Source organism: Massilia violaceinigra, assembly GCF_002752675.1.
GTDB lineage: Bacteria > Pseudomonadota > Gammaproteobacteria > Burkholderiales > Burkholderiaceae_D > Telluria_A > Telluria_A violaceinigra.
Map to the genome: position 1 here is coordinate 4,367,528 of NZ_CP024608.1, position 115,343 is coordinate 4,482,870.

The 115,343-nt window shown below is 64.8% G+C and carries 90 protein-coding genes and 4 pseudogenes (2 of these 94 running past the window's edge); 69 read left to right on the top strand and 25 right to left on the bottom strand.

All coding sequences use genetic code 11. The features are described 5' to 3' along the window. Positions 1–396 carry the 5' portion of a hypothetical protein gene (locus tag CR152_RS19300; protein WP_208640151.1) on the bottom strand. The gene continues 894 nt to the left of window position 1, outside the view, so 396 of the gene's 1,290 nt are visible here — the first part of the coding sequence; it begins with the start codon at positions 394–396; its stop codon lies off the left edge, out of view. Between the two features lie 52 nt (positions 397–448). Here CR152_RS19300 and CR152_RS19305 point away from each other — a divergent pair, with 52 nt between their 5' ends. Beyond that, on the top strand, positions 449–1,003 hold the full coding sequence (locus CR152_RS19305; RefSeq protein WP_157778605.1) for a phosphatase PAP2 family protein: 555 nt from the start codon (positions 449–451) through the stop codon (positions 1,001–1,003). 18 nt (positions 1,004–1,021) lie between these two features. Here the strand turns inward: CR152_RS19305 and CR152_RS19310 are convergent, their stop codons facing one another. Together CR152_RS19310 and CR152_RS19315 are read right to left on the bottom strand one after the other, a co-directional pair. Further along, positions 1,022–2,596 carry a hybrid sensor histidine kinase/response regulator gene (locus CR152_RS19310; RefSeq protein WP_099877281.1) on the bottom strand — a complete coding sequence of 525 codons (1,575 nt, stop codon included), beginning with the start codon at positions 2,594–2,596 and terminating at the stop codon, positions 1,022–1,024. A 5-nt stretch (positions 2,597–2,601) separates the two neighbouring features. Then, complete coding sequence (locus CR152_RS19315; protein ID WP_099877284.1) at positions 2,602–3,405, bottom strand: alpha/beta fold hydrolase; 804 nt, start codon at positions 3,403–3,405, stop codon at positions 2,602–2,604. 180 nt (positions 3,406–3,585) lie between these two features. On the opposite strand from CR152_RS19315, the gene CR152_RS19320 reads away from it, so the two are divergent. The 15 genes and pseudogenes from CR152_RS19320 (at position 3,586) to CR152_RS19390 (ending at position 21,180) form a co-directional block, all read left to right on the top strand. Then, complete coding sequence (locus tag CR152_RS19320; RefSeq protein WP_157778606.1) at positions 3,586–3,858, top strand: hypothetical protein; 273 nt, start codon at positions 3,586–3,588, stop codon at positions 3,856–3,858. Positions 3,859–4,125: 267 nt separating this feature from the next. Further along, on the top strand, positions 4,126–6,546 hold the full coding sequence (locus CR152_RS19325; protein ID WP_099877290.1) for an alpha/beta hydrolase family protein: 2,421 nt from the start codon (positions 4,126–4,128) through the stop codon (positions 6,544–6,546). Next, positions 6,543–7,622: a GHMP family kinase ATP-binding protein gene (locus tag CR152_RS19330; RefSeq protein WP_099877293.1), complete on the top strand. Its 1,080-nt coding sequence runs from the start codon at positions 6,543–6,545 to the stop codon at positions 7,620–7,622. The genes CR152_RS19325 and CR152_RS19330 overlap by 4 nt, the downstream gene beginning before the upstream one ends. A gap of 171 nt (positions 7,623–7,793) precedes the next feature. Further along, a complete protein-coding gene (locus tag CR152_RS33110; protein WP_157778607.1) occupies positions 7,794–7,967 on the top strand; it encodes a hypothetical protein in 174 nt (57 codons plus the stop codon). A 347-nt stretch (positions 7,968–8,314) separates the two neighbouring features. Next, on the top strand, positions 8,315–8,497 hold the full coding sequence (locus CR152_RS19335) for a hypothetical protein (RefSeq protein WP_099877295.1): 183 nt from the start codon (positions 8,315–8,317) through the stop codon (positions 8,495–8,497). A 267-nt stretch (positions 8,498–8,764) separates the two neighbouring features. Beyond that, a complete protein-coding gene (locus CR152_RS19340) occupies positions 8,765–8,944 on the top strand; it encodes a hypothetical protein (RefSeq protein WP_099877298.1) in 180 nt (59 codons plus the stop codon). A gap of 94 nt (positions 8,945–9,038) precedes the next feature. Continuing rightward, entirely contained in the window at positions 9,039–10,682 is a 1,644-nt protein-coding gene (locus CR152_RS19345) for a hypothetical protein (RefSeq protein WP_099877300.1), read from the top strand. A 123-nt stretch (positions 10,683–10,805) separates the two neighbouring features. Further along, positions 10,806–12,287: a glycosyltransferase family 4 protein gene (locus tag CR152_RS19350; protein ID WP_099877304.1), complete on the top strand. Its 1,482-nt coding sequence runs from the start codon at positions 10,806–10,808 to the stop codon at positions 12,285–12,287. Then, positions 12,284–13,096: a glycosyltransferase family 2 protein gene (locus CR152_RS33665; RefSeq protein WP_167399924.1), complete on the top strand. Its 813-nt coding sequence runs from the start codon at positions 12,284–12,286 to the stop codon at positions 13,094–13,096. Before CR152_RS19350 ends, CR152_RS33665 begins: the two co-directional genes overlap by 4 nt. Positions 13,097–13,121: 25 nt before the next feature. Then, on the top strand, positions 13,122–14,180 hold the full coding sequence (locus CR152_RS19365; protein ID WP_099877307.1) for an LLM class flavin-dependent oxidoreductase: 1,059 nt from the start codon (positions 13,122–13,124) through the stop codon (positions 14,178–14,180). Then, complete coding sequence (locus CR152_RS19370) at positions 14,177–15,466, top strand: UDP-N-acetylglucosamine 2-epimerase (protein WP_099877309.1); 1,290 nt, start codon at positions 14,177–14,179, stop codon at positions 15,464–15,466. Before CR152_RS19365 ends, CR152_RS19370 begins: the two co-directional genes overlap by 4 nt. A 58-nt stretch (positions 15,467–15,524) precedes the next feature. Then, the gene (locus tag CR152_RS19375; protein ID WP_099877312.1) at positions 15,525–17,792 is read left to right on the top strand and encodes a TonB-dependent receptor plug domain-containing protein; all 2,268 of its coding nucleotides are present in this window, start codon (positions 15,525–15,527) and stop codon (positions 17,790–17,792) included. Between the two features lie 33 nt (positions 17,793–17,825). Beyond that, complete coding sequence (locus CR152_RS19380) at positions 17,826–18,326, top strand: hypothetical protein (RefSeq protein ID WP_099877315.1); 501 nt, start codon at positions 17,826–17,828, stop codon at positions 18,324–18,326. A gap of 14 nt (positions 18,327–18,340) precedes the next feature. Next, positions 18,341–20,534, top strand: a pseudogene (locus CR152_RS19385) (peptidase domain-containing ABC transporter); the annotation flags it as partial. After that, entirely contained in the window at positions 20,467–21,180 is a 714-nt protein-coding gene (locus CR152_RS19390) for a nucleotidyltransferase family protein (protein WP_370663860.1), read from the top strand. The pseudogene CR152_RS19385 and the gene CR152_RS19390, both read left to right, overlap by 68 nt. A 29-nt stretch (positions 21,181–21,209) precedes the next feature. Here the strand turns inward: CR152_RS19390 and CR152_RS19395 are convergent, their stop codons facing one another. The 3 genes from CR152_RS19395 to CR152_RS19405 form a co-directional block, all read right to left on the bottom strand. Then, a complete protein-coding gene (locus tag CR152_RS19395; protein ID WP_157778608.1) occupies positions 21,210–21,809 on the bottom strand; it encodes a D-glycero-alpha-D-manno-heptose-1,7-bisphosphate 7-phosphatase in 600 nt (199 codons plus the stop codon). Further along, on the bottom strand, positions 21,806–22,732 hold the full coding sequence (locus CR152_RS19400; RefSeq protein WP_157778609.1) for a radical SAM protein: 927 nt from the start codon (positions 22,730–22,732) through the stop codon (positions 21,806–21,808). The genes CR152_RS19395 and CR152_RS19400 overlap by 4 nt, the downstream gene beginning before the upstream one ends. Positions 22,733–23,151: 419 nt before the next feature. After that, complete coding sequence (locus CR152_RS19405; protein ID WP_099877327.1) at positions 23,152–25,905, bottom strand: TonB-dependent receptor; 2,754 nt, start codon at positions 25,903–25,905, stop codon at positions 23,152–23,154. Positions 25,906–26,457: 552 nt separating this feature from the next. Between CR152_RS19405 and CR152_RS19410 the strand changes: the two genes are divergently transcribed. The 4 genes from CR152_RS19410 to CR152_RS19425 all read left to right on the top strand — a co-directional run bounded on the left by CR152_RS19410 (position 26,458) and on the right by CR152_RS19425 (position 29,056). Further along, on the top strand, positions 26,458–26,766 hold the full coding sequence (locus tag CR152_RS19410) for a YbjQ family protein (RefSeq protein WP_208640152.1): 309 nt from the start codon (positions 26,458–26,460) through the stop codon (positions 26,764–26,766). A gap of 19 nt (positions 26,767–26,785) precedes the next feature. Further along, entirely contained in the window at positions 26,786–27,226 is a 441-nt protein-coding gene (locus CR152_RS19415) for a YbjQ family protein (protein WP_099882510.1), read from the top strand. 9 nt (positions 27,227–27,235) lie between these two features. Then, entirely contained in the window at positions 27,236–28,051 is an 816-nt protein-coding gene (locus CR152_RS19420; protein ID WP_099877333.1) for a M48 family metallopeptidase, read from the top strand. Positions 28,052–28,519: 468 nt separating this feature from the next. After that, positions 28,520–29,056 carry a gluconokinase gene (locus tag CR152_RS19425; RefSeq protein WP_229413454.1) on the top strand — a complete coding sequence of 179 codons (537 nt, stop codon included), beginning with the start codon at positions 28,520–28,522 and terminating at the stop codon, positions 29,054–29,056. A 10-nt stretch (positions 29,057–29,066) separates the two neighbouring features. Here the strand turns inward: CR152_RS19425 and CR152_RS19430 are convergent, their stop codons facing one another. Then, on the bottom strand, positions 29,067–29,534 hold the full coding sequence (locus CR152_RS19430; RefSeq protein WP_099877336.1) for a hypothetical protein: 468 nt from the start codon (positions 29,532–29,534) through the stop codon (positions 29,067–29,069). 178 nt (positions 29,535–29,712) lie between these two features. On the opposite strand from CR152_RS19430, the gene CR152_RS19435 reads away from it, so the two are divergent. Further along, positions 29,713–30,027 (top strand): hypothetical protein, encoded by a 315-nt coding sequence (locus CR152_RS19435; RefSeq protein ID WP_099877339.1) that lies wholly within the window; start codon positions 29,713–29,715, stop codon positions 30,025–30,027. A 17-nt stretch (positions 30,028–30,044) separates the two neighbouring features. Here CR152_RS19435 and CR152_RS19440 read toward each other — a convergent pair whose 3' ends face one another. The 5 genes from CR152_RS19440 to CR152_RS19460 all read right to left on the bottom strand — a co-directional run bounded on the left by CR152_RS19440 (position 30,045) and on the right by CR152_RS19460 (position 35,674). Further along, positions 30,045–30,932, bottom strand: a complete 888-nt coding sequence (locus CR152_RS19440) for a hypothetical protein (protein WP_157778610.1) — start codon at positions 30,930–30,932, stop codon at positions 30,045–30,047. Between the two features lie 66 nt (positions 30,933–30,998). Continuing rightward, positions 30,999–31,481, bottom strand: a complete 483-nt coding sequence (locus CR152_RS19445; RefSeq protein ID WP_229413455.1) for a hypothetical protein — start codon at positions 31,479–31,481, stop codon at positions 30,999–31,001. A gap of 277 nt (positions 31,482–31,758) precedes the next feature. Next, complete coding sequence (locus CR152_RS19450) at positions 31,759–32,181, bottom strand: hypothetical protein (protein ID WP_099877345.1); 423 nt, start codon at positions 32,179–32,181, stop codon at positions 31,759–31,761. Between the two features lie 74 nt (positions 32,182–32,255). Further along, the gene (locus tag CR152_RS19455) at positions 32,256–34,625 is read right to left on the bottom strand and encodes a WG repeat-containing protein (RefSeq protein ID WP_099877347.1); all 2,370 of its coding nucleotides are present in this window, start codon (positions 34,623–34,625) and stop codon (positions 32,256–32,258) included. 155 nt (positions 34,626–34,780) lie between these two features. Continuing rightward, positions 34,781–35,674 carry a LysR family transcriptional regulator gene (locus CR152_RS19460; protein WP_099877350.1) on the bottom strand — a complete coding sequence of 298 codons (894 nt, stop codon included), beginning with the start codon at positions 35,672–35,674 and terminating at the stop codon, positions 34,781–34,783. 103 nt (positions 35,675–35,777) lie between these two features. Between CR152_RS19460 and CR152_RS19465 the strand changes: the two genes are divergently transcribed. Continuing rightward, the gene (locus CR152_RS19465; RefSeq protein ID WP_229413456.1) at positions 35,778–36,767 is read left to right on the top strand and encodes an MBL fold metallo-hydrolase; all 990 of its coding nucleotides are present in this window, start codon (positions 35,778–35,780) and stop codon (positions 36,765–36,767) included. A gap of 187 nt (positions 36,768–36,954) precedes the next feature. Here the strand turns inward: CR152_RS19465 and CR152_RS19470 are convergent, their stop codons facing one another. Then, positions 36,955–38,169: an MFS transporter gene (locus CR152_RS19470; protein WP_229413457.1), complete on the bottom strand. Its 1,215-nt coding sequence runs from the start codon at positions 38,167–38,169 to the stop codon at positions 36,955–36,957. 126 nt (positions 38,170–38,295) lie between these two features. Here CR152_RS19470 and CR152_RS19475 point away from each other — a divergent pair, with 126 nt between their 5' ends. Then, positions 38,296–39,219, top strand: coding sequence for a LysR family transcriptional regulator (locus tag CR152_RS19475; protein ID WP_099877352.1), 924 nt, complete (start codon positions 38,296–38,298; stop codon positions 39,217–39,219). Between the two features lie 3 nt (positions 39,220–39,222). Here the strand turns inward: CR152_RS19475 and CR152_RS19480 are convergent, their stop codons facing one another. After that, positions 39,223–40,047, bottom strand: a complete 825-nt coding sequence (locus tag CR152_RS19480; protein WP_099877355.1) for an alpha/beta hydrolase family protein — start codon at positions 40,045–40,047, stop codon at positions 39,223–39,225. A gap of 24 nt (positions 40,048–40,071) precedes the next feature. Next, positions 40,072–40,311, bottom strand: a complete 240-nt coding sequence (locus CR152_RS19485; protein WP_099877358.1) for a hypothetical protein — start codon at positions 40,309–40,311, stop codon at positions 40,072–40,074. A 299-nt stretch (positions 40,312–40,610) separates the two neighbouring features. Between CR152_RS19485 and CR152_RS19490 the strand changes: the two genes are divergently transcribed. The 4 genes from CR152_RS19490 to CR152_RS33115 all read left to right on the top strand — a co-directional run bounded on the left by CR152_RS19490 (position 40,611) and on the right by CR152_RS33115 (position 45,157). Then, positions 40,611–41,678 (top strand): NHL repeat-containing protein, encoded by a 1,068-nt coding sequence (locus CR152_RS19490; RefSeq protein WP_099877361.1) that lies wholly within the window; start codon positions 40,611–40,613, stop codon positions 41,676–41,678. A 336-nt stretch (positions 41,679–42,014) separates the two neighbouring features. Beyond that, positions 42,015–43,238 (top strand): XylR family transcriptional regulator, encoded by a 1,224-nt coding sequence (locus CR152_RS19495; RefSeq protein ID WP_099877364.1) that lies wholly within the window; start codon positions 42,015–42,017, stop codon positions 43,236–43,238. Further along, entirely contained in the window at positions 43,238–44,287 is a 1,050-nt protein-coding gene (locus tag CR152_RS19500; RefSeq protein ID WP_099877367.1) for an aldose epimerase family protein, read from the top strand. The genes CR152_RS19495 and CR152_RS19500 overlap by 1 nt, the downstream gene beginning before the upstream one ends. A gap of 534 nt (positions 44,288–44,821) precedes the next feature. Further along, the gene (locus tag CR152_RS33115) at positions 44,822–45,157 is read left to right on the top strand and encodes a hypothetical protein (protein WP_157778611.1); all 336 of its coding nucleotides are present in this window, start codon (positions 44,822–44,824) and stop codon (positions 45,155–45,157) included. A 162-nt stretch (positions 45,158–45,319) separates the two neighbouring features. Here the strand turns inward: CR152_RS33115 and CR152_RS19510 are convergent, their stop codons facing one another. Together CR152_RS19510 and CR152_RS33120 are read right to left on the bottom strand one after the other, a co-directional pair. After that, entirely contained in the window at positions 45,320–45,898 is a 579-nt protein-coding gene (locus CR152_RS19510; protein ID WP_157778612.1) for a hypothetical protein, read from the bottom strand. A 196-nt stretch (positions 45,899–46,094) separates the two neighbouring features. Further along, complete coding sequence (locus CR152_RS33120; RefSeq protein WP_157778613.1) at positions 46,095–46,301, bottom strand: hypothetical protein; 207 nt, start codon at positions 46,299–46,301, stop codon at positions 46,095–46,097. An 11-nt stretch (positions 46,302–46,312) separates the two neighbouring features. On the opposite strand from CR152_RS33120, the gene CR152_RS19515 reads away from it, so the two are divergent. Together CR152_RS19515 and CR152_RS19520 are read left to right on the top strand one after the other, a co-directional pair. After that, positions 46,313–47,758 carry a pectate lyase family protein gene (locus CR152_RS19515; protein ID WP_099877374.1) on the top strand — a complete coding sequence of 482 codons (1,446 nt, stop codon included), beginning with the start codon at positions 46,313–46,315 and terminating at the stop codon, positions 47,756–47,758. A 51-nt stretch (positions 47,759–47,809) separates the two neighbouring features. After that, positions 47,810–48,412, top strand: a complete 603-nt coding sequence (locus CR152_RS19520) for a PEP-CTERM sorting domain-containing protein (RefSeq protein WP_157778614.1) — start codon at positions 47,810–47,812, stop codon at positions 48,410–48,412. Positions 48,413–48,432: 20 nt separating this feature from the next. Here CR152_RS19520 and CR152_RS19525 read toward each other — a convergent pair whose 3' ends face one another. Beyond that, positions 48,433–50,424 (bottom strand): methyl-accepting chemotaxis protein, encoded by a 1,992-nt coding sequence (locus CR152_RS19525; protein WP_208640153.1) that lies wholly within the window; start codon positions 50,422–50,424, stop codon positions 48,433–48,435. A 305-nt stretch (positions 50,425–50,729) separates the two neighbouring features. Between CR152_RS19525 and CR152_RS19530 the strand changes: the two genes are divergently transcribed. From CR152_RS19530 to CR152_RS19635, 22 genes and pseudogenes are all read left to right on the top strand, one after another. Beyond that, entirely contained in the window at positions 50,730–51,902 is a 1,173-nt protein-coding gene (locus CR152_RS19530) for a fumarylacetoacetate hydrolase family protein (protein WP_099877380.1), read from the top strand. Further along, entirely contained in the window at positions 51,899–52,684 is a 786-nt protein-coding gene (gene xylB, locus CR152_RS19535; RefSeq protein ID WP_099877383.1) for a D-xylose 1-dehydrogenase, read from the top strand. The genes CR152_RS19530 and xylB overlap by 4 nt, the downstream gene beginning before the upstream one ends. A gap of 2 nt (positions 52,685–52,686) precedes the next feature. Then, positions 52,687–53,235: pseudogene (locus CR152_RS35060) on the top strand (SMP-30/gluconolactonase/LRE family protein); the annotation flags it as partial. Between the two features lie 88 nt (positions 53,236–53,323). After that, positions 53,324–53,752, top strand: a complete 429-nt coding sequence (locus CR152_RS34690; RefSeq protein WP_267876244.1) for an SMP-30/gluconolactonase/LRE family protein — start codon at positions 53,324–53,326, stop codon at positions 53,750–53,752. Beyond that, entirely contained in the window at positions 53,749–55,533 is a 1,785-nt protein-coding gene (locus CR152_RS19550) for an IlvD/Edd family dehydratase (protein WP_099877386.1), read from the top strand. Before CR152_RS34690 ends, CR152_RS19550 begins: the two co-directional genes overlap by 4 nt. Positions 55,534–55,671: 138 nt before the next feature. After that, complete coding sequence (gene xylF / locus CR152_RS19555; protein ID WP_099877389.1) at positions 55,672–56,676, top strand: D-xylose ABC transporter substrate-binding protein; 1,005 nt, start codon at positions 55,672–55,674, stop codon at positions 56,674–56,676. A 178-nt stretch (positions 56,677–56,854) separates the two neighbouring features. Further along, positions 56,855–58,390: a D-xylose ABC transporter ATP-binding protein gene (xylG, locus tag CR152_RS19560; RefSeq protein WP_099877392.1), complete on the top strand. Its 1,536-nt coding sequence runs from the start codon at positions 56,855–56,857 to the stop codon at positions 58,388–58,390. Positions 58,391–58,416: 26 nt separating this feature from the next. Beyond that, positions 58,417–59,559 (top strand): sugar ABC transporter permease, encoded by a 1,143-nt coding sequence (locus CR152_RS19565; protein ID WP_099877395.1) that lies wholly within the window; start codon positions 58,417–58,419, stop codon positions 59,557–59,559. Positions 59,560–59,576: 17 nt separating this feature from the next. After that, the gene (locus CR152_RS19570; protein ID WP_229413459.1) at positions 59,577–60,893 is read left to right on the top strand and encodes a GDSL-type esterase/lipase family protein; all 1,317 of its coding nucleotides are present in this window, start codon (positions 59,577–59,579) and stop codon (positions 60,891–60,893) included. Positions 60,894–60,896: 3 nt separating this feature from the next. Continuing rightward, positions 60,897–63,233, top strand: coding sequence for a glycoside hydrolase family 95 protein (locus CR152_RS19575; RefSeq protein ID WP_099877398.1), 2,337 nt, complete (start codon positions 60,897–60,899; stop codon positions 63,231–63,233). A 389-nt stretch (positions 63,234–63,622) separates the two neighbouring features. Then, the gene (locus CR152_RS19580; RefSeq protein WP_099877401.1) at positions 63,623–66,667 is read left to right on the top strand and encodes a TonB-dependent receptor; all 3,045 of its coding nucleotides are present in this window, start codon (positions 63,623–63,625) and stop codon (positions 66,665–66,667) included. Positions 66,668–66,678: 11 nt separating this feature from the next. Beyond that, a complete protein-coding gene (locus tag CR152_RS19585) occupies positions 66,679–68,316 on the top strand; it encodes a GH35 family beta-galactosidase (protein WP_229413460.1) in 1,638 nt (545 codons plus the stop codon). A gap of 20 nt (positions 68,317–68,336) precedes the next feature. Beyond that, a complete protein-coding gene (locus tag CR152_RS19590; RefSeq protein WP_099877407.1) occupies positions 68,337–71,213 on the top strand; it encodes a glycoside hydrolase family 31 protein in 2,877 nt (958 codons plus the stop codon). Between the two features lie 265 nt (positions 71,214–71,478). Beyond that, positions 71,479–73,401, top strand: a complete 1,923-nt coding sequence (gene nosZ / locus CR152_RS19595; protein ID WP_099877409.1) for a TAT-dependent nitrous-oxide reductase — start codon at positions 71,479–71,481, stop codon at positions 73,399–73,401. 12 nt (positions 73,402–73,413) lie between these two features. Next, positions 73,414–75,606, top strand: coding sequence for a 4Fe-4S binding protein (locus CR152_RS19600; RefSeq protein ID WP_099882523.1), 2,193 nt, complete (start codon positions 73,414–73,416; stop codon positions 75,604–75,606). A 26-nt stretch (positions 75,607–75,632) separates the two neighbouring features. Continuing rightward, the gene (locus CR152_RS19605; protein ID WP_099882524.1) at positions 75,633–76,865 is read left to right on the top strand and encodes a nitrous oxide reductase family maturation protein NosD; all 1,233 of its coding nucleotides are present in this window, start codon (positions 75,633–75,635) and stop codon (positions 76,863–76,865) included. Beyond that, positions 76,855–77,766 (top strand): ABC transporter ATP-binding protein, encoded by a 912-nt coding sequence (locus CR152_RS19610; RefSeq protein ID WP_208640154.1) that lies wholly within the window; start codon positions 76,855–76,857, stop codon positions 77,764–77,766. Before CR152_RS19605 ends, CR152_RS19610 begins: the two co-directional genes overlap by 11 nt. Then, the gene (locus tag CR152_RS19615; RefSeq protein WP_229413461.1) at positions 77,750–78,586 is read left to right on the top strand and encodes an ABC transporter permease; all 837 of its coding nucleotides are present in this window, start codon (positions 77,750–77,752) and stop codon (positions 78,584–78,586) included. The genes CR152_RS19610 and CR152_RS19615 overlap by 17 nt, the downstream gene beginning before the upstream one ends. Continuing rightward, on the top strand, positions 78,571–79,080 hold the full coding sequence (locus CR152_RS19620; RefSeq protein ID WP_099877415.1) for a nitrous oxide reductase accessory protein NosL: 510 nt from the start codon (positions 78,571–78,573) through the stop codon (positions 79,078–79,080). The genes CR152_RS19615 and CR152_RS19620 overlap by 16 nt, the downstream gene beginning before the upstream one ends. Positions 79,081–79,113: 33 nt before the next feature. Continuing rightward, a complete protein-coding gene (locus CR152_RS19625) occupies positions 79,114–79,551 on the top strand; it encodes a c-type cytochrome (protein WP_099882528.1) in 438 nt (145 codons plus the stop codon). A 43-nt stretch (positions 79,552–79,594) separates the two neighbouring features. Then, on the top strand, positions 79,595–80,632 hold the full coding sequence (locus tag CR152_RS19630) for an FAD:protein FMN transferase (RefSeq protein WP_099877418.1): 1,038 nt from the start codon (positions 79,595–79,597) through the stop codon (positions 80,630–80,632). A gap of 119 nt (positions 80,633–80,751) precedes the next feature. Next, the gene (locus CR152_RS19635; RefSeq protein WP_099877421.1) at positions 80,752–81,174 is read left to right on the top strand and encodes a hypothetical protein; all 423 of its coding nucleotides are present in this window, start codon (positions 80,752–80,754) and stop codon (positions 81,172–81,174) included. A 245-nt stretch (positions 81,175–81,419) separates the two neighbouring features. On the opposite strand, the gene CR152_RS19640 is transcribed toward CR152_RS19635, so the two are convergent. Both CR152_RS19640 and CR152_RS19645 read right to left on the bottom strand, forming a co-directional pair. Next, positions 81,420–81,626 (bottom strand): hypothetical protein, encoded by a 207-nt coding sequence (locus tag CR152_RS19640; protein ID WP_099877423.1) that lies wholly within the window; start codon positions 81,624–81,626, stop codon positions 81,420–81,422. 57 nt (positions 81,627–81,683) lie between these two features. Beyond that, positions 81,684–82,325: a CerR family C-terminal domain-containing protein gene (locus CR152_RS19645; protein WP_099877427.1), complete on the bottom strand. Its 642-nt coding sequence runs from the start codon at positions 82,323–82,325 to the stop codon at positions 81,684–81,686. 276 nt (positions 82,326–82,601) lie between these two features. Between CR152_RS19645 and CR152_RS19650 the strand changes: the two genes are divergently transcribed. The 3 genes from CR152_RS19650 to adeC are packed head-to-tail and all read left to right on the top strand — an operon-like array spanning position 82,602 to position 88,442. Continuing rightward, a complete protein-coding gene (locus CR152_RS19650; protein WP_099877430.1) occupies positions 82,602–83,834 on the top strand; it encodes an efflux RND transporter periplasmic adaptor subunit in 1,233 nt (410 codons plus the stop codon). A gap of 2 nt (positions 83,835–83,836) precedes the next feature. After that, positions 83,837–86,983, top strand: a complete 3,147-nt coding sequence (locus tag CR152_RS19655; RefSeq protein ID WP_099877433.1) for an efflux RND transporter permease subunit — start codon at positions 83,837–83,839, stop codon at positions 86,981–86,983. 1 nt (position 86,984) lies between these two features. Further along, complete coding sequence (gene adeC, locus CR152_RS19660; protein WP_099877436.1) at positions 86,985–88,442, top strand: AdeC/AdeK/OprM family multidrug efflux complex outer membrane factor; 1,458 nt, start codon at positions 86,985–86,987, stop codon at positions 88,440–88,442. A 131-nt stretch (positions 88,443–88,573) separates the two neighbouring features. On the opposite strand, the gene CR152_RS19665 is transcribed toward adeC, so the two are convergent. Continuing rightward, positions 88,574–91,246 carry a sensor domain-containing diguanylate cyclase gene (locus CR152_RS19665; RefSeq protein ID WP_099877439.1) on the bottom strand — a complete coding sequence of 891 codons (2,673 nt, stop codon included), beginning with the start codon at positions 91,244–91,246 and terminating at the stop codon, positions 88,574–88,576. Positions 91,247–91,526: 280 nt separating this feature from the next. Here CR152_RS19665 and CR152_RS19670 point away from each other — a divergent pair, with 280 nt between their 5' ends. Genes CR152_RS19670 through CR152_RS19680 form a run of 4 tightly spaced genes read left to right on the top strand, consistent with a single transcriptional unit; the run spans position 91,527 to position 95,863 of the window. Beyond that, the gene (locus CR152_RS19670; protein ID WP_099877442.1) at positions 91,527–91,793 is read left to right on the top strand and encodes a hypothetical protein; all 267 of its coding nucleotides are present in this window, start codon (positions 91,527–91,529) and stop codon (positions 91,791–91,793) included. Beyond that, entirely contained in the window at positions 91,786–92,091 is a 306-nt protein-coding gene (locus CR152_RS33125; protein WP_157778615.1) for a hypothetical protein, read from the top strand. Before CR152_RS19670 ends, CR152_RS33125 begins: the two co-directional genes overlap by 8 nt. Beyond that, positions 92,088–93,725, top strand: a complete 1,638-nt coding sequence (locus tag CR152_RS19675) for a PepSY-associated TM helix domain-containing protein (protein WP_157778616.1) — start codon at positions 92,088–92,090, stop codon at positions 93,723–93,725. Before CR152_RS33125 ends, CR152_RS19675 begins: the two co-directional genes overlap by 4 nt. 47 nt (positions 93,726–93,772) lie before the next feature. After that, complete coding sequence (locus CR152_RS19680) at positions 93,773–95,863, top strand: TonB-dependent receptor (protein WP_229413462.1); 2,091 nt, start codon at positions 93,773–93,775, stop codon at positions 95,861–95,863. A 107-nt stretch (positions 95,864–95,970) separates the two neighbouring features. Here CR152_RS19680 and CR152_RS19685 read toward each other — a convergent pair whose 3' ends face one another. Further along, entirely contained in the window at positions 95,971–96,753 is a 783-nt protein-coding gene (locus CR152_RS19685; protein ID WP_229413463.1) for a ClpB D2-like domain containing protein, read from the bottom strand. On the opposite strand from CR152_RS19685, the gene CR152_RS34265 reads away from it, so the two are divergent. Beyond that, positions 96,746–97,075: a type VI secretion IcmF C-terminal domain-containing protein gene (locus CR152_RS34265; RefSeq protein ID WP_229413464.1), complete on the top strand. Its 330-nt coding sequence runs from the start codon at positions 96,746–96,748 to the stop codon at positions 97,073–97,075. The genes CR152_RS19685 and CR152_RS34265 overlap by 8 nt on opposite strands. On the opposite strand, the gene CR152_RS19690 is transcribed toward CR152_RS34265, so the two are convergent. After that, the gene (locus CR152_RS19690) at positions 97,017–97,823 is read right to left on the bottom strand and encodes a helix-turn-helix domain-containing protein (protein ID WP_157778617.1); all 807 of its coding nucleotides are present in this window, start codon (positions 97,821–97,823) and stop codon (positions 97,017–97,019) included. The genes CR152_RS34265 and CR152_RS19690 overlap by 59 nt on opposite strands. A 416-nt stretch (positions 97,824–98,239) precedes the next feature. Between CR152_RS19690 and CR152_RS19695 the strand changes: the two genes are divergently transcribed. The 3 genes from CR152_RS19695 to CR152_RS19705 all read left to right on the top strand — a co-directional run bounded on the left by CR152_RS19695 (position 98,240) and on the right by CR152_RS19705 (position 107,228). Further along, positions 98,240–100,990 (top strand): winged helix-turn-helix domain-containing protein, encoded by a 2,751-nt coding sequence (locus tag CR152_RS19695; RefSeq protein ID WP_157778618.1) that lies wholly within the window; start codon positions 98,240–98,242, stop codon positions 100,988–100,990. 4 nt (positions 100,991–100,994) lie between these two features. Further along, positions 100,995–103,748, top strand: coding sequence for a winged helix-turn-helix domain-containing protein (locus CR152_RS19700; RefSeq protein WP_099877459.1), 2,754 nt, complete (start codon positions 100,995–100,997; stop codon positions 103,746–103,748). A 189-nt stretch (positions 103,749–103,937) separates the two neighbouring features. After that, positions 103,938–107,228, top strand: coding sequence for an amidohydrolase family protein (locus tag CR152_RS19705; RefSeq protein WP_099877461.1), 3,291 nt, complete (start codon positions 103,938–103,940; stop codon positions 107,226–107,228). Between the two features lie 58 nt (positions 107,229–107,286). Here the strand turns inward: CR152_RS19705 and CR152_RS19710 are convergent, their stop codons facing one another. Continuing rightward, a complete protein-coding gene (locus CR152_RS19710) occupies positions 107,287–107,655 on the bottom strand; it encodes a hypothetical protein (RefSeq protein WP_099877464.1) in 369 nt (122 codons plus the stop codon). 223 nt (positions 107,656–107,878) lie between these two features. Here CR152_RS19710 and CR152_RS19715 point away from each other — a divergent pair, with 223 nt between their 5' ends. From CR152_RS19715 to CR152_RS19745, 7 genes and pseudogenes are all read left to right on the top strand, one after another. Beyond that, positions 107,879–108,109 (top strand): hypothetical protein, encoded by a 231-nt coding sequence (locus CR152_RS19715; RefSeq protein ID WP_157778619.1) that lies wholly within the window; start codon positions 107,879–107,881, stop codon positions 108,107–108,109. 142 nt (positions 108,110–108,251) lie between these two features. Next, on the top strand, positions 108,252–108,806 hold the full coding sequence (locus CR152_RS19720; RefSeq protein WP_099877469.1) for a (2Fe-2S)-binding protein: 555 nt from the start codon (positions 108,252–108,254) through the stop codon (positions 108,804–108,806). Next, positions 108,803–109,840, top strand: a complete 1,038-nt coding sequence (locus CR152_RS19725) for an FAD binding domain-containing protein (RefSeq protein ID WP_099877472.1) — start codon at positions 108,803–108,805, stop codon at positions 109,838–109,840. Before CR152_RS19720 ends, CR152_RS19725 begins: the two co-directional genes overlap by 4 nt. A 65-nt stretch (positions 109,841–109,905) precedes the next feature. After that, a complete protein-coding gene (locus CR152_RS19730; RefSeq protein WP_208640273.1) occupies positions 109,906–112,119 on the top strand; it encodes a xanthine dehydrogenase family protein molybdopterin-binding subunit in 2,214 nt (737 codons plus the stop codon). 391 nt (positions 112,120–112,510) lie between these two features. Beyond that, positions 112,511–112,630 (top strand): annotated as a pseudogene (locus tag CR152_RS34270) (universal stress protein); the annotation flags it as partial. 16 nt (positions 112,631–112,646) lie between these two features. After that, a pseudogene (gene phbB, locus CR152_RS19740) lies at positions 112,647–113,367 on the top strand (acetoacetyl-CoA reductase). A 242-nt stretch (positions 113,368–113,609) separates the two neighbouring features. Next, positions 113,610–114,053, top strand: a complete 444-nt coding sequence (locus CR152_RS19745) for an Hsp20/alpha crystallin family protein (RefSeq protein ID WP_099877477.1) — start codon at positions 113,610–113,612, stop codon at positions 114,051–114,053. Positions 114,054–114,124: 71 nt separating this feature from the next. Here the strand turns inward: CR152_RS19745 and CR152_RS19750 are convergent, their stop codons facing one another. Continuing rightward, on the bottom strand, positions 114,125–115,343 hold the 3' portion of the coding sequence (locus tag CR152_RS19750) for a copper-transporting P-type ATPase (RefSeq protein WP_099877480.1). It continues 911 nt past the right edge of the window; only the last 1,219 of its 2,130 coding nucleotides appear in the window; its start codon lies beyond the right edge, outside the window; the stop codon is at positions 114,125–114,127.

Genomic DNA, 115,343 nt, shown 5'->3' on the forward strand with positions numbered 1-115,343 from the left:
CTTGTCCGACATCCATACCAGATGGGTCGATCCCTGCAGCGAGGAGGGCGGGCATTCGTAGCGCAGGGTCGAGACGCGCCCGACCTCGTCGAGCGTGCGGGCGTCGTAGAACAGCAGGTGCTGGCCGGCGTTGCCCAGGAAACCGATGGTGCCGGACGGGTTGACCGACACCGCATGGCCGGCGGCGATGCCGTCGTAGTAACGAATCTTGTACGCGTAGCGTTGCGACACCTGATCGAACAGAAACAGGCACACGCCGGCCATGCCTTCCAGGCCGTTGGCGCCATTGCCGTCGAGGGCGATGTGGAAGCGCTGGCTGTAGACCCGGCTGGCGGGGTCGGATGAGGCGTTCCCGGGGGCGTCTGGCAGTTCCATTTCTTTGTGAGGATGCATCAAAATGTCTCTTCCTTTTCGTCGATCCAAGCAATCGCAAACTTCGGAAACAATCGTGCTGGAGCCTGCCGGCCGCTGGCGCTGCACCCTGGTGCGGGCAGGGCGGCTGGAGTTAATTATTGTACAACGCATCGCGCCGCTTGCGCGCTACCGCATCGTCCGCTTTACAACGAACATCATCAATCTGCTAGGTAACGGGTGGGTGTATGCGCCGCTGGCCGCCGCCATCTTTTTCTCGCAGATCCGCAATCCGGTCGCCGTGCTGCAGGCGGCGCTGCTGTCGACCTTGATCGGGCACCTGTTTTACCGGACGCTCAAGCGGCGCGTGGCGCGCCTGCGTCCGTTCGACCGGGACCCGACGCTGCAGTCGCTCACCAAAGTGCTGGACAAGTATTCCTTCCCGAGCGGACACTGCATGACGCTGACCACCGCGCTGGTGCCGATTGCCCATGCGGCGCCTGCCGCCATCCCCATCGCCGTCGGCGCGCTGGCGCTGCTGGCGCTGTGCCGCCTGATCGCGGCGCATCACTATCCCAGCGATGTGCTGGCCGGTATCGGCCTGGGAGCGGCGATTGCGATTCCGGTGTCAGCCTGGCTGATGCCGGCTTGAATTGCGCCGGCGCGGATGTCAGAGCGGCGCCACGCCGGCCAGCAGGTGCTGCAATGTCGCGAACTCGACCGGCTTGGCCAGATGATGATCGAAACCGGCGGCCAGGGCGGCGTCGATATCGGCTGGCTGGCCCCAGCCGGTCAGGGCGATCAGGACCGGTTGCGTGGCCAGCGGCATCGCGCGAATCCGGCGCGCCAGCTCGTAACCGTCGATATCGGGAAGGCCGATATCCATGATGCATGCCTGTGCCTCATGCGCCTGCAGGCAGGCGGTGGCGTCCTCCCCGCAAAAAGCGACGGCGGTCGGATAGCCGCTCAGGTCGAGCATGGCCTGGAGCATCTGCGCGGCGTCGCGGTTGTCGTCCACCAGCAGCACCCGCAGCGGCGCGCCGGCGCGCGGCGCCGCTGGCGTACGCGGCGCGGCCATTGCCTGCTCCACGAGCGGCAGGCGGACCGTGAACGTGCTGCCTTGCCCCGGTCCCTCGCTGGCGGCGCCGATGGTGCCGCCATGCAGCTCGACCAAGCCCTTGACCAGCGCCAGGCCAATGCCCAGGCCGCCGTGCGCGCGCTGCAGTGCGGGTTCCAGTTGCGAGAACATCTCGAACACGCTTTCCAGCGCCTCGCGCGGGATGCCGATGCCGCTGTCGCTGATCGAAATGACGGCTGCGCCGTCTTCATCGCGCATCTCCAGTGCAATGCGCCCGCCGGCCGGCGTGTATTTGCAGGCGTTGGTCAACAGGTTGACCAGCATCTGCGTCAGCCTGGTCGGGTCGCCCTGCGCCGTCAGCGCTTGCGCCGGCAAAGTGACGCTCAGCGCATGGCGGGCGGCCGCGATCTGGGCATGCATGTCGCCCACGGCGCCCTGGATGATGGCGGCCAGGCAAACCGGCTCGGTGCGCAAGACCAGCTTGCCCTGGCTGATGCGCGACACTTCCATCAGGTCGTCGACCAGATGGGACATCTGGCGCAGCTGGCGGTCGAACATGTCCACCATGCGGCGCTGCGGCGCGTTCTCCGGCAACTGCATCTTGAGCAAGTCGACGCCGCTGCGCATCGGGGCCAGCGGGTTCCTCAGCTCATGCGCCAGGGTCGCCAGGAATTCATCCTTGCGGCGGTCGGCCAGCGACAATTGTTCGTTGGCCTGGCGCAGCCGGGCTTCGGCCCCCATCTGCGCCGCCAGCGCGGTTTCGGCGGCGGTGCGCGCGCGCAGCAGTTCCCGCTCGTACGCGCGGCGGTCGTTGGCAATGAAGACCGCCACCTGATCGACCAGGCCGTCGCCCGCGCGGCGCCTGGCGATATTGAGCAGGGCGGGAACCCGGCTGCGGTCCTTGCGGACCAGATCGACCTGGACCTCGCTTACCGATCCCTGCAGTTGCAGCAGCGGCGCGCAGTGCGTCTGGTGAAACAGGCGGCCACCGACACTGAGCAAGTCCTGCAGGCGCATGCCGGCCGTCATTTCCGCATCGGTGAACCCGAGCCAGGCCGCCAGCGTCTGGTTGGTGCGCAGGATGTTGCCGGCAACGTCAGTGAGCATCAGCCCGCACGCCGCTTGGGCAAAGGCTTCCTCCGGCGAGGGGAGGGTGCGCTCAAGCATCGGCGTCAGGCCAGCGCCTTGGCCAGGAACGCCGTGATCGCATCCGTGCTGGCGCTGGGCGCGCTCATGTGCGGGCAATGCCCGATATTGTCGATCAGCGACAGCACGCTCGACGGCAGGGTGCGGTGCATGTATTCGCCCACGGCCACGGGCGCGATCATGTCGTCGGTACACTGGAGAATGAGCGCCGGGGTGGACGACTTCGGCAAATCCGCGCGGTGGTCGGACAGGAAGGTGACGCGCGCGAAATGGGCGGCGATGTCCGGGTCGTTGCGGCAGAAGCTGTTGGTCAGTTCCTCGCCCAGTTCGGGCTGGCCGGGCGCGCCCATGATGGCCGGGGCCATATTGCTCGACCAGCCGAGATAGTTGTCCTGCAAGGTCTGGAGCAGTTCATCGATATCCTCGCGCGAAAAGCCGCCGACGTAGTCGCCATCGTTGATGTACGAGGGCGATGGACTGACCATGACCTGGGCGGCGAACAGCTCGGGCGCCTTGATGGTTGCCAGCACGCCGACCATGGCCGCGACCGAATGACCGACGAAGACGACCGGACCGGAACCGAACTCGGTAACGACCTCGATCAGGTCGTCGGCGTAGCCGTGCAAGGTGTTGTACTTGCTGCGGTCGTAAGCGGCCGGGTCGGATGCGCCGCTGCCGACGGAGTCGAATGACACGATGCGGTACCGCTCTACAAACGAGGGCACGAGGAAGCGCCACATGGATTGGTCGCAGCCGAAGCCGTGAGCGAACACCAGTGTCACCGGGCCGCGCCCGCACACCTTGACATTGTTGCGGCTTTGAATGCGCATGCGAGATCTTCCATTCATAAACGATGCGGCAGGGTTGGAAACCGCGGACGATTATTATAGCAATGTACCTCGCGCACGAGAGGACATTGCGTGAACGACGTGAGGCGTCAATCTGGTGGCCCGCAACTGGGTTTTGCGCCATGCTGCCGGTATGATATCGGTATTTTCAAGGATTGCTCCATGACAGAAGAAGACCAGACTCCCCCTTCCCGGCGCCGCGTGCCCACCAGCGTGCTGCTCGCCGGCCTGACGATGCTGCCGGCCCTGCTGGTCGTGTTCGGCGGCGCGTTCAGCGCCGCCGGCGGCTATGTGTGCGGCGTGATGATTGCCGCGCTGTGGCGCAAGTACGGCGACCCGTTCGACTCCAGCCTGGCGCCGGAAATCGGAGCGGCCATCGGCGTGGTGTTCTTCGTGTGCGTCTTCATTTACCAGTACCTGACGAGAAAACGCTGACGCGGCCACGGCGGGCGTTGAACAGGCGCGCCGGTCGTCGTCCCCTCCAGATACTTTCGTGCGTCCGGTTGTATCGATGCCGTTTCGCCGCATGCGGGGCTGCGCCTGTCGCGGATCGGCACGGGCGGCGCTAGCCATGCTTCACATGCAATATTTGAAAATTGACATTATTAACAATATGAACGATGATTTCATTGGCGCTGATTGACGGCGCAGGCAAGCGCCTTATTGTCGGGCAGAGGCGACTATCATGAATGACGTTCGACAATGAAATTGTTTCTTTACCTGTGCGTCGGTATCCTTCTCCTGCCCGTGCCTGACGATGCGAGCGCCGCCGGCGCCACGCTGACGGGCTACCAGCAACCCAGCGCACCCTTGCAAGCCATCGTCGACGCGCCGCGCCCTCCCGCGGCCATCGGCGGTCCGCAGCGGCGCACGGTCGCGCTCCTCGAACGCCCCGCCCGTCCGGCTCTGCAGGATCTGCCCAAGGGCAGCATCAAGCTGTCCGGCCTGACCATCGATACCTTGCATTGCGCCGGCGCCCAGCCCGCATTCGGCCATGAGCTGAACCTGCTCAACGTCGCCGATGGGCGGCAGCGCCCGGTCTTGGGGCTGCCTCCACGGGCGCGCATCGCGCATCTGGAGTTTTCGCCCGATGAGCGCTGGATCGCGCTATCGCTGTGGCACGAGGGCCGGGTCCAGTTGTGGCTGGTCGATGTCGCGGCGGCGCGCGCCCGGCGCTTGCTGGAGCGGCCGCTGAACACTGTCCTGAGCAATGGTTTCAGCTGGATGGCCGGCTCGCGCACGCTGCTGGTCAGCCTGGCCCCCGAGGGTGCCAGGCCAGCGCCGGCCGCTGCGCCAGTTGCGGCCCCGGCGGTCCAGGAAAGCGTCGCCGGCAAGCCGGTACAGGTCAGCGCCATCGCCGATCCGCTGCCCCCGGGTCGCGCCGCCGAGATGCTCGGCTGGTACTTGCAGCGCCAGCTCGCCAGCGTCGATGTGTCGGGAAAACTGACCCTGATCGGCACCGCGGACCGGCTGCTGGCGGCAGCGCCTTCGCCCGACGGCAATTACATTCTGGCCAGCCGCTTGCAGGCACCGTTTGCGCCCGCCGTGTCCGTGTTGCGCTGGGCACGCAGGACCGAACTGTGGGACCGGCGCGGGAAATTGATCAAGGTACTGCACGACAATGCGCTGAACGATCGTCCGGCCCAGGACCGTGATGCCGTCGAGCCGGGACCGCGCGAATTCGGCTGGCGCGCCGACGCCGCCGCGGCCTTGCACTGGCTCGAGGCTGGCGACGGCGGCGATCCGCGCACGCAGGCCGAATGGCGCGACGTGCTGTACGAGCAACGCGCCCCATGGCGCCAGCCGGCGCTGGTGCTGGCGCGCGTGAAGGGCCGCATCAACGATGTGGCCTGGGGCAGCGGCGCGCTGGCGGTGCTGACCGAGACCTGGTTCCAGCAGGGCGAGCGGCGCACCTGGCGCATCCGCCCGCAGCAGCCCGATGCGGCGCCGGCGCTGATGTTTCGCAGGAAAATCGAAGACCGCTACGGCGATCCCGGGCGCCCGATGAAGCGCGCGCTCGACAATGGCGAGCGCGTCCTGCTTACCAGCACCGATGGCGCATCGCTGTTCTATGCGAGCGCCGGCGCGAGCGAGGAGGGCGACCGTCCGCAGCTGAACCGCTACCGCCTGGACGATGGTGAAACGACCACCTTGTGGCGTGCCCAGGCGCCGTATTACGAACGGGTCCTGGTCATGCTCGACCGCGATGGGCGGCGCTTCGTGACCCAGCGCGAGAGCCAGGACGAGCCGCCCAACCTGTTCGTACGCGAGGATGGCGCGCCGCCACACGCGCTGACCGCCGTGCCCAGTCCGTTCGCGTGGATGAAGTCGGTCGAGGTGCGGGTGCTGCGCTACCAGCGCGCCGACGGGGTGGCGCTGAGCGGCAAACTGTACCTGCCGCCGGGCTACCAGCCAGGGCGCGATGGCCCGGTCGGGGTGCTGATGTGGGTGTACCCGCGCGACTTCCAGTCGCGCTCGGCTGCGGCCGAGGTGCGCGATTCCTCCCATCGCTATGCCGACATCGATCCGCTCAGTCCGCTGGCGCTGGTGCGTCTCGGTTATGCCGTGCTGGACAACCCGAGCATGCCGATCGTGGCCGGGGAGGGTGGCGCGGCCAACGATGCTTACCTGGCCCAGCTCACCGCCTCGGCCGAGGCGGCGGTCGACGAGCTGGTGCGTCTCGGGGTGGCGGAGCGCAAGCGCATCGCCATCGGCGGCCACAGTTACGGCGCCTTCACGGTCGCCAACCTGCTTGCCCATACCAGGCTGTTCGCCGCCGGCATTGCCGAATCGGGCGCCTATAACCGCAGCCTGACGCCGTTCGGTTTCCAGTTCGAAAAGCGCACCCTGTGGCAGGCACCCCAGGTGTACCAGGCCATGTCGCCGTTTCACCATGCGGACAAGATCGCCGCCCCCCTGCTGATGATCCACGGCCAGGCCGACAGCAATCCCGGCACCATGCCGCAGCAAAGCGAACGCCTGTTCCAGGCCCTGAACAGCATGGGCGCCGTGGCGCGGCTGGTGACCCTGCCGGACGAAGAGCACGTGGTGCGCGCCGGCGAATCGGTCTCGCACGTGCTGTGGGAGCGTGAACGCTGGCTGCAACGCTTCCTGCGTCCATGAGCCGGCCCGCGACCGTGCGCGCGCGCGCGCCCCTGCGCCTGGGCCTGGCCGGTGGCGGCACCGACGTTTCCCCGTATTGCGACATCTACGGCGGACAGGTGGTCAATGCGACCATTGCCCGCTACGCGTATGCGGAACTGGCGCCGGGCGAGGACAATGTCTGCCTGCTGCGCTCGCTCGACCAGGGATGCAGCATGCGCCTGGCCGGGTCCGAGCCGGCCCAGGCCGTGCCGGCGCTGGTGCTGCACCAGGCCGTGTATCGCCATATGATCGAGCGCTATCACGGCGGCAAGCCGCTCGCGCTCACGTTCAGCACGCGCTCGGACGCGCCTGCCGGTTCCGGCCTCGGATCGTCCTCGACCATGGTGGTGGCGATGATCCATGCCTTCTCGGTCTACCTTTCGCTGAACCTGGGCGCGCACGAGATCGCGGACCTGGCTTTTCATATCGAGCGTGTGGTGTGCGGCTTGCAGGGCGGGCGCCAGGACCAGTTCGCCGCCGCCTACGGCGGTTTCAATTTCATGACCTTCCCCTCCGGCGGCGCAGCCCAGATTGCGCCGCTGGACGTGCCGGCGGCGCTCACGCGCGAACTGGCATCGTCGCTGATCCTGTGCTACACCGGCATGTCGCGCGCCTCGGCGCAGATCATCAACGACCAGAGCGAGAACATTCGCCAGGGTGCCAGCGCCGCGCTGGAAGCGACCCACGCGCTCAAGCTGGAGGCGGCGTCGATGCGGCATTGCCTGCTGGCCGGCGACATGCAAGGCATCGTGGCCTCCATGCAAACCGGCTGGGAAAACAAGAAGAAACTGGCCCGTTCGGTGTCGAATACCCACATCGACGCCATGTATGCGGCCGCGCTGCAGGCCGGCGCACTCGCCGGCAAGGTGTCGGGCGCGGGCGGCGGCGGCTTCATGATGTTTCTCGCGCCGGCCGGGCGGCGCGCGATGGTGGGCCGGGCCTTGGCGGACATGGGCGGGCAGGTGAGCCGCTGCCGCTTCGACGAGGCGGGCAGCACGGCCTGGCAGGTCGGCGCCGACGTTGCCGATGGCACCCTGCAGGCGGCGCTTGCTTGAAGCGCGCCGGCGGGGCGGGGACGGAACCCGCGCTCATGCAACAAGCCGCATTTCTTGGCAAAGATTAAAACTTGACGCGTGGTAAAAACTGCCTAGAATGCACTGGCATCCTCAACGCGAGCGTGCGGTGCATGGCAACGGTCATGTTATCAATCTTTTAAAGGAATAAGCATGAAAAAAATCATCGCTGAACTGAATCGCGACGAAGCCGCTGGTGTGGCCGGCGGCGCAACGCTGAACGAGAAACTGGTCAAGGTGCGCGACTGGGATGCCAGCGTCATCGAAGGCTGCTGCTCGCAGGACTGCTGCAACAACCCGGTGAGCGATACTGCTGGTTGGGAATAATGTTCCCGTCGGCGTAAGGTGATGCGGGCGCTGCCTGTCCGGGAATCCCGTTACGGCCACGCCGATGCGCCTTCAGTCAGGCGCGCAAGCGGCAATATCGCCCGGGTCGTGGCAGCGCTCGCATCCCGCTCGGATGACCGGTTTTTCCCCGGTTTATCTGGGCGCTTGGACTAAAAACATGCACTTCGGTAAAGGCCGCACGGGGTGGCCCTGATAACCGAATATTGCAGATCAGGAAAACTTGACTGAAAGTTAAAACTGTTTAGAATGCATTGGCATTCTCGTCCATAAAACCTGAATGCGATACATGGTATGGACCATGTTATCAATCAAACCCGGAGTAAAACATGGAAAAAATTATCGCTGAATTGAACCGCGACGAAGTCGTTGGTGTCGCCGGCGGCGCAACCCTGACCGAAAAACTGGTCAATGTGCGCGACTGGGATGCCAGCGTCATCGAAGGCTGCTGCACGCAGAAGTGCTGCAAGAACGAAGAGCAGCCTGGCGAGGGCTCGAACCCTTGGCTGTAATCAGGTAGTTTCCTGATGCGTGAGCGCGGCGCTGATTATCCGGGTGCTTCGCCATTCTGAAGGCGGGCGGTCGGGCAGATGAGGCAGTGTTATCCGGCACGACCGCCCGATGCACGGCGCGCCATGCGCCGCGCTTCGACCATGCGCTTCGCAACCGCGTTTAACCGAAAGCCTATCTGCCTGGCGCGCATTGGCATGCTCATTTCCTCAGCGGGAAGGCAATGCGTGTGATTTTGTCAGGTCATCAATAATATAGTGGAGAAAAGCATGAAGAAAATTATTGCCGAATTGAGCCGTGAAGCCGTCGCCAATGTGGCGGGCGGCGCCACCTTGAGCGAAAAACTGGTCAAGGTACGCGACTGGGACGCCACCGTTATCGAAGGCTGCTGCAGCCAGGGGTGCTGCCCGGAGCCGAAAGACGACGACAGCGACAACGGCTGGGAGTAATCGCCGCGCCTGCCGGCGCTGACGGCCTGGGTAAGTGCCGTCAGATATTGCCATGTTTTATCCGAATACAAAGAAGTTACTTGAAAGATTACAGATGACCGAAACCCGTTATTGGTGGCCCCTCGAATTGAGCGATGAGCTGGAAGACTCTCTTGCCGCGCATAAGGACTGGTTACGGGGCGCCCCGGTGCAATTCGATGCCGGCCGGTCCAGGCAGGTCGAAGGCGCGCTGGTCGATTTCCTGGCCAAGCCGGTACAGGGAATCGTCGCGCGCGACAGCCTTCCGTATCTCGGCCACGTTTTCGTCGGCTGGGGCAATGCGACCGTGAACGGCACGCCGCTGCTCGACCGGGTGGCTTCCTTCGTCCACCAGGACCCGTCCGGCAAGCCGTATATTTACCAGTGCCACCCGGAGGGCGACTTCCATCCGTGGCAAACCTTTGCCTACACCATGATGGCCGGGATCGACCCCGAGGCCAAGGTTGGCGCCTTGCCGTTCACCCTGCGCGAGATCGCGCAGCATTCGACCGTCATCCGCACCTCGGCCATGGACGATCTGGGGCACCTGATGTACGCGCACGCCGCGCTCGGCCTGCCCGACACGCTCACCTTCGAATTCAACGGCAAGCCGCTGACCTTGGGCGCCATGATGGACGAGGCGGTCAAGGCCCACCATTTCGGACCGTTCTATGTCTGCCGCAAGTTCCATCTGACCGAAGGCTTGTGCGCCATCGCCGCCACCTATCCGGCCTTCGCGCGCTACCGGCCGGTCGCACAGAAATTCCTCGACGGCCAGCTCGAAGTCATGCTGACCCTGTCGCTGCTGGTCGCCCAGCTCGAGGCGGTCGCCGCCGGTACCCTGACGATGGACGAGAGCAGCATTCCCGCCCTGCGCAAGGCCATGCTGATCGGCGCATTGCTGGAGAACCACGTGTACTCGGCCGGCCATGTGATCGAGCTGGCGGCGCTTGCCATGCGCATGGGCTACCAGGTCAGCGACGTCCACCGCAGCGCCATCCACCATCTGCTCAATCACTTCAATGGTTGCGTGCAGCGTTCGATGACCCGGTTCGCCCCCACCGCCGCGTTCCTGCCGATGGGCCATTTCCGGCGCGCCATCTCGCTGTACGCCAACCTGCATGAAGCCGAAACGGATCAGGACAGCGCCTCGCGCGCGGCGCTGACCGGGTATTGGGCTAACTTCGATACCAGTGACGGCACGCTCGCCGAACTGCCGGCGGCCCCGGTGGACGCGCTGTACAATCGCGCCCAGCATTCGGCCAAGGTGCGTCCCTTCTTCCAGTCGGTGCTTGATGAATTTGCCCAAGGTAATTCGACCGGGATGGACCTGTACGGCGGCTTCGACCATTTCCGGCGCCTCCATCCGGACGGCTGGCCGCGCCAGATGCATTTCGAGTTCCTCGACTATGCGGACCGCGTGGGCGTCGAACTGCACTTCGAAAACCCGGACCTGGTGCCGCTGATGGATGCGGTGGCCGCGTCCATTCCGGCGCTCCAGGAAAAGTTTCCTGGCATTGAGGTGCACGGCTTGCGCCGCGCCGACCGCAGCGAGGCGAAAATCCGGCTGTATCACGACCCGGCGACCGGGCCGGTCGACATTTCCAAGTCGATGCAGGAATTTGTCGCCTTCATGAGTCCAATCGTCTCGGCCGAGTTGCACAATCCGGTGCACGGCATCCAGCGCAGCCGCCTGGACGCGAGCGCGGCGGCGCACTAAGGTCCGTCGTACGGCCCCGCCGTTCGGCCCCGCCGTACAGCCCCGCCGTACAGCCCCGCCGCACGCCGCGCCGTGCGGCGGCGGCCGGCTCCCCCTGCCATCGAATCCATTGAGGAATCAATTTTGCACCTGTTTCCCCCGCTTACGCTTGCCGCCGCCGGCCTGTCGGCCCACAAATGGCCCAGCGTCACGCGTACCGCGCAGTTCTATCGCGACGCCCTGGCCGCGCTCACCCCGGAACTGCTGGAGGTCGACGAGGCCAGCGCCATGCCGAACGGCGTCAGTGTGCTCCTGAACTTTTCCGGTAATGCCGGCTGGGACCTGGCGCGCGGCGAGCGCGACTTTCCCTGCCTGTTCGGCATGCACGGAGGATGTGTGCTCAGCCGCAAGTTCCTGCTTGAGCGCTTGCCAACGCTCAACTCACAAGATGGCTTGATCGTCAATTGCAGTTCCGACGCCGAGGTCATCCGCAACATGCTGGGCGATGCCACGCCGGCGCTGGAATTATTGCCCTTGCCGGCAGATACCGATCTGTTTACGCCGCAAGGACGTGACGCGGCGCGCGCGCAGCTCGGTTTGACCGAGCAGCATTTCTGCATCGGCATCGTGGCCCGGCTGCTGCCGCAAAAAAATGTTCACGGCGCGCTCGACGTGGTGCGCGAGCTGGTGCAGCGCCATCCCGGGCGGGCCATCCGGGTCGTGATCATCGGTAATTTCTGGATCGACTACCCGGTACTGCGCTTTAGCGAGACCGCTTATTCGGGCCAGCTCAGGACCCTCATCGGCGAGTACGGCCTGGACGAGGTGGTGAGCTATCTGCCCGCCTCGCTGGCCGACGCCGAACTGGCCACCGCCTACCGCGCCTTCGACGTGCTGCTGCATCCGACCAATTCGATCGATGAAAACTTCGGCTACGCCCCGGTCGAAGCCATGGCCAGCGGGGTTCCCGTGGTCGGCTGCGCCTACGGCGGCCTGAAAGATACCGTGATCGACGGCGTCACCGGCTATCTCGCGCCCTCATGGCTGAGCCTGGGCGGCCTGCGCGAAGACCGCTCGGCGCTGCTGCATGGCCTGGAGGCGCTGCTGGGCGACCAGGCCCATGCCAGAAGCATGGGCGCCAACGCGCGCCGCCACGCCGAGGAAAGCTATTCGCGCGCGCACTGCATGGCCGTGCTGCAAGACATCGTGCGGCGCACCGCCGCCAACTGGGACCGCTCCAGCCGCCGTGCGCTGCAACTGCGCGCGGTCCCCGACATGCGTGCCTACGACCGCCATCTGACGCCCGCCGGCGAGCCCTTGTCCGACTTCGCCGCCTCGATCCTGGACTACACCAGCCGCATCACGCCGACCGCCGGCCCCGGCTGCGTGCTGCAGGCGTATGCGCCGCACACCGCGCGCGCCGACGGCGCCATCGTGCTGGACAATCCCGCCTGGCCGGCCGCTTACCACGCCACGCCGCTGCAGCGCGAGGTGCTCGCGCGCAGCGCAGCGCCGTTGCCGGCGGCGGCATTGCTGGATGCGACCGGGGCCACCTTGCACGATCTCGACCAGATGCTCGCGCTTGGCATGCTGATCACCCGCAACGGCGCCGCGGGGTGCGCATGACGCCGCGCGTTTCCATCGTCATCGCCTGGCGCAACCGCGCCGAGCTGGGCACCACCCTGGCCGCCAACCTGGACCTGGTCGCAGCCTGGGACGCCGAGATCGTCATCGTCAATTACGGTGGCGATCCGGCCGCGCTGGAGGCATTGCTCGCGCCGTTCGAGAACGCGCCGGTGCGCCTGCTGGAAGTGGCGGCGGACGGTTTCAACAAGTCGCGCGCCCTCAATCTCGGTGCGCACGTGGCGCGTGCCCCGTATCTGCTGCTGCTCGACGCCGATGTGATCCTCACCGATTTCGACGTCGAGCGGGCCATCGCCGAGGCGCACGCCGGTGGCTGGCTGACCCTGGGCAAGGTCAGGGAGTCGGTGCCGCCGCCGGGCAAGCGCGGCCAGATTGCCGAGTATGCCAACAGCTTCGACATCGTCCTGGGCGACGGGCGCCGCGCCCGCGTCGAAACCAAGCGTCATTATTTCGACGACGGTGCGCGCTCGTGCCCCGGCATCATGTTCCTGCGCCGCGCCGACCTGCTCGCCATCGGCGGCTTCAATTCGCTGCTGGTGGGCTGGGGCTGGGAAGACGTCGACGTCCATGTGCGGCTCGGCCTGGCGCTGGGACGCCCGGCGGCCGGGCTGGGCGAGGGCGTGCATCTGAGTCATGGCGATGAGCAGCGTTTTTTCATCGGCGACAGTCCGGGCGCCAACAACCAGCGCAATCAGCACATCTGCATGCGGCTGTACGACGCAGGCCAGTTCGAGGGCAGCTACGCGCAGGATGTGGCGGCCTTTAGCTACCGCGCCGCACAGCCGGCGTGAACCCGGCCGTCATGGAGTCTTTCCGATGAACGATATTGCAATCAACGATACCCAGTACGACGGTCCGGCCTTGTCGGTGCTGGACCTGGTTCCGATCACGGTCGGCCATTCGCTGGGCCAGGCGCTGCGCAACACGCGGCGCCTGGCGCAACGGGCCGAAGCCCTGGGATTCCGGCGCTACTGGCTGGCCGAACACCACAACGCCGCCTCGTTCGCCAGCGCCGCCACCAGTGTGCTGATGGGCTATGTGGCCGAGGGCACCAGCACCATCCGCGTCGGCGCGGGCGGAATCATGCTGCCCAACCACGCGCCGCTGATGGTCGCCGAACAGTTCGGCACGCTCGAATCGCTCTATCCGGGCCGTATCGACTTGGGCGTGGGGCGCAGCGCCGGCGCCGATCCGGTGGCCGCCACGCGCCTCAAGCGCGGCGGCGAGCCGCGCCCGTTCAGCGCCATGCTCGGCGAGCTGAGCGCATATTTCGAGGAAGCCGATCCGGCTGCCGGCGTGCGCGCCGTGCCCGGCGCGGGCCTGGCGCTGCCGCTCTACATTCTCGGCGGCAGTCCGGCCGCGGCCGCGTTCGCCGGCGAGCGCGGCTTGCCGTTCGCGTATGCCGGCCACCTCAAGGATGACGCGGCGCCCTCGCTGGCCGCCTACCGCAGCGCCTTCCGGCCCTCGGCCGTCCACCCCGCGCCGTATGCGATGATGAGCATCAACTTGATCGGCGCCGACAGCGCCGCCGAAGCCGCCTGGCTGGCCACCTCGCGCCGGCGCCGGGTGCTGGGCGTGATGCGCGCGCGGCCGCTGCCGCTGCAGGCGCCCGCCGCATTCGACACCGATGGCCCGGACGCGGCCGAGCGGCAGGCGCTCGAGCTGGCCCTGGGCGCGAGCATCGAGGGCGACCATGCCGCGCTGCGCGCCGGCCTGGGCGCCATCATCGCGCGCTGCGCGCCCGACGAACTCCTGATCAATACCGAAGTCCACGATATCGGCGCGCGCCTGCGCTCCTACGAGATCGTGGCCGAGGCACTCATGCCGCAGCGCGCGCCGCCGGCACGCACCAATTCACCCACGGAACCACGATGAAGATTCACGATCCCTCCCGCCTGCAGCAGATCGTCGCGCAGGCGCGCGAGCTGGGCCAGCCGGTGTACCTGCTGGTGATCGCCACCAAACCCTGCTACATCAAGCTGGCCTCGCTGGTGAAGGAGTTGCGCGAGCGCGCGGTGCCGGCCCTGATGATCGACGCCGGTCAGCACTACGACGTGGTGCTGACCGGCGCGGCCCAGGAGTTCGGCTATCTGAGCGAGATCGACGTGTTCCTCGATATCCGCGGCACGATGCTGGGCCGCACCGCCGCCCTGGCCGCCCAGGTCGAGCGGCTGCACGGCTACCTGCAGGAGCAGTCGGAAACGACCCGCTTCATCCCCGTGGTGTCGGGCGATACCTCGACCTCGGGCACCTTTCCCGTGTTCTGGTATCTGCAAACCGGCATCCGTTCGATCCACGTCGAAGCCGGCTTGCGCAGCCTGTCGCCGTTCGCGCCGGGCCAGCCGGTCTCGCACGAGGCCGTGCTCGCGCAGGCGGAACTGCCATGGCGCATGGAGCCGGACGAGCCATTTCCCGAAGCGCTCGATTCACGCCTGACCTCGGTCGCCTCCTCGCTGCTGCTCGCGCCGGTGGGCCGCAACCGCGACAGCCTGCTGCGCGAGGGTTACGCGCAGGCGGCCATCCGCATGAGCGGTTCGCTCAGCGCCGACGCGGTGCGCCTGGCAGGCGCGCAGGGCGGGAGCGATCAGCTCGAGCGCCTGTATCCGGGACTGGCCGGCAAGCGCTGGCTGCGGGTCGACCTGCACCGGCGCGAGAACATGTCGCCGGCGCGCCTGAACAGCGTGGTCGATGCGCTGTGCTGGCTGGCCGGGCAGGGCCTGCCGGTCATCTTCATCCTGACCAACCAGTTCAACTTTGCCCAGGAGCGCCATCCCGAGCAGCAGTTCCGCCAGCGGCTCGAACGCGGCGGCGTGCAGTGCCACCCTTTGTGGCCCTCGTACGTGGACGTGATCGCGTTCCTGCGTTCGCCGGCCTGCCTGGCCATCTACACCGACAGCGGCGGTTTGCAGGAAGAGGCCAATATCCTCGGCGTGCCCTGCATGACGTGCCGCTATTCGACCGACCGTCCGGAAACCATCCTCGACACCCGCAGCAATCTGCTGATTCCGCCCGACAGCGCCGAGCTGGTGTACCGCGCCGTGCTGCACTGCCTGGAACAGGGGCGCAGCGGCGCATGGCGCGACCTGGGGCGGAGCCTGTACGGCGAGCATGTCGCCCGCGCCATCGTCGACCACCTGCTCGAGACGGTGTCCATCCAATAGCAGGCGCGGACGGCGTGCGCGCCCGGTCCCGCCTTTTTACCCTCTTACCTGACTTGCCATGACGATCATTAAGTTTTCTCAATTCCTCAGCGCACCCGTGCTGGCGGCCATGGTGCTGTGCAGCGAGGCACAGGCGCAAGACGCCCCGGCCGCGCCCGCCGCGCCGGCGCCGTCCGCCACCGTCGCGCCTGCCACTCCGGTCAGCGTCGAGCCTGCCGCTCCGGTCAGCGTCGCGCCTGCCGCTCCGGTCAGCGTCGCGCCCAACCCTGTGCCGCAGGTGGAAATTGCCGCCAGCCGCAACGATGACCGCCGCCAGTCCAGTACGTTCCGCCAGGTCCTCGGCACGGCCGACCTGGTGCGCTATGGCGATGGCAGCGTGCTCGACGTGCTGCGGCGCCAGCCGGGGATCGTCGTCAGCGGCGTTCCGGGACGCAAAGGTGGCGAACTGAGCATGCGCGGACTGGGCAGCGGCTATGTGCGCATCCTGCTCAACGGCGATCCGGCCCCGCCCAATTTTTTGCTCGACAATCTTTCTCCCGATGTGGTCGAACGCATCGAGATCATGACGGTGCCCACGGTCGAGATGGGAACCCAGGCCATCGCGGGAACCATCAATATCATCCTCAAGCGCAGCAGCGGCAAGCGCCAGCTGCAGCTGCGCGCCGGCGTGTTTCACGACAACGACCGCACCAAGCCCCAGGTTTCCGCCACCTACGGTGACCAGGATGAGTCGCTGGCGTGGCTGGTGACGGCGTCGGCGCGCCGCATGAGCGCCGACGAGCCCTTCCTGACCCGCACCGACGGCAGCGGCGAGGACGGGCCCATCCTGCGTCACCTGGAGCAGTACAACGAGGACCGCGGCTGGAACTGGAACATCGCCCCGCGCATCACCAAAAAACTCGGTGGCGACAATTCCCTGACCTGGCAAAGCTACCTTGCCGGCATCGTCTACGACAGCGCAGGCTACGGACGCACCACGTTCGTGCAGGGGCCGCCGACGGCGCTGGCCAACGAAGACTACACCAGCGAAGGTTCCTCGCTGACGGTACGCAACAACCTGACCTGGCTGAGCACCTTGAGCAGCACCAGCAAGCTGGAGGCGAAGGCGGGCGCGACCCTGGTTCGCTCGGACAGCTCGAGCGGGGTCGATTATGTCGACGGCCACAAGCGCGTGCTGAACCGCCAGGATCTCGCGCGCGACAACCGCAACCGCAGCCTGATCGCGTCGGCCAAGCTGCGCAACGCCTACATGGACAAGCATGCCTTCGTCAGCGGCATCGAGGTCCAGCATGATCGCGACGAGCTCGACCGTAGCGACGTGATCGATGCGGTGTCGCGGCTCGACCAGACCGGCAACAGTTTCCGGGTCGATAGCCGCCGCCATGCCCTGTATGCCCAGGATGAATGGGATATCGCGGCGCGCGTCGCGCTCTACCTCGGCTTGCGCTGGGAGCGCGTATCGCTGCACAGCGAGAACAATCTGGGCCGCCGGGTCGATTACGCCAAGGCGATGCTGAGCCCGGTATTGCAGACGGTCTGGCGCCTGCCCGGCACCAAGTCCGACCAGTTGCGCCTGGGCCTGGCGCGGACCTGGCGCATGCCGCAGGCCGACAGCCTGATTGCGGGGCGCACCCTGTCGGTGAACAATACGGTGACCCGGCCCGACAGCGGCGGCAACCCGAACCTGCGGCCCGAACGGGCGCTGGGATTGGACCTGGCGTACGAACACTATCTGAGCCAGGATGGCCTGGTCAGCGTGGGCCTGTTTGCGCGCCGCATCGACGATGTGACCCTGACCCAGAGCGTGCGCGAAGACGGACGCTGGGTGGCCCGTCCCACCAACAGCGGGCGGGCACTGGCGCGCGGTATCACGCTCGAGACCAAGTTCAAGCTGCCGCAGCTGGTCGGCGGGGCGCCCGCGGTCGAGCTGCGCGGCTCGCTCTCGCGCACCTGGTCGTCGGTCGACGCGGTGCCGGGGCCGGACAACCGGATCGGCACCCAGGCGCCGCTGTCGATCAATGTGGGGGGCGACTACAGCTTCAAGTCGGCACCGATCTCGGCCGGCGCGACGGTCGGCTATATCCGCAACGGCAGCGTGCGCCTGTCGCGCTTCGAAACCTCCGCCGAGACCAATAAACGCGTGCTCGAAGGTTATCTGCTGTGGAAAATCCAGCCCAAAATGCAACTGCGCCTGAGCGGATCGAACCTCTTGCATGAAGACGATGTCAAGCGCTCGAGCTATGATGGCGATACCTTATGGCAAACCAAGACGGTGACGTCCCCCACCTACACGGTGCTGCGGGCGATTCTTGAACTGAAATTCTGAGCCACGCCGCCCAGCGGCCGATTCGCAGGAGTAATGATGTTGGATATGTACCGCCAGGAAGCCACGGCGGCCAGGCAGGAAAGCGCGTACGGCGCCATGCTCGAGCTGCGGCCGTTCCTGTTCAAAGGCGCGTCGCTGCTGGTGGTGGCGCTGGCGGTGTTGCTGATGGCCTCGCTGATGCTGGGGCGCGCCGCCAGGATCGTGCAGGTGCCGGCCGTGGCGCTGGCCGGGGACCCGGTGGCGCCGCACGCGGTCCGGCTGGCGCTGGCCGGCCCGGCGCCGGTGCTCAGGCCAGGCCAGCAGGCGCTGCTGCGCCGTGCTGGCGCGCCGGCGCTGGCCTTGCCGGGCAGCGTCGCCCGCTTCGAGGCCGGCACGCCGGTGCGCGTGCTCTTTAGCACCGACGCGGCCCATGCGGCGCAGCTGGCGGACATGCTGCGGGGCGGGGCCGAGCTGCGCCTCGAACTGCGGCTGCCGGCGCAAACCTTCGGCCAGTGGCTGTCCGGCGTGGCGCTGCAGCGCGGCGGCAAGCAGTGAGCCGCTGGCGCACGCTGTTCGGGCGCCTGCGCGCGCCTGCGCCGGTCCTTGTCTTGCAGTCCGAGGCGGCCGAATGCGGCATCGCCTGCCTGGCGATGGTGGCCAGCTTCCATGGCTACCAGATCGACCTGGGCACCCTGCGGCGGCGCTATTCGCCGTCGCCCAAGGGCATGCGGCTGGTCGAGCTGATGGACATCGCGGAACAGCTGGCGCTGTCGGCGCGCGCCGTCAAACTCAATCTTGCCGCGCTCGACCTGCTGCAGCTGCCCGCCATCCTGCACTGGGACTTCAACCATTTCGTGGTGCTCACCAAGGTCGGCAAGGACAGCGCCGAGATTTACGATCCGGCGCGCGGGCGCCGCACGCTGGCGCTGTCGGAACTGTCGCTGCACTTTACCGGCGTGGCCATGGAAACGCGGCCCATGCCGCACTTCCAGGCGCGGCGCGAGCGGCGCACGATCGGATTCCGGCAACTGCTGGGGCGGGTGACCGGCTTGCGCCGCCAGGCGCTGCGCATCGTGGCGCTCTCGCTCGTGCTCGAACTGTTCAGCGTGCTGGCGCCGCTGTTCATGCAGCTGGTCATCGATCATGCGGTGCTGGCGCGCGACACCACGCTGGTGCTGCAGCTGGCCCAGGCCTTCTTCCTGCTGCTGCTGGCGCAGGTGGCCATTTCCGCGTCGCGCAGCTGGCTGATGACCTACCTGGGGACCCACCTCAATCTGCGCCTGATCGGCAACCTGTTCCATCACCTGCTGCGCCTGCCCATCGAATTTTTCGAGCGCCGCCACCTGGGCGACATCGCGTCGCGCTTCGACTCGCTCAATACGATCCAGCGCACGCTCACCAACGGCTTCCTGGCCGCCATCCTCGACGGCGCGATGGCGCTGGTGACGCTGGCGATGATGTTCTTTTACAGCGCCACGCTGTCGTGCGTGGTGCTGGCCGCGGCGGCCATCTATGTCGTGCTGCGCATCAAGCTGTACCGCGCATACCGCATGTCGACCCAGGAACAGATCGTGTGCGCCGCCCGGCAGCAGAGCCAGTTCCTGGAATCGGTGCGCGGCATCCAGAGCATCAAGCTGTTCGGGCGCGAGCAGGCGCGCGGCAGCACCTGGCTCAACTCGGTCGTGGCGACCTTCAACGCCAGCTTGCGCACCCAGCGCGTGAGCGTCAGCTTTCAGCTGCTCAACACCCTGTTGTTCGGGATCGAAAACATTGTCGTCATCAGCGCCGGCGCCACCGCGGTCATCAATGGCGCCATGTCGGTGGGGATGCTGTTTGCCTTCCTCTCGTACAAGCTGCAGTTTGTCAGCCGGCTCGGCAGCCTGGTCGACAAGGTGACCGATTATTCGATGCTGGGGCTGCACCGCGAGCGGGTGGCGGACATTGCCCTGACCGATGCCGAAAAGACCGATGGCGACCCGGCGCGGGAAGGCGCGTTTGAGGCGGGCATCGAACTGGTCGATGTCGGCTTTCGCTACTCGCCGGCGGAGGAGCCGGTGCTGCGCCACGTGAACCTGCGCATCGCGCCGGGCGAGTGCGTGGCCATCACCGGGCCGTCCGGCTGCGGCAAGACCACCCTGATGAAGATCATGCTGGGCTTGCTGCAGCCGACCGAAGGCCAGGTGCTGGTCGGCGGCGTGCCCTTGCAGCGCATCGGCCTGAAGACCTGGCGCCGCTCGATCGGTTCGGTGATGCAGGACGATACCCTGTTCGCCGGTTCGATTGCCGAGAACATCAGCTTTTTCGACAGCGACGTGAATCCAGGCGCCATTGCCGAGGCCGCCATGATGGCCGACATCGACGGCGACATTGCGAAAATGCCGATGGGCTACGATACCTTGATCGGCGACATGGGCAGCCTGCTCTCGGGCGGGCAGCGGCAGCGCCTGCTGATGGCGCGCGCCCTGTACCGCAAGCCCAGGCTGCTGTTTCTCGACGAAGCGACCAGCCATCTGGACGCCGGGCGCGAGCAGACGGTCAACCGGGCGATCCGGGCCCTGCCGCTGACCCGCGTCATTATTGCGCACCGGGCCGAGACGATCCGGATGGCCGACCGCGTGATCAACTTCCCCCTGGCGGCGGACGATGCCGGGCAGGCCGGCGCGGCCATGGCGCCGGCGGCGGGCGGCGCCGCATGATGGCGCTGCCGCGGGTGCTGATCCTGGCGGGCGGCAAGGGCACGCGGCTCGGCCCGCTGCTGGGAGGCTTGCCCAAGCCGATGGCGATGGTCGGCGGGCGGCCATTTCTCGCGCACCTGATCGAGCGGCTCGGCGCGGCCGGATTGACCGACGTGACCTTGTCGCTGGGATACCAGGCCGACTGCATCATCGGCCACTTCGGCGAGCGCCATGGCGGCGTGGCGCTGCGCCATGTGATCGAGCCGAGCGCGCTGGGCACGGGCGGGGCGATCGCCCTGGCCCTGGCGGGGCAGGGCGACGCGCCATGGCTGGTGATGAACGGCGATACCTGCTTCGACATCGATTACCATGCCTTTATCGCTTGCTGGCGCGCGCGGCCGGCGCACCTGGCCATGGCGCTGACCGAACTGCCCGATTGCTCGCGCTACGGCAGGGTCGTGGTGCGCGCCGGACAAGTGATCGACTTCGCCGAAAAGCAGCCCGGCGCGGCAGGGCTGATCAATGCCGGCCTGTATCTGCTGACCGAGAATATGCTGCGCCCGTTCGGGCTGCCGCCGCACTATTCCTTCGAGACGGAACTGCTGCAGGCGCACTGCGCGGCGCTGCAGCCGAGCGCCTTTATCGCGGACGGCTATTTTATCGACATCGGCGTACCGGACGATCTCGAACGGGCGCGCCGCCATATGCCGCTGCGCGCGCCCGGTGCGGGCTGAGGCGGGGCAGGAGCGCCATGCCGGCGCCGTCAGCGCGCGTGCGCAAGCATGTGGCGCGCGGCCTGGCCGAGGTCCGGGTACAGGGGGTGGGCATGCTTGCCCGCGCCATCCGGTCCGATCATGAGGCTGCGCACGCCGGCACCCTGGCCGGCCAGCATGTCGCTTTCCTGGTCGCCGAGCATGAAGCAGCGCGCCGGGTCCAGCTCCCATTTTTCGATGGCGTGCAGCAGCATGCCGGGCTGTGGCTTGCGGCAGGCGCACGCGATGGCGTAGGGCGCCAGCGTACCGTCGCGGTGGTGAGGGCAGCAATACAGGGCGTCGAGGTGCACGTCCTGGCGGGCGAATCGCGCGAGCAGGGCGTCGTGAATCTGCGCCAGGCGCGCGACGGTAAACAGGCCGCGCGCCACGCCGCTCTGGTTGGTCACCATGATCAGGCGAAAGTGCGGCGCCAGTGCGCGCAATGCCTCGATGACGCCTGGAAGGATCTCGATGCCCGCCACTTCCGACAAATAGTGCTTGTCCCTGATCAGGACCCCATCGCGATCGAGGAAGACCGCCTGCCTGAGACCGCTGCGCTGCGGCTGGGTGCCGAAGGTGGTCACGTGGTGGATCGCCGGCGTGATTGTCACGGCGCTGCGGCCTCTGCCTTGCCGTCCTCGGGCGCCAGTAGGCCGGCGAGTTCGGCGCGGGCGCGCGGACTCAGCAGCGTGGGGGCGAAATGCACGATCCGGGACGCCTCCTCGATGGCGGCTTTTTTGCTTTGCAGCAGATGGGGGAAGCTGGCGCCGTCCGAACCGAGGCACCATTTGCATGCTTCAAGGGGATCATCGCGTTGCAGGTAGCGCAGCAAGTCGCCGAACAGATCGGGATTGTCGCGCATCATGACGCCGTCGGCCGGGCGGTTGTCCACCAGTTGGCCGCAGCTGCCCAGGCGTTCGCCCAGGATCGGGCTGCGCGGGCACATGTAGTAGCGGCCCTCGGCGAAGGTGTGGCAGCTCCACTCGGCGCGCGGCTTGCAGCGCTTGTAAATTTGCTGCACCAGGGCCGGATCGTCCAGCGGCACGCTCAAGTGGGTTTCCTGGAACGTGGCATACGCACTGATCGCGAAGGTGAAGCCGAATTGCTGCGCCTTGCGCTCGAGGTCTTCGCGGGTGTAGCGCAGGCGCACGCGCGGATAATGGCTGACCTCGATGGAATCGACATTGCTGAAGAAGTCGTCGGACATGTTTTCCAGGCCGACGCCATTGGTGGTAACACACACGTACTTGGCCACGCCGCTGGCCTTGGCCAGTTTCAGCAGTTCCACAAGGTCCGGATGCAGCAAGGGTTCACCGCCCACCAGGAGCAGTTTGTGCACGCGCGCGGCGCTGCCGAGCGCCGCCAGATCGCGCGCGAACTCCTCGGGGGAGAGCATCTTGACAGGGCGGGCCGGAGAGCCGTGCACGCACCCTTTGCAAGTGAGGTTGCAATTGAAGGCGACCTGGACTTCCACCTTGCGCAAATAGATCAGCTGATCCTTGATCACATAGTTCAGCGCCGCAGTGTCGTTCATCGTTTTCGTTTCCTTGAGCAGGCCTGGGACGCGCGGGCGCGGCGCATATTCCGGCAACCGTCTACTCTAGCATGTGGGGTAACTTTAAAAAAGAGAAAACATTGGCGAATATACATTTCTGGCGTACCGGAAAGGTCATCGGCGTTGGGTGCGGATCCGGGATCTGGCGCCCGCCGGCGCCACTATCCGAGGGCTGCCCAGTCACCTCGTCATTGGCCGTCCCGGCACGGTGAGGTTTTTTTGTGCGTCCCGCATGGGAGTGCGGCACTGGCCCGGGACACGCCCTGCCTTACGCCTGGAAGGACGGCGGCTGTGCCGGGGAAGGGGCTCGGCAGAGGTCGCCGTAGCCGCTGGCAGAGCAGCAACGGCCACGCGCCATGCGGCCGGCCACGGGCAGCCACGGCATGCGCCGCAGCCTTCTAGCGGAACGCGTAATTCACGCTCGCATACAAGCGCCGTCCGCGCGGGTCGGTGTAGGTCGGATCGTAGCCGGAAATGAAGAAGTTGGCCTGGTTCGAGTAAGGCGGCGCCGTGTCGAACATGTTCTGCACGCCGGCGCGCAGTTTCAGGTTCTTGCTCCATCCGTAGGACAGCGACATGTCCCACAGCGAGTACGCTTTCACGCGGTTGGGCGCGACCACGCTGCCGTCGTCGATGTTGATGGCCGAGTTCTGGTCGTCGTAAGACGCCGAAAACGTATTCGACAGGGTCGCCGACAGCGGCCCCTGTTCCCAGTCCATGCTGACCGTGTGGCGCCAGCGCTGCACCACGCCGTCGGTAACGAACTTGCCCAGGTTGCTGATGTAGGCGTCGCCCGGACTGGTCTGGATGCTCGACTTGAGCACGTAGGTGCCGTTCAGGCGCGCGCCGAAGCGGCCCATGCCGGTGTTGACGCTGCGCAGGTTGACCACCAGGTCCAGGCCGCTGGCAAGCTGGGCGCCGCGGTTTTCCTTGTGCAGCTCGATGTAGTCGATGTCGCCGTCTTCATCGCGGTGCACCAGGTTGCCGTATTTGCCCAGGTTGCCGAGGATGATGTCGTCGCCGATCTCGCTGATCAGGTCGGTGCGCTTGATCTTCCAGTAGTCCAGGCTGGCATTCCAGTGCTTGCTCGGCTCGACCACCAGGCCGGCCGAGAACTGGCGGCTGCTTTCCGGTTTCAGGTTCACATTGCTGTAGCGCCGCGTATCCCAGGCGTCGGCGCAGTCGGCGTAATTGTTGTCGACGGTGGCGCAGTAGACCGGGTCGGGCAGGATGGCGGTATAGCCGTAGACGGTCGGGCGGTACAGGTCGGACATCGATGGGGCGCGGAAGCCCTTGCCGGCCGAAGCGCGCACCGTGAGCGCCTTGTTCGGGGTGTAGGCCATGCCGATTTTCGGGCTCAGGGCGCCGCCGACCTGCTGGTAGCGGTCGTAGCGGGCCGAGAGCTGGCCCTGCCACTCCTTGGTGAATGGCGCCAGCAGTTCGCCGAATACGGCGTATACCTTGCGCTGGTCGCTGGTGGCCTTGCCGCCCTCGGGGGCGGCATCGTTGTTGATGTTGTCGCTCATCAGCAATGCCGATGGACGGAAATCGGTGCGCTCGCGGCGCGCTTCGGCGCCCACCGCCACGCCCAGGTCGCCGCCGGCCAGGGTCATGAGTGAGCGCGAGGCCTTGAAGTCGAGCGAATCCATGGTGCCGCGCGCGCGCCGCACCACATCGTTGACCTGGATGCTGTTAAGTAGCGCCACGCCTTCGGCGCTGGACGGACCGAACGGATTGATCCTGCCGTCGGCGATGCCGGCCATCAGCTGGTCGCTCAGCACGTAGCCGTGCGTGTCCTTGTCCTTGACCGTGTTCACGCTGTGGTTGTAGCCAGCGTCGTAATCCCAGCCGGCCGCGATGCCCGAAACGCCGACCACGTAGCGCTGGCTTTCGCTGGTCAGTTCGCTGGTGCGCATGCCGGCTTCGTTCAGGCGCATGCGCAGCTGGATTTCGCCGGGGATGTCGTCGTCGAGCTGGTCCAGGCCGGTATTGGCCAGGGCCGGAATCTTGCGGTAATCGATGTAGCCGATCACGCGCGCCGACGAGCCGACATAGTTGGTGCGCGAGCGGCTCAGCGCCACTTCGGCATACGCCTGGGTGTCGGCGCCGAGCTTGATCACACCGCGGCTGAGCAGGTTCTGCTTGGTCGACTTGGGATACAGCTCGGTGTCGCCCATGTAGTCGTAGGTGCAGGCATCGACGCCGCCTGTGCCATCGGGCAGGTACAGATTGGCCGGCGGCGCGCAGGCCGGGATCGACAGGTTGATCTGGCGGTTGGTGATCGGCCGGCCGTTGAGCAGGAAGCCGGTTTCCTGCAGGTGGTCGCGCTGGGCCGGGGTCAGGCGGATATTTGCCGGGCTGGTAAAGCTCGACAGCAGATGGCCGAGGCGCTGCGGGATCTTCAGCTCGCTCACGAACTTGCGCTGCGACGTGTTGAGGCGCTCGGTGCCCTGCACGTCGAGCACGGCGAAGACGTTGTAGCCATCCTTTTCCAGCTCGCCCGTGCCCAGGCTGAGGGTGGCGGCGCGCTTGCCGGCGCCGCCTTCCCTGGTGCCGAGCGCGTAGGCGTTCACTTCCACCCCGCGAAAATCCTTGCGCGTGATGAAGTTGATTACGCCGCCGACCGCGTCGGTGCCGTACAGGGCCGAGGCGCCGTCGAGCAGCACTTCGACGCGCTGGATGGCGGCCGCCGGGATGTTGTTCAGGTCGACGCCGGTATCGTCGCCGGGCGAGGCAAAGTTGGCCATGCGGCGGCCGTTGAGCAGCACCAGGGTGGACGAGGTGCCGATGCCGCGCAGGTTGGCGCTGTTGAAGCCGCGCTGGTCGCCGTCCACCTTGATGCTGGCGCCGTCGGTCAGGCCGCCCACGTTGGACGAAATGCGCGTCATCAGTTCGGCGGCGGTGGTCACGCCGGCTTTTTCAATCTCTTCGCGCGTGACGATCTGCACCGGCAGCGGGGTGTCGGTCTCGATGCGCTTGATGGCCGAACCGGTGATCTCCACCTTCGGCATCGGCGCGTCGGGGGCCTGGGCCGAGGCGGCGCCATGGGCCAGCAGGCCGGCGGCGGCGCCCGCGTGGAGCGCCAGCCGGACGGCGCGCGTCAGGCGCGAAACGGGGAGGGGATGACAATACTGGCGATAGGGCTTGCGCATGCTGGAGGCTCCGTGGGGATAAGGGGATTGCGGTGCAGGCGGGTGGACAGGCGCGGCCGGCAGGATCGGGCAGGCACGGCCGCCTTGCGCACGGCGGCGCGGGTGGCGCGCGGCCCCGGCGTCATCGGTGCGGCGGCGGTATCGGCACGGCGCGCGGGGCTGGCAGGTGGTCCGGGTAAATAATTTATGCTGTTTTCCCTGTCTGACACGCATGTAAGTATTTAACAAGTTTTCCACTTTACGCACAACGTGGCGAAAGCTCAATAGTTTCCTGTGCCAGGCGGCGCCACCGTGGCCCGGGCGCGCGGCAGTGGGGTGGCGCTGGCGCGGCGGGCAGAAGGCGCAAGCCCAGCAACGGCGGCGCATGTGGTTGGCATAAGCTGATGCGCCGCGGATGCGGAAACGCGGTCGTTAGCTTATCGATACTGTTGTGTTTTTGCCCGGGGCGCTGCGGGCGAGGGCAGGCTGGGGACGCGGAAAAGCTTTGGGATTGGCAAGTTTGTAACTATAATTGATCTCCATCCAAAGTAGCAAGAAAGTTAATTTATGTTAATGACGAACATCGAAACCATTCCGGGCAAGTCCATCATCACTTGTCATGGCGTTGTGTCGGGCAGCACGGTGCGGGCCAAGCACGTGGGGCGCGACATCATGGCCGGCCTGAAAAATATCGTCGGCGGCGAGCTCAAGGGTTACACCGAGCTGCTCAATGAATCGCGCGACAGCGCGATCGAACGCATGCAGGCGCAGGCGACCCAGATGGGCGCGAATGCCATCGTCAACGTGCGCTTTTCGACTTCGTCCGTTGCTGCCGGCGCCGCGGAAATCTATGTGTACGGCACCGCCGTCACCGTAGGCTGAGACGATGCAAGAATTTGCCATGATGGGAATATGGCTGGGCCTGATCGTGCTCGGTTACTTCTGTGGCCGTGCCGCCGAAGCCAAGCACTACCGCTCCATCCACGCCCGCGAAAAAACCTGGCTGCATCTGCCGTCGACCTCGCTCAAGACCCTGCTCGATCCGGCCCGTCCGGTCGAACGCAGTGAGCTGGTGTATGGCAACGTGGTCGTCTCGATCGATTACTTCAAGCAGGCTGTGGCCGGCTTGCGCTCGTTCATCGGCGGCGCCGTCAAGTCGCACGAAACGCTGATCGACCGTGCCCGCCGTGAAGCGGTGCTGCGGCTGAAGGAAAGCTGCCCCGGCGCGCACGAAATCGTCAACCTGCGCCTGGAAGCGATGTCGATTTCCGGCAAGATGCCGGGCAGCGTGACCTCGGTGGAAGTGCTGGCCTACGGCACCGCGATCTATTTCGCCAAGTAAGAAAGCGCCATGAAATACCAGCCGTCGCAGCCCGCCCATAACGACAATGTGTCGTACGAGCACCCATTGAAGGACTTCATCGTCATCGCGGGCTGGCTGTTGGCGGGCACGGTCCTGATTTTCTGGCTGCTCGGGCTGGCCGTCGATGCCATGGTCGACCGGCTCAGCCACGAAAGCGAAGCGCGCCTGTACGCGCTGCTGCCGGCGAAGTCGATGGAAACGGCGCCCGCCGAGCGCGCGCAGCAGGTGCAGCTGCAGGCGCTGGTCGACAGCATGCGCAGCTGCGCCGGCTTGCGCTTGCCGGCCACCATCACGTTGACCAAGTCGGACACGCCCAACGCGGCAGTCGTCCCGGGCGGCAATATCATCGTCTTCAGCGGCTTGCTGGGGCAGGTACGTTCGGAGAATGGCCTCGCTTTCGTGCTTGCGCACGAGCTGGCGCACATCACCCAGCGCGACCATTTGCGGGCCATGGGACGCGGCATCGTGCTGTTCGGCTTATCGACGCTGCTGACGGGGAGCGATTCGGGTCTGAGCGACTTGCTGGCGCCCGTGAATCATCTGGGGCAGGCCAAGTATTCACGCACGCGCGAAGCGGCCGCCGATGGCGCGGCCCTGCGCATCCTGAACTGCCGCTACGGCCATGCCGGCGGCGCCACCGAGCTGTTTGCCGCCCTGAAGGAGGAGGACGAGGCCTTCGCCGGCTTGTCCCATTACGCTGCCTCGCATCCGGCCATGCAGGACCGCATCGATACGCTCAACGCCGCCATCAAGGCGAACGGGATGAAGCTTGGTCCGGTGCTGCCCTTGCAGCTGGCACGCTAATTTGCTGCCCGAAAAGCGCGCAGCGGCAGATTTGTGTTTGAAAGCAAGGACTTAGCGGGCGGGCGGCGGGCTTGTTAGCAAACTTATCCACAGTTTCTGTTTGCAAGTTGCACACCGAACATCGTCTGTCCGCACTGCCTGAAAAGCGCGCAGCCGTGTTCTTTCCTTCATAAACAAGGACTTAGGAATGGAAGGGGCGGCTTGTTAACAAACTTATCCACAGATTCTGTTTGCAACTTGCATCGACGCGGCAACTGTCCACACTGCCCGAAAAGTGCGCAGTGGCATTTTCCTCTTTAAAAGCAATGACTTGGCGCTGTCGCACTATGCTTGTTAACACACTTATCCACAGAATTTGTTTACAACTGTGGACATCGCAAGCACGTTCTGCAAAAGGTCTTTACAAATCCCACCAATTCGCTAGACTTCGAGCTCTATGTTAGCGCTAACTTTCGCCTGGACAGCAGAATGATCAATTCAGACAGCAAGCACGGCAACGAGAGTCGCTGGGTGGTGATGGGGGTAAGCGGCTGCGGCAAGAGCACGGTCGGGCAAGCCCTGGCCCATGAACTCGGTGTACCTTTTGTGGAGGGTGATCAGTTTCATCCGGCCGCCAACGTCGCCAAGATGTCCGCCGGCATTGCGCTCGACGATCATGACCGCGCCGGCTGGCTGGGTGCGCTGCAAGAACAGATTCGCAATGCCCGGGAAACCGGCGCCGGCCTGGTCGTGTCCTGCTCGGCCCTCAAGCGGCGCTACCGCGACCTGCTGCGCCAGGGCGATCCGGCGCTGCGCTTCGCCCACCTGGACGGTTCGCGCGATCTGATCGCAGGGCGCATGCGCGCGCGCGCCGATCACTACATGCCACCCTCGCTGCTCGAGAGCCAGTTGCGCGACCTCGAACCGCTGCAGGCCGACGAAGCGGGCGTGGTCATCGACATCGGCATCGCGCCCGCCCAGCAGGTCGCGTTCATTCTCGGCCAAGGCGCCATCAGCGGCGCATGACGGCGCGCTATCAGTCGTCGCTGGCGCCGCGGATGCAGGTGATGTAGACCGTCTCCTTGTCTTCGCTGCCCACTTCGATCATGCCGCCGCCTTTGACGTTGCGTTTATAGTCAGGCCCCTTGACCCTGGCTGCTTTGGCGACTTCTTTCAGCGACACGTTGCTGAACTTGGCGACATAGCCACCGCCCCCGTTGCCGTCATCTTCGGTCACGCCGATCACCACGGTCCTGAGTCCGAAAATGCTCACGGGCGCCGGCAGGATAATGTTCTCGAAGCTGTTCGGATCCTTCACAAACGCCTTGACCGCATCCGTATAAACCAGTTTCCGTTTGCATTCGATGGCGGCAACCAGATTCGGCGCGGCGCTCTCGAGGTCGGCGAGTTCCTGCGGCGTAGCCTCGGGCACTTGCGCTTGCGCACTCGCGAAAACCGTGGTCAGGGCGACGGCGAGCAGGCTGCGGATCAGGGCGTGGTTCATACAGAATGGACTTTCAAGGTTGTTGAATTGAAATGGGTTACCTAAATTGCAATTCTACGTGCTTTTTCGTCACATGTGGTGATTGTCTTTACGTATCGGGGGAATCCGGAAACGCAGGCCTGGGACTTGCTGGCGGCTTGCCGGGTCATGTATCATTTTTCGACTTGATGAGGACACGATGAAAAAACTGACACTGCTACCGATGATGTTTGCCCTTGCGGCCTGCGGAAAGCCTGCCGCGCCGGAAAATCCGCTCGACGCCGCCGCCCGCCGCACCTGCATGAACACGATCGAGTCGCGCGCCATCAAGTCGGTTTCCTATATCGGCGATACACCGAGCCCCGTCACGCGCGGCGCCAACGGGCAGCTGGAGGTGTCGCTCAAATTCTCCGCCAAGAACGAAATGAATATCGCCTCGACCATGATCGCCCGTTGCGTGGTCAGTGCCGACGGCAAGACGCTGGTCGAGATCGCGGTCAAGGACAGCCGCTAGCACTTCCGGAGCACGCGCTAGGGCCGCGCCGGGCAGGCCTGTTTTCCCAGCTGCTCCCCGAGGGCAAGCGCGCCGGCGAAATCGTCGGCCGACAATTCCTCGCCAAAACGGTCACGCAATTGTTCCTGCGTTACTGGCTTCTTGCGCGGTATGGCGGCGGCGATGCTGTAGGCCATCGAGGTACGCAAGTCGCGCTCCGTGATCTGGCCGGCGTCGTACACGGTCGAGAGCAGGGCCAGCGCAAAATGGTCGCACTGGTCGCCGGCCTGTTTCAGGTAGGCCAGCGCATCGTCTTTCCATTGCTTGACGATCGGGTCGTCGGGATTTTGCGTCAGGTCCACGCTGCGCCCGTACGGCCCTTCCATGTACACATCGATCTGCGCCGCCTTGTTGCCGGAGCGCGCCGCCAGGTTCAGAAAGCCCAGCCGTTCCTGCACCTGGGCCGGCGAAATGCCCGCGCACAATGCGCTCAGTTCCTTGCGTTCGGCCTGGAAGGCTGCCAGTTCGGCCGGATCGTTGTAGTCGGCCACCGGATCCTCGTTGGCGGCGCACACCGATTCGGCCTGATACACCTCGTAGGCGGCCCTGGCGTCGCCGCTGCGCGCGGCCGCGATGCGCGTGCCGATGTACTGCGCGATGCTCAAGCCGCCAAGCTCGATGACGCGGCCGTTGCGGCCATAGACCGGGGCCTTTTTCGCCGACAGCATGCCTGGCCCCGGACGCGCTGCGCCCGCCTCGGGCATGGATGAGAACCAGCGCGGCTCTGCGAGCGTGGCGGCGGCGGCAGGCCGGGGGGCCACGACGGGCGCTGGCGCTTCGCCGGCCAGCAGGCCGGTCGCGAGCCAGATACCAAGGCCGGCGGCGCCAAGGCCGAGACAAATCAACAGGGGAAGGCGTGCATTCATCAGCTTACTCGACGATGGCAGCGCCATGCGGAATGCTCCGCACGGCGCCAGTGCAGGGTTGGTCGTTCAATCCCAAAGGTAGCAATAGTTCTGGCTGCGCGTCTTGCTGGCGCTGACCGAACCGGAAGTTGCAATCACCTTGACCCAGCCGTTCGGCTCCGAAGTGGTCGGCACGGGGCCGCAATTGTTGTGCACCCAGTGAATGCCGGTGCCGCTGGTGTATTTTTTACCGCACAGGCCGAGCCGCTGGTTGACCTTGATGGCAGCGAGCGACAGCGGCATGGTGGACGCGTTCTTGACATGGTCGACGGCGTACACGTTACCGATAGCCACGTCGTACGTCTTGCCATCCTGGTCGGCGCGCACGTTCAGGCGCGTGTGGGTCAGCTTCACGCCCTCGATGGTGGTCGATGCGGACGCAAACTTGGGCGCGCTGACGACGGTGCCCGTAATGTAGGCCCCCTTGTTCGCCGTGCAGGTGGATTGCTCGGAAGCGAATGCGCACAGCGACTGGGACAACAAAAGCAGAGCAAAGATTGATTTGGTCAATTTACTTCTCCTGTTTCATACCTCAAGGGAAGGTGCCGGATGAGTCGGTACCCATAGGTGCACTGGTCAATCAGAGAGCCTTTGTTGCCGGGGAAATCGGTTCTGATCTATACCGCAGAGCAGGAAATAGTATGCATGACAATAGTTTCTACTTTGTGACAAAAGTTGATGGTAAGGCCAAATTTGCAACATGCGGCCGCAGGGGTTTCTGACGTGGTATCGTCTCTGGTTGACCTTTTTTGGGCATGCCGACCGGCAGCCGCCATCGGCAGCCGGGTCAATCCGCCTTGGCGACGCAGGCGTTGGCCGTGCCGGGGTCCAGTTTCAACCCTGCCAGCAGTGTCTTGCGCGCGCACAGGCCGAACGCCGGAATGACATTTTCGGGCAGGATGCGCACCCTGTTTTCCGGCGCGATCTGCGGATAGCAGGCGACGAGCGAGGCATCGACCGCCGCCAGGAACTGCGCGCGCGATACGCCGTAACACTGCAGCTTCTTTTCGCTCAGCGCCTCGCCCTTGGTCGCGCTGCGTGCCCGCATGAAGGCGAACATGGCGTCGGTATCGACCTTGCCATGCGCATCGCGCTCAAGATTGGCTTGGTCGTTGGCGGCGGGTGGTGTCGCTGCGGCGAGCGCGGAGGCGCCGCCGGTCAGGGCTGCGGCGATGAACAGGGAACAGGTGAGGGTGAGGGCAGCGCGCATGGCATGCTTTCGTTAAAGGTGGATTGGGACGCGCCGGTGCGCCGGTGCTGGCGCGCCGGCGAGCTTGGCCGAGGCTATGGTAAGTCTTGCGGTGTCGAGGGCGCCAGACTGCGTGCCAGCGCTTCAAGTTCCGGCGTGCGCAGCCACAGCGGAATGTCGGACAATGGCGCACCGGCGCGCAGGGCGCGCGCGCTGGTGCCGGCGTCGAGCAGGGCGCCCCAATACTCTGCCACGCAATTCTCATCCCACCCCGTGGGCGCCGTGGAGCGTCGGGCGTCATGCGCTTTCCAACGCTTGTCGCCGCCGTACAGCGAGCGGGCCAGCGCCAGGCCGTCCGCGCTCATGCACACGCTGGGAATTTCGTGGGCGGAGTGGACGTTCTTGCGAATCAGCGCGTCGAGCCGTGCGGACGTCTGGAAATGCGCGGGCAGGTAGGCCAGTGCGCCGGCATTGGCGTTGGTCGCGGCATCGGCCAGTTCGGCGGTGATCTGTTCTTCTGCGAGCGCCAGGATGCCATCGGGGGAGTCGGTGACCAGGGCCGACAGGTCGAGACCGTCGTCCTCGTCTGGCGCGGCCAGACTGGCGCAGGCGTCGATCGCCAGTTCCAGCGTGTCGACGCTTGGTGCGCAGGTCAGCCACAGGTTGCCCCATTCGTCGCCGTCGCCAGTGTCGCCGGTCCAGCTCAGGCCGAGCCACAGGCGGTTCGTCTCGAGCGTGCCGGCGTCGCCGCCGGGCAGCGGTTCGTTCAGGCTGAAAGGCCAGGCGTCCGTCCATTCGTCGGCCGGCCTGCCTGCGAAGTCAGGCTCGTCGTCGCTCGGGCCGAATTGCACGGTCAGCCGCGCCGCCAGGTCCACATGGATGCGGCCGAGAAGGGCACGGCGCATCTCGTTGAGGAACGGGTAGTAGCCGTTTAATCCTTCGTCGAGGTAGAAGCGGGCGATGCGGCGCCGAGTGCAGACATAATTCGCGATCTGGGCGTCAAGATCGTCATCGTCATCTTCGTCATCTTCGTCATCTTCGTCATCTTCGTCATCGTCGTCGCCCTCGCCGGTATCGATATCGAGTTCGGGATCGCGCGCGAGCCGCTGCAGCTTTTGCTCGGTCTCCAGCAGCATCGCTTTGGCGAAGTCGATCAGTTGGTCGGCCGACTTGAGTTCCTCGAACAGGGTCGCGGCCGGAGCGGCGAAGAAGGGAACGGGTACGTCAATCGCCTTGCTGACGGCGCCGGTCCAGAGCAGGCGCGCCTGGTCGTCGTACAGCGCCGCGAACTGGCCATCCGGGCCTTGCTCGCGCCGCAGGCGGTACGCCACGCGGGCATCGCGGTCGAGCATCAGCAGGTCGTCGTCGTTGCCGATGAAGACGGCCAGCGGCGTGTTCGATTCGGTCTCCATGAACATGCCGTCGCTCGACGTCATCGGTTCGATGGCGTTGGCCGGCGCCGGCGAGAATTGGCCGTCGGTGCGCACGATGCCCCACGCCGGCAGCAGGTCGGGCTGGCCGTGTTCGCGTTCCCAGGCGTTCGACGCGCGTCCGATGGCAAAACGGTGTTCGTTGAAGTCGGCGCCCCAGTCCATGTTGTTGGAAACGTGGAAGTAGCCGTCACGCGAAATGTACATGCGTTCGTCCTGCCGCACCACGCCGTCGACCATGTGCCCGGATAGATGCCGGGCGTCCTTGAAAACGTTCTTGCCGCTCGCATCCAGATAGCCGTAGTCCATCGACCAGCCCTTGCCGCGTTCAATGCAAAACGCCAGGCCATCGGCATTGAATTCCTCCATCCAGTAGTAGCGCGGCCGCGCCACCCACTTGCCCGTGGCGTCGATCAAGCCATGCGCATCGCTTTTCGTCGACGCAGGCGCCACGCCCTCATCGGAAAACTGAAGCGCGCGCTCGAATTGCGGTGCGATGGCCCATGCGCCCTGGCGGTCCAGGTAGCCGAACTTGTCGCGCGGGCCTGTGCTGGCTGCCGCCAGGCCGTTGGCCGTGAACGGCTTGGCATCGAAGAATTCGCCATCGAAGGCGAACTCCCCCCCGGCGTCGATATAACGCCAGGTATCTTGCGCCACCATGACCGCGGCCAGTCCGTGGCGGAAGGGGGCCACATTGGCCCAGCGCGGGGCGATTGCCGGCTTGCCGCTCAGGTGCATGTAACCCCACTGGCCGTTCTCGCAATAGCGCGCCAGCGTGCCGTCGCCGAAGGCACGGGTGTCGTCCAGTTCGGGCGCGACCAGCCAGTCGCCAAGTGCGTTGATGTAGCCGCAGCGGCCGTTCGCGGCCCTGGCGGCGGCGATCAGGCCACCCTGGCCGTCGTCGGAAAAGGCGCCGATGACATTGACCAGCGCGGGCGACAGGGTGATCACCCGTCCCTCATGGATCATCAGCAGTTCGTAGGGCGCGTCCGCTGCGCGCAGATGGTTGCGGATCAGGATGGGTTGCGTCGGCATGGTGTCTGGGTCGTGTATGAAGAGTGCAAGCGCGCACCGGCGCGCTTGTCATTCATGCATTTTACCCGCGCGGCTTGATTCATCATCGAGATATCCGGCAGGGCAACGCCGGCGTCTTCTTTTCGCGGCAGAACGCGCCCCGACGCAGAATGGCCTCAGGGCAGTTGCGCGCGCAGCCGTTCGATGGCGAAGTCGGCGAACTGGCGCACGCGCGGCGACAGGTGCAGCGCGTGCGGGTACACCACCTGCAGCGGCTCGCTGGGCGCGCTGTACTGCTTGAGCACGCGCACCAGGGAGCCATCGTCCAGATCCGCGCTCACATCCCACAAGGCTTTGTAGAAGATGCCGCCGCCTTCGCGCGCGATGGCCTGGGCGGCGTCGCCGTCGTTGCAGAAGAAGGTCGGCGTGATGGCGGCCGTCACCGGTTTGCCGTCGCGCTCGAACACCCAGTGCCGGGTCGAGTCGGCGCGGTACACGATGCAGGCGTGCCGCACCAGGTCCTCGGGCGTGAGCGGCTCGCCGTGCCGTTCGATGTAGCCGGGCGAAGCGCACATGATGCGGTAACCGGTGGCGACCGGCCGCGCGATCATGCTCGAATCGTTCAGGTTGCCGAAGCGCAGGGCCACGTCGATGGCCGAGTCGACCAGGTCGACGAAGGCGTCCTCGAGACTCAGTTCGATGCACAGGGCCGGATGCTGGCGCTGGAAGGCGGCCACGATGCCGCTCAGGTAACGGCGCCCGAAGCCGCGCGGCGCCGCCACCCGCAGCATGCCGGCGATGCTGGTGCGGCTGTCGGTCATGTCGGCCTCGGCATCCTGCACCTCGGCCAGGATGCGGATGCAGCGCTGGTGGAAGCGCGCGCCTTCCTGCGTGAGCGATTGCTTGCGGGTAGTGCGGTTGAGCAGGCGCACGCCGAGCCGGTCTTCCAGCGCCGCCATGCGCTTGCTGACCACGGCCAGCGACAAGTCGAGTTCCCCTGCGGCATCGGTCATGCTGCCGGTATGCACCACCCGGGCGAAAATGTTGAGATCGAGAATGTTGTCGATCATCCGATTATCAACGCTATGAAGATAGACATTGTCTTTTTAGCCCATGTATCAATGAAAGTGAAATAAATATAATCGATCTCTTTAACACTTTCAAGGATGCACCATGAACAACACCGCCATGACCGGCTATCTCGCCGCCGCTTTCCTTGCGTTCGGCACGCTGGCGCCGCACGCGCTGGCCCAGATCGCACCAGTGAGCACAATGACGAAAGTCCAGGCTGGCTATTATCATTTCAAGGTGGGCAATGTGAACGTGACGGCCTTGTCCGACGGCACCCTGGCGATTCCGCCGGGCGACCTGCTGACCAACGTGGCGCCCGGGCAAGTGGCCGCGCGCCTGGCGGCGACGTTCCAAGGCACCCATGTCCATGCCTCCGTGAACGCCTACCTGATCGAGAGCGGCAGCCGGCTGGTGCTGGTCGATACGGGTAGCGGCGAGCTGTACGGGCCGACGCTCAACAAACTGGTGGCGTCCCTGCAGGCGGTCGGCTACCAGCCGGGGCAGATCACCGACATCCTGATCACGCATATCCACACCGACCACACTGGTGGGCTGATGAATGGCAAGCGCATGGTGTTTCCCAACGCTACCTTGCACGTCGATGCGCGCGAGCTGGACTACTGGATGAGCGCCACCAATCGCGCCAAGGCACCCGACAACAAACGCCAGCACTTCGACGAGGCGTTGATGAAGGTAAAACCGTATGTCGATGCCGGCAAGGTCAAGCCCTTCAACGGCGCCACGCAGCTTGTTCCCGGCCTGCGCTCGGCGCCGAGCTACGGCCACACGCCGGGGCACAGTTTTTACGTGCTTGAAAGCGGCGGCGAGAAACTGGTGTTCTGGGGCGATCTGCTGCACGTGGCCGAAGTGCAGATGCCGGACCCGGCGGTCACCATCGTATTCGATGTCGATCCGGTAGCCGCGGCCGCCGAGCGCAAGCGCGCGTTTACCGAAGCGGCCAGGGAAAAATACTGGGTGGCGGGCGACCACATCGCCTTTCCGGGCGTGGGCCGACTGCGCGCCGATGGCGACGGCTATCGCTGGGTGCCGATGCCGTACATGAACGACCACGTTGCGCCAGCGGCCAAATAATCAGGGGAGGGAAGCTGGTGCCCGGTGTTGAGGCCACCGGACTAGCCTGTCGCCGCATGACAGAGGCGGCGTACACCTTCAGCGTAAGCGCTTGATTGCAGCGCGACGCGATCTGCATCTATCGCGCTAGCTCGCCTGCGCGCGAGGCTTGTGGTAGACAAATCGCGCCGGACTGCCCCGCCATCGTTCATTTGCTCGGTTGAATCGCCGGGGCGGGCCGCAATTCCGATAGCCACAGGCCCAGGCCCAGCGCCGGAAAAGCCATCCCGGCCAGCAACACGGCGTGCCAGCCATAGCTCGCGAATACCCATCCGCCGAGTGCCGATCCGAGCGCACCGCCGGCGAAGAACAGCGCCAGGTAAATCGCGTTCAGGCGGCTGCGCACCTCGGGCGCCATGCCGAAAATGGCGCGCTGGCCCAGCACCAGGCTGGCCGCCACGCCCATGTCCAGAATGATGGACGCCACCACCAGCACCGCCAGCGCCACGTCGCGCGATCCCGGAATCAGCAACGGCAGGGCAAAGGCAATCACGCCAAGCGACAGGGCGACACCGGTTGCCGGCAGGGTTTTCCCGGCATCGGCCAGGCGGCCGGCAATCGGCGAGGCGATGGCGCCAGCCATGCCGACCAGCGCAAAAATCGCAATGCCCGTCTGCGACAGTTGAAACTGCGGCCCCGACAGCATCATCGGCGTGACTGTCCAGAACAGGCTGAACGCACCGAACAGGCCGGCTTGGTAGGCGGCGCGGCGGCGCAGCACCGGGGTGGTCTTGAACAGGGTCCAGAGCGAACCGATCAGGCGCGCATACGGCAGCGTCGAGTCCGGCACCCGCTGCGGCAGCTTGACGCGCAGCACGGCCGCCAGCACCAGGATAAGCACGGCGGCACCGCCGAACACCACGTGCCAGTTGCTGGCGTCGGCCACCAGGCTGGCCACCGGACGCGCCAGCATGATGCCCAGCAGCAGGCCGCTGACGACTTTGCCCACCACCTGCCCGCGCGTCGCTTCCGGCGACAGATGGGCGGCAAACGGCACCAGCACTTGCGCCGCCACGGACCCCAAACCGATGGCCAGCGCCGCCGCCAGGAACACCCAGCCGGTGGTGCTGAAGGCCGCGGTGAGCAGAGCGATGGCGGTCAGCAGCAGCGCGCCGAGCACCAGGCGGCGGTTTTCCAGCACATCGCCGAGCGGCACGATGAACAGCAGGCCGATGGTGTAGCCGATCTGGGTGAGGGTGACGATCAGGCCGGCGGCCCCGGCGGACAAACCGGTGGCGCGGCTGATGGGCCCCACCAGCGTTTGCGCGTAATACAGATTGGCCACGATCAGGCCGGCGGCGACCGCCAGCAGCAGCACCATGCCGGACGACATGGCGCCTGCGTGTTCGGTGTTCGGTTTCATATTGCATCCTCAAAAATCAACTCGCGTTGAACTGAGGACATTGTAGACAAAGCCGGCCAGGTGATTATATGCCCATAATGCACCTATACTTTTCACAATATATGAACAATCGACCGGAGAACACGCGTGGACAAGGTGAAAGCAATGCAAACCTTCGTGCGGATCGTGGAGGCGAACAGCTTTTCGCGTGCGGCCGAGAGTCTGCGCCTGCCGCGCGCTTCGCTGACGGCGACGATGAAGAACCTGGAAGCTTTTCTCGGCCGCCAGCTGCTCCAGCGAACCACCCGCAAGCTCTCGCTCACGCCCGACGGGGCGCAATACTACGCCCACTGCATCGAGATCCTGGCGGCGATCGACGCTTCCGAGCAACCGTTTTTCGGCGCCGGCTCGACGCGGCCCAAGGGCAAGCTGCGGATCGACCTGCCGTCGGCGTTGGCGCGGAACGTGATCCTGCCGCACATTGCCGCTTTTCATGAAGCCTATCCCGACGTCGAACTGGGCATCAGCATCACCGACCGCCTGGTCGACATGATTCGGGATGGCATCGATTGCGCGGTGCGGGTGGGGCAGTTGCAGGATTCCTCGATGATCGGGCGCCAGATTGGCGAGATGCGCTTTGTCACCTGCGCCGCGCCATCCTATCTGGCGCGCCATGGTGTGCCAAAGAGCATTGCGGATCTGCACGCGCATCGCAGCGTGGTGCATTTTTCCGCGCGCACGGGGCGGCCCTTCGACTGGGATTTCGTGGTGGGCGACGCGGTGACAAGAATCGCCATCAGCGGCCCGATTGCGGTCAACGATGCCGGCGCCAACCTTATCTGCGCCTTGCAGGGGCTGGGGCTGACGCAGGCCGCCACCTATCAGGTACGCAAGCACCTGGCCGACGGCTCGCTGGTGCAGGTGCTGGCCGACACGCCGCCCACGCCCATGCCGGTGTCGCTGCTGTACCCGCAGGGACGGATGGCGGCGCCCACACTGGCCGCGTTTGCCGGCTGGCTGGCGGCGCTGTTCGACAACGACCCGGATCTGGCGCTAGCCGCCCGGGCGTGATGGCTATGGTGCCGAGTGCAGGGCAGCCCACGAGCCGATCAGCTCCAGCGCGCTCGGGGCGATGGTTTCCCCGATGCCGGCCACTTCCGAAAACGCGCCCGTGCCGGCAGTCTGGAAAAAGTGGTTCAAGCCCGCCAGGCGCTTGACGCTGGCGTTGGGGTTGCCGGCCAGCGCGCGCGTGAGGGCAGGGATATTCTCTTCCGCCATGACCACCTGGTCTTTTTCGCCGACCAGGGCCAGGATGGCGCAACGCGGCCGCTGCAGCACCGGCACCGGGTCCGATGCCAGGAAGCTGCGCATCCATGGCGAGAGCAGGGGCGCCAACTCGTCCGGCGACCAGGCGCGGCCGTAGCGCTTCTGCGCGTCCAGATACAGCTGGCGGGCGCGGCTTTCGCGCTCGGCGGGCGCCACGTCGGCGGTCACGGCGGCGAAGACGGCTTTTTGCAGGGCCAGTTCGCGCTCGATTTCGGTGGCGCTCTTGCCGGCCATTTGCTGCTTGCGGGTACGGTCGAGCAGCATCTGGTCGCCGCGAATGCCGTTTCCAGCCATCATCACGACGAACACAATGCGCGGGTCCTTGCCGGCCACCATCGGCGCGATGATGGCGCCTTCGCTGTGGCCGATCAGGCCGATGCGCTGGGGGTTGATGTCCTTGCGGGAGCGCAGGAAGGCGACGCCGGCTTCGATGTCGGAGGCGAAGTCGGCGGTGGTGGCGGTGTCGAAGCTGCCGTTCGATTCGCCAATACCGCGCTTGTCGCTGCGCAGCACGGCGAACCCACGCCGGGTCAGCTCATCGGCGAGGACACGGTAGAACTGGTGGCCGAACAGATCGCCGTCGCGATTGACCTGGCCCTAGCCGGGAACGATGACGATTGCCGGAAACGGACCGGCGCCGGGCGGCACGGTCAGCGTCCCGGCCAGGCGGTCCGGGCCGCCTGGATTGGCGAAGGTAACCGTGGTCTGGGAATAGGGGACGGTTGCCGACGGGGTTTGTGTGTGCTTGGGCTTGTCGCTGGCGTACAGCGGCACGGCGATGACGCCGGCGAGGAGGGCGATTGTGCCGAGAATACGGATGGGGGCGTGCTTGAGCATATGCGGGTTGGGTAATCGGGCAGTTTATCGGGCACCGCCAGAGACCGATGTATGAAAAATTCGAGGATCATCGGGCCGGGCGCATGGTTTATTGATATATATCATGCAATAATGATTTTCCTAAAACGTTTCAGATGGCATTCATGTTCCCGATCCTTCGTACCTTCCGAATCAATCCCTTGTGTCTGGTTATTTCGGGCCTCTTACTCAGCGCCTGCAATGGCTCGTCCGACAGCACACCTGCGCCCGTCCCGCCACCGCCGCCGCCTGAACCACCTGTCAAGCTCCTGGGCGAAAGCATGGTCGGCAAGCAGTTCAGGCCCGGAGGGATTGCGGTCGATGCATCGGGCACCATCTACGTCGGCAATGGTTCGCCGGAGCAACTGCCATCCTCGGTCATCACGGGGCCAGTCATTGAAGTCGTGAAGATGTCGCAAACCGGGACGGTTTCTCCCTTCATCAATCGAACCAGCACCTATACCAGCGAGGGCGCCGCAGTGGCTCCGGGACAAGTCGTTCAGTTGGTTTTCAATTCCACCAGCCAGACCCTGTATGCGCTCGAGATGTCCGGTATGGGCTCGTCCTATTCTTATGGCGTCATCCGTCCGATCAGCGCCGCTGGCGTGGTCGGCACGATCCGCCTGGCGGATACGCCGACCCATGCGAATGACAGCCGGCTGCCCACCACCATCGCGCAGCGTCCGGTCGCGCTGGCAATCGGCCCGGAAGGTGTGCTTCATGCCTACGGGGCCGGCGACTATGCCCCGTCCAGCACCCCCGGCGTGGGCTATTTCGGCGTGAGCTTCAATGGCTGGCAGACCGTCAATCCCGACGGCAGCGGGCGGGTCGTGTATTCGCAGGAATCGGGCTACAGGAACGGCGGGTACGACCCGCGTGGCCCATTTACTTATACCTATCCCGCCGATCTTGGCGCGACAGCGGGACGGCTGGGCCGTAACGATGGCGGCCTGGCCGTCGACAGCGTGGGCAATGGCTACATCGCCGACACGGCCCGCCATGCCATCATCAAGGTCACCCCGACCGGAAGCGCCAGCATTTTTGCCGGCGCCGTGACGGAGGCGGGCAGCGCCGACGGCACCGGTAAGGCTGCACGCTTCAATCAGCCGACCCAGTTAGTGGTGGACAAGGCCGCCAATGTGTTCGTGCTCGACCGCGGCAATGCGACCGTTCGCAAGATCACGCCCGCCGGCGTGGTCACGACGGTCCTGGGCGTGGCTGGGCAAGCGCAGACCAAAACCGGCGAGTTACCCGGTGGGCTGGGAGCGCCGATGGGCCTGGCGATGGATGCGGATGGCCGTTTGTATGTGACTGTGGACAAGGGAGTCGTGCGCGCTAAACTGCCGTAGGCCTCCTGGCCAAGCGCCGGCATGGGGACTGAGGCTGCGCGCGGGTGTTCGTCGTGCGCAGTTCCCTGCTCCGCAAGCGGCAAGCGCTTGCGCTTCCCATCCCATCCCGCGAACCATGCGGCGCGCTATGCGGCGCGCGGCCTTCACCGAGAATCGCTACGCCGCTTGGTGATTTTCATAATTGAAACTCCGTTGCGTTGCTTGCAGAATGAGCCGCAGCCCCGCTACACCGTCCAGTTCATTGATACTAAAGCAATTAGTTTTGGTTATACAATAAATAAAGGAAGCGCTCCCGATAAAGAGGTGCGCCAGCGGGGCCTAAGGAGACAATCCACCATGTTGATGCCAAAATCGCATCGAATCGCATTGCTGTTTAACGCAAACAAGATTTTCGATCGTGAAGTTATTGAAGGAATCGCCGCCTATCTGTCGAGCACGCGCAGCTCGTGGGACCTGTTCCTGGAAGAGGATTTCCGCCTGCGCCTGCCCGGCATCGAAGACTGGCAGGGCGACGGCGTGATCGCCGATTTCGACGACCCGGCGGTCGCCGCCGCCCTCGCGCGCAGCCGCATTCCGGTGGTTGCCGTGGGCGGCTCCTACGAAAACGTCAACGCCTACCCGGCCGGCGTTCCCTACGTGGCCACCGACAATTTCAAGCTGATCAAACTGGCTTACGAACATCTGATCGAAGCCGGCCTGCGTCATTTCGCCCTGTTCAGCCTGCCCGAAGCGCAAGAAAACCGCTGGGCCCAGGAACGCGAAAACGCGTTTCGCAGCCTGATGCGGCGCGACCGCATGGAAGCCGAAGTCTTCCGCGGCCAGGGCACCAGCGCGCCGTCCTGGGACGAAGCGGTGCAGCAGCAGATCAACTGGCTGCACAGCCTGCCCAAACCCTGCGGCATCATCGCCGTGACCGATGCCAGGGCGCGCCAGCTGATGCAGGCCTGCATGATCGCCGGCATCGAAGTGCCGGAACAGGTGGCCCTGATCGGCATCGACAACGACCCGCTGGCGCGCATGCTCACCCGCATTCCGCTCAGCTCGGTGATCCAGGGCGCGCAGGAAATGGGCCGCGCCGCCGCCCATTTGCTCGACCAGATGCTGCACGGCGCGCGCCTGGCCAATACCCGCATCCTGGTGCCGCCGGCCGGCATCAACGTGCTGGCGTCGAGCAAGCACGAACCGGCCAAGCATCCGCACGTGATGCGCGCGCGCCACTTCATCCGCCAGTACGCCTGCCAGGGCATCAAGACCGGGCAGGTGGCCGATTACGTCGGCATTTCGCGCTCGTCGCTGAAATCGTATTTCCGCCAGGAGCTCGGCTGCAGCGTGCACGACGAGATCCTGCGCTTCCGCCTGGACGCGGCGATTGCCATCCTCGAGCGCGGCGACTGCAACCTGGCCAATGTGGCGCTCAGCTGCGGCTTCACCTCGAGCCAGTACATGCACTCCGTGTTCAAGCGCGAGCTTGGCTGCACCCCGCGCGCCTACCAGGACCAGGCCCTGCAAGGCCAGGCCGAGCCGGCGCCGGATCCCCAATTTCAACATGCAGATTCGTAATGACGACCAACCAATTCCTTGCCACACCTGCGCTGCGCGCCGCAGACCAGCTGTTCACCCTGCGCAACGCCAACGACATGCGCCTGACCATCAGCGAGCGCGGGGCGGCGCTGGTGTCGTGGTGGGCGCCGGACCGGTATGGCAAGGTGGCCGACGTGCTGCTCGGCTATCGCGACGCGCACGGCTATGCCGATAACAGCGCCTATTTCGGCGCCGTCATCGGACGCTGGGCCAATCGCATCGCGCGCGGCCGCTTCATGCTCGACGGCGCGCCGGTGCAGACGGCCGTGAATGACCGCGGCAATCACCTGCACGGCGGCGACGATGGCTTTCACAAGGCGCGCTGGAAACTGAACGCATCGAACGCCGGCGTGTCGCTGCGCCTTAGCTCGCCGGACGGCGACGGCGGCTTTCCCGGCAAGCTCGACGTGCAGGTGCATTACCGGCTCGACGACGAAGGCCGCCTCACCATCGACTTCGAGGCGGTGTCGGACGCGCCGACACCGGTCAACCTGACCGCGCATCCGTACTTCAACCTGAATGGCGGCAGCGCCGACGTGGGCGACCACATGCTGCAGATCGATGCCGATTTTTATCTCGAGACCGACCCGGGCGGCATTCCGGTCGGGGTGGCGGCGGTGGGCGGCACGCCGTTCGACTTCCGCCAGCCGGCCGCGATCGGGCCGCGCCTGGGCTGGCCGGATGCGCAGATTCGCCTGGCGGGCGGCTTCGATCACTGTTACTGCGTCAAACCGCATGCGATGGGCAGGGCGGGGCCGCTGCGCGAGGTGGCGCGGGTGGTCGACCCGGGATCGGGGCGGCGCCTGCAGGTGTCGACCACCGAGCCGGGATTGCAGTTCTACAGCGGCAACTGGCTCGATGGCGTGCAGGGCAGGGCGGAACGGCCGTACGCGCGGCACGACGGGTTTTGCCTGGAAGCGCATGCGTATCCGGATCAGTTGAACGGGCAGTGCGCGGCGGCGGTGATTCTGCGGCCGGGGCAGGTGTACCGGCAGACCACGGTGTACAGGTTGTCGCTGCAGTCCTAGCCGGGCGCGCGCCATGTCGACGTGACCCGTGCGCCGGCTTTTCAACTGGTCGAAAGCCAAACCGAGTGAGCGCCGCACGGCCGCGGGCGCCATGAGCGCTTCGTGCGATAGGCGAGGTCAGCTAATCCGCAAGCTCCACTTCGATGTGGGAGGGTTTTGATTAAAAAAATGATTGATTGACACGTCTAGACATATATAATGATATCAAAAGTGCACTTTCGCGCGGCGGAACTGGCAAATCGATGCTCAGGATGATGAGCCGGCGAATCAGGAATTCGTTGAAAACGAGAGCTGGTGTCGAAGCGTCTTTCGCAGCAGGTGCCTGACCAGTATTCCTCTTGCCGCGTTAGGACTAGCCTGGCAAGCCTTGGCAGACGCTGGTCGGAACGATTAGCTTCGCGCCTGGATGCATTGGAATCGCGATCGCAGTGGACCTGTTTTGTTTGGCTTACGATACGTAGCAGCCGCTAAATGGACCACAAAAAATTTGCACGATGAGTGCCGTCCCACCACCTTCCAACACTTGGAGAATGTATGCCACGTTTAAATATTCGCCGTGACCAGACCGGATCAGCTGTCAGGCCAGCACTGCAAGGAGAATCTTCCCGGGTTCTGATCGCGCGTGTCAGCTTTCCTAATGGTCTCACTGGTACAGTTTCTGAACATCAAGACATCATTTGGCGCACCGCGCATGGCATGACGGGGCTGCATCGGTCGACCAAAGTCCGGGGCATGCCTACCGGTGCCATTGGCTATATCCACAGTATTAATAACGTGTGTATTGCCGTAAGCCGATTAGACCCAAGGACCGGTACGATCGAACTGGTAGGTGACGTTGGGCATGTCAACGGTGGCATGCACATTTTTTGACAGGCATTCGAGCGTTTTGATGGCCGACAAACTGCTTTTCGCAGCGTCGGCCTTTTCGCACAGGCCAGGAACGGAAGATGGTCCGGGCGCTTTGGCGCTACCTGGCTTGCTGGCCGCGCTGGCGCTCGATCCAACGCCTGGCATGGATCGGAAGTCGCCGAGTCATATCGCCGATGACGTCGGAACGCGTTTTACGTTAGGCAGCGCTTCGTTTTGAAGCCATACGATGAATTTCTTCATGTCTGCTTCTCCACCCCGTCGCATCAGCCTCACTTTAATCAGCCGTAATAAACCCTGCTCACTATAACCGTACAGCGCGGTGCCGGGAATGGCTGCGTAATCGGCGCCCAGCAGGCGTTGTTCGCGCTCGCTGACGGCGGGTGAAATGATCGCCCGGACATCCTTCTCCACGATCCAGACCATGCCGTCCACCAGACACAAGCGGATCTGAGCGCCGTAATACGCGTAATAGCGGCCGTTCCATTTTTCGGATGCCGAGCGGCGAGCGGCGCGTCTGATCGCCGATGCGATATTGATGATGTCCGCAGCAAAATGCATGCACCCGCCCACACACCAAAAAATCAATATAAGCGGCAACATCGCGCCAAAGAAGCCGCTCAATGGCATGGCGATCAGCCAGCCGAGCGTGAGGTAGCAGACGAATCGAATCGAGAGATGAGGCATGGCGCTTACTTGCCGTCGTTGCGGCATTGTCAAATGGTCGGAGTCCTTGTTTTTCACCGGGCCAGGCAGCGATCCGCCGCCCGAAAACCACACATCATACAACTTGCTGATTGTTTAATCATCTTATCCCGCGTAGTATGAAGTCGTCGCTGCCGTGACGACCCCGCTTGGGGCTGCCGGCGCCGATCCTGACCTGCGCGAACCCGGCTCCCCGCCTTCCTCGCAACGGCGACAGGTACGCGAGGTACCTGTCTCAGTCATCGCTGTTGGATGCTGAAAGCTGTTCCCTACCCACCCAGCTGAACCCGGTCGACCGTGATGCGCTGCGGCTTGCCGCGACGTTTTTCACGCCGATACGGCATTGCCGCAGGCAAGGCCCCAGCGCGCGGGCAGGGATCGTCATGCGAGGCGCATTGAAGCGTTCAACAAAAGAACGCGCGCCATTTTCTATTTTCTTCATTGGAGACAACCATGAAAACCACCTTACTCGCCGTCAGCCTCATGCTGGCATCCACCGCGCAGGCGGCCCCGCTCGACGCGAGCACTTTTGTTGGCGCCAGCACGCCCCTGCAAACGGCCCTGTACGGCGTGCGCAACTACTCGGCGCCCGTCCTGGTGAACGGCAAGCACGACCCCGCCAGCTACATGGCCGCGCCCAAGCTGCCGGCGTGGCAGTTCGCCCGGGTCGACCCGACCGGCGGCGTGCTCACCTTCGAGCGCCAGAGCGCGCCGGCCACCGGCTGGCATACCTGGTCGCGCAAGGGCAAGGTGGTGGTCACGGGGGGCGGCGCGGCCCGCTCCGACCGCGTCTACACCGTGTTCAACGGCCAGCAACTGGTGGCCGCCATCAAGGAAGCCGGCAACGAACCGAAGATCATCCGCGTGGTCGGCCACATCGACTTGCGCTGGAGCCAGAACAATACGGTGTTCAAGGAATACACCAGCTACGCCGATCAGAAATACGGCGGCTCGATCAACCTGCCGTCGAACACCACCCTGGTGGGCATCAACGACGCCCAGGGCCGGCCGGCGCGCATGACGGGCACCGCGCTGCTGATCGGCGGCGAACTGGCGCTGGCGCCGGGCGGCGATCCGGAAGCCGATTTCAAGAAGTGGATCAAGGACGGCAAGGACGGCGAGGATTATCCGACCTGGACCCGCAACATCATCGTGCGCAACCTGGTGATCGACACGCCGTGGGATGTCAATCCCGAGGACGCGGGCAATGCCTACGCCGACGGCATCACCGTCTCGCGCGGACAGAACATTTTCCTCGATCACCTGAGCGTGAGCGATGGCGACACGCCCGAGTCGCTCGCCACCGGCACGTACAAGACGCGGCATGACGGCGCGCTCGACGTGGTGCGCGGCAGCGATTACGTCACCATCGCCAACAGCTATTTCGCCAATCACCACAAGACCACGCTGGTCGGCAATGGCGACGGCGGCCGCGCCTGGAGCGACGAGGGCCGCTTGCATGTGACGTTTTCGGGCAACTGGTGGAGTTCGGTAGCGGCGCGCCTGCCGCTCAATCGCTACGGCCAAGTGCACATGTCCAACAATCTCATCACCGGCAACGTGATGACCAAGGAGACCGACGTCAAGTTCGAAAGCGGCACCGATGCGCGCTACCGCTCGAACATGCTGGTTGAAAACAGCTACTACAACATCACCGGCCTCAAGCTGTCCGAGTTCTGCGGCAAGGCCATCAAGGGCAAGGGCTTCATCGGCTTCCGCTCGTCCGGCCACATCTTTACCAGCGACCGCGCCGGCACCAATGCGGTCGACGGCCAGTGCGGCATGGCGCGCCCGGACGCAGCCAACCTGTGGACCCCGCCGTATCTGTACGCACTGCAGACGGCGAGCTCGACCCTTCTCGCCGTACCCGCGCAGGCCGGTGCCGGCAAGCTCAAGTAATCACATCACCTTTACGATCTGGAGATCACCATGTTTTTTGAGCGATTGCGTATGACTGTCGTTTTTCTTCTCGCGCTGGGCGTGGCGCCCGGGGTGGCCCAAGCGGCCCTGGTGGCCGACACGGGCACGCCGTCGAACGCCGTCGGCGCTGGCTGGGCTTTTAACAGCGGCCACAGCTACGCGGGCCGGTTTTCCGTTCTGTCCGACCTGACGATCAACAGCGTCGAAGGCTACTTCAGCACCGATGCCGGCGCGGTCAGCATCAGCCTGTTCAGCAATCGCGCCGATGGCGAGGGCGGCTTCATTCCGGGTAGCGCGCTGCGCTCGGCAAGCTTCGCCACCGGCCTGGGCGAGGCGGCATGGCACGGTGCGGCGGGCCTGAACTGGGCGGTGGAACAGGGCAGTTACTGGGTCGTGTTCACCTCGACCTACGGCAGCGAAAGCCAGGCCAGCATGCCTGGTTCGGTTGCCAGTGCGCTGGACGGTTACGCGCTTGAGCAGGGTGGCCAGTGGCATGATGCCGCCGGCCTGGGGCTCGATCAGGGCTTGCGCGTGGACGCCAGCGCCATGGCCGTGCCCGAGCCGGGCAGCATGGCGCTGTTCGGGCTCGGATTGGCCGTGGTCGGCATGATGAGCCGGCGCAAGCGGGCTTGATGAGTGTATGGCCGAGGGCTTCAGGGCTGCTTGGCTGGGGCGCGCGTCAGGCGCCGGGCAGGGGGGCTTGGCGGCAACGCCGCCATTTTGCCCCCCTCATACAGCTTGAAGCCGCCGACGATCTGTTCCAGGTTGGCGGCCTGCTGCTGCAGGGACTGCGCCGCTGCCGCCGCCTGTTCGACCAGGGCGGCGTTCTGTTGGGTGGTATCGTCCAGCTCGGTGATTGCCCGGTTGACCTGGCCGATGCCGAGATTCTGTTCGGCGCTGGCGCCCATGATGGCGCCGATGATGCCGGCCACCTTGTCGGTGCTGGCGACGATCCGCTGCATCGTGGTGCCGGCTTCGGCCACCAGCGCGGCGCCCTTGTCGACGCCGGCCACCGATTCGCCGATCAGCGCGTTGATTTCCTTGGCCGCCGCGGCCGAGCGCTGCGCCAGATTGCGTACTTCGGAGGCCACCACGGCAAAGCCGCGACCCTGCTCGCCGGCGCGGGCCGCCTCCACGGCCGCGTTCAGCGCCAGGATATTGGTCTGGAAGGCGATGCCGTCGATGACGCTGATGATGTCGACAATCTTGCGCGACGATTGCTCGATCGAGCCCATGGTGGTCACTACGCTGGACACGATGTTGCCGCCCTGCGCGGCCACGGTGGACGCCTCCAGTGCCAGCCGGTTGGCCTGGCTGGCGTTGTCCTCGTTGTTCTTGACGGTGCTGGTGAGCTCCTCCATCGAGGCCGCCGTCTCTTCGAGCGAACTGGCCTGCGCCTCGGTGCGCGAGGACAGGTCCTGATTGCCGGCCGCGATCTCGCGCGAGGCCAGTGCGATCGACTGGGTGCTCATGCCGATTTGCTGGAGCATGCTCTGCAGGCGCTCGATGAAGGCATTGAAGCTGCTCGAAACGGCGTCGAACTCCATCCCGCCACCGGGCGGCAGGCGGCGCGTCAGGTCGGCGTCGCCGGCCGACAGGTCGTCGATGTTGCCCTTCAAAACGTCCAGGCGGTGCATGACCATGCGGATGCCCAGGACGATCAGTATCAGCATCGCGATGGCGACTGGAATCTGCACCATGCCGAGCGTGTGAAGGATGCGGTCGCTCTGTTGACTGAGCAGATGATTCGGCAGGCTGGTGGCCAGTACCCACGGACTGCCCGCAATGGTGGCGATAAACAGGGTGTGGTCGGTGCCATCGCTGCGGTACGCCGATTCCAGCGCGGCTTTGTCGCCCAGCTGCGGCAGTACCTTGACCAGCTGCGCCGCCAGCGGCGAGCTGGGAGCCAGGTCGCTGATGTTCTTGAGCACGATCTCGCTCTTGATATAGCTGCTGTTGCTGACGATCTTGCCGTCGTGTTCCAGAATCAGAATCTGGCCGTGCACGGCCGCTTCCATGTCCGCCACGAGGCGGTTGAAAAAGCCCAGCGTGACGTCGACAGTGGAGACGCCGAACAGCTCATTGTCCTTGTAGATGGCCATGGCGCAGTTGGTGCGCGGCTGCGCGCTCGCATCGTCCTTGTAAGCCTTGGCCCAGGCGCACTGGCCTTTGGGTGCCTTGGCGCCACCCTGCCACCAGGCTTGCTCGAAATATTTGAGCGACTCGGGCGTATTCCAGTGGGTGTTGACCTGCAGCTTGCCGGCCGCGTCGCGGGCGTAGAAGGTGCTGAATTTCTCTTTTTCCGGATCGCGCTTTTTCGGTACGGGCCAGATGCCGCCGCCGAACACGTTCGCATCGCCGTACTGGTCGACCAGGCCCGGCAGCAGGGTGTCGATCGCGGCGCTGTCCATCAACGCCACGGTCTGGGTGATGGCACGCTGCTGCGCCTCGACCTGCTTGAGTTGTTGAGTGATCTTGATGGCAATGTTGTTGACATCATGGCCGATCAGTTGACCTTCGGCGCGTTTCAGCTCCGGCGTGATGAACAGCGCGATGGCCGCCACCGTAATGACCAGCAAGCCGACGAAAATGGCGGAGAACAGCGCGATGAAGCGCGATTGGCTGGAGCGAAAATAGTCTTTCAAGGCGGGCCTCTGGAGTGGATTGACTGCTGGTGTCGTCGCCGGCAACGCGAGGGAAGAGTCGAGCGTCGCCACTCGCGCGGGCACAGTTGCTCTGGAAGATTATGCTCACAGGAAACGACTGTCAAACGCCGCACGGTCATTCCGATCAATAAGCAACAGCGACGTTCGCCGGCCCTGCTGATAATCATGATCGCCCTTGGTGGATTTCATAATTGAAAACACACAACACAAAGGGCACCATCTATCCCGTGATGCCGGGCAAGGGACATCCCCGGCCGGCATCGATACCAATCGGGAAGAGAGACATGACAGATTCAGTAAAATCGATGTTGCCGGTCGATGTGGAACGGGCCTTGCTGGTCGGCCGCGTCTGGCGCGCCGGTACCGGTCCTTCGGTGGTGGTGCTGCGCCAGGGCCAGCTCATCGACATCAGCGCGCACGCCGCCACCATGGCCGAGCTGCTCGAACGCGCCGACGCACCGGAAATTGCCCGTAACGCCCCCGGCGACGCGCTCGGCACGCTGGACGAGCTGCTGGCCAACGCCAAGGCCGGGACCGACAGCACCCGCCTGCTGGCCCCCAACGACCTGCAGGCGATCAAGGCGTGCGGCGTCACCTTCGCCGTCAGCCTGCTCGAACGCGTGATCGAGGAACAGGCCAAGGGCGACCCGGCCCGCGCCGGCGAACTGCGCGCGGCCATGCAGGAATGCATCGGCGACGACCTCTCGGCCATCAAGCCCGGCTCGCCCGCGGCGGACAAGCTCAAGCAAGACCTGATCGCGCGCGGCCTGTGGTCGCCCTACATGGAAGTGGGCATCGGCCCCGACGCCGAAGTATTTACCAAGTCGCAGCCGATGTCGGCCGTGGGTTTTGGCGCCGACGTCGGCCTGCATCCCGATTCCAAGTGGAACAATCCCGAGCCGGAAATCGTCCTTGCCGTCAACAGCCGCGGCGAAGTGCGCGGCGCCAGCCTGGGCAACGACGTCAACTTGCGCGATATCGAAGGCCGCAGCGCCTTGCTGCTCGGTAAAGCCAAGGACAACAACGCCTCTTGCGCGATTGGCCCGTTCATCCGCCTGTTCGACGAGCACTTTACGATCGATACCATCCGCAATGCCGAGGTCAGCATGCTGATCGAAGGCGCCGATGACGATTTCCACTTGGCAGGCGCGAGCCGCATGCGCGAAATCAGCCGAGACCCGCTCGACCTGGTGGGCCAGGTGTGCGGCAAGCACCATCAATATCCGGACGGCTTCATGCTGTTTCTGGGAACCATGTTCTCGCCGATCAAGGACCGTGACGCCGCCGGCGCCGGCTTTACCCATCACCTGGGCGACCGCGTCAGCATTTCCACGCCCTCGCTCGGCACGCTCGTCAATGAAGTCCAGCGCAGCGACCTGGTCGCGCCGTGGACCTTCGGCGTGCGCGCGCTGTTCGACAACCTGGCCCGCCGCAGCCTGCCGAGAATGACTCAATGAGCGAACAGAGCAATCTGACTTACGCGATCTACCCCGATCTTGCCGGTAAAACTGTGCTGGTCACCGGTGGCGGCAGCGGCATCGGCGCGGAAATGGTGAGCGCCTTTGCACGCCAGGGCGCGCGCGTGTTTTTCGTCGACATTGCCGAGCAAGCGTCGCAGGAACTGGCGCGCTCGCTGGCCGATTCCGTCCATCCGCCTGTATTCCTGCCTTGCGACCTGACCGATCTGGAAGCGCTCGCTGCCGTGTTTGCCCGCATCGGGCAGGGCGGCTGGGCGGTCGATATCCTGATCAACAACGCCGCCAACGATGACCGCCACGGCGTCAAGGACGTCACGCCGGCCTATTGGGACCAGCGCATGGCGGTCAACCTGCGCCACCAGTTCTTTTGCGCCCAGGCTGCCGCCGAGGGCATGCGCGTCAAGGGCGCCGGCGTGATTCTGAACATGGGATCGATTTCGTGGCACCTGGCCTTGCCGAACCTGAGCCTGTACATGACTGCCAAGGCCGCCATCGAAGGTTTGACGCGGGGACTGGCGCGCGATCTGGGTGTCGATGGCATTCGCGTCAACTGCATCATTCCGGGAGCGGTGCGCACGCCGCGCCAGGAGCAGCTGTGGCACACGCCGGATGAAGAGGTCAGGATCCTGGCCGGGCAATGCCTGCGCGAGCGGGTGGAAGTGCAGGATGTGGCGGCGCTGGCGCTGTTTTTGTCCTCGGGTAACGCGGGACGCTGCACCGGACGCGACTATTTCGTCGACGCTGGATGGTACGGAGCATGAGCATGGAACAGCCTGTTTGTCTGTGGCCGGTGGGTGCCGAGCTGGGGGAAGGCCCGATCTGGCATGCCGCCAGCAATTACGTGTATTTTGTGGATATCCGCGGGCGCCAGGTGCATCGCTGCGCGGCGGATGGAACGCAGCGGAAGTCGTGGAGTGCGCCGGGGAGGCCGGGGTTTATTGTGCCGGCGGCCGCTACCTTAAGCTCCGTCGTTCCCGCGCCAGGGCGGCCCTCGGCGGGGGACCAAGTCAGTGGCGGCATGGAGAACTTGGGTTCCCGCCTGCGCGGGAACGACGGTGGTGTAGCTGGGGCTGATAACCAAAGCTCCGTCGTTCCCGCGCCAAGGCGGCCCTCGGCGGGAACCCAAGTTCGTACTGGCACCACCGGCTTCATCGTCGGCCTCGACGACGGCCTTTACCATTTCAACGACCAAACCGGCCAGTTCTCCCCACTGCGCCCCATCGAAGCTGACCTGCCCAACAACCGCTTCAACGACGGCTTTGCCGCCGCGGACGGCTCGCTCTGGTTCGGCTCGATGGACGCCGGCGAAACCGACCCCACCGGCTCGCTCTACAGCCTGCACCCCGGCGGTCGTCTCACCACCGTCGACAGGCGGCTACATCATCACCAACGGCCCGGCCATGAGCCCGGACGGCAAGACCCTGTACCACACCGATACCCTGGGCAAGAAGATCTACGCTTTCGACGTCCTGCCCGACGGCACGGCCACGCGCAAGCGCCTGTTCATCGTCACGCAAGCCCCCGGCCACCCCGACGGCATGGCCGTGGACGCCGACGGCGGCATCTGGGTCGCCATGTTCCGCGGCGCCCGCATCGACCGCTACAACCCGGCCGGCGAACTGGTGGGCACGATAGCCTTTCCCGTCTCCAACATCACTAAATTAGCCTTCGGCGGCGCCGACCTGCGCTCCGCCTTCGTCACCACCGCCTGGAAGGGCTTGAGCGAGGACGAGCGCGCGCGCGAACCGCTGGCCGGGGGTCTGTTTACCTTCCGCACCGACACGCCGGGCCTGGCCCAGCACACCATTTCGCTACAGGATATCGTTTGAGCACCCACCCAACTCCGCCACGCCGCTACCGCTCGCAGGACTGGTTCGACAATCCCGACCACATCGACATGACTGCCCTCTACCTGGAGCGCTTCATGAACTACGGCATCACCGCCGACGAACTGCGCGCCGGCCGGCCCATCATTGGCATTGTCCAGAGCGGCAGCGACATCAGCCCGTGCAACCGCATCCACCTGGAACTGGCCAAGCGCGTGCGCGACGGCATCCGCGACGCCGGCGGCATTGCCATGGAATTCCCGCTGCACCCGATTTTTGAAAACTGCCGCCGCCCGACCGCATCCATCGACCGCAACCTGGCCTACCTGGGCCTGGTCGAAATCCTGCACGGCTACCCGATCGACGCGGTGGTGCTCACCACCGGCTGCGACAAGACCACGCCGGCCCAGATCATGGCCGCCTCGACGGTCGACATTCCCGCCATCGTGCTCTCCGGCGGACCGATGCTCGACGGCTGGTTCGAGGGCGAACTGGCCGGTTCCGGCAACGCCATCTGGCACGGCCGCCGCCGCCTCGCCGCCGGCGAGATCGACAATGAAAAATTCCTCCAGATCGCGGCCGCCTCGGCGCCGTCCGCCGGGCACTGCAACACCATGGGCACCGCCTCGACCATGAACGCGCTGGCCGAAGCACTCGGCATGTCGCTTACCGGCTGCTCGGCCATTCCTGCGCCGTACCGCGAACGCGGCCAGATGGCCTATGAAACGGGCCGCCGCATCGTCGAGCTGGCGCGTGAGGATGTCCGTCCTTCGCACATCCTCACCAAGGACGCGTTCCTGGACGCCATCGTGGTCAATGCCGCCATCGGCGGTTCCACCAACGCCCAGCCGCACATCATGGCCATGGCGCGCCACGCCGGGGTCGAGATCGAATCGAGCGCCTGGATGGAATTCGGCCACGACGTGCCGCTGCTGCTCAACATGCAGCCGGCCGGCAAATTCCTCGGCGAACGGTTTCATCGCGCCGGCGGCGTTCCGTCCATCATGTGGGAGCTGCAGCAGGCCGGCAAGCTGCGCGCCGAGCGCCTGACCGTCACCGGCACCACCATGGCGGTCAACCTGCGAGACCGCGCCAGCGTCGACCGTGAGGTAATTTATCCGTACGACGCGCCGCTGAAAGCCAAGGCGGGCTTCTTTGTCCTCAAGGGCAACCTGTTCGACTTCGCCATCATGAAGACGAGCGTGATCTCGGCCGACTTCCGCGCGCGCTACCTGTGCCGCCCCGGCCACGAAAATGTGTTCGAATGCCGCGCCGTGGTGTTCGACGGCTCGGGCGACTACCACGCGCGCATCAACGATCCGGCGCTCGATATCGACGAAGGCTGCATGCTGGTCATTCGCGGCGCCGGCCCCATCGGCTGGCCGGGTTCGGCCGAAGTGGTCAATATGCAGCCGCCGGACGCACTGATCCGGCGTGGCATCCTCAACCTGCCGACCTTGGGCGACGGGCGCCAGTCGGGCACCTCGGACAGCCCCTCGATCTTGAATGCCTCGCCCGAAAGCGCGGCCGGCGGCGGGCTTGCCTACGTGCGCAGCGGCGACATCATCCGCGTCGACCTGAATACGGGCCGCTGCGACATGCTGGTGGACGACGCAGTCCTGGCCGAACGCAGGAAGGAACCGATCCCGCCCACGCCGCCGAGCCAGACCCCGTGGCAGGAGCTGTACCGCGCCACCGTGGGCCAGCTGGAACAGGGCGGCTGCATGGAAATGGCGCTGCCGTACCGCGGCGTCGGCCACGATTTGCCGAGGCATAACCACTGATGACATCCGTGATGACATCCGTGACGAGATAAATGTAGATATGGCAATGAACGGCGGGATTCCGTTATTTCGTTGCCAAAAACACGGCGCTGTGCCGGGTAGCATCCAAGTCGTATAACAATAATGGAGACAAACAAGATGAAAAAAATTCTGAGCGTAGCGGTCGTATCGGCCATGATGATATTGACCTGCGGCCAGGCCAGCGCCGATGCCAAAAACCCGAAGATCGGTTTTTCGATCGACGACCTGCGCCTTGAGCGCTGGGCGCGCGACCGCGATTATTTCGTCGCTGCCGCCGACAAGCTGGGCGCCAAGGTGTTCGTGCAGTCGGCCGACGCCAGCGAGCAAAAGCAGATCGCGCAAATCGAAAACCTGATTTCGCGCGGGGTCGACGCGCTGGTGATCGTGCCTTACAACGCGACCGTGCTCAATAACGCGATCAAGGAAGCCAAGAAGGCCAATATCAAGGTCATTTCGTACGACCGGCTGGTGCTCAATGCCGATGTGGATGCGTATATTTCCTTCGACAACAAGGCCGTGGGCGAGATGCAGGCTGCCGGCGTGGTGAAGGTTCGTCCGAAAGGCAATTACTACCTGCTGGGCGGCGCGCCGACCGACAACAACGCCAAGGTGCTGCGCGAAGGCCAGATGGCCGTGCTGCAGCCGCTGGTGGACAAGGGCGATATCAAAATCGTCGGCAAGCAGTGGGTCAAGGACTGGAGCCCGTCGGAAGCGCTGTCCATTGTCGAGAATGCGCTGACGGCCAATAACAACAAGATCGACGGGATCGTGGCATCGAACGACGCCACGGCTGGTGGCGCGATCCAGGCGCTGGCCTCGCAAAAGCTAGATGGCAAAGTGCCGGTGTCGGGGCAGGATTCCGATATTGCTGCGGTGCGCCGCGTGATTGCCGGGTCGCAGGCGATGACGGTGTACAAGCCGCTCAAGCTGCTGGCCGGCGAGGCGGCCAAGCTGGCGGTGCAACTGGTGCGCAATGAGAAGCCCGGTTTTAACGGCGAATACGACAACGGTTTCAAAAAGGTGAAAACGATCCTGCTCAAGCCGACTGCGCTGACCAAGGAAAATATCAATTTGCTGGTGACGGACGGGTTTTACACCCAAGCGCAGATAGCTGGTAAATAACTGCGGGCATCGCCTCCACTCCGTCGTTCCCGCGCAGGCGGGAACCCAAGTTCGTAGTGCCGCCTGTAGCCTCGATAAGAACTTGGATCCCCGCCGAGTGCCGCCTTGGCGCGGGGACGACGAGAGGCGGGCGAGGTGCGCCTTTAGTGTGAAAACGTTTTCAAACACGAGAACCAGTATGTCCGACTATTTGCTTGAAATGAAGGGCATCGTCAAACAGTTCGACGGCGTCCGCGCGCTCGACGGCATCGACCTGCAAATCCGCGCCGGCGAATGCGTCGGCCTGTGCGGCGAAAATGGCGCCGGCAAGTCGACCTTGATGAAGGTTCTTTCAGCCGTCTACCCGCACGGCACCTGGGATGGCGACATCCTGTTCGAGGGCAAACCCCTGCGCGCTACCTCCATCCGCGAAACCGAGGCGGCCGGGATCATCATCATCCATCAGGAACTGATGCTCGTGCCGGAACTGTCGGTTACCGAGAACCTGTTCCTCGGTAACGAAATCACCGGCTTTGGCGGGCGCATGAATTACCCCGCCATGAACCGGCGCGCCGAGCAGTTGCTGGCCGACTTGAATTTATCCGATGTGAACGTGGTGCTGCCGGTGATGAACTATGGCGGCGGCCACCAGCAACTGATCGAGATCGCCAAGGCCCTCAACAAGGACGCCAAGCTGCTGATCCTCGACGAGCCGTCAGCGTCGCTCACTGCCGCCGAAATCAAGATCCTGCTGGAGATTATCCGCAAGCTCAAGGCCAAGGGCGTCGCCTGCGTCTACATCTCCCACAAGCTCGATGAAGTGGCTGCGATTTGCGACACCATCGCCGTCATCCGCGACGGCAGGCACATCGCCACCACGCCGATGGCCGAACTGGATGTGAACCGCATCATCGCGCAGATGGTCGGGCGCGAGATGAACCAGCTTTATCCCAAGCAGGAGCGCGCGCTGGGCGAGGTGATCTTCGAGGCGCGCAACGTCACCTGCTACGACATCGACAAGCCGGAACGCAAACGCGTCGACAACGTCTCGTTCACGCTCCGCAAAGGCGAAATCCTCGGCATCGCCGGGCTGGTCGGGGCAGGGCGCACCGAGCTGGTATCGGCGCTGTTCGGCGCCTATCCGGGTGCCAGCCAGGCCGAGGTACGCCTGCATGGCGCCGTGGTCGATACCGGCACGCCGCTCAAGGCCATCCGCGCCGGCTTCGCGCTGGTGCCGGAAGACCGCAAGCAGCACGGCATCGTGCGCGACCTGGACGTCGGCCAGAACATCACCCTCTCCGTGCTCGATTCGTTTTCGCGCCTGACCCGCATCGACCGCGAAGCCGAACTGAAAACCGTGCAGGAGCAGATCAACCGCCTCGGACTGAAAACTGCCAGCCCGTTCCTGCCCATTACCAGCCTGTCGGGCGGTAACCAGCAAAAGGCGGTGCTGTCGAAAATGCTGCTGACAAAGCCGCAGGTGCTGATCCTCGACGAGCCGACCCGTGGCGTCGACGTGGGCGCCAAATACGAAATCTACAAGCTGATGTTCGAACTGGCCAGCCAGGGCATGTCGATCATCATGGTGTCCTCCGAGCTGGCCGAGGTGCTGGGCATTTCCGACCGCGTGCTGGTGATGGGCGAGGGCCAGCTGCGCGGCGACTTCGTCAACCAGAACCTGACTCAGGAAACCCTGCTCGCCGCCGCCCTCGACCACGCTCCAGCCGTGCACTGAACGACGCTACCTTCGCGATAGAACACATGAACCCGATCAAATTCAAACAAATCTTCACGCAGTATAAAATCCTGGCCCTGCTGGCCGCGATTGCCCTCATCTGGCTGTTCTTCAGCTGGAAAACCGATGGCGGCTTCACCTCGGCGCGCAACCTGTCGAACCTGATGCGCCAGATGGCCATTACCGGCATCCTGGCCTGTGGCATGGTGTTCGTCATCATCGCCGGCGAGATCGACCTGTCGGTCGGCTCCCTGCTCGGGCTATTGGGCGGCGTGGCGGCGGTGCTCGATGTGAGCCATCACTTGCCGCTGCCGCTGATCGTGCTGCTGGTGCTGGCGTGCGGGCTGGTGCTGGGCATCTTCAACGGCTACCTGGTGGCGTATGCGGGCATACCCTCCTTCATTGTGGGACTGGGCGGGATGCTGGCCTATCGCGGCATCGTGCTCGGGGTGACCGATGGTACAACGGTGGCGCCGGTATCGCCCGAGATGGTGTACCTGGGGCAGGGCTACCTGTCGCCCGACCTGAGCATCGGCCTTGGCGTGCTGCTGTTCGTGCTGGCCGCGGTGCTGACCTGGCGCCAGCGCGCCAGCCTGGCGCACCACGGCTTGCCGGTGCCGACCGCCCTGCGCGATGGCGTGCGCCTGCTGGCGATTGGCGCGGTGCTGTATTCGGTGGTGCGCACGCTGCACAGCTATGAAGGCATTCCGCTGCCGGTGCTGCTGCTCCTGGTCCTGCTTGCGGTGTTCAGCTACGTGGCCACGCAAACCGTGTTCGGTCGCCGCATCTATGCGGTCGGCAGCAATATGGAAGCGACCCGCCTGTCCGGCGTGAACGTGCGCGCCGTCAAACTGTGGATTTTCGGCTTGATGGGATTGATGTGCGCACTGGCGGGGCTGATCAACACCGCGCGCCTGGCAGCAGGGTCGCCTTCGGCCGGTACTTCGGGTGAACTCGATGTGATCGCGGCCTGTTTCATCGGCGGCACCTCGATGCGCGGCGGCTCGGGCACGGTGTACGGCGCCCTGATCGGCGCGCTGGTCATGGCCAGCCTGGATAACGGCATGTCGATGCTGGACGTCGACAGCTACTGGCAGATGATCGTCAAGGGTGCCATCCTCACCCTGGCGGTGTGGGTCGACGTGGTCACGCGCTCCGCGCGCCGCTGATCAATCACAGGGACGCGATGATGAAACGTATAGCCAAGCCCCTGCGCCTGTCGCTCGTGTTGCCGGCGCTGCTGGCCGTCGGTGCCTGCGCCACGCCCGCGAAACAGAGCGATGAGCTGACGATCTACGCGGCCGGCCCGCGCATCGGATCGAACGTGGTCGTCGCCGATTTTGAAGCGTCGCAGCGGGTTGATGGCGCTTCCGTCCTCGTACCTAAACCGGCAGTGCCCAAGGTCGCGGAAAGCCGGGTCGGGGTCGATGTCGGCGACAACGCGATGACGCTGCACTTCAAGGACGCCTGGTATGCCAACCTGCGCGTGGAAAGCGATGCGCCGCTCGACCTGCGTGCGTATGTTCCCGATGGCGTGGTGGCGTTTGACCTGAATGTGGAGGAGATGGCGCAGGGCGGGGTGTCCTTCAAGGTCAGTTGTGGCAAGGAGTGCGAACGCCAGGTGCCGTATCTGGTGCCGGCGCGCGCCATGGCGGGCAAGGGTTGGCAGCCATTGGTGTTTTCGATGCGCTGCTTTGCGCGCGACGGCGACGACTTCCGCGCCGTGACCGTGCCGTTCGCACTGGAAGGCAGCGGCAGCGGCAGGGTGGGAATTGCGCATATCCGCTTCCTCAAAACCGGTACGCCGAATACGGTGTGCCCGGATTACAAGACGCAGTCGGTCACGCCCGAGATGCTCAATCAATCCTGGTCGATCAACAACTGGCTGCCGCGCCACGAGGCAAAAAAAGCGGAAGTCGAGCGCCGCAATGCCGCTGGCGAAAAAACTGGCATTGTCTTCATCGGCGACTCGATCACCGAGGGTTGGGAGAAAACCGGCGCGCCAGTTTGGCAGCGCTACTACGCCAAATACAATGCATTGGGACTGGGCTTTGGCGGCGACCATACCGAGAACGTCTTGTGGCGCCTGCAGCACGGCGCGCTCGAAGGACTCGACCCGAAAGTCGTGGTGCTGATGGCCGGTACCAACAACACCGGCGACCGGCGCGAAAATCCGGTTACTACGGCGGCTGGAATCCGTCGCAATATCGAGGAGGTGCAACAGCGCCTGCCGAACGCCAGAATCCTGCTGCTGGCGATCTTTCCGCGCGATGCAAAGCCGGACAGCCAGCTGCGCCGCATCAACGATGAGGTCAACAAGATCCTGGCGGGCTTCGACGACGGCAAGCGGATCTTTTTCCTGAACATCAACCAGACCTTCCTCAACGCCGACGGTACCTTGTCGCGCGAGGTCATGCCCGATCTGCTGCACCTGAACGAGCAAAGCTACGAAGCGTGGGCAAAGGCGATGGCCCCGGCCTTGCAGCGCCTGATGGGGGAGTAATCGATGAAGACGTCACTGTGCTGCGCGCTGCTGTTCGCGGCCTTCATGCATGACGCCAGTGCCAGCGACCGCATCTTGCGCTACGACCGCCCGGCGCCCGACACGCCGGAGGGCTGGGAACGCGAGGCGCTCCCGATCGGCAATGGCCGTATCGGAGCGATGATTTTCGGGCAGGTGGCGCGCGAGCGCATCCAGTTCAACGACATCACCTTGTGGAGCGGCGACGACAAGACGCTGGGCGCCTACCAGCCGTTCGGCGACGTGTTCATCAACCTGCCGGGGCACGCCGCCGGCGTCAGCCAGTACGCGCGCAAGCTCGATCTGGACAACAGCCTGCACAGCGTCACGTACAGGCACTCCGGGGTGGCGTTCAAGCGCGAGATGTTCGCCAGCCATCCGGCGCAGGCGATCGTGGCGCGCCTGAGCGCCGACCAGCCGGGCAAGTACAGCGGCTCGATCGAGCTGACCGACATGCACGACGCGCGCATCAGCGTGTCCGGCAACCGCATTTACGCCACAGGGTCGCTGGCCGGCTTCGTGCTGCCCGCCACGCCGCCGACCGCACCGACGACGAACGTCATGGATTACGCCAGCCAGGTGCAGGTGATCAACGAGGGCGGCACCCTGTCGGTGGAAGGCAACCGGATCGTCTTCACCAACTGCGATGCACTGGTGCTGGTGCTTGGCGCGGGAACGAGCTACGTCAATGATGCGAGCAAGCGGTTCCAGGGCGCGCACCCCTTGCCGCGCGTTTCAAGCCAGGTCGGCGCGGCAGGGGCACGCCCGTGGGCGCAACTGCTCGCCGCGCACCAGCACGATTTCAAGCGCCTCTACGACCGTGTGAGCGTCGATTTCGGCCAGGCATCGGCCACGCGGCGCGCACTGCCCACCGACCAGCGCATCGAGGCCTACACCGCCGAAGGCAAGGACCCGGGGCTGGAAGCGCAGTTCTTCCAGTTCGGCCGCTACCTGCTTATTTCGAGTTCGCGCGATTCGCTGCCGGCCAACCTGCAGGGATTGTGGAACAACAGCCTCACGCCGCCGTGGAATTCGGACTACCACACCAACATCAACATCCAGATGAATTACTGGCCCGCCGAACCGGCCAACCTGGCTGAATCGGCGATGCCGTTCTTCGACTTCGTTACCGGCGTGGCACCCGTGTACCGGCAGCTGATTCTCGACACCGCCACCGGCGCGCTGGCACAGCCGCCCAAGGCCGGCGAGGAAAGCTTCCTCACCGCCGCGAACAAGCCGGTACGTGGCTGGGCGCTGCGCACTGAATCGAATCCTTTCGGGGCGACCACCTACATCTGGAACAAGACCGGCAACGCCTGGTATGCGCAGCACTTCTGGGAACACTACGCCTTTACCCAGGACCGTGAGTTCCTGCGCACCGTGGCCTACCCGATGATGAAGGAAGTGTGCGCGTTCTGGCAGGACCATCTGAAGCGCGTGCCCGATGGCCGGCTGGTGGCGCCAAACGGCTGGTCGCCCGAGCACGGGCCGATTGAAGATGGTGTCAGCTACGACCAGCAGATCATCTGGGACCTGTTCAACAACACCGTGGAAGCGGCGGACGTCCTCGGCACCGACAAGGCCTTCCGCGACCAGATCGCGGCGATGCGCGACCAATTGGTGGGTCCGCGCATCGGCAGCTGGGGCCAGCTGCTCGAATGGATGGAAGAGAAAAAGGACCCTGTGCTCGACACCCCCGGCGACACGCACCGTCACGTGTCGCACCTGTTTGGCCTGTTCCCGGGCCGGCAAATCTCGCCAACCAAAACCCCGGCGCTGGCTGCGGCGGCGCGCAGGTCGCTCGAAGGGCGCGGCGACGCTGGCACCGGTTGGTCGATGGCGTGGAAGACCGCTTTCTGGGCGCGCCTGCTCGATGGCGACCACGCTTACAAAATGCTGCGCGGGCAGTTGGCCAAGCCGGGGGCGCGCGCCGCCCAGCAGGCCGGCCCCGGCACCGAAACCAACAATGCAGGCGGCACTTACGCCAACATGTTCGACGCCCATCCGCCGTTCCAGATCGACGGCAACCTGGGCGCCACCGCGGCCATCTGCGAAATGCTGCTGCAGTCGCACACGGGCGAGCTGCATCTGCTGCCGGCGCTGCCGTCGTCGTGGCCCGACGGTGCGGTGAAAGGCTTGCGCGCCCGTGGCGGCTTCGAGGTCGATATCGCCTGGGCCGGCGGCAAACTGACCGGCGCGAGCATCCGCTCGGTGGCGGGGCAGGGCGGCGGGACGGTGCGCTATGGCGATAAGGTAGTTGCGCTCAGCCTGAAACCCGGCGCTTCCGCGCGCCTGGGCAGCATGCTCGCGGTCCAGAAATAGTAAGCAGGTATGCCAGCTTTGACGCATTTGCGCCGCGATGGCGACAGGTGCGCATAGCCGCGCGCCGAGCGAACGTTGTTTCCTTAATATCGTTCTGTGTCTTGGTCATTTTCGTAATTGCGGCGGGCGGGCGGAGCTCGGAGAATAAATGCACAAATTAGCGCGGCTCCGGGCCACCCCTGGCACCAGCCGACGCATATAAAAATCCATACGAGACGCTAGCAATGATGATCAACCACAGGCCCACGCGGCCCTGTCTCCGTCCGTCTGCGCTCCTTTCAACAATCGCGTTGAGGAGGGCTTGCCTTTATCGATGAACGACACTTTGCAGCACCGCCAGCACAAACATAAAAAGCAGCCGTGATTCGAACGGAAACAGAGGAGACAAGTTGAACAACTACAAGAAAACAGCGATTGCCGTGGCCGTGGCCCAGATCGCACTGATGTCGAGCAGCGTGGCGATGGCCCAGGCCGTAACGCCTGCGCCAGTCAAGGAAAGCGCGAGCAGCGATGCCGCCGTGGTGGTCGTCAGCGGCCAGCGCGCGGCATTGAACTCGGCGCAGAAAGTCAAACAGAATTCCGACGAAATCGTCGATTCGATTGTCGCCGACGATATCGGCAAGCTGCCCGACCGCTCGGTGACGGAAGTACTGCAGCGCGTGGTGGGCGTGACGATCGACCGCACCATGAGCAAGGCCGATCCTGAACACTTTTCGGTGGAAGGCTCGGGCGTGTCGATCCGCGGCTTGAACTACGTGCGCTCGGAACTGAACGGCCGCGATTCGTTTTCGGCCAATGGCGGCCGCTCGCTCAATTTCGAGGACGTGCCGCCCGAACTGATGGCCGGCGTCGACATCTACAAGAACCCGTCCGCGGAGCAGACCGAAGGCGCCATTGGTGGCCTGGTGAACCTGCGCACCGCCATGCCGTTCGATTTCAAGGACATGAAGGTGGCGCTGTCGGGGCAGACAACGTACTCCGCGCTGAAAAAGGGCCGCAGCTCGCCGTCGGCCTCGATGCTGTTCTCCAACCGCTGGAAGACCGGCATCGGCGAAGTCGGCGCGCTGTTCGACCTGGCCTATTCCGAAAGCGCGACCCGCACCGACGCCCTGCAGGTCGAACCGTATTTTCCGCGCGACAATGTCGTCCCCGGCAAAACCGTCTGGATTCCCAAGGGCGCGTCCTGGCGCACGCTCAATTTCGAGCGCCAGCGCGAAGGCGCATACGGCGCCCTGCAATGGCGCCCGAACCGTGACCTGAACACATCGCTGACGTACTTCAAGTCGCGTTACAAAATGGACTGGGACGAGCAGGCCATCTTTGCCGCCTCCAACCCGTACAACATCCTGGTCAGTCCCGGCGCGACCTACGATGACAAGGGCGCTTTCGTGAGCGGCACACTGACCGATCCGGCCGACAAGGGCATCAACTACGGCGGCGATACGCGCATTGCGAACCGCAAGTCCGATACCACGGACGTGTCGTGGAACCTGGTATGGCGCCCGAGCAGCAGCTGGACCTTCAAGTCGGACCTGCAAAGCATCCGCGCCAAGACCGCCAATCTCGATTCGACCGTCGCCACCGGCGTGCAGATGCCCAAGCAGCAGCTGGACCTGGGCGGCGGCAGGCCGAACCTGATTTTCGACAGCGACGACCTGGCCTACCTGGCCAATCCGAATAACTATTACTGGGCCTTCACCCAGGAGCACGCGGACCGCAGCAAGGCCAAGGGAACCGCGTGGAAGGGCGACGCCCAGTACGACTTCGATCACAAGGTGCTGCGCGATATCCGCTTCGGCGTGCGCCTGACCAAGCGTGACGCGGTCACCGAAAAAACCAACCCGGACTACAACTGGGTCGCCGTTTCGCAGCCGTGGCAACTGGGCTGGAATATCGGCCAACTGGCGTCGCTGGGCGACCCGCGCTTTGCCGGCAACACGCGCGTGCACAACTTTAACAATTTCTTCGGCGGCAAAGTGTCGGTGCCATCGCTGGTGGTGCCAAATACCTCGCTGGCCACGGGTTACCCCGACAGCTACGCAGGACTGCACAAATACCACGACATCCTGTGTAACGAGAACGCCGCCGCCAAGGGCGCCACGCCCGATTGCGCGCCATGGAAGGCTGCATCCTACGGCACCGATCCGGCGGGCTCGAACGAGCAGACCGAAAAGACCGGCGCCATCTACACGCAGGCGCGCTTCGGTTTCGACGATCTGGCGATGCCGATCGATGGCAATATCGGCCTGCGCTATGTGAAGACCGACATGAAGGCGAGCGGCTACACGGTGTTCAGCTACACCCGCCCGACCATCCCCGCAGGCTACCAGACCATCGGCCCGGCCATCCCGAACATCCCGGCGTTCGTGCGCCCGCAGGATTACAGCAATTCGTACAGCAACGTGCTGCCAAGCCTGAACCTGCGCATGAAGGCCAGCGACAAACTGCAATTCCGCTTTGCTGTCGCCTCGGCTCTGTCGCGCCCGGATTTTTCGCAATTGCAGGGCTATACGACGCTGTCGCAGAAAGTGAACACCACCTCCAACGACGCTGCCGCCATCGTGCGCGTGAACAGCGTGGCCTTGACTGGCGAAGGCTCCGGCAATCCTGCGCTCAAGCCGGTCACGTCGCGCCAGGTCGACCTGACGGCCGAATGGTATTTCGCACCGGCCGGCTCGCTGACCCTTGCGGTGTTTAACAAGCAGCTCAAGGACATCATCGTCGACCAGAGCTACAACTTCCAGCTGCCCGACGTGAATGGCGTGATGAACGACTTCACGGTGACCGCACCGATCAACGGCGCCAAGGGCAGGGCGCGCGGTTTCGAGCTCGCATACCAGCAGTATTTCGACAATCTGCCGCAATGGCTGTCGGGCCTGGGCGTGCAGGCCAATTTCACCTTCGTCGACGGCAAGAAGACCATGTATTCGTCGGTGTTCCAGGAATACTGCGCCGGTGGCGCCGGCAATAACGCGGCCAACCTGAACCTGAACATGAACGGCTGCGACACCAACGGCCGTGCCTTCGGCAATCTGCCGCTGTACAACCAGTCGCGCCGTTCGTACAACCTGGCGCTGATGTACGACAAAGGCCCCCTGTCGTCACGCCTGGCGTACAACTGGCGTTCGCGCAGCCTGCAGGGAGTCAATGTGAACGGCACCCGCGGCGACGATGGTACCGACACCAATCCGGCCAGTTCGACGGTCGGCGCCCACAATGTGAGCTACGGTTTGCCGACCTGGGCGGCGGCGTACGGCCAGCTCGATGCCTCGATCTTCTACAAGATCACCGAGCAACTGTCGTTCGGCCTGGAAGCGCAGAACATCAACGATGCGAAGTTCAGGCAGGAGATGGACCAGACAATAGGCGCCAAGGGGCGTGCCTGGTTCGTCACCGGTCCACGCTACACGGCGCAGATGCGCTACAGCTTCTGATGGCGCGCCACGTGAACCGCTTGCTCGTCGCAGCGCTTGCCGTAGCGGCCACCAGCGCGGCGGCCGCCCCACCGCTGCCGCAGCTGGTGCAAAAGGATGGGCGCCATGCGCTCATGGTCGATGGCGCGCCGTTCGTGATGCTGGGCGCCCAGGCCCACAATTCGAGCAATTATCCGGCCGCGCTGAAAAAGGTGTGGCCGGCGATCAGGGACATGCACGCCAATACGCTTGAAATTCCCGTGGCGTGGGAACAGATCGAGCCGGTCGAAGGCAAATTCGATTTCAGCTATGTCGATACGCTGGTGGCCGAGGCGCGCAAGAACAAGGTGCGTCTCGTGCTGCTGTGGTTCGCCACCTGGAAGAACACCAATCCGCAATACAGCCCGGAATGGGTCAAGTTCGACAACCAGCGCTTCCCGCGCATGGTCGACAAGGATGGCAAGGTCAATTACTGCATGTCGCCGTTCGGCGAAGAGACACTCAAGGCCGATAAAAAGGCCTTTGTCGCGCTGATGGCCCACATCAAGAAGATCGATGAAGCGCATCGCACGGTCATCATGATGCAGGTGCAGAACGAAGTCGGCACGTATGGGCTGGTGCGCGATTATGGAGCGAAGGCGCAGGCGGCGTTTGCGCAGGCGGTGCCGCAGGCTGTGCTGGAGCGCCAGAAGTCGCCGGTGAAGCTGGCGGCCAGGGGCACGTGGTCCGAGGTGTATGGCGACTACGCCGAGCAGTATTTCCATACCTATGCCATCGCCAGCTATATCGGCGATATCGCCAGGGCCGGACGCGCGGTGTACAACCTGCCGATGTACGTCAATAACGCCCTGCGCGATCCGATCGAGCCGATGGCGCCGTGGAAGGGCAATTTCGCCAGCGGCGGGCCGACCTACGATGTCATCGACATCTACAAGGCGGCCGCACCGGCGATCGATTTCGCCGCGCCGGATATCTATATGCCGCAGTCGGCCAAGTTTACGGGAACGCTCGACCGCTTCCAGCGGCCCGATAACCCGCTGATGGTGCCGGAACTCGGTAACGCGGCCACCTACGCACGCTACACCTACCAGGTGCTCGGACGCGGCGCGCTGGGGTTTGCGCCGTTCGGCATCGATTACGCCGACTACAGCAATTTCCCGCTCGGCTCCAAGCTGACCGACAAGACGATGGTCGAACCGTTCGGATCGATCTTTGCCGTGTTCCGGCCGATGGAGCGGCAGTGGGCCAAGTGGGCGTTCGAGGGCCGTACCTACGGCGTGGCTGAAAGTGACGAGCGCACCGAGCAAACGATCGCCATGAAAAACTGGAAAGCCACTGTGTCGTTTCGCCAGTGGCGCTTCGGCGAAAAGGAATGGAATCCCGAAATCAAGGATGAACCGGCGAATACCGAGAAGCCGAGCGGCGGCGTCTCGATTGCCCAGATCGGTGAGAACGAATTCATCGTCGTCGGCCAGCAGGTGCGCCTGCGGCTGGGCGGCGCCGGCAGCAACGAGGGCAAGCCGACCATGCTGGCACGGGTGGAGGAGGGCAGTTTCGACCCTTCCGGCAAATGGGTCATGGAGCGCAACTGGAATGGCGACCAGGTCGACTACGGCATCAACCTGCCGGCCAAGCCAATCGTCCTGAAAATCAGAATCGGCACCTACTAAAAACTATTGGAGATCACAGAATGCGTCTTAAATCACTGGTGGGAACCGCTTCCTGCCTGGCGTTGATGGCTTCAGGCCACGCCCTCGCGGACACCTTCGAGAAAACCGGCAGCGGCGTGGTCGTCAAGCCCGACCAGGGCGCGGCGAAGGAAGTGCGCCTCGAGGTCATGAGCGAGAACATCATCCACGTCGTCAAATCCGACCAGCCGGGCAAGGAGTTCACGCCTTCGATGATGACGGTGGCCAAACCGTGCGCCTGCCAGTTCACGGTCAGCGATGCCGACAAGGACGTGGTGACGCTTAACGCCGGCAAGATCTCGGCCAGGGTGTCGCTGAAAACCGGCCTGGTGAAGTTCTATAACGCCAGGGGCGACGTGTTCCTCACCCAGTCGTCCGAGCGTCTCACGCCGGTGAAGGTCGACGGCAAGCCGTTTTTGGCGATCAAGCAGGGCTTCAATCCGGGCTTGAAAGATGCGTATTACGGCCTGGGCCAGCACCAGAACGCGCAGATGAACATGAATGGCGAGGACGTTCTGCTGGCGCAGCACAATATGGATGTGGCGGTGCCGTTCGTTATCTCCGACAAAAACTATGGCGTCCTGTGGGATAACAATTCGATCTCGCGCTTCGGCGACCCGACACCGTACGGCCCGATGAAGCGCGACCTGAAACTGGTCGACGCCAGCGGCAAGGCCGGCGGCCTGACCGCGCGCTACTACGTGGGCGACAAGCTGGTGCTGACCCGCCACGAAACCGACATCGACTACAAATACCTCAAGGATGTCGCCGAAAACTGGCCGAAGGAACTCGGCCCGCTGAAAGACCTGAAGGACGTCAAGGTGGTGTGGGACGCTACCCTCAGTTCGGCCAAGGCCGGCGTGCATAAGATGCAGCTGTATTCGTCCGATTACGCGACCTTGACGCTCGATGGCAAGCAGGTGCTCGACGTCTGGCGCCAGGGCTGGAACCCGTGGTACCACAATTTCGAGGTGAAGTTCGCCGCCAACAAGCCGGTCAAGCTGCACCTGGAATGGAAACCGACCGGCGGCATGATCGCGATCACGCACAACGATCCGCTGCCGCAGGCGGAGCGCCATTCGCTGACGTTTTCGTCCGAGATCGCCCAGGCCATCAATTACTACGTCATCAACGCCGACAACATGGACAGCGTGATCGCCGGCTACCGCCACCTGACCGGACAGGCGCCGATGATGCCGAAGTGGGCCTACGGCTTCTGGCAGTCGCGCCAGCGCTACGAAACCCAGGACCAGATCCTCGGCGCGGTGCGCGAATACCGCAAGCGCGGCTGGCCGTTGGATAACATCGTGCAGGACTGGTTCTACTGGCCCGAAAACGGCTGGGGCTCGCACGATTTCGACAAGTCCCGCTTTCCCGACCCGAAAGGCATGGTCGATGAGATCCACAAGAACAATGTGCGCGTGATGCTGTCTATCTGGGGCAAGTTCTATGCCGATACGGACAACTACAAGGAATTCGCGTCCAAGGGCCACATGTGGACCAGGAACGTCGAAAACGGCGACCTTGACTGGGTCGGCCCGGGCTATAAAAATGCCCACTACGATCCGTACACGCAGGAAGCGCGCGATATCTATTATCGCCAGGTCAAGACCAAGCTCGGTGGCCTCGGATTCGATTCGTGGTGGATGGATAACAGCGAGCCGGACGTGCTGTCGAATACCCGCCCCGAGGATTTCAAGAAGCTGATCGGGCCGACCGTGTACGGCGCCGGCGAAATCACCTACAACACCTACAGCATGCCGCACACGCAGGCGCTGATCGAGGGCCTCACACGCGACCAGCCCGATACGCGCCAGCTGATCCTGTCGCGCTCCGGTTTCGCCGGCATCCAGCGCAACGCGGTGGCGGTGTGGAGTGGCGATACGGTGGGACGCTGGAATAACCTGTACGACCAGATTTCGGCTGGTGTCAATTTCTCGATGTCGGGCATTCCCAACTGGACCCACGATATCGGCGGCTATGCCCAGGAAGTGCGCTTCCAGGGTGGCGACGTGGGCTCGGCCCAGGAAAACCGCAGCACCGGCACCGCCACGGTCAAGCCGGAAGACCTGAAGGAGTGGCAGGAACTGAATCTGCGCTGGTTCCAGTTCGGTGCCTTTACGCCGCTGTTCCGCTCGCACGGCGAAGTGGTCAAACGCGAGATTTACAACATCGCGCCGGACAAGTCGGAGATGCAGGACTCGATGGTGTGGTACCTGAAACTGCGCTATCGCCTGATGCCGTACATTTACGCGTCGGCTTCGGATATCTATTACCACTCCGGCACCGTGATGCGCGGGCTGGTGATGGATTTCCCGAAGGATGACCAGGTCAAGGATATCAAGGATCAGTACCTGTTCGGACGCGACCTGATGGTGGCGCCGGTGCACGTGTACGGCGCGCGCGAGCGCACGGTGTACATGCCGAAAGGGGCCGCATGGTACGACTTCTATACCGGCGCGCTGCACCAGGGCGGCAAGACGGTGGCCATGCAGGCCCCGGTCGCGCGCATGCCGCTGCTGGTCAAGGCCGGTGCGATCCTGCCGATGGGACCCGTGACGCAGTATGTCGATGAAAAACCGGACGCCCCGGTCACGCTCAATATCTACACCGGCGCCGACGGCAAATTCAGCCTGTACGAGGATGATGGCGTCACCAATGCCTACACCCGCGGGGAATTTACCCGCATTCCGCTCAGTTACGACGATAAAACCAAAACCGTGACCATCGGCGAGCGCACTGGCCAGTACAAGGGCATGGTCGCCAAGCGTCAGTTCAAGGTTCGCTTCATTAAGGCTGGCGTATCGAGTTCCGACAACTTCGATCAGGCCGACAAGGAAGTCAGTTATGAGGGCAAGGCGCTGACCATCAATATGTAAGGCGACGTTTCCGCAAAAGCCCGCCGGTGAGGTTCCCGGCGGGCTTTTTTTCGTCCTTACGCCTGTCCGGTAGCGAGCGCCATACGCATTCCGGCGTAGCCCGCTTACGCCTTTTCCCGCCTCCGATCGCCCGTCTTGCTCATAGGCACTGCCGGGTCGGGTCTTTACACTTATCCAGTCGGCATACGTTTCCCGAAGGTCGATGCGAACGAGCGATTGAACCAGGGGGAGCGTTCCCCCTTGCCCAGAACCGGAGAGTGAAATCATGAAGAAGAACAGTCCAGCAACGTCCAGTCCCGCCATTGCCGGCAGCCGCCGCGATTTTCTCGGCAAGAGCGCCCTGGCCGGCCTGGCCACCGCAGGCGCCACCATCGGTCTGACAGGATGCAAGGAAGAGGCCGCGCCAGGCAAGGCGGCCGTGCCCGCCAAAGCCGCCGACACCGGCGAGCACATCAAACCCGGCCAGCTCGATGCCTATTACGCCTTCATCAGCGCCGGCCACGGCGGCGAAGTGCGCGTGCTCGGCCTGCCGTCGGGCCGTACCTTGAAGCGCATCCCCGTGTTCAATACCGATTGCATGGTCGGCTGGGGCATCACCAACGAATCGAAGGCGATCATGGGCACCAAGCCCGATGGCAGCCTGCAGTACACCACGGGCGACACCCACCACGTGCACGGCAGCTACAAGGACGGCACGTACGACAGCCGCTGGCTGTTCGTCAACGACAAGATCCATTCGCGCCTGGCCCGCATCCGCATGGATACGATGGAGTGCGACAAGATCACCAGCCTGCCGAACGTGATGGGCTTCCACGGCATTTTCCCGGACAAGCGCGACCCGGTCGACGCCGCCATCAATTACACCACGCGCGTATTCTGCGGCACCGAATTCCATACGCCGCTGCCCAACGACGGGCGCGACCTGGACGATCCGACCAAGTGGGGCTGTCTGTTTACCTGCGTCGACGCGGCCAGCATGGAAGTGCGCTGGCAGTGCCGCATCGACGGCAACATGGAGCTGGTTGCGTCGTCCTACGACGGCAAGCTGGCCGCCGCCACCCAGTACAACACCGAAGGCGGCGCCGACCTGGCCGGCATGATGTCGGCCGAGCGCGACGCCTGCGTGTTCTTCAACGTGGCCCGCATCGAGCAAGCCGTCAAGGATGGCAAGTCGACCACCATCGGCGGCTCCAAGGTGCCGGTGGTCGACGGTCGCAAGGCCGCCAACGCCGATCCCGCCACCGCGCTGACCTGCTACGTGCCGGTCGGTAAGAACCCGCACGGCGTCAACGCCAGCCCGGACGGAAAATATTTCGTTTGCGCCGGCAAGCTGTCGCCGACCGCGACCGTGATCGAACTGACCAAGGTCCTCGGCTGGTTCGGCGGCGAAGTCAAGCAGCCGCGCGATTGCGTGGTGGCCGAACCGGAACTGGGGCTGGGTCCGTTGCACACCGCGTTCGACGGCAAGGGCAATGCCTTTACCTCGCTGTTCCTCGACAGTCAGGTCGTGAAATGGAACGTGGATGCGTCGATTGCCCAGTTCAAGGGAGACAAGGCGGCCAAGGTGGTGCTCGACCGCATCGACGTGCATTACCAGCCGGGCCACGGCTACGCATCGATGGGTGAAACCAAGGAAGCGGACGGCAAGTATTTCAACTCGGGTAACAAGTTCTCGAAAGACCGTTTCCTGCCGGTCGGCCCGCTGCACTGCGAAACCGAGCAGCTGATCGACATCAGCGGCGCCAAGATGAGCCTGATGGCCGACCATACCGCCTATCCGGAACCGCACGACGGCATCATCGTGCGCCGCGACGTGGTCAATACGCGCCAGATTCACAACATGGCCGACTTCCCGAACGCGGTCACGCCCGAAACCGCCGGCATCGAGCGCAAAGGCAACAAGGTGCAGGTACGCATGATGTCGCAGGCGCCGTCCTTTAGCATGCCGGTGATTAAAGTCAAGGTGGGCGACGAGGTCACGCTGACGCTGACCAACTACGACAAAGTGGAAGATTTGACGCACGGTTGCGCAATTCCGACGCATAACATCAACTTTATCGTCAACCCGCAGGAAACCAAATCGGTGACCTTCAAGGCGGACCGTGCCGGTGCATACTGGATTTATTGCACCCACTTCTGCCACGCACTGCATCTGGAAATGCGCAGCCGCCTGCTGGTCGAAGCGTAAGCCTTGTCAGCGATGCGCGCCGTGAATGTCCTCCTGCGCCTGTTCGCCTTGCTGCTGTTGCTGGCGGCGGGCCCGGCGCGCGCATCGGTCTACTCGGCCGAGCTGTCCCAGCAACTGCTGCATGGCCCCGACCTGTGCGCCGGGGCGCCTTGCCGCGATGTCATGCCGCAGGCGCATAAGTTTTCCCTGCGTAAGGGCCGGCCGAGCTATGTCGAGGCCATCGCCGTGGGGCCGGACAAGGCTGAGCGCGTGGTCGGCTATGTGTTCCTGTCGACCGACGTGGTCGACATTCCCGCGTATTCGGGCAAGCCCATCATCACCCTGATCGGCATGGATACGCGTGGCATCATTACCGGGGTGCGCGTCCTGAAGCACTCCGAACCTATTCTGCTGGCGGGGATCGACGAATCGACCCTGCTCAAATTTATCGACCAGTACATCGGCAAGTCCGGCGATGCCAAGCTGGAAATCGGCCATGGCGACGAGGCTAGCGGCACTGTCGGGCTGGACGCCATCAGCGGCGCTACGGTCACGGTGATTGCCGAAAACCAGGTCATTTCGCGCAGCGCCTACGACATCGGACGCCAGGTCGGCATCTTCAAGACCGAGGTGCGTCCGGCGCCACGCTACACGGCCCTCAACGAGCGCCTGAGCTGGCAGCAACTGTTGGATGAAGGCAGCGTGGCGCGCTTCCAGCTGCAGCGCAAGGATGTGGGCCTGGCCGGCGACGCCACCTACATCGAACTGTATTTCGGCCACCTGAACGTACCCACGGTCGGCATCAGCCTGTTGGGCGAGCCGGTATACCGGCGCCTGATGGCTGACCTCAAACCGGACGAGCAAGCCATTTTCATCATCGCCAACGGCGAGGCGTCGTTCAAGGGTTCCGGCTTTGTGCGCGGCGGCATCTACGACCGCGTCCAGGTGCGCCAGGACCCGCAAAGCTTCACCTTCCGCGATACCGATTACCTGAATCTGTACGGCCTGCATGCGCCGGGCGCGCCGGCGTTTACCGAGTCGGCCGTGTTCATCGTGCGCTCGGCCAATTTCAACCCCGCCTGGCCGTGGCAGCTCACTTTCCTCGCCAACAAGGCCGATGCGCAGAGCGGCGCCAAGACCTTTGTCCACTTCAACGCACCTTACTGGCTGCCGGCGCGCTACCTGGAGGGCGGGCGCCCGCACATCGTCCAGCCCGAGGCGAGCTGGCGCGCCATCTGGAAGGGCAAGATCGTCCAGATTGCACTGTTCCTGCTGGTGCTAGCCTTTACGGCCGTCATGTATTCGCAGCGCGACCGGCTGGTGCGCGCATCCAAACGCAAGCACAAGCCCTGGATCGAGCGCCCGCGCCATGTGCTGTGGCTGGTCAGCGTGGTATTCCTCGGTTTTTACCTCAAGGCCCAGCCCAGCATCACCCAGGTGCTGACGTGGTTCCATTCACTGCTGCACCAGTGGAAGTGGGAACTGTTCCTGTCCGATCCGTTCATTTTCCTGTTCTGGTGGTTCATCATCGTCAGCGTGCTGGTGTGGGGCAGGGGCGTCTTTTGCGGCTGGCTGTGTCCGTTCGGATCACTGCAGCAGCTGGCGCTCAGCATCGGCAAGGCGGTCGGGCTGGGACGCTTCCAGAAACTGCTGCCCAAGCCGCTGCACGACAAGCTCAGGTGGCTCAAGTACGTCATCTTCGCCGTTCTGCTGGCAGTGTCGTTCTATTCCATGGAAACGGCGGAGCAGCTGGCCGAGGTCGAACCGTTCAAAACCACCTTCATCGTCGGCGTATGGAACCGTACGTGGCCGTTCTGGGTCTTTATCGGCGCCATCCTGGGCTGGTCGTTCCTGAGCGAGCGGCCGTATTGCAAATACCTGTGCCCGTTGGGCGCCGGACTGGCGATTCCCGGCAAGTTCCGCTTGTTCGGGCTCAAGCGCAAGGCCGAGTGCCAGACCTGCCATGCCTGCGCCGCCGGGTGCGGCTCGCATGCGATCGACAGCGCCGGCCGCATCGACCAGATGGAATGCATGCTGTGCCTCGACTGCATGATTCTTTATTACGACGACCATGCCTGTCCGCCGCTGGTCAAGGAACGCAAGCTGCGCGAAAAGCATGGCCAGGCGCTCACGCCCATCGATGCCGGCGGCTACTTCATCGCCCTCGATTCGGTACGCGATGCGCTCAAGGCCAAGGCGGCTTCGTCGGCCGGGGAAAAGCCGTGACTGCCCGCGCCGCCAGCCTTGCCCTGATGCTGGCTCTGTACGCCGGCGCAGCGAGCGCCGCCGTGCTGCACGTGCGCGCGGGAGAATCGATCGGTGCCGCCGTGCGCGCCGCAAGCGCGGGCGACACGGTGCTGGTCGCGCGCGGCCATTACAACGAACGGCTGCTGATCGACAAACCGCTCACGTTGCGCGGCCAGGAACGCCCGACCATCAGCGGCCAGAACAGCGGCGACGTGATCCGGGTAAGCAGCAGCGATGTGACCATCGACGGCCTCATCATCAGCGACAGCGGCGCCGACCTCGACCGCCAGAATGCGGGTGTGTACGTGGTCCCCGGGTCCGACCGTTTCGTGCTGCGCAACTGCGTGGTCAGCTACTCCCTGTTCGGCGTATTCCTGGATAAATCGGACCATTCCACCCTGACCGGCAACACCATCACCGGCAAGCGCGATCTGCAATCGGCCGCGCGCGGCAACGGCATCCAGGTCTTCAACAGCGCCCACGTGGAAGTCATCGACAACAACATCAGCTATGCGCGCGATGGCATTTACGTGGACCTCTCGCGCCACGCCCTGTTTCGCGGCAACAAAATCCACCACCTGCGCTATGGCACCCACTACATGAACACCAACCACAGCACCTGGGAAAACAACGAGTCCTACCAGAACCGTGGCGGGCTGGCGCTGATGGAAGTGCGCAACCTGGTGGTGCGCAACAACGTGGCCTGGGGTAACGAGGATCACGGCATCATGCTGCGCACCATCCAGGATTCGGTGATCGAAAACAATGTGGTGGCGGCCAACGGGCGCGGCTTCTTCATTTACGACGCCGAGTACAACGTGCTGCGCAACAACGTGGTCATCAATAACCGCACCGGCGTGCACCTGTCGGCCGGGTCCTCGAACAATGAGGTGGACGGCAACGACTTCATCGGCAACGAGGAAGCCGTCAAGTTCGTCGCTTCGCGCGATGTCGCATGGGGCCGCACGCGCGGCAATTACTGGAGCGGCTACAACGGCTGGGACCAGGGCGGCGATGGCGCCGGCGATGTGGCCTACGAAGCGAGCGACCTGATCGACCGCCTCAACTGGCAATACCCGCTGGTCAAGCTGCTGCTGACCAGCCCGTCGGTGAGCACCTTGCGTTTCGTGGCGCGCCAGTTCCCGGTTCTGCGCGCGCCCAGCGTGGTCGACCGGCATCCGCGCATGCGGCCCAACAATTCTGACTGGCATCGCTGGAATGACAAACATGTCCATTGAACTTGACGCGGTGAGCAAATCCTTCGGCGCGGTCGAGGCGATCCGCAATGTGTCCCTCAACATCGGGCAGGGCGAGATGTTCGGCCTGATCGGGCATAACGGCGCCGGCAAGAGCACCCTGTTCAAGCTGATGCTCGGCCTGCTGCCGGCCAGCGCCGGGGCCGTGCGCGTCGGCGGCGTGGCCACTTCCAGCGCGCAGTTCCGCCAGGTGCGGCGCCGCATCGGCTATCTGCCGGAAAGTTTTGTGAGCTACGACAACCTCTCCGGCCTGGAAGTGCTGCATCTGTTCGCCGACCTCAAGCAGGTGGCGCGCGCCGAATGCGGGCGCGTGCTGCGCCGGGTCGGCCTGGCCGATGCCGCCACGCGCCGCCTGCATACTTACTCGAAAGGGATGCGCCAGCGCCTCGGGTTCGCGCAAGTGCTGCTGGGCGACCCAACGCTGATCTTTCTCGACGAGCCGACCAACGGGCTCGATCCGGAAGGCATTGCCGCTTTCTACGGCATCCTGCGCGAAGCGCAGGGGCGCGGCGCCACCATCGTGATTACTTCGCACATCCTGGCCGAAATCCAGGACCGAGTCGACCGCCTCGTCATGCTCGATGCGGGCAAGGTAGCCGCGCTCGGCACCCTGGCCGAGTTGCGCTCGCGTCAGGTGCTGCCGTCGCATATCGAGGTGCTGATGCGGCCCGGCTGCGGGGCCGGCGTGGAAGCGGCGCTGGCGCATCTGCCGGGCCTGACGCTCAAGCTCGATGGCGACCAGGCCGGCATCGCCTGCGCGGCCGCGCAAAAGGCGCCGGTGCTGGCCGCGCTGGCCACGATGCTGGTCGATGTGACGATCCGCGAACCCTCGCTGGAAGACCTGTTCCTTGGCTATGGAGGCCACCATGCAAGCGCGGATTGAGTGGGGCCAGGTGCGCGTGATCGCCGCCAAGGAATTCCGCGACCGCATCCGCAACCGCTGGGTGGTGGCGGTGGCTGTCATTTTCGCCCTGTTTGCGCTGGCGATTGCCTATTTTGGCGCGTCGCAGCAGGGCGAGGTCGGCTTTCGCAGCATCGATGTGACGGTGGCCAGCCTGGTCAGCCTGGTGATCTACCTGGTGCCGCTGATCGCGCTCATTCTCGGCTACGACGCCATCGTCGGCGAGCGCGAACGCGGCTCGCTCGAACTGATGCTGTCGATGCCGATCACCCGCTTCGAGATTTTGCTGGGCAAGTATTGCGGCCTGGCCGCCGCCCTGGCCAGTTCCACCGTGCTCGGTTTCGGGGCCGGCCTGCTGCCGCTGGCGGCCGAGCTGACGGTGCGCGACGGCTACCACTACGCCGGCTTTGTCGGCAGCGCCATTTTGATGGGCATGGCATTCCTGAGCATCTCGATGCTGGTATCGGTGCTGGCGCTCGACCGCGTGCGCGCCAGCGGGGTGGCAATCGGCCTGTGGTTCTTTTTCGTGCTGATTTTCGACCTGCTGCTGATGGGAGCGCTGGTGCTGAGCCAGGGCCGCCTGGGCAGCAACACTTTCGCGGCACTGCTCATGCTCAACCCCGCCGATGTGTTCCGGCTGCTCAACATCTTCAGCTCGGAGCAGGCGCAAAGCATGTACGGCCTCGCCACCGTGATGCCCGGCGGCCTGACCGATCCGGCGGTCCTGCTGGCCATCATGGCCGCGTGGGTCGTCATTCCCTTCTTACTTGCCAACTGGAGTTTCAAATGTCCTTCAAGATAAACCGCCTGCTGGCGGCGCTCGCCGCCGCCGGCTTGCTGGCCGCCTGCAGCGAGCACGCCCTGACCGTGGCCGCCCACGAGCCGGGCAGTGACACCGCCTGCGCGCTCGACGGCATGGTGCTGCTCGACTTCCCCGGCCCCAAGGCGCAGATCCAGTATGCCGAAGGCAAGGCCGACTATTACTGCGACCTCATGGAATTGTTCACGGTGATGCTCGCACCCGAGCACAAGCGGCGCATCGCCGGCGTGTTCGTGCAGGACATGGGAAAGACGGCCTGGGACAAGCCGAGCGGGCACTGGATCGCCGCCAAGGATGCGCTGTATGTGGTCGGCAGCAAGAAGCAGGGTTCCATGGGGCCGACCTTCGGCTCCTTCTCGGATGCCGCCCAGGCGGCCGCGTTTGCCAAAGCCGAGGGCGGCAAGGTGCTGCCCTACAGCCAGATCACGGTGGCGATGCTCGACACGGGCCACGCCGCCGGCGACATGCGCCATTGATTGTCCGTTTTTTTTAACGACTGGAAGTACATCATGAAAACCACTACCTTGCTATCCCTGTTGATCGTTGCGGCCCTGGCGGCCTGCGGCGACAAGGCGCCGCCTTCCGATGCCGCAGCGTCCGGCCCGAGCGCTACCGCACCGGTCCCCGAACCGGCGCCTGCGCCTGCACCTGTGGCACCACCTGCGCCCACGGCGGCTGCGGCGCCAGCCCCGAGTGCGGCCGAACTGGCCGCCGGCGAAAAGATCTACACAGCCGCCTGCGTGTCCTGCCACGGCGCCGCGGTCATGGGTGCGCCGAAACTGGGCGACAAGCCGTCCTGGACGCCGCGCATCGCCAAGGGCATCGACGTCCTGTATGCCAACGCCACGAATGGCTTGAACCTGATGCCGCCGCGTGGTGGCAACGCCGCCCTCAAGGATGAGGAAATCAAGTCGGTGGTCGACTTCATGGTCAGCAAGGGACGCTGACGAGAGCAGGGCGGTGCTGCCGCCCTGTCCAGGGGAGAACAACATGCACGCATTTCAAGCAACACTGATCGCGGCGGCGCTGTGCCTGCTGGCGCTGGCGGGCTGCCAGCGCGCCGACACGGTCCATCGCACCCGCGGGCACGTGTTCGGCACCGCGGTCGAGATCAGCATCCACGGCGGCTCGCCCGAACGCGCGGACGCGCTCAGCGGCGCCGTACTGAACGAATTCGACCGGCTGCACCACAAATACCATTCCTGGCAGCCGAGCATGCTCACCTCGCTCAACGAGGCCATCGCGCGCGGCGAACCGTTCACGGCCGACGCTGAAATGGTCGCGCTGCTGCAATCGGCGACCGTGGTGGCCGAGCGCTCGGGCAACCTGTTCAACCCGGCCATCGGGCGCTTGATCCGGCTGTGGGGTTTCCAGAGCAGCGACATCGCGCCCCAGGCGCCGCCGGCGCACGAGATCCGGCGCTGGCTCGACGCGCGCCCGCGCATGTCGGACCTGCGCTTCCAGGGCAATACGATTTCGAGCACCAACAAGGCGGTGATGATCGACCTGGGCGGCTACGCCAAAGGCTATGCGCTCGACCGCGCGGCGCAGCTTTTGCGCCAGGGCGGGGTCAAGGCGGCGCTGGTGAACGTGGGCGGCAATGTGATCGCCATCGGCCAGCCAGGGGAGCGCCCGTGGCGGGTGGGCATCCAGGATCCGCGCGCGGCCGGCGCCGTGGCGCACGTGGCCCTGCGCGACAACGAGGCGATGGGCACCAGCGGCGATTACCAACGCTATTTTCTCAAGGATGGCAAGCGTCACCCTCACATCATCGACCCGCGCAGCGGTTATCCGATCGACCTGGTGGCGTCGGTCACGATCGTCACGTCGGGGGGAGGGGATGCCGGTTTGCGGTCGGACGGTAACTCGAAACCCTTGTTCATCACCGGCCCGGCCGGTTGGGAAGCGATGGCCGCGCGGATGGGCCTGGGCGAGGTGATGCTGATCGATGCGCAGGGCAAGGTGCACACGACGGCGGCGATGCGCTCGCGGCTGGCTGCATCGCAGGGGGCAAAGGGCACGCACTAGGTTTAGTTTCCGTGCGGGAATCAAAATGAAAGAAGGGTTACTTCCCGCTACAATAGCGATTCGACAACATGCGGCTGGGTCCAGCCCTGTTGGCCCCACTATGATCACCGGAGAATAACTTGCGTAAAAACTTAATCAAAATTTCAATGCTGTGCGCCGCGGTACTGATGGCAGGTTGCGAAACTACCGGGACGAAGCAGGCCGACCCGAATGCCGTCGAAGCACCGTCGCCGAAGAATCCGGAATTCGCAGGCGAAATGGCCAAGTTCAATGCCCAGTTTCCGAACGCGAAAGCCACCCAATACGAGAACGAATCGATCGCCTTCAATAACGAGCGCAAGCTCGACCAGAAAGGCAATTGCCACGGCAAGTCGAAATTTCCGATCACGATCGTGCTGATCCTCGATGCGGAAGGCAAAGTCACCAAAACCATGACCGATGTCGAGAACGCCAAGGCAAGCTGCTTCCGCAACGCGTATGCCGGCGTACAGTTCCCGCGTCCGCCAACGGCGCCGTACCGCAAGGCCATCCTGCTGAACTAAGCGACTTTCTCCCGCCGCGCAGCAACGCCTTTGCTGGTTTCACGCAAGGGCGGAGCATGGCGCTTGCTTGAGCGGGAATGATCGACGAATAGCGGGCAATGCATGTCTGAACGTCGTCAAGCTGCGTCACCCAATTCGTCCGGGGGCTCCGGAACGCTGGGTTGAAATGCTTCTATCGTCTTTGCTTGCCATGGCAACTGGCTGTGTCAGCCAATGCGGCCTCGTTCAATCGGACGGGGTGATCCCTACATGTAGTAATACATAATCGATAGCCATAACCCGACGTCAGCCTCGTTCATCCGGCGCATGTGCGGCGTGATTTTGGCGAGGATCGGTTTCACCGGAACCGGGTCGGTATCGAGCCAGGCCGCAGCGGTTTGCTTGACGTCCTCATCGCCGACATAGGTGTCCATGAAGTACCGCAGGGCGCTCTTCAATTCGGCTTCATTCATCGTCTCTCCGCCTCTGAAACTGCGAGGCCCGCAGTGTGCGCCTGCGGGCCGCCTGCATCAACGTGTTCCTTGATCCCCATCGGCCACGCCCAGTGCGCGCAGCGAAAACGCGGTCACATGGCGCGCGATCTCGCGGATGCCGGCTTCGTCGTAGACGATGTCGGGTGCCATCATTTCATTGACTGGCTTCGAGTGGCTGTAATACAGCATCTGCCCCAGGATGCTGAACAGGTTGTTGCGGATCTCGACCTCGCTCGTGCCCGGCGGGGCGATGTCGCGCACCAGTTCCTGCATCACTTCCTGAAGCGGCTGAATCAGCGTGTCGACGATATGGCGCAGGGCGGCGGTTGGCTCCACCAGTTCCCAGCTGATCAGCCGCGAGATCAATGAATGCGGACCGCTGGTCATCATGTCGACCAGCAGGCGTTCGATCAGATGCGCCAGGCGCAGCGTGGCAGGCACCGACGCGTCGCGTGCCGGCACGGTCAGTTCGTCCATCTCGGCGCTGCCACCCTCGCGGTCGATGATCGCCAGGTACAGCCCGTCCTTGCTTCCAAAATAATAGTTGACCATCGCCAGGTTGGCACCGGCGCGTTCGCAGATCTTGCGCACCGACGTCGCCTTGAAACCGTTCTCGGCAAAGCACTCCGTTGCCGCAGTGATGATGCGGTTGCGGACATCGTTGTCGTCAGCTTTCATCTTCAAGACACTCCTGGTTTTTGCGAATTAAACGTGTGTTTAATTTCTAATTTTTGAATTGTACATAGCAGCTCCTGCCTTGTCCATGCGTTTCCATTGGCGGGCATCGGCAATGCCGGCAATGCCACATTATCAAATCACAATTTCTGGTTGACAACTAAACAGCTGTTTGATACAGTTGTATTAAACGGTTGTTTGAAACACTTGTTTGGCGCCGTCAAGGCAAGCCCAGGCTTGCCGCGACAGGCACCAACCGTTCAACTAACGAAAGCCAACATGCAATCGAACCTCTTCCCCCGCTCCGCCAAGCCGGCCGCCGGCGCTCCCGTCCTGCTGGCCCTTGGCGCCGCCGTCCTGCTCGCCGCCTGCGGCAACAAAGCGCCACCCGCGCCACCGCCGTCCGGCCCGCCGCAAGTCGTGGTGCACACGGTCGCGGCCCAGCCGATGACCGTGACTACCGAGCTGGCCGGGCGCACCTCCGCTTACCAGGTGGCCGAAGTACGGCCCCAGGTTGGCGGCCTGATCCTCAAGCGCCTGTTCGTCGAGGGCTCCACCGTCAAGGCCGGCACGGCGCTGTACCAGATCGATCCGGCCAGCTTTGTCGCTTCGGTCAATTCGGCCAAGGCCACCCTGGCCAGCGCCAGGGCCAGGTTGCTGGCGGCCGAGCCGAAAGCGAAGCGCTACCAGGAATTGCTGGCCATCGAAGGCGTCAGCAAGCAGGATAGCGAAGACGCGCTCGCCAGCGCGGCCCAGGCCCGCGCCGAAGTCGCATCGGCCCAGGCTGCGCTCGACGTCGCCAATATCAATCTGAAATACACCAATGTATACGCGCCAATCGGCGGCCACATCAGCCGCTCGAACGTGACCGCCGGCGCCCTCGTGACCGCCGGTCAGGCCGATGCGCTGACCACCGTGCAGCAGCTCGATCCGATTTATGTCGACGTGACCCAGTCCAGCACCGAACTGCTGGCGCTGCGCCGCCGCTTCGAGAGCGGCAAACTCAAACAGGCAGAGGGCGGCCAGGCCACGGTCAGCCTGCTGCTGGCCGACGGCAGCAAGTACAGCGCGCCCGGCAAGCTGCAGTTCGCCGATGTGAGCGTCGATGCCGGCACCGGCAACGTCACCCTGCGCGCGCTGTTCCCGAACCCGAAGGGTGAACTGATGCCCGGCATGTATGTGCGCGCCGTGCTCGACAGCGGCCTGGATGACAAGGCCATCACCGTGCCGCAGGTCGGCGTCACGCGTAACCAGCGCGGGGAAGCGACCGCACTGGTATTAACCAAGGAAAACAAGGTCGAGCAGCGCGTGCTGAGCACCGGCGCGGCCGTGGGCGACCAGTGGGTGGTCAACGCCGGCCTGGTTCCGGGCGAGCGGGTGATCGTCGAAGGGGTGCAGAAAGTGCGTCCCGGCGCGCCCGCCGTGGCTGTCCCGGCAGGTGCCCCAGCGCCCGGTGCCCAAGGCGTGGCAGGCACTCCCGCTGCAGGCCGTGCGACCCCTGCAGGAGCATAACCATGGCCCGTTTCTTTATTGACCGTCCGATCTTTGCGTGGGTTATCGCGCTGGTGATCATGCTGGGCGGCGTGCTGGCCATTCTGGGCTTGCCGATTTCGCAGTATCCGAGCATTGCGCCGCCATCGATTTCGATCAGCGGCAGCTATCCGGGCGCGTCCGCCAAGACGGTGGAAGACGCTGTCACCCAGGTCATCGAACAAAAGATGAAGGGGATCGATGGCTTGCAATACATGTCGTCGAGCAGCGATTCGAGCGGTTCGGTCGGCATCACGCTGACGTTCAGCAACGGTACCGATCCGGACATCGCACAAGTACAGGTGCAGAACAAGCTGCAACTGGCCACACCGCTGCTGCCGGCCGCCGTCACCCAGCAGGGCCTGGTGGTGAGCAAGTCCACCATGAACTTCCTGATGGTGCTCGGTTTCGTCTCGGAAAACGGCAGCATGCAGCAGGCCGACCTGGGCGATTACGTCGCTTCCAGCGTGGTCGATTCGCTCAGCCGCGTGGAAGGCGTGGGCGACGTGACCCAGTTCGGCTCGCAATACGCAATGCGGATCTGGCTCGACCCGGCCAAGCTGCTCAATTACCAGCTGACCCCGGCCGACGTGAGCAGCGCCATCCGCGCCCAGAATGCGGAAGTGTCGGCGGGTGAACTGGGCGGCGCGCCATCGCGTCCCGGCCAGCAGCTCAATGCCACCGTGTCGGCCCAGAGCCGCCTGCAAACCAAGGAACAGTTTGGTGCGATCTTGCTCAAGACCCGTGCCGACGGCGCCGTGGTGCGCCTGAGCGACGTGGCGACCATGGAACTGGGCAGTGAAAGCTACAACATCGTGGCACGTTTCAACGGCAAGCCTGCCGCCGGCGTGGCGATCAAGCTCGCCACCGGCGGCAACGCGCTCGACACGGCCAAGAACGTCAAGGCCAAGGTCGAGGAAATGCAGAAGAACTTCCCGGCCGGCATGAAAGCCGTGGTCGCCTTCGATACCTCGCCCTTCGTCAAGCTGTCGATCGAGGAAGTGGTCAAGACCCTCATCGAAGCCATCGTGCTGGTGTTCCTGGTGATGTACCTGTTCCTGCAGAATTTCCGCGCCACCCTGATTCCGACCATGGCCGTGCCGGTCGTGCTGCTCGGCACCTTCGCCGTGCTCAGCATTCTCGGTTACTCGATCAATACCCTGACCATGTTCGCCATGGTGCTGGCGATCGGCCTCTTGGTCGATGACGCCATCGTCGTGGTCGAAAACGTCGAACGCATCATGAGCGAAGAAGGGCTGTCGCCGAAAGAAGCGACCAAGAAATCGATGACCCAGATCACCGGCGCGCTGGTTGGTATCGCGCTGGTGCTCTCGGCCGTGTTCGTGCCGATGGCCTTCTTCAGCGGTTCGACCGGCGTGATTTACCGCCAGTTCTCGATCACCATCGTGTCCGCGATGGTGCTGTCGGTACTGGTTGCCATGGTATTCACGCCGGCGCTGTGCGCCACCTTGCTCAAGCCGGTCGAACAGGGTCACAAGGCCGGCACCACGGGCTTTTTCGGCTGGTTCAACCGCAGTTTCGACAAGAGCAGCCGCCGCTACCAGGGCTGGGTCGGTACCCTGATCGCCCGCACCGGCCGCACCATGGTGGTGTACGCCGTGCTGGCGCTGCTGATGGCCGTCGGCTTCCTGCGCCTGCCGACCTCGTTCCTGCCGGCGGAAGACCAGGGCATCCTGTACACCCTGGTGCAATTGCCGGTCGGCGCTACCCAGGAGCGCACGCTCAAGGTGGTCGAGCAGGTCGAGCAGCATTACCTGAACGAGCAGAAGGATGCGGTCGCCTCGGTGTTCTCGGTGGCCGGCTTCAGCTTTGCCGGTAACGGCCAGAACGCGGCCATGGCGTTCGTCAAGCTCAAGGATTTCGACGAGCGCGGCAGCGAGCTCTTGCGCGCCCCGGCCATCGTCGGCAAGGCCATGTGCCGCTTCATGCAAATCAAGGATGCGATGGTGTTCGCCATCGCCCCGCCCGCGGTGATGGAACTCGGCAACGCCAACGGCTTCGACCTGATGCTCAAGGATGAAGGCGGCCTCGGCCACGAAGCGCTGATGGGCGCGCGCAACCAGCTGCTCGGCATGGCTGCGCAAAGCAAGATGCTGGTGCAGGTTCGTCCCAACGGCCAGGAAGATTCGCCCCAGTACAAGCTGGAAGTGGACCAGCAAAAAGCCAGCGCGCTCGGCCTGTCGCTGGCCGACATCAACAATGTGCTGTCCACCTCGTGGGGCGGCGCGTATGTGAATGACTTCGTCGACCGCGGCCGCGTCAAGAAGGTGTACATGCAGGGCGCGTCGGATGCGCGCATGGCGCCGGAAGACATCGGCAAATGGTACGCCCGCAATGCCAGCGGCGAGATGGTGTCGTTCTCGACCTTTGCCACCGGCAAATGGATCTACGCCTCGCCGCGCCTGGAGCGCTACAACGGCACGCCGTCGCTCAACATCCAGGGTGTGGCCGCACCCGGTTTCAGCTCGGGCGACGCCATGCTGGAAATGGAAAAGCTGGTCGCCAAGCTGCCGCCAGGGATCGGCTTCGAGTGGAGCGGGGTGTCGATCGAAGAGCGCGCCGCCGGTTCGCAAACCACCATGCTGTATGCCATGTCGCTGCTGATCGTGTTCCTGTGCCTGGCCGCGCTGTATGAAAGCTGGTCGATTCCATTCTCGGTGCTGCTGGTGGTGCCGCTGGGTGTGCTCGGTACCGTGCTCGGCACCATGCTGTTCGGCCTGTCGAACGATGTGTATTTCCAGGTGGCGCTGCTGACGGTGGTGGGTCTGGCTGCCAAGAACGCCATCCTGATCGTCGAGTTTGCCAAGGAGCTGGAAGATGGCGGCATGGACGTGAGGAAAGCGACCCTGGAAGCGGTGCACCTGCGCCTGCGTCCGATTTTGATGACTTCGATTGCGTTCGGTCTCGGCGTGTTGCCGCTGGCGATCAGCAGCGGGGCCGGCTCGGCCAGCCAGAATGCCATCGGTATCGGCGTGCTGGGCGGCATGCTGACGTCGACTTTCCTGAGCATCTTCTTTGTGCCGGTGTTCTTCGTGGTGGTCCGCGCTTTCGTGGTCCGCAAAAACAAGGTGGCGCCCGCGTCCGCCATCGCTTCCGTGGAGGGGCATTGACATGAATAGCTCAATTAGTTCGACCTTGAAACTGACCGTACTCGCAGCCGTGATCAGTGGCTGCACAATGATGCCCAAGTACCAGCAGCCGGTGAGCCCGGTCGCTGCGGCTTGGCCTACCGGCACGGTGTACCCGGCGCCCGCCGCCGCGGGCGCCACAGCGGCCGCCGACATCGCCTGGCGCGATTACTTCGCCGATGAGCGCCTGAAGAAACTCATCACGCTGGCCCTGGCCAACAACCGCGACCTGCGCGTCGCGGCACTGAACATCGACAAGGCGCGCGCCCAGTACCGCATCGAGCGCGCGGCGCAGTTGCCGTCGGTGGCGGCCGGCGCCAGCCAGAGCGCCCAGCGCACGGCCGACAAGATGAGCGCGGGCGGGCAGGGCGCCGTGAATCGGCAGTATGGCGTGAACCTGGGCGTGGCCGCATGGGAGGTCGACCTGTTCGGCCGCGTGCGCAGCCTGTCGGAAGCGGCGCTGCAAACCTATCTGGGCACCGAGGAAGCGCGCACCAGCGTGCAGATGTCGCTGGTGGCCGAGGTGGCCAACGCCTACCTGACCCTGATGGCCGACCAGGAACGTCTGCTTCTCGCGCGCCAGACCCTGGCCAGCCAGCAGCGCTCCCTGGCCCTGAGCGAAAGTCGCGTCAAGGCCGGGGCGGCGGCCGGGCTGGACCTGTACCAGGCCCGCACCACCGTGGAAACGGCGCGTGCCGATGCCGCCGCCTACACCGCCCAGGTGGCGCAGGGCCAGAATGCGCTGACCCTGCTGGCCGGCGCCGCCGTACCAGCCGAACTGCTGCCGAATGCCGGCTTGGCGGACGTGACCGCGCTCACCGCGGTCAGCGCCGGTTTGCCGTCGGACCTGCTGTACCGCCGGCCGGACGTGCTCGCGGCCGAGCGCACGCTACAAGCAAGCAACGCCAACATCGGCGCGGCGCGCGCGGCCTTTTTCCCGCGCATCACGCTTACCGGGCAGGCCGGCACGGCCAGTTCCAGTCTGTCTGGCCTGTTTGACGGCGGCTCGGGCGTGTGGAGTTTCGCGCCGTCGATCAGCCTGCCGATTTTTGACAGCGGCGCCAACCGCGCCAATCTGGAGGTGGCCAAGGTCAACCGCGATATCGGCGTGGCGCAGTACGAGAAGACCATCCAGACCGCGTTTCGCGAAGTGGCCGACGCCCTGGCCCAGCGCGGTACGGTGGACGAGCGCCTGAACGCGCAGCGGCAACTGGTGGAAGCGTCCGACAAGAGCTATCGGATTTACGAAGCGCGCTACAAGAATGGCGCCGATACGTTCCAGAATGCGCTGATCGCGCAGCGGGCGCTGTATGCGGCGCAGCAAGGCCTGATTTCAGTCAGGCTGGCCGAGCAGACCAGCCGGGTCACCCTCTACAAGGTGCTCGGCGGCGGCTGGCGGGCTGGCGATGGCGTGGCCGTGGCGGTGGCGACGCAGGGGTAGGGCGGCGCAAGCAGGTAGGCACAAGCATCCGGACGCTGCATGCACCCGGATGCTTTTCCGCCGGCAGGGCGGGCGAAGATCCGGAAAGAGGTGTGATATTTCATGTGCGCCGTCTCGCCGGCGCCGCACCATCACGTTTGCTTCGTTCCCAGACAATATTGATTGCGTCCAGCCGCCTTGGCCTGGTACAGCGCCGCGTCGGCCTCCCTGGCCAGTTCGCGCGCGTCGGGCTGGGCGCTGTCGGTCCAGGCGATGCCGATGCTGCTTGACACCTGGCGCGCCATGTCGCCGACTGAAAACAGCGGCCGCATCGCGTCCACGATCTTGGCGCCGATCCCGGCGCACTCCTCGGGCGAGCGCACGCCTTCGAGGATGATGGTGAATTCGTCGCCCGCCAGGCGCGATACCGTATCGGTTTTCCTGACCGCGCCCAGCAAGCGCCTGGCGAACTCCCTGAGCACCTCGTCGCCCCACGCGTGACCGAGCGTATCGTTGATCTGCTTGAAGCGGTCGATGTCGAGGTACATCAGGGCGATGCCAGTGCGGTTGCGCACACTGCGGGCCAGCGCCGCTTCCAGCTCGGCTTCGTAGCTGCGGCGGTTCGGCAACCCGGTCAGCGTATCGGTATTGGCCAGCGCCTTCAGGTTGGCCTCGTGCCGGCGCGCGGCCGTCACGTCGGTCGAGAGCAGGTAGGCGCCCAGCACCACGCCATCGCGCATGTGCGGTATGTACACCGAGTGAAGAATGCGGCTTTCGCCCCCGTGTTCGACTTCCATTTCCAGCTGCACGGTGTGGCCTTCCAGGCAGCGCCGCAGTTGTTGTTCGCGCTGGCCGTGGAAGTGCGCGGGGAAGACGTCGGTGATGGATTTTCCCACCATGTCGGCCGGATCGATGCCGTACCACTGCTTGTACATGGCATTGGCGAAGCGGTAGCGCAGATCGATGTCGAGGTACGAAATGAGCGCCGGCAGGTTGTCGGTGACGGTGCGCAGGCGCTCCTCGCTGTCGCGCTGGCGGATTTCGCTGCACTTGCGTGCGGTGATGTCGAAGGCCATCGCGTAAAAACCGTTGACCGAGCCGCTGGTGTCGATGTCGGGGATATACGAGGCGTGGTAATACGAGCGCCGCCCCTCGACCGTGATTTCATCCTCGAACGAGACGCGCTTGCCCTGCATCGCCAGCTTGATGAACTGTTCGACTTTCTCGAATTCCGGCGCGCTGTAGGCCTGGCGCACTGGTTGGCCGATCAATTGTGCGTTTTCGCGTCCGTAGAAACGCAGCGCCTGCGAATTGAGGAAAGTGAAATTGCCGGCCTTGTCGACCTGGCCGATCAGGGCCGGAAGGTTTTCGGTAATCGCCCGCAGGCGCTGCTCGTTCAGTTTCAGCTTGCGCTGCGATTCGCTCAATTCCGTGATGTCCTTCATCGCCACCACCGCGCCCATGGCTTCGCCATTCGGGCCGATCATGCGCCGCCCGCTGGCCAGCACGCAGCGACGGTTCAGGCCCTTGGGCGCGATCAGCATGGCGCAATCCTTGACCGTTTCGCCGTGCAGCGCGCGCACCAGCGGCACGTCGCGCTCTTCCAGCAGGCGCGTGCCATCGGCCGAAAACAGGCTGTAATGCGAGGCCCAGTCGCCGCTTGGCAGCGCCTGCGGCGGCAGGCCGTGGAATTCGCGCGCGGCGCGGTTGAACAGGGTCAGCGCGCCGTCGGCCGAGCAGGCCACCACGCCGACATCGAGCGTTTCGAGCACGGTGTCGAGCAGTTGCTGTTTCTGCATCAAGGCCAGCTTGGCCTTGATGCGCTCGGAGACATCGTGCAGGAAAGCGCCGAAAAATGTCTCGCCGCCGGCCTGGAAGGCGTTGATCGTCATCTCGACCGTGATATCGCCATGGTCTCGGGTGCAGGCGGGCATTTCGATGCGCGTGTTGATCACGCTGCCCGCGCCCTGGCGGGTGAAGCTCCGCATGCCGGCGCGGTGCGCCTCGCGGTAGCTTTCGGGGATGATCAGCGTGGCCAGTTCCTGGCCCAGCGCTTGCTCGCGCGTCCAGCCGAAGGTGCGCTCGGCCGACGGATTCCAGTCCACCACCATGCCGTTCGCGTCGGTGCTGACAAATGCGCTGAACGAGGAACTGATGATGGTGCGGATGCGCTCCTCGTTGGCGCGCAGCGTTGCTTCGGCGCTGAGGCGCTGGCGGATTTCGCGCTTGAGCGTGTCGTTGGCGTCGCGCAGGGAGGCTGTGCGCTCGTCGATGCGTTTTTCCAGTTCGATATTGAGCGCCTGCAGCGCCCCTTCGGCGCTTACGCGCGCGGCGATCAGCGTGCCCTTGTTCAGTTCATCTTCGACCAGGCTGGCGAAGTCGCGCAGGCTCTGGCGCGCCGCGTCGTCGAACTGGCGCGGCACGGTATCGATGATGCACAGCGTGCCGACCGCTTCGCCATCGTGCGAGAACACGGGCTGGCCGGCGTAGAAGCGGATAGCAGGTGCGCCAGTCACCAGCGGATTGGCGTGAAAGCGCGCATCTTGCAGTGCATCCTCGACCACCAGCATCTCGCGCCTGGCCACCGCGTGGGTGCAGAAGGAAATTGAACGCGGCGTTTCGGCCGCGTCCAGCCCGACGCGCGACTTGAACCACTGGCGCTCTTCGTCGACCAGCGACACCAGGGCGATCGGTACCGCCATGGTGGCTGCGGCCAGGCGGGTCAGCCGGTCGAAGCGTTCTTCCTGGGGCGTATCGAGCACGCGCAGCGCGCACAACGCGCGCACGCGCCGCAGGTCGTCGGAATAAGGGAGGTCGATGTCCATGATGCTTCCCGGTCGGTGACGCCCAGCGTCAGCATTTTGCAACAGTGCAAAGGATCGGCGGATGCGTGGCCGGAGGAATTCGGTGATTGCGTGGACGCGCAGGCGGCGCTGGGGCCTCGGTCCTGCCCTGACATCGGGTTCTATCACTATACAAAATTTCCGTAGGGAACGCAATTTCTTCTGAAAGATATATTTTACTCAACCATCGTATTGAGAATCATTTACATTTGGGGTAAGATGCGGCCGTCTCCCCAGTCCCACGGGCGAGTTGAAAGCCAGTATGTTGTTCGCCCTTGCCCTGATCCTGACGCTGCTCTCCGCCGTGTGCTGCAATTTCAGCACGCCCAGGGCCGAACCACGTTTGCCGGCCGCGCTGGGCTGGGCGCTGGGGGCGGCGCCGCTGCTGCTGGCGGTTGTCATCCTCGCCGCGCGCGCGAGCACCTTCACTGCCATCCTGACCGTGCTGACCATCTGGATGATCGCCCTGCCGCTGGTCGGCGTGCTGCGCGCGGTGCGCCGCGCGCGCGCGGGGAGGGCGCATGGCTAAGGACAGCGCGCAGCGCGACCAGGTGCTCCTGCATAACGGCGTGGTCGCACTGGTGCTGGGCTACCCGCTGGCGATCGCGCTGAGCGGCGCGCTGCACCAGCTGATGCAATGGCTGGACGCCGGCCCGATCGTCGGGCAACTGACAATGTGGGTCGTGTATCCGCTGTGGGTCAGCGTGATCGCGCTGATTTTCCTGGTGCCCAGCAAGCGCGCCTGCTGGACCTGGCTGGCGCTGGCCAACGCGCTGGCCGCTGCCGCCTGCTACCTCCTGATGCGGGCCGGCGGGAGCGCCGCATGAAGCCGGAGATCGTGCGCACCTATAAAGTGGTGCATACCTGGGTCGGCATCCTCAGCGGCGTGATGCTGTTCATCGCCTTTTACGCCGGCGCGTTCACCATGTTCAAGCCGGAAATCGGGCATTGGGCCGAGGCTGTCCCCAGCGCGCAGCAGGCTGCCAGTTCGCCGGTCGATGCGCTGGCGCGCGCCTTTTTCGCCGCGCGCGACGATGCCATCGGCAGCGCTGTGCTGGTGCTCGACCGCGAGCGGCCAGGTTTCGGCCGCATGCGCTATGCCGACAAGCAGGGCGCCAGCTGGCAGGTGACCCTGGACGCAGCCGGCCAGCTGCAAACGAGTGCCGCGCAAACCGGGCCGGCCGGCCACTTCGTCGACGAAGTGCACCGCAACGGCGGCCTGCCGCTGGCCGGCGCCGTGGCCGAGCCGATCATCGGCTTCGTGGCCCTGCTGTACGCGCTGGCGCTCATATCCGGCGTGGTGATTCTGCTGCCGTCGCTGGTCAAGGATTTGCTCCTGCTGCGCATCACCGCCAACGTCAAGCGTTTCTGGCTCGACGCGCACAACCTGATCGGCATCACCAGCCTGCCGTTCCACCTGGCCATTGCCCTGACCACCGCCGGCTTCTGCCTGCACGACTGGGTCTACGACACGCAGGACGCCACCATTCACGCCATCGGCAAACAAGCCGACGCGGCGCCGCGCGCCAAGGGCAAGGCCGACCCCGGCGCCAGCGCAACCTGGGTGGCGCCGTCCAGCCTGCTGGCCAGCGCCCGGGCGCGCTCCGCCAGTTTCACGCCGACCGAACTGACCTACCGCGGCCTGAACAGTCCCAAACCGCAAGTGAACATGGGCGGCGAAGACTGGAGCGGCCACATGCGCGCCCCGCGCGCCGGTTTCATGAACTTCAATCCCGTCACCGGCCAGCTCAACAAGGGCATCAGCCTGCTGCCGCACCAGCAAACCAATTGGGAAGCGAGCCTGTCCGCCATCTTCGCGCTGCACTTCGGCAGCTTTGGCGGGGTACCGGTGCGCGTGGCATATGCCGTGATGGGCGTGCTCGGCGCGATCCTGTTCTATACCGGCAACCTGCTGTGGATCGAATCGCGCCTGCGCAAGAACCGCCAGCTGGCCGTTCCCCTCGAACAGCCGCGCCATGTGCGCTGGGTGGCCGCGCTGACGGTCGGGCTGTGCCTGGGCGCGGTTATCGGGCTGCCGCTGGGCCTGGTGGCATTGCGCTGGGAAGCCAGCCTGGGTCTGGACATGGCCGGCATCGGCCTGTCCGTCTTTAACACCGCGCTCGGTGCGGGCCTGCTGGCGGCGCTGGTGAAGGGCGCCGCCTGGGCCGGCTACCGGCTCACGCTCGCCGCGGTGCTGGCGACCTTGCTGGTTCCGGCGACCAGCCTGCTGGCCAGCGTGTTCCCCGGCATGCCGATCGCCAAACCGTACGTAACCGATTACCTGTGGATCGACGGCCTGTCGCTGCTCGGCGGCCTGGCGCTGCTGTGGATGGCGGCGCGCGTGCGCCGGCGCGGCCGCTCCGGCGAGCAGCACAGCGTCTGGCGCGAGCCGGCGCCGCTTGCGCCATCCCCTGACACCAATTCAAGCCAAATCACTTCTAACCGAATGGAGCAAATGTAATGCGAGTTGTCCCTGTGTGTGCTTTCCGTGCCATTCCCATGGCCTGTATGACCATGATCGCCACCGTGGCCCTGCCGGCAATGGCTCAGGCGCCCGTCGAGACCATGAAAGAAATCACCGTCAAGGCCGCTGCCGAAACGGCCGACAGCCTTCCCGCGGCCGCACCCGGCGGCAAAGTCGCCAAGGGCGCCCGTCTCGGCGTGCTCGGCAACGTGAGCGTGATGGACACGCCGTTCAACATCACCGCCTACACGTCCCAAACCATCGCCGACCAGCAAGCCCAGACCATCGGCGCCGTGCTCAAGAACGACCCGTCGGTACGCACCACCACCAACGAAGGCCATCTCGTCGAGAACTTTAATATCCGTGGTTTTGGCGTGAGTTCGGGATCGATGGCGATCAATGGCGCTTACGGCCTGGCCCCTGAGCAAAACACTCCGACCGACATGTTCGAGCGCGTCGAAGTGCTCAAGGGTCCCGGCGCGATGATGATGGGCCTGCCGCCGGCGGGCGACGTGGGCGGCGCGGTCAATCTGGTGCCCAAGCGCGCCGGCGCCACCCCGCTGACCCGCGTGACGACCTCTGTTGCGACCAAATCGAACGTCGGCGTGCACGCCGATGTGGCGCGCCGCTTTGGCGCTGACCAGAGCCTGGGCGTACGCGTCAACGGTGTGCTGTCCGGCGGCAAAACCTGGCTGGACCACCAGACCAAGCGGCGCGAGATCGGCCACGTGGCCGTCGACTACCAGGGCAAGGGCTGGAACGTGGAGATGGACGCCTACTCGCTGACCAACAAGGTGCGCAAGGGCGCGCCGATGCAGCCTGTCCTCACCGGCTGGACCCGCGTGCCGAAGGCGCCGCACGGCTCCACCAACTTCTTCTATGGCGAAGATGTGTACGGCAACACCGAAACCCAGGGCCTGATCGTGCGCGGCCAGGTCGAGCTGGGTGCCGGCTGGAGCGCCTTCGCCTCGGCCGGCACGGCCAAGCATTCGTATGACGGCTTCATCTTCGGCACCCGTCCGGTGCTGCCGGTGTCGGGCGGCGACAGCGGCAAGGCGACCGGCACGGCCTACAATTCGTGGGGCGAGTACGAAACCAGCACCTTTGAAACGGGCGTGCGCGGCCAGTTTGCCACCGGCGCCATCGCGCACAAGGTCACCGTGGCGGCCAATGTGATGAATTACGAGGGCGGCAGCCGCGGCAACGGCACCTTGGCCATTAACAGCAACATCTACAACCCGACCCCGATCATCATGCCGGCCGGGAAAGATGCGTCGACCTACAGCCAGTTCAACGACGACGTGATGACCGCCGTCAGCGTGGCCGATTCGATGTGGTTTGCCGACGGCAAGCTGCAGGTCACCATCGGCGCGCGCGCGCAAAAGGTGCACCAGAAGCTGAGCAACTACGAAGAAACCGCCGTCACGCCGCTCGCTGGCGTGGTGGTCAAACCGTGGGGCGAGAACGTCTCGCTGTATGCCAACTACGTGGAAGGGCTGAGCGCCGGCACCACCGTCAAGGCGCCGTACGCGAACGAAGGCGAAACGTTCAAACCGTACAAGTCCAAGCAGGCCGAAGTCGGCGTGAAATGGGCGATGAATACGCTGACGCAGACCTTGAGCCTGTTCCAGATCAGCAAACCGGCGCTGATCGAGTCGAACAACCGCATGACGACCGACGGCGAGCAGCGAAACCGTGGCGTGGAGTGGAATGTCTTCGGCAAGGCCGGCAAGGACATCACCCTGCTCGGTGGCATGGCATACACCAAGGCCGAGCAGACCAAGACCGCCAAGGGCCTCAATCAAGGCAAGGCGCAGTTCGGTATTCCGCGCCTGACGGCCAACATCGGCGTCGATTACGCGATTGCCGCCGTGCCGGGGTTGGAACTGAGCTCGCGCGTGAACTACACCGGTTCGCAGTGGCTGTCGCAGGACAATGCCCTGAAGCTCGATTCGTGGACGACCCTGGACCTGGGCGCGCGTTACGCGACGCGCTTTGGCGCGATGCCGGTGGTGTTGCGTGCCTACGTGACCAACGTGGCCGACAAGGAGTACTTTGAAAGCGCGTGGGGAGCAGGGCGTGTGAACGTGGGTGCGCCGCGCGCCGTGCGTTTGTCGGCGGCGTTCGATTTCTGATAGCTTATGCTGGCGCTGCGCCCTGTTGCTGCCTGGTAGGCGGCAACAGGGTGTGAGCGAATAATCAGGCCCGCCATGCAGCGGGCTTTTTTATCTGTTATTTATCTTCAGTCGAAAGGGTCGGCACCATGGAAGCGAAAATCGAGTTTGTCAAAAACTGGTCGGATGACGACATGTCGCAATTGACAATATCGATCTCCGATGGCGCGTCCCGATTTTCTCATGAGGTTTATGTCGGCCATGAGCAGCTGCGCAATGCCGTGCGCGGACTGGATGTATTCAAGGACGACGTTGACGGCGGCATGTATGACCTGCGTTTCGGTGCCTTCGGCCCTGACTTTGCCGCTGGCGCGTTTCATGCGCGCTTTCAGTTCGATCAACAGGCAGACCTGCTCATTACGGTGCATGCTCAATCGCGGTTCGTTGAGTTCCCCATCAATCAAGTGGCAAGTGAGGTAACGCTTTACCTCACGGCGCTGCCCAGCCAGCTCGACGATTTTGTCCGCGCCTTGCGCGCCGTGAGCGACGGGCATGCCGATAGCGCTACCCTCGACGCAGCCGGGCCATATTTTTGACACGAATTCCTGAATGTACACGAACTCCCCGTGCGCGACCCCGACCTCGATGTCGGCCATTGCGCCGCCTTCCATCGTCCTGGTAAGGAACTGTCGGCTGATATCGGGCAGCATCGAATTGGTCAGGATTGCGTCGATCATCCGGCCGCCCGACTCGCTCTCGGTACAACGCAGCGTCACCAGCTCGACCACCGCATCGCTGTACCCGAATCGAATCCCGTAACGCTGCTCGACCCGCGCCTTAATGCGGTCCAGTTGCAGGCGGATGATCTGCTCCAGCATGGCCGGTGCCAGCGGATAGGCGGGAATGCTCACCAATCTGGCCAGCCATGTCGATACGGGGGCCGCCGGGGCAACCGCCGCGGCGCGTTTCCAGGTGCCTGGCGGCAAAGGCAGCGAGCAAGTGCAGCGGCTGCCCGGGTCCGCCGCCAGCGCAGCCTTGCATACCGAGGGGGCCTGGGCCGGGCTGCACATGCTCGACCTGGGGCGCCCGCACGAAAACGCGCAAGCCGACCGCTTTGCGCTCAGTGTCGACGTCGACGGGGTGGCCCTCAGATATGAACAGAAGGCCAGCAGTGTCAACAACCCGTTTCAGCGCGAGATTGCCGAGGCCAGCCGCTGCCTGACCCGCTTGTGAGGTAGTCGCCGCACTGCCGCGGGCTGCGCCCGCTGGTGTGGCGCAAGGCATAGCCCTGGCGGTAAATGCTGACCAGGCCCAGCGCGCAACCGCTCAGTTGTTCGAGCTTGAGGCGCAGCTCGAAGATGCCGACGCGAATATTGCTGCGCGTGTCGGCCTTGCCCTGCGTCTGGAAGAATTCGGACAGTTCGCCGAACGAGACCACGCCGCCCGTGCGGCTGAGAAACAGATCGACCAGCATGAATTCGGCGCGGCTCAGGCGGATGGTGCGGTCCTGGTAAGCCACCGAGAGCGACGCGGCGTGCAGCGTCAGCGATGGCGCGGACGGGAATGCCGCTCGCGGCTGGACCGCGTCGAGCGTGCCCTGGTACAGCGTTTGCATACGGCGCAGCAGCAGCGATGCGCGGCGCAGCAGGTCGGTCGGGCTGACCGGCGCGAATACCCAGTCGGCCGCCAGTACCAGGCTGTCGGTGGCGCTGGGCGGAGGCTGATTGGCGTCGACCGCCAGGATCAGGGGCGCGGGACAGAGGCGCTGGCCGGCCAGGCCGCGCGCCATGCGCTGGGCCGGGGCGATGGCGTCGAGCAGATGGTATTCGCGGCTGTCGACCAGCAGGATATTGGCCAGGCTGGCGTCGCACAGGAAGTCGGCACTGCCGCCGTGCACATTGAGCACCGAGACGTCGAGTTCGGTGAAGGCGAGCAGTTCATTGCAAGCGCCAGCGGAGCGAAACTCACGAATGTTTGCCATGCAGCTTTCATGCAATTGCTTTCCGCCAACATAAATATGTGCGCGCATAGATTATCCTTATGATTGTTTTTGATACGGCGGCAGTCTCTTGGCCGCTGGGCCGGTCGCGACAGGCGCCCGTGAGTACATCAAAGCATGAAGTGCCGCACTGGCTACCTATCGAAAGTTAGGTTCGCTTTCCCTCTCGCCACCCAACTAAATTCCTTACGAAAACTTGTATATCCGGCACGAACTATTCTGGCGAGCAATTGTGCATGCCGTGCAGGCCGGTGCGGTGAAAAAGTAACAATTCACTCTTTTCGTTAGATGCTTTTCGGTTAATATGTAATGCAATTGTCACAAATCTAACCATCATGGTTCACGATTTGGCGGTGGCATATGCAGCCGCCAGTTCTGTGTTTTCGCTCGCCCGTCCCATGCAAAACGAATCGAAATTTCATCCGCCGGCATTGCCGGCCCGGTTTTTCCCCGTTCCGCGCCTGCATGAGCGCATCGCGGCGGTGGCGGCCGCCCGCATCGTGTGCCTGACCGCCCCGGCCGGTTTCGGCAAGAGCACGACCATGGCGCAGCAGCTGGCCGCGCTGGCAGCGCGCGCGGTGGGCACCTGCTGGATCAATCTCGACGAAGCCGACAACGATGTCGAGTGCTTCCTGGACCACATGACGGCCGCACTGGCCGCCGCGCACGCCCCGGCGGCCAGCGCCACGGCGCACGCCACGGGCCGCGCGCAACTGCTGGCCATGTGCAACCGCCTGGCGCACCAGAGCTGCGACGTGGCGCTGTTTTTCGACGACTACCATGTCATCACCAACCCGGCCGTGCACGAGCTGATGGACTGGGTGCTGGCGGTCAGCCCGGTCCAGCTGACCCTGTATATCGGATCGCGCAGCCGGATTCCCCTGAAACTGAGCCGCCTGCGCCTGTGCGGCGGCGTGGCCGACCTTGGCGCGGCCGACTTGAGCCTGACGCGCGACGAAGCGTGCGCCTTCATGGGCGTGGTGGGGGCGGGCGCGCTCGATGCCGCTCACGGCGGCGTGCTGTACGAACGCACCGAAGGCTGGGCGGCGGGGCTGCAGCTGGCCGCCATCGCGCTGCAAAACGCCAGCGACCGCGAACGCTTCATCCGCGATTTTTCGGGCAGCGCGCACGATATTGCGTCGTATCTGATGAACGCGGTGCTGGCGCGCCTGCCGCCCCACGTCGACCAGTTCATGTCGCGCACGGCCTTGTTCGACCGTTTTTCGAGCAGCTTGTGCCAGGATGCGCTGGCGCTGCGCGACGCGCCGGAACTGATCGACTGGATCGGCGCGCATAACCTGTTTTTGATTCCGCTCGACCGGCGCGGCCAGTGGTTTCGCTATCACCATCTGCTGAGCGACCACCTGCGCAAGCGCTACCTGGACACGGACGCTGGCGCGGCGCGCGCCGACTACCGCGCCGCCAGCCATTGGTGCGAGCGCGCCGGCGCCAACGATGAAGCGATCCGCTATGCCCTGGCCGGCGACGACAGCACGCGCGCGATCGACCTGATCGCGGGCTGTGTCGATGAACTTATCCGTGGCCGCGCCGGTTTCGACACCCTGCTGCGCTGGATGTCGGCGGTCCCCTACCGGTTGCTGACCCAGCGCGTGCAGCTGCGCCTGACCTTCATCCGCTCGAGCATCTGGAACAACCGCTTCGAGCAGGCCGAAAATGCGCTGGCCGAGCTGGAATACGACCTGGGGAGCGGCCCTCCCGTGCCCGGTGCCGCCGCCGCCCTGTGCAGCATGGAGATGCTGTGGTGCCTGCTGTATGCATTCCAGGACAAGACCGCGCTGGCGGCCAGCCGCAGCCGCGCGTGGCTGGTCCGCTGGGGGCCGTCGGCGCCGCCGTCCGATATCGCGCGTGCGCATATTGCGATCGGCTACAGCGCCTTCGTGGCGCACGATTACGCCGTCGCAGAACAGTCTTACCAGAGCGCCGAGACCTTTTATGCCGCCGCCGATTTCTATTCCGGCGTGGTGTGGACCGAGCGTTTCATCAGCATCATCCGGCTCGAACAGGGCCAGGCGCGCGAGGCCGAGCGGGTACTGGCGGCCCTGTACCTGACCAACCGCGCCCGGCTCGGCGCCGATTCGATGGTGGCCTCGCACACCGGCGTGCATCTGGCGCAGGCGGCCTATGAACTGAACAAGATCGATGCGGCCGACGCGGCGCTCGACAGCGCGCTGACGATTCCGACCGATCCGGTCCTGGCGGCGGACGGGGAGGGCAGCGCGCTTCCCAGCGGCTTCGGACTGCTGGAAGACTACATGGCCGCCTACCTGACCCGCGCGCGCCTGCTGTGCGTGCAGGGCCAGGCCGGCGCCGCCGACGCGGTGCTGTCGAATGGCGTGGCCGGCGCCCTGCAGTGCAAGCAGCTGCGCCTGGCGCGCATCCTGATGGCCGAGCGCATCCGGCTGGCGCTGCTGCGCGAGGACGTGGCGCTGGCGGCCAGCCACGAAAGCGCGCTCGATGCCGTCGATGCGGTGGCCGGACCGGCTGTCCACGGCCGTGGCGAGGCCGAGGAAGTCGCGGTCGGCATCGCGCGCATCCGGCTGCGCCTGGCGCAGGGTGCCACCGATGCCGATGCCATCGCCGCCCGGCTCCAGGAACTGATCGCTCGCGCGCGTGTCCAAGGGCGCATGCGCATGCTGGTCAAGCTCCTGTGCCTGCAGGCGCGCTACCACGGCGGACGGGCCGAACCCGAAGAAGCGGGAGCGGCGATCCATGAGGCGCTGCTGATCGGCGACGAGGGTGGCTTGTGCCGCTCGATCGCCGACGAGGCTCCCCACGTGCGCGCCTTGATCGCCAGTCACGGCGCGTGGCAGTCGCAGTCGCACCGGCGCGATGCGCGCCTGGTGACGCCGGACTACCTGGCGCAGGTGCTGGCTGCTTGCGGCACGGCGGCCGACGCCGCGGCGGACGAGGCGGCGCCGGCCGCGGCGCCGGAGGCCCACGCCCTGTCGCCGCGCGAGGTGCAGGTGCTCAGACTGGCCGAACGCGGGCTGGCCAACCGCGAGCTGGCCGCGCAGCTGTTCGTCTCGGAAGGGACGGTCAAGTGGCATCTGCATAATATCTTCGCCAAGCTGGCGGTGCGCAACCGCAGCAGCGCCGTCGCGCGCGCACGCAGCCTGAACCTGCTGTGACCAGATGGCCACACCCGATCCAGCCTTGACGATGGCGCGCGCGCCGCGTCCGGAAGGACGCTTCATCGAAACCAAGTTCCGCCGGCCGTCGGTGGCGGGCGAACTGGTGGCGCTGGCGCGGCTCGACCGCGCGCTTGCGGCGGCCCTGGAGCGGCGCGTGGTGTGCCTGAGCGCGCCGGCCGGTTTCGGCAAGACCACCTCGCTGCTGAAACTGGCCCGCGCGCTCGACGCCGACGGCTGCGCCACCTGCTGGGTGAACCTGGATCCGGAAGATAACGAGACGGCGCGCTTCTTGCAGTATGTGATCGAAGCGGCCCAGCGCGCGCTGCCCGGCATCGGCGAGTATCGGCTGGCCGACGTGTGCGAGGCCAATGTCGACGCGCTCAAGGCGATTCTGCGCTCGGTGTGCGGGGACCTGGCCGCGCGCGCCACGCCGCTGGCGCTGTTCCTCGACGATTATCACCTGATCGACAATCCGGCCATCCACGCGGTGCTGGCGTGGCTGCTGAGCGTGAGCCCGGACTGCCTGCGCGTGCTGATCGCCAGCCGCTACCGGCTGCCGTCCACCATGGACGACCTGCGCCGCCAGGAGGTGCTGGCCGACATCGGTACCGCCGAACTGAGTCTGACCCTGGACGAAACGGCGTGCTTCCTGCACGCCGCGCAGCTGCCGGCGCTTAACGCCGACCAGGTGCGCACCTTGTGCGAGCGCACGGAGGGCTGGGCCGCCGGCTTGCAGCTGGTGGCGATGGCCCTGCAGGCCGACGGCCGCGGCGCCGCCTTCATCGATGAATTTTCCGGCGCCGACTGCGATGTCAGCGCCTATCTGCTCGAAGCGGTGCTGTCGCAGGTGCCGCCGACCGTCATGCGCTTTCTGAGCCTGACAGCCTTGTTCGACCGCTTTTCGCTGGCGCTGTGCAGCGAGGCGCTGGGGCAGCACGACGCCGGCGCGACGATGGCGTGGATCCGCGCCCACAACCTGTTTTTGATTGCGCTCGACGACGGCGGGCAGTGGTTTCGCTACCATCATCTGTTGTCCGACTATCTGCGCGGCGCCACCGCCGCCGGCGCGCCCGACCAGGTGTGCCTGGCCAACCGCGCGGCCAGCGCCTGGTTCGCGCGCGAAGGGCTGCGCGACGAGGCGATCCGCTGCGCTTTCCAGAGCGGCGACGTGAATCTGGCGGCGGACCTGATCGAGCGCTGCGTCGAGGATGTCACGCAGCGCCGCGGCGAGCACGATCAGGTGATCCGCTGGTATCAGCGCCTGCCGGAGGAGACGCTGTTCGACCGCATCACGCTGCGCCTGTCGTATGTGCGCTCGGTGATGTGGAGCGGGCGCCTGCGCGAAGCGCAAAGCGCGCTGCTGGCGATCGAGTCGGACCTGGCGCTGCGCTATGCGGTCAGCGTCTACGACGGCAAGGACGCGATCGATGCCGCCATCCTGGGCGACCTGCAAATCTGCTGGTATATGTTTCATGTGTTTAGCAACCGGGTCGAGCGCGTACGCGAAAGCAAACGGACCTGGGGCGCGCAATGGGAAAGCACCGGCAATCCGATCGACATCGCGCGCGTCAAGCTGGCGGCGGCGTGCTTCGCCTTCATCGAACACGATTATCGCGAGGCCGTGGCGCTGGGCGAGAGCGCGCAGGTGTTTTACGAGCGCTGCGACTATTATGCGGGCGTGGCCGGCTGCCGCCGCATGCGCTACGTGATCGCGCTCGAACGCGGCCAGGCGTACGAGGCCGAACGGGGCCTGGCCGCCCTGTACGAGGAAAACTGCCGCGAGCTGGGGCGCTATTCGATCATTGCCGCCAACACCGGCATTCAACTGGCCGATGCCGCGTACGAGCGCGGCCAGGTCGACCTTGCGCGCAAGGTGCTGGCCAGCGCCTTCGGCATGTCGTCCAAGTACGGCCTGGTGACCAATTTTATCGCTGCCTTTTTGACCTCGTCGCGCGTGCTGCGCTTCGATCAGCAGGGCGAGGCCGCCGATGCCTGCCTGTCGGAGGGCCTGGCGCTCGGCCGCGAGCGCAGCCTGCCGCGCCTGACCGTGGCCTTGCAGGCAGAGCGCGTGCGCGGCTACCTGCAGCAGGGCCGCATCGACGACGCGCTCAAGGTCGGGCGCAGCGCCGGGATCGATCTGGCGCAGCCGGGCGAGGCGGGCGCGCCGGCGCGTTCGTCCGAGCTGGTGCTGATCGAACTGCGCCTGCGCCTGGCCACCGGACGCCTGCAGGGGCTGGGCCTGGCGATCGACGACTTGCTGGTGCAGACGCGCAAACAGCAGCGCGTGCGCCTGACGGTGCGCCTGCTGGCGCTGAAAAGCGTGCTGCTGCAGCAGACCGGCAGGATGGACGACGCCTGCGCCGTGCTCGACACGGCGGTCGGACTTGCCGGCGCCGGCGGCTTGTGCCGTTCGATCGTGGATGAGGGACCGGAAGTACGGGCGGTGCTGGAGGAGCTGCGCCGGCGCACGCCGCTGGCGGCGCAGGATGGCCTGAGCAGCCTGCTCAGCGCGTGCAATTTCGCCGTGGCCAGCACGCGCGCCTTCGGGGCCGCACTCGGCGCGGCGGTGATCAGCGCGCGCGAGGTCGAGATCTTGAAACTGGTGCAATGCGGCCTGGATAACCGGCGCGTGGCCGTTCAGATGGGCATCTCGGAAGGGACGGTCAAATGGTATTTGAGCAATATCTATCAGAAGCTGCAAGTCGGCAGCCGCACGGCCGCGATTGCGCGGGCGCGCGAACTGCGTCTGATCTGACCGTTCCCGACCTTGCGCGCGCGCCCGGCGCGCATGCGATAGCGGCACCTTGTCGCATCCGTGCGTCTTTACACAGTGCCGGGGCGCGCGAAGGTTTGCCGGGCGAGTCTTCCTCATCGTAGAATCGGTTGCTTCCAGGCAGCGGCCAAGCGCGCCGCCGCACCGTTAACCCATTTCACTCAGAGCCGCATGCACCCAATCCGCGCAACCGTCCTGGCCGCCATCCTGGCCTCCTTCGCCTCAGGCGCCAGCGCCGATGACGACGCCGACAAGAAAAGGTGGGACGTCAACAATCCCCCTGGCGCGGCCAGTAACGTCAAGATCGATACCGCCAGCGGCACCTGGATGAGCGTCGACGTCAGCCCCGACGGCAAGCACATCGTGTTCGACCTGCTCGGCGACCTGTACCTGTTGCCGGTTGCGGGCGGTGAAGCGAAAGCGCTGACCCATTCGGTGGCCTGGGAAATGCAGGCGCGCTTTTCGCCGGACGGCAAGCAGCTGGCCTACATGTCGGACGCGGCCGGCGGCGACAATATCTGGATCATGAATGTCGACGGCAGCGGCGCGCGCGAAGTGAGCAAGGAGAAATTTCGCCTGTTGAACAACCCGGTGTGGCATCCGAACGGCAAGTTCATCGCCGCGCGCAAGCATTATTCCGGCACGCGCTCGCTCGGGTCCGGCGAAATCTGGATGTTCCATACCCAAGGCGGCGGGGTGCAGCTCAATGAAAAGCCGAACTGGCAGAAGGACCTGGGCGAGCCCGCGTTTTCGCCGGATGGACGCTACGTCTACTACTCGCAGGACACGACCGCCGGCACGGTGTTCGAGTACAACAAGAATTCCAACGCGCAGATCTACCAGATCTTCCGGCGCGACCTGAAAGAAGAAAAAACCAAGCCCTTTGTCAGCGGACCGGGCGGCGCCGTGCGGCCGACCCCGTCGCCGGACGGCAAATACCTGGCCTTCGTGCGCCGGGTGCGCAATCAATCGACCCTGTTCCTGAAGGACCTTGCCAGCGGCATCGAAACACCGGTCTGGGATGGGCTGGAACGTGACCTGCAGGAAGCCTGGGCCATCCACGGCGTGTATCCGGCGATTAGCTGGATGCCGGGCAGTAAGGAGATCGTGGTCTGGGCCAAGGGCAAGATCTGGCGCGTCGATCCGTTTGCGAAGTCGGCCAAGGAAATTCCATTCCACGTCAAGGATACGCGCGAGGTGCGCGAGGCGCTGCGCTTTGCCCATGCCGTCGCACCGGACCAGTTCGACGTGCGCCAGCTGCGCTGGGTCAACGTGGCGCCGCAGGGCAATAAAGTCGTCTACTCCGCGCTCGGTCATCTGTATGTGCGCGACTTGCCCAACGGCGAACCGCGGCGCCTGACGCGCCAGGGCGACCACTTTGAATATTTTCCCAAATTTTCGCGCGACGGCCAGCGCATCGTCTTTGCCACCTGGGACGACGAGAAGCTGGGCTCGATCCGCACCCTCGACCTAAAAAGCGGCAAGGAAACCACCCTGACCACGGCGCCCGGCAAATACCTGGAGCCGGCGTTCTCGCCCGACGGCAAGGACGTGGTCTACGTCAAGAGCCAGGGCCGCTTCCTGCTCAGTCCGTGGCATGGGCTCGACACGGGCGTCTACAAGGTTGCCAGCGATGGCAAGGGCAAACCGGCGCTCGTGACCGACGATGGCCGCGCGCCGCAGTACGCCGCCGACGGCAACCATGTGTACGTCACGCGCACGGCCAGCACGGGCGAAGTCGATGCGATGACCTCGCTGGTGCGCATCCGCCTCGACAAGTACGAAGAGCATGCCATCGCCAAGGGCGAGTTCGTGACCAATTTCAGCCTGTCGCCGGACGGGGCCTGGCTCGCTTACGGCGAGCGTTTCCACACCTGGGTAGCGCCGCTGCCGCTGGCCGGGAAGGTCATCACCATCGGCGAAAAGACCGAAGCCTTGCCGGTGCGCCAGCTCGACGCCGATGCCGGCGACTACTTGCACTGGTCGGGCGACAGCAGCGCGCTGCATTATTCGCTGGGCGAGCAGCTGTTCACGCGCGAGCTCAAACACGCCTTTGCACCGAGCGACCCGGACGCCAAGAAGGAAAAGCTGCGCATGACCGCGCTGGCGGCCCAGCCTGGCGTGAAAATCGGCTTTCGCGCGCCTTCAAGCTCGCCGCGCGCCACCGTCGTCATCGATGGCGCCCGCATCGTGACGATGAAGGGCGACGAAGTCATCGAGAACGGCCGGATCGTCATCCGCGACAAGCGCATCGCCGCGATCGGCAAGGCGGCCGACGTTGCCGTGCCGCCTGGTGCAACCCGCATCGACGCCACCGGCAAAAGCATCATCCCGGGGCTGGTCGACGCGCACTGGCACGGCGCGATGGGCGAGGATGGTATCGTGCCGCAGCAAAGCTGGGTCGACTACGCCGGCCTGGCCTTAGGCGTGACCACCGTGCACGATCCATCCAACGACACCGGCACCATCTTTACCCACAGCGAGCTGCAGCGCAGCGGGCAGATCGTGGCGCCGCGCATCTATTCGACCGGCACGATCCTGTACGGCGCCAAGGGCAATTTTAGCGCGCCCGTCGACAGCCTGGACGATGCGCTGACGCATGTGCGCCGCCTGAAGGAGGGTGGGGCGATCAGCGTCAAGAGCTACAACCAGCCGCGCCGCGAGCAGCGCCAGCAAATCCTGGAGGCGGCGCGCCAGACGGGCATGATGGTGGTGCCCGAAGGCGGCTCGCTGTTCCAGCACAATATGACGATGGTGGTGGACGGCCACACCGGCGTCGAGCACTCGCTGCCGGTGGAGAACGCCTATGACGACGTCAAGCAGCTGTGGTCGCAGACCAAGGTGGGCTATACGCCGACGCTGGTGGTGTCCTACGGCGGCCTCGATGGCGAGCATTACTGGTATGCGCGCACCGATGTGTGGCGCCATCCGATCCTGTCGCGCTACGTGCCGCGCGCGGTGCTGGAACCGCGCAGCATCCGGCGCGAGACGGCGCCGGAAGAAGACTTCAATGTGCACCGCGTGGCGCGCACGGCCACGGCCTTGCAGCGGGTGGGCGTAGCGGTCAACATCGGCGCGCACGGCCAGCGCGAAGGATTGGGCGCGCACTGGGAGATGTGGTCGCTTGTCAACGGCGGCATGACCCCGCTCGAAGCGATCCGCGCCGCCACCCTCAACGGCGCGCGGTACCTGGGACTGGACAAGGATGTCGGATCGCTCGAAGTCGGCAAGCTGGCCGACCTGGCGATCATCGACGGCGATGTGGTAAAGGATATCCGGACCTCGGACCGGCTGACGCACGTGATGATCGGCGGCCGCGTGTACGAGACGGCGACGATGAACGAGGTCGGCGCCACCCCGAAAGCGCGCAAGCCCTTCTTTTTTGAAGGCGTGGACGGCGCCAGCGCACCGGTGGAAACGATCAGCCACAGCCACGGCGACGGCCGGGACGCTCGCCACTGATACGAGGATTCTGTCCCGACTTGCCGTTTTGATGCACTGACTTGACGCACCGCCTGCGCTATCGTCCCTCGCGCTCCGCCTGCGAGGCATAGCCGGACGTGGAACCGCCGTACGGCGCCGCCTCCAGGTCGCCGATCCAGGGAATACACGCATTCGAGAGGCAGCGGTGCCCATCCGCCCCGATCTGCTGGGGCTTGAGGAGCTCCTTGTGAACCTGGGATATCGCTGTTCTCAACAGCACTTCAGCCAGGACCGGCGTTGCCTGCTGCTCATCCGTGCTCCCTGCCAAGGTGAACGAAAACGACATCCGCGCCGGCGCATCCGTTGCCCTGATTTCCACCACCCCCAACCCGGCCCCATCAAACTCCACCGCTCCAACCGCTCTGCCAATTCGCTGAGATACGAAGTGGCGTTCATAGCGTTCCATCGCGCCTCCCCGGTTACTAAAAGTAGGCAATTTATCACTGCGTCATCAAGGACGCCAACACAGTTCAGCAACAGTCTTTTGATCAACAGAACCAATGCTGTCAAGAAAATTGTTATACATTTTCCATTTGGAAATTCATCAATAGCAAAGCACTATTTGTGAACGCGATAAATCTCGGTTATTGTAAAAAAGGGTGGTGAAACCCGACCAGAAAGGCTGACAATTGAATGCTCCCGATCGCCGCCAATGCGATAACAGCGGCTTGTCCTTACTGGTCGACCTTGGCGTCACCTACGACCGCACTCTCAGCCGCCAAGTGGCGCTTGCCTACTTCCGCGCGTCGGAAGTTCCCGTTGCCGTGGCAGAGCGCGTGCTCCTGGGCGCGGCGACGCGCCGCCTCACCGACTGGGAGCAGTTCCATTTCAACAACAGCGTCAAGGGAAACTGCGGCTGAACCAGCCGCGCGGCTCTCCCAGAAATGTGACCGATACGACACAAAAATTATTGACCGTAATTTACGAACGTTCGTTCGCTAACAGATAAAACAGTGCATTCTGGATAAAGTTAACTCCCGCACAAGCTGAGTTGACTATCCCATGGACGCACACACCAACGCCGCGCGCACGCCCGCCGCCGCTACCTATCCCATCAGTATTCGCATCAACGGAGAACAGCGGCAATTCGAGGTGGAAGCCTGGGTCACCCTGCTTGACCTGCTGCGCGAGCGCCTGAGCATGACCGGCACCAAGAAGGGCTGCGACCACGGGCAGTGTGGCGCCTGCACCGTGCTCGTCGGCGGCAAGCGCATCAATTCCTGCCTGACCCTGGCGGTCATGCAAAACGGCAAGGACATTGTCACGGTGGAGGGCTTGGCCGATGGCGACCGGCTTCATCCGCTGCAACAGGCCTTCATCGATCACGATGCGTTCCAGTGCGGCTACTGCACGCCCGGCCAGCTGTGTTCGGCCATCGGCCTGATGAAGGAAGGTGAAGCGCGCACGGTGGCCGAAGTGCGCGAACTGATGAGCGGCAACGTCTGCCGCTGCGGCGCCTATCCTCAGATCGTCGCCGCCGTCACGCAGGTGATGGGCCTGGCCGAACACAAGGACAATCCGGACCGCCCTTATATTCCCGGCACGGTGCCCGCATGAACCCGGTCACTTTCCACGCGCCGCAGGCCAGTGCCGAGGCGCTGCGCCTGGCTGCCGGCGGGGCCGCCGCCCTCATCGCCGGCGGCACCAACCTGATCGACCTGATGAAAGAGGGCGTCATGCGCCCCGCAGCGCTGGTCGATATCAGCAACCTGCCGCTCGATGGCATCGACGCGACGGCACAAGGCGGCCTGCTGCTCGGCGCCACCGCGCGCAACGCCGACACCGCCTACCATCCGCTGGTGCGCAGCCGCTACCCGCTGCTGTCGGCGGCGATTCTGGCCGGCGCCTCGCCCCAGATCCGCAACATGGCCACCGATGGCGGCAACCTGCTGCAACGCACGCGCTGCCACTATTTTTACGATATCGCCGTGCCCTGCAACAAGCGCGCTCCGGGCAGCGGCTGCTCCGCCATCGGCGGCCTGACGCGCCAGCACGCCATTCTGGGCGCGAGCGAGCATTGCATCGCGACCCATCCGTCGGACATGTGCGTGGCGCTGGCGGCGCTGAGCGCGGTGGTCCACGTCAGCTCGCAGCAGGGCGAACGGCGCATCGACTTTGCCGATTTCCACCGCCTGCCCGGCGCCAATCCCGAGCGCGACAACACGCTGCTGCCCGGTGAGCTGATCAACGCCATCGAACTGCCGCCGGCCGGACAGTTCGCGGCCCATTCGGCCTACCTCAAGTTCCGCGACCGCGCGTCGTACGCCTTTGCACTGGTATCCGTCGCCGCCGCCCTCGACATCGGCCCGGACGGCGCGGTGCGCGCCGCGCGCGTGGCCCTGGGCAGCGTGGCCCACAAACCGTGGCGCGTGCCGGCCGCCGAGGATCTGCTGGTCGGCCAGCAGGCCGGCAGCACCGCCTTCGAGGCTTGCGCCGACCTGCTGCTGGCGGGCGCGCGTGGCCAGGGACAAAACGATTTCAAGATTCCGATGGCGCGCCGCGCCGTGGTGCGCGCGCTCGAACAGGCCGCCGCCGGCACCATCGACAACATGCATGCACCGGCCGACAGCGCCGGCAAGGAGCCACTGTGACCGACCTGATTGAAGCACTGCGCACCCCGGTCGCCGACGAAGGCACCGGCCCTGTCACCATCGGCATGGCCGTCTCGCGCGTCGACGGCCGCGACAAGGTCACCGGACAGGCACGCTACGCCGCCGAACACTCGGCCGAGGCCTTGCTGTACGGCGTGGTCGTCAGCGGCACCATCACCAAGGGGCGCATCGCCTCCATCGATGCCGGCAAGGCGCTCGCCGTCCCCGGCGTGATCGAGGTGATCACCCACGAGAACCGCCCGCGCCTGCGCTCCTTCGACCTGTTTTACAAGGACATGACGGCACCCGGCGGCTCGCCTTTTCGCCCGCTGTACGACGACAAGATCCACAGCAGCGGCCAGCCGGTCGCGCTGGTGGTGGCCGAGACGTTCGAGGCGGCCCGTTACGCGGCCTCGCTGGTCGAGATTGCGTACGAGACCGAAGCGCACGAAACCTGCCTGCTCGATCACGTCGAACGCAGCCACAAGCCGAGCCGCCTGAAAGCCGGCTACACGCCGCCGCCCGAACCGAAGGGCTTCGCCGATGAGGTCTGGGACAAGGCGCTGGTGAGGATGGAAGGCGAGTATTACAGCGGCGTCGAACATCACAACCCGCTCGAAATGTTCGCCTCCACCGTGGTGCGCGGGGCGGATGGCCATCTGACCATCTACGACAAGACCCAGAGCTCGCAGAACAGCCGCTGGTATGTGTCGCACGTGTTCGGCCTGTCCAAGAACAAGGTCACGGTGCGCAATCCGTACGTGGGCGGCGCCTTCGGTTCCGGCCTGCGCCCGCAGTACCAGCTGGCGCTGGCCGTGATGGCCGCGCTCAAGCTGGAACGCTCGGTGCGGGTGGTGCTCACGCGCCAGCAGATGTTCAGCTTCGGGCACCGTCCCGAAACCATCCAGCGCGTGCGCCTCGGTGCGCGCCCGGACGGCACGCTCACGGCCATCATCCACGAAGCGCTGGCCGAAACGTCGCGCAACGAGGATTACGTGGAAGTGGTGGTCAACTGGTCGGGCCAGCTGTACGCCTGCGAGCATATCCGCCTTGGCTACAAGCTGGTGGCGCTGGACCGCTTCAGCCCCATCGACATGCGCGCGCCGGGCGCGGCGCACGGTGTGCACGCGCTCGAAGTGGCGATGGACGAACTGTCGTACGAACTGAAAATGGATCCGCTGGCGCTGCGCCTGAAAAACTATGCCGACCTCGATCCGACCGAGGGCCTGCCGTATTCGACCAAGGAACTGCGCGCCTGCTACGAGCAGGGCGCGCAGCGCTTCGGCTGGGACCAGCGCCCGGGCGAGGTGCGCTCGATGCGCGAAGGCCACGAGTTGATCGGCTGGGGCATGGCGACCGGTATGTGGGACGCGATGCAAATGTTCGCGCGCGCCAGCGCCGTGCTGCACGCCGACGGCAACCTGGTGGTGAGCAGCGCCGCCACCGACATCGGCACCGGCACCTACACGGCGATGTGCATCATCGCCGCCGACGCCATGGGCATGCCGCTCGAACGGGTGCGCTTCCAGCTGGGCGACTCGACCCTGCCGGTGGCACCGATCGAAGGCGGCTCCTCGCACGTGGCCACGGTCGGTTCGGCGGTGCAGGGCGTGTGCGAGAAGCTGCAAAAGAGCCTGTTCAAGCTGGCCAGGAAGATGCCCGATTCGCCGTTCGCCAAGGCGCGCTTTGAGGATGCGGAATTTGCCGGTGGCGCCCTGCGCCTGCGCGCGCAGCCGGCGCTCGCGGTGCCGCTGGGGGCGATTTTGGCGTTCGATGGCGCCGGGCGGCTCGAAGAAAAATACATGATGCTGCCGAATGTGCTCAAGCAGCAAAATTACATGCGCGCCACGCACTCGGCGGTGTTTGTCGAAGTGCGCGTCGATGAAGCCTTCGGCACGGTGCGCGTGACGCGCGTGGTCAGCGCCATCGCGGCCGGGCGCATCATCAACGCCAAGGCGGCGCGCAGCCAGATCATCGGCGGGGTGGTGTGGGGCATCGGCCAGGCCCTGCACGAAGAAACCCAGTCGGACGACCGTATCGGCCGCTTCATGAACCACAACCTGGGCGAATATCATGTGTCGGTCAACGCCGATATCCACGATATCGACGTCGTGTTCGTGCAGGAGGACGACCGCATCGTCAGCCGCTTGGGCGCCAAGGGCGTGGGCGAAATAGGCCAGGTGGGCGTGGCGGCGGCGGTGTGCAACGCGATCTATCACGCCACCGGGCGCCGCGTGCGCAGTACGCCGATGACGCCCGACAAGGTGATGGCCCCGTAAGCGCAGCGCCGGCGGCGTGCGTCATCGCGCGCGCCGTTTGGTTCGGATGCGCACCTTGATGTTCCTCAAATCCGCGCTTGACCTGCGCCATACAGTGGAAGCGGAGCAGGGCGGAGAAGGGCGCCTTTGCGGTCGGAGGTGCAAGGGGGGAACCATGAGCTACAAAACAATAGTCGTGCACGTCGACGACATACCCAATGCCGGAGCGTGCTACGCGTTCGCGGCCGAGTTGGCACGGGTTGAGCAGGCCCATCTGATCGGTCTGGCCAGCAGCGGCGTATCGCGTTTTTTGCGCGAGACGGTCGCCATGAATTGCGCCGCCCCATCCATCGCGCCTTATCTCGACACCATGCGCGACCGCGCCGCGCGCGCACTCGACCAGTTCGAGCGCGGGGCGCAGTTGCTGGTCATGGGGTGCTACGGCCACTCGCGCCTGCGCGAACTACTGCTCGGCGGCGCCACCCGGACAGTCCTCAAGTCCATGACGCTGCCGGTGCTCATGGCAGCCTGATGCCGGGGGCGACGCCATGCAACGTATCGCCCTCGTTACCGGAGGCACGCGCGGGCTGGGCAGGGCCATTGCGCTTGCGCTGCGCGACGCCGGGTACCGTCCGGCCGTGGTCTACCTGCGCGACACCGACGCTGCGCTCCGCTTCACGGACGTCACCTCCATCCCCGCTTACAAGTGGAACGTCGGAGATTTTCACGCCTGCCGCCTTGGCGTGCTGAAGGTGGCGTACGAGCTGGGGCCGGTCGATATCCTGGTTAACAACGCTGGCGTGATGGCCGACGCCATGCTGCACAAAATGACGCCCGAGCAGTGGTGGAACGTGGTCCAAACCAATCTCGGGTCGATGTTCAACATGGCGCGCCAGGTGGTTGGCGGCATGCGTGAGCGGCGCTTCGGCCGCATTATCAACATCAGCTCGGTCAACGGACGCAAGGGACAGGCGGGCCAGACCAACTACGCCGCCAGCAAGGCGGGCGTGCTCGGCTTTACCAGGGCGCTGGCGCTGGAAAACGCCGCCAGGAATCACGGTCAATGCCATCGCGCCCGGCTACTGCGATACCGCGATGGTCGCCGCCCTGGCGCCCGACACGCTGCGGAGCATCGTTGCCGCAATACCCGTCGGCAAGATGGGAACCCCGGCCGATATCGGCCGCATGGCGGCGTTCCTCGCCTCCGATGACGCCGGGTTCATCACAGGCGCCACCTTCGATATCAACGGTGGGCAATACATGGGCTAGCGTAAGGGTGAGCGCAAGCGCGTGATGCACGCGCGGGATACCACTGCGGGAATCCCCTCTTTGCGCGGGCATAAGTGCGCAGCGCGACAAAGTGGCACGCGTTTGAGCTGGCTCAGATAACGCGACGATTGAGCGTCTATGATCGGATACCTGAAGTGGCGTGGGTGCGGCACAAGGCAGAAGCCTCAGCCGCCGCCGATCCACAATCCCCAATCCGAACAACCCAACTGAAGGAGAACGCGATGGCCAGTCATCTGACCCGTTTCGACCCCGTGGGCCCGATCAGCCGGATGGACCCTTTCCGCAGTTTCGACAGTCTTTTTAACGCCTTCGACCTGATGCGCCCCCTGCGCGCGTTCGACACCGAGCGCATCCGCATGGACGTCAGCGAAACCGACCAGGCCTTCGTAGTCCGGGCCGACATGCCGGGCGTCAAGAAGGAAGACGTCAAGGTCGCCATCGACGGCAACGAAGTCACCATCAGCGCCGATGTCAGCCAGGAGCAGGAGCACGAGGAGGGCAGCAGCGTGTGGCGCGAGCGCTTCCGTGGCCAGCAATACCGCAGCTTCACGCTGCCCCAGCAGGTGGATGAAGAGAAGGCGACCGCCACCTGCCGTGATGGCGTGCTCGAACTGACCCTGCCCAAAAAGCCGGGCAGCGGCGGCAAGCAATTAACCATCCAGTAAATGCCGCTGACGGCACGCGGGCCTGCGGCTCGCCCAGGTCGCCGCACGCCCGTCTTGCACGGTAGATGCTGTCATGCGCGCCGGACACGCAGGCGCAGCGCGTTGACGATCACCGACATTGAGCTCAGGCTCATTGCCAGCGCCGCCACCATGGGCGACAGCAATTGCCCCGTGAACGGATACAGCACGCCGGCCGCCAGCGGAATGCCCAGCGCGTTGTAGAGGAAGGCAAAGGCCAGGTTCTGGCGCATATTGCGCACCGTCTCGACCGACAACTGTCGCGCCCGCGCAATCGCGCGCAGGTCGCCCTTCACCAGCGTTACGTGGGCGCTGTTGATGGCCACATCGGTGCCGCTGCCCATCGCGATGCCGACATCGGCCCTGGCCAGCGCCGGTGCGTCGTTGATGCCGTCGCCCGCCATCGCCACCACCTTGCCCGCTTGCTGCAGGCGTTCCACCAGATCGAGCTTGGTGTCGGGCCGGGCTTCGCCGACGACTTCGCCGATGTCCAATTGATTCGCCACGTGCCTGGCGGTCGTCATGCCGTCGCCGGTGGCCATGATGACGCGCAGGCCGGCATCGCGCAGAGCGCGCATGGCTCCCGGCGTGCCGGCCTTGAGCGGATCGGCCAGTGCCACCAGGCCGGCCAGGCGTCCGTCCAGCGCCAGGAAAACCACGCTGGCGCCTTGCTGGCGCAGCGCTTCGGACTGCGCCGCCAAGCCAAGCCAGTCGACCTGTTCCTGTTCCATCAGCCGCGTGTTGCCAAGCGCCAGACGGCGGCCCGCCACGCTGCCCCGTACGCCGATGCCGCTGGCCGATTCGAACCTCTCGGGCGTGGCCAGTGGCAGGCCACGCCGGCGCGCTTCGCGCACGATCGCCTGGGCCAGCGGATGTTCGCTCCCCTGGTCCAGGCTGGCGGCCAGCCGCAGTACGTCCTGCTCGCTGGTGCCCGGCGCGGCGATCACGCGCTCGAAGGCCGGCTTGCCTTCGGTCAGAGTGCCGGTCTTGTCGACGATCAGGGTATCGACCTTGCGCAGCGCTTCGATGGCGGCCGCGTCGCGGAACAGGATGCCCTGCGTGGCGGCGCGCCCGGTGGCTGCCATCACCGACATCGGCGTGGCCAGCCCCAGCGCGCACGGACAGGCGATGATCAGCACCGCCACCGCATTCAGAAAGCCGTAGGCCCAGCCGGGCTGCGGGCCGAACCATCCCCAGCCGAGCAGGGTGAGCAGGGCGATGGCGGTGACGGCCAGTACGAAATACCCCGCCACCACGTCGGCCAGCCGTTGC

What these genes read in the sequence shown, in the direction of transcription:
- CR152_RS19310 (WP_099877281.1), bottom strand. Translation starts at nt 2,596, where the DNA reads ATGCTTGAGCGCACCCTCCCCTCGCCGGAGGAAGCCTTTGCCCAAGCG.
- CR152_RS19315 (WP_099877284.1), bottom strand. Translation starts at nt 3,405, where the DNA reads ATGCGCATTCAAAGCCGCAACAATGTCAAGGTGTGCGGGCGCGGCCCG.
- CR152_RS19320 (WP_157778606.1), top strand. Translation starts at nt 3,586, where the DNA reads ATGACAGAAGAAGACCAGACTCCCCCTTCCCGGCGCCGCGTGCCCACC.
- CR152_RS19325 (WP_099877290.1), top strand. Translation starts at nt 4,126, where the DNA reads ATGAAATTGTTTCTTTACCTGTGCGTCGGTATCCTTCTCCTGCCCGTG.
- CR152_RS19330 (WP_099877293.1), top strand. Translation starts at nt 6,543, where the DNA reads ATGAGCCGGCCCGCGACCGTGCGCGCGCGCGCGCCCCTGCGCCTGGGC.
- CR152_RS33110 (WP_157778607.1), top strand. Translation starts at nt 7,794, where the DNA reads ATGAAAAAAATCATCGCTGAACTGAATCGCGACGAAGCCGCTGGTGTG.
- CR152_RS19335 (WP_099877295.1), top strand. Translation starts at nt 8,315, where the DNA reads ATGGAAAAAATTATCGCTGAATTGAACCGCGACGAAGTCGTTGGTGTC.
- CR152_RS19340 (WP_099877298.1), top strand. Translation starts at nt 8,765, where the DNA reads ATGAAGAAAATTATTGCCGAATTGAGCCGTGAAGCCGTCGCCAATGTG.
- CR152_RS19345 (WP_099877300.1), top strand. Translation starts at nt 9,039, where the DNA reads ATGACCGAAACCCGTTATTGGTGGCCCCTCGAATTGAGCGATGAGCTG.
- CR152_RS33665 (WP_167399924.1), top strand. Translation starts at nt 12,284, where the DNA reads ATGACGCCGCGCGTTTCCATCGTCATCGCCTGGCGCAACCGCGCCGAG.
- CR152_RS19365 (WP_099877307.1), top strand. Translation starts at nt 13,122, where the DNA reads ATGAACGATATTGCAATCAACGATACCCAGTACGACGGTCCGGCCTTG.
- CR152_RS19370 (WP_099877309.1), top strand. Translation starts at nt 14,177, where the DNA reads ATGAAGATTCACGATCCCTCCCGCCTGCAGCAGATCGTCGCGCAGGCG.
- CR152_RS19375 (WP_099877312.1), top strand. Translation starts at nt 15,525, where the DNA reads ATGACGATCATTAAGTTTTCTCAATTCCTCAGCGCACCCGTGCTGGCG.
- CR152_RS19380 (WP_099877315.1), top strand. Translation starts at nt 17,826, where the DNA reads ATGATGTTGGATATGTACCGCCAGGAAGCCACGGCGGCCAGGCAGGAA.
- CR152_RS19390 (WP_370663860.1), top strand. Translation starts at nt 20,467, where the DNA reads ATGGCGCTGCCGCGGGTGCTGATCCTGGCGGGCGGCAAGGGCACGCGG.
- CR152_RS19400 (WP_157778609.1), bottom strand. Translation starts at nt 22,732, where the DNA reads ATGAACGACACTGCGGCGCTGAACTATGTGATCAAGGATCAGCTGATC.
- CR152_RS19405 (WP_099877327.1), bottom strand. Translation starts at nt 25,905, where the DNA reads ATGCGCAAGCCCTATCGCCAGTATTGTCATCCCCTCCCCGTTTCGCGC.
- CR152_RS19410 (WP_208640152.1), top strand. Translation starts at nt 26,458, where the DNA reads ATGACGAACATCGAAACCATTCCGGGCAAGTCCATCATCACTTGTCAT.
- CR152_RS19415 (WP_099882510.1), top strand. Translation starts at nt 26,786, where the DNA reads ATGATGGGAATATGGCTGGGCCTGATCGTGCTCGGTTACTTCTGTGGC.
- CR152_RS19420 (WP_099877333.1), top strand. Translation starts at nt 27,236, where the DNA reads ATGAAATACCAGCCGTCGCAGCCCGCCCATAACGACAATGTGTCGTAC.
- CR152_RS19425 (WP_229413454.1), top strand. Translation starts at nt 28,520, where the DNA reads ATGATCAATTCAGACAGCAAGCACGGCAACGAGAGTCGCTGGGTGGTG.
- CR152_RS19430 (WP_099877336.1), bottom strand. Translation starts at nt 29,534, where the DNA reads ATGAACCACGCCCTGATCCGCAGCCTGCTCGCCGTCGCCCTGACCACG.
- CR152_RS19435 (WP_099877339.1), top strand. Translation starts at nt 29,713, where the DNA reads ATGAAAAAACTGACACTGCTACCGATGATGTTTGCCCTTGCGGCCTGC.
- CR152_RS19440 (WP_157778610.1), bottom strand. Translation starts at nt 30,932, where the DNA reads ATGAATGCACGCCTTCCCCTGTTGATTTGTCTCGGCCTTGGCGCCGCC.
- CR152_RS19450 (WP_099877345.1), bottom strand. Translation starts at nt 32,181, where the DNA reads ATGCGCGCTGCCCTCACCCTCACCTGTTCCCTGTTCATCGCCGCAGCC.
- CR152_RS19455 (WP_099877347.1), bottom strand. Translation starts at nt 34,625, where the DNA reads ATGCCGACGCAACCCATCCTGATCCGCAACCATCTGCGCGCAGCGGAC.
- CR152_RS19460 (WP_099877350.1), bottom strand. Translation starts at nt 35,674, where the DNA reads ATGATCGACAACATTCTCGATCTCAACATTTTCGCCCGGGTGGTGCAT.
- CR152_RS19465 (WP_229413456.1), top strand. Translation starts at nt 35,778, where the DNA reads ATGAACAACACCGCCATGACCGGCTATCTCGCCGCCGCTTTCCTTGCG.
- CR152_RS19470 (WP_229413457.1), bottom strand. Translation starts at nt 38,169, where the DNA reads ATGAAACCGAACACCGAACACGCAGGCGCCATGTCGTCCGGCATGGTG.
- CR152_RS19485 (WP_099877358.1), bottom strand. Translation starts at nt 40,311, where the DNA reads ATGCTCAAGCACGCCCCCATCCGTATTCTCGGCACAATCGCCCTCCTC.
- CR152_RS19490 (WP_099877361.1), top strand. Translation starts at nt 40,611, where the DNA reads ATGGTCGGCAAGCAGTTCAGGCCCGGAGGGATTGCGGTCGATGCATCG.
- CR152_RS19495 (WP_099877364.1), top strand. Translation starts at nt 42,015, where the DNA reads ATGTTGATGCCAAAATCGCATCGAATCGCATTGCTGTTTAACGCAAAC.
- CR152_RS19500 (WP_099877367.1), top strand. Translation starts at nt 43,238, where the DNA reads ATGACGACCAACCAATTCCTTGCCACACCTGCGCTGCGCGCCGCAGAC.
- CR152_RS33115 (WP_157778611.1), top strand. Translation starts at nt 44,822, where the DNA reads ATGCCACGTTTAAATATTCGCCGTGACCAGACCGGATCAGCTGTCAGG.
- CR152_RS33120 (WP_157778613.1), bottom strand. Translation starts at nt 46,301, where the DNA reads ATGAAGAAAATAGAAAATGGCGCGCGTTCTTTTGTTGAACGCTTCAAT.
- CR152_RS19515 (WP_099877374.1), top strand. Translation starts at nt 46,313, where the DNA reads ATGAAAACCACCTTACTCGCCGTCAGCCTCATGCTGGCATCCACCGCG.
- CR152_RS19520 (WP_157778614.1), top strand. Translation starts at nt 47,810, where the DNA reads ATGACTGTCGTTTTTCTTCTCGCGCTGGGCGTGGCGCCCGGGGTGGCC.
- CR152_RS19530 (WP_099877380.1), top strand. Translation starts at nt 50,730, where the DNA reads ATGACAGATTCAGTAAAATCGATGTTGCCGGTCGATGTGGAACGGGCC.
- xylB (WP_099877383.1), top strand. Translation starts at nt 51,899, where the DNA reads ATGAGCGAACAGAGCAATCTGACTTACGCGATCTACCCCGATCTTGCC.
- CR152_RS34690 (WP_267876244.1), top strand. Translation starts at nt 53,324, where the DNA reads ATGAGCCCGGACGGCAAGACCCTGTACCACACCGATACCCTGGGCAAG.
- xylF (WP_099877389.1), top strand. Translation starts at nt 55,672, where the DNA reads ATGAAAAAAATTCTGAGCGTAGCGGTCGTATCGGCCATGATGATATTG.
- xylG (WP_099877392.1), top strand. Translation starts at nt 56,855, where the DNA reads ATGTCCGACTATTTGCTTGAAATGAAGGGCATCGTCAAACAGTTCGAC.
- CR152_RS19565 (WP_099877395.1), top strand. Translation starts at nt 58,417, where the DNA reads ATGAACCCGATCAAATTCAAACAAATCTTCACGCAGTATAAAATCCTG.
- CR152_RS19570 (WP_229413459.1), top strand. Translation starts at nt 59,577, where the DNA reads ATGATGAAACGTATAGCCAAGCCCCTGCGCCTGTCGCTCGTGTTGCCG.
- CR152_RS19575 (WP_099877398.1), top strand. Translation starts at nt 60,897, where the DNA reads ATGAAGACGTCACTGTGCTGCGCGCTGCTGTTCGCGGCCTTCATGCAT.
- CR152_RS19590 (WP_099877407.1), top strand. Translation starts at nt 68,337, where the DNA reads ATGCGTCTTAAATCACTGGTGGGAACCGCTTCCTGCCTGGCGTTGATG.
- nosZ (WP_099877409.1), top strand. Translation starts at nt 71,479, where the DNA reads ATGAAGAAGAACAGTCCAGCAACGTCCAGTCCCGCCATTGCCGGCAGC.
- CR152_RS19600 (WP_099882523.1), top strand. Translation starts at nt 73,414, where the DNA reads ATGCGCGCCGTGAATGTCCTCCTGCGCCTGTTCGCCTTGCTGCTGTTG.
- CR152_RS19605 (WP_099882524.1), top strand. Translation starts at nt 75,633, where the DNA reads ATGCTGGCTCTGTACGCCGGCGCAGCGAGCGCCGCCGTGCTGCACGTG.
- CR152_RS19610 (WP_208640154.1), top strand. Translation starts at nt 76,855, where the DNA reads ATGTCCATTGAACTTGACGCGGTGAGCAAATCCTTCGGCGCGGTCGAG.
- CR152_RS19615 (WP_229413461.1), top strand. Translation starts at nt 77,750, where the DNA reads ATGCAAGCGCGGATTGAGTGGGGCCAGGTGCGCGTGATCGCCGCCAAG.
- CR152_RS19620 (WP_099877415.1), top strand. Translation starts at nt 78,571, where the DNA reads ATGTCCTTCAAGATAAACCGCCTGCTGGCGGCGCTCGCCGCCGCCGGC.
- CR152_RS19625 (WP_099882528.1), top strand. Translation starts at nt 79,114, where the DNA reads ATGAAAACCACTACCTTGCTATCCCTGTTGATCGTTGCGGCCCTGGCG.
- CR152_RS19630 (WP_099877418.1), top strand. Translation starts at nt 79,595, where the DNA reads ATGCACGCATTTCAAGCAACACTGATCGCGGCGGCGCTGTGCCTGCTG.
- CR152_RS19640 (WP_099877423.1), bottom strand. Translation starts at nt 81,626, where the DNA reads ATGAATGAAGCCGAATTGAAGAGCGCCCTGCGGTACTTCATGGACACC.
- CR152_RS19645 (WP_099877427.1), bottom strand. Translation starts at nt 82,325, where the DNA reads ATGAAAGCTGACGACAACGATGTCCGCAACCGCATCATCACTGCGGCA.
- CR152_RS19650 (WP_099877430.1), top strand. Translation starts at nt 82,602, where the DNA reads ATGCAATCGAACCTCTTCCCCCGCTCCGCCAAGCCGGCCGCCGGCGCT.
- CR152_RS19655 (WP_099877433.1), top strand. Translation starts at nt 83,837, where the DNA reads ATGGCCCGTTTCTTTATTGACCGTCCGATCTTTGCGTGGGTTATCGCG.
- adeC (WP_099877436.1), top strand. Translation starts at nt 86,985, where the DNA reads ATGAATAGCTCAATTAGTTCGACCTTGAAACTGACCGTACTCGCAGCC.
- CR152_RS19665 (WP_099877439.1), bottom strand. Translation starts at nt 91,246, where the DNA reads ATGGACATCGACCTCCCTTATTCCGACGACCTGCGGCGCGTGCGCGCG.
- CR152_RS19670 (WP_099877442.1), top strand. Translation starts at nt 91,527, where the DNA reads ATGTTGTTCGCCCTTGCCCTGATCCTGACGCTGCTCTCCGCCGTGTGC.
- CR152_RS33125 (WP_157778615.1), top strand. Translation starts at nt 91,786, where the DNA reads ATGGCTAAGGACAGCGCGCAGCGCGACCAGGTGCTCCTGCATAACGGC.
- CR152_RS19675 (WP_157778616.1), top strand. Translation starts at nt 92,088, where the DNA reads ATGAAGCCGGAGATCGTGCGCACCTATAAAGTGGTGCATACCTGGGTC.
- CR152_RS19680 (WP_229413462.1), top strand. Translation starts at nt 93,773, where the DNA reads ATGACCATGATCGCCACCGTGGCCCTGCCGGCAATGGCTCAGGCGCCC.
- CR152_RS34265 (WP_229413464.1), top strand. Translation starts at nt 96,746, where the DNA reads ATGCTCACCAATCTGGCCAGCCATGTCGATACGGGGGCCGCCGGGGCA.
- CR152_RS19690 (WP_157778617.1), bottom strand. Translation starts at nt 97,823, where the DNA reads ATGGCAAACATTCGTGAGTTTCGCTCCGCTGGCGCTTGCAATGAACTG.
- CR152_RS19695 (WP_157778618.1), top strand. Translation starts at nt 98,240, where the DNA reads ATGCAAAACGAATCGAAATTTCATCCGCCGGCATTGCCGGCCCGGTTT.
- CR152_RS19700 (WP_099877459.1), top strand. Translation starts at nt 100,995, where the DNA reads ATGGCCACACCCGATCCAGCCTTGACGATGGCGCGCGCGCCGCGTCCG.
- CR152_RS19705 (WP_099877461.1), top strand. Translation starts at nt 103,938, where the DNA reads ATGCACCCAATCCGCGCAACCGTCCTGGCCGCCATCCTGGCCTCCTTC.
- CR152_RS19710 (WP_099877464.1), bottom strand. Translation starts at nt 107,655, where the DNA reads ATGGAACGCTATGAACGCCACTTCGTATCTCAGCGAATTGGCAGAGCG.
- CR152_RS19720 (WP_099877469.1), top strand. Translation starts at nt 108,252, where the DNA reads ATGGACGCACACACCAACGCCGCGCGCACGCCCGCCGCCGCTACCTAT.
- CR152_RS19725 (WP_099877472.1), top strand. Translation starts at nt 108,803, where the DNA reads ATGAACCCGGTCACTTTCCACGCGCCGCAGGCCAGTGCCGAGGCGCTG.
- CR152_RS19730 (WP_208640273.1), top strand. Translation starts at nt 109,906, where the DNA reads ATGGCCGTCTCGCGCGTCGACGGCCGCGACAAGGTCACCGGACAGGCA.
- CR152_RS19745 (WP_099877477.1), top strand. Translation starts at nt 113,610, where the DNA reads ATGGCCAGTCATCTGACCCGTTTCGACCCCGTGGGCCCGATCAGCCGG.